This window comes from Carnobacterium sp., assembly GCF_049673005.1.
In the GTDB taxonomy this organism is placed as follows: domain Bacteria; phylum Bacillota; class Bacilli; order Lactobacillales; family Carnobacteriaceae; genus Carnobacterium_A.
In genome coordinates this window covers 1-113,019 of the sequence record NZ_JBATXB010000123.1, presented here as the reverse complement: position 1 = coordinate 113,019, position 113,019 = coordinate 1, and the positions used below count along the sequence as shown (strand labels likewise).

Below are 113,019 nucleotides of genomic sequence, written 5' to 3'. Positions count from 1 at the left end.
TATAACAAGTTACGCTAATGTGTGGTGATGACGGCAAGAAGGTCACACCTGTTCCCATGCCGAACACAGCAGTTAAGCTTCTTAGCGCCGATGGTAGTGAAGGGTTTCCCTTTGTGAGAGTAGGACGTTGCCGCGCATAGTAACTTTTTTTATTTGAGTCATTAGCTCAGTTGGTAGAGCATCTGACTTTTAATCAGAGGGTCGCAGGTTCGAATCCTGCATGACTCATAAGTAACTGTCGACGAATTGCGTCGATAGTTTTTTTTTGGAAAAAAATAAGTTGAAAAATTTCCGATAGTAATCGTTTACATCTATAAAAAAGTGGTTTACTCGAAAAAGATAGTGTAATATATAACAAGAAGGAATGAAATGAGAAGAAAATAATGGAGATGAAAAATTTTGGAAGTTGAAGAATTTGAAACTAGTTCACTAATGAGGACACTTCAAGCAAGTATCCTAAAAAAAGAAGATTTATTTAACAAAAGCAAAGCTCGCTATTTTATGCGTTCAATGCTTGCGTGCTTATTTCTAACAATTGGAACTGCAGCAGCTGTATACTTAGGTGAAGCTGTGAATGTAATTGTACCTGGAGGCGGAAAGATAGCCTATGCTCTAATGTTTACTTGGTCACTTGTTATGATTATTTATCTAAACGCTGAATTAGGGACCTCTAATATGATGTACATGACCACTGCTGTCCATCGCAAGATATTGCCATTAAAAAAAGCCGCAACAATTTTAATTGCTTGTATCTTTTTCAACCTAATTGGTGGAATTTTAGCAAGTTGGTTGATTTCTCATACAGGTGCTTTCCTACACGTTACACAAGATAGTTTTCTTGTTACGACAATTGCAAGTAAGTTAGAAAAAGGACCGTCACAAGTTTTCTTTGAAGGAATATTTGCAAACTTGATTGTAAATATAGCAGTTTTTGTTACGATTAACTTGAAAGAAGATACTGCACGTATCTTAGCAATTGTTTTTCTTATCTTTATCTTTGCTTTTCTAGGATTCGAACACGTTATTGCGAACTTCTCTTCTTTCTCATTAGCTTTTTTCTCTACTGGTGGTAATGTACCGGGTATGACAACAATAGCGGTTCTTACAAACCTTTTATTTGCAACATTGGGTAATTTTGTAGGTGGAGGTCTGTTATTAGGATTAAATTATTCATGGTTAAACAATGGTAAATCAAAGTATTCTGATTAATTGAGTAAGCGACCTACAACCAGGGTTAGACATTGATAAAAATGTTTAAACCTGGTTTTTATATTTAGATTTTTAGTAATATAAGTAAAATATACGATGAGAAGGAATTAAATTGAGCAAAAGCAATAAATTTTTTTCAAGAAACTAGCTCCTTATATTTCTATAGAGTATGGTATAATATGAAAAGAGTAACAATTTTTGCACGTTATCGGAGGTGTATTTATGTCCATGGATTGGTCACAGTTATTTACATGGCGATCATTTATTAATGCAGTTGATATTCTAGTAGTGACCTTTTTTATTTACCAGTTAATTAAAACGTTAAAAGGTACTAAGGCTATTCAGTCGCTAAAAGGTATTGCGATTATTATGCTAATCAAAATTGGAAGTTTCTTCTTGCAGTTACAAACAGTTGGTTGGATTGTAGATTTGGTTATACAATGGAGTGTATTAGCTGTTATTATTATCTTTCAACCCGAATTACGAAGAGGTTTAGAACATCTTGGGAGAGGGACATTTTTTAAAAATACAAAAAGAAAAGTTAACCCCGCTAATAAGATGATCCAACAACTAGACCAAGCTGTACAGTATATGGCTAAGAGAAGAATTGGAGCATTGATTTCAATTCAAATGGAAACAGAATTGGATGAGTATATAGCCACCGGGATACCATTAGACGCAGATATTTCAGGGGAGTTATTAATTAATATCTTTATCCCTAATACTCCTTTGCATGATGGAGCAGTGATGATAAAAGATTATAAGATAGCAGCTGCAGCAGGATACTTGCCGCTTTCTGAGAGTTCTTTAATTCCTAAAGAGCTAGGTACTAGGCATCGAGCAGCTATTGGTTTAAGTGAAGTTACAGATGCAATCACAATCATTGTTTCTGAAGAAACCGGTGGTGTGAGCATCTCTCATCGAGGAGATTTATTAAGAGAACTATCCAAAGAAGACTTTGTTAAATTTTTAAGTAAAGAATTAATTCTCCCAGAAGAAGAAATCAAAAAAAACCCGTTCCAAGAGTTTGTTGATAACTTCAAGAAAGGGGTGTAAGGATGGAAAAAATTTATAATTCTTCTTGGTTTACTAAGTTGGTTGCTTTTGCCTTTGCTGTTTTGTTATTTACTTATGTAAATTATGAAAATAACAGTAAATTGTTGACAACAAATCCCTTAAATGGTGTTAGTACATCCTCAAGTAAAATTATTACAAACTTACCGATTGTAGTTGATATTGATCAAGATAAATATTTTGTCTCAGGCTTTCCAGAAACAGCTTCAATCGAAATTTCGGGACCAACAAATATTGTATCTCAAACTACAGCAAATAAATCTTTTGATATTACAGCTCAAAATTTAGATGAACTAGGTGTAGGTGTACATACGATTAACTTGGTAGCAGAAGGTTTGTCCTCCGACTTAAAGTATACGATCACCCCACCTGAAATAACTATTGAAATTAAAGAAAAAAGAGTAGAAACATTTAAAGTAGAAGTTGTTTTCGATGAAGCGAACTTAGCAGAAGGTTATGTAGCTGAAGAGCCAACTTTAAATTATGATACTGTTGAAATTTCGGGTGCAGATTCTACAATTGAAAAAATAAATACTGTACAAGCAATTGTATCGTCTTCTGAAGAAATAAAAGCTGATTTTAAAAAAACAGTACCGGTTGACGCTTTTGATGCAAATGGGAACCAACTAGATGTGATTATAAATCCAAAAGAAGTAACGGTTAGTATGGACGTTAATAGTAATAGCAAGCCGCTGCCATTGAAGTTAATTCAGATAGGTAAGCCAGAAGAAAATTACGACTATGAACTAGGTATCGAAGACGAGAAAAACACACTACTATCGGTTACTGGATCACCAGAAGCATTAGATAAATTAAGTAGTTATCCACTTGAGATAGACGTAACTGGAATTGATGAGACAACTACTAAGGAAGTTAACTTACCTTTGATAGATGGACTATCTAGTATTGCGCCTGAGAAAATCACTATCAGGATTACGGTAAATAAACAAGAACAACAGACATCTAGTGAAGCCAAACCAGCAGAATCTAATACAAGTATCGAAAATACTGAATCAAAAACTAGTTCTACTGTAGACTCTTCAAACAGTAAACAAGAATCTGAAAAACAGAGTAGTTTAATTTCTGGAGAAAAAGTTGAATCAAGTAAAGTAAATGGAAACAACGAGTCATTACCAAATCAATCAGAGTTAGATTCAAGTAACCAGTAATAAATATTTAAAAAAATTATTGAAAGTTCTTAACTTTGAAAAGGGGCATTATGAAATGGGAAAATATTTTGGAACAGATGGAGTTAGAGGAGTTGCTAATTCAGAATTAACACCAGAATTAGCATTTAAATTAGGAAGATTTGGTGGCTATATTTTATGTCAACATACAGAAGGCACCGAGCATCCGCGGGTTTTAGTAGGAAGAGATACACGTATCTCTGGAGAAATGCTAGAGTCTGCTTTGATTGCTGGACTATTATCTGTCGGTATAGAAGTAATGAAATTAGGTGTTATTTCAACACCAGGAGTTGCCTATTTAACACGTGTACAAGGAGCTGCTGCAGGAGTAATGATCTCAGCATCGCATAATCCAGCGCCTGATAATGGTATAAAATTCTTTGGATCAGATGGATTTAAGTTATCTGACTCAACTGAACTTGAAATTGAAGCATTATTAGATCAAACAGAAGATACATTGCCTCGCCCAAGCGCACAAGGCCTAGGAACAGTCGATGATTACCCAGAAGGTTCATTAAAGTATACTCAATTTTTACAACAAACCATTCCAAATGATCTCAGTGGGTTACAAGTTTGTATAGATGGGGCCAATGGTTCAGCTAGCCCGTTGATTAATCGTTTATTTGCGGATTTAGAAACTGAATTTGATGTTATTGGAGCTTCTCCTAATGGACTTAATATTAATGATGGCGTTGGATCAACACATCCAGAAAATCTTGCTAAATTTGTCGTTGAAAAAGGTGCAGATGCAGGATTAGCTTTTGATGGAGATGCCGATCGAGTTATTGCCGTTGATGAATTAGGCAATATTATTGATGGAGATAAAATCATGTACATCTGTGGAAAACATATGCTGGAAAAAGGCCGACTTAAAAAAGATACAATTGTATCAACTGTTATGAGTAACTTAGGTTTTCATAAAGCTATTGAGGCAGCAAATATGACTGCTCTACAGACACAAGTAGGCGATCGTTATGTTGTAGAAGAGATGCGGAAAAATGGCTACAATTTCGGTGGAGAACAATCAGGACACATGGTGTTTTTAGATTATAATACAACTGGAGATGGCATGCTTTCAGGTATTCAGCTATTAAATGTAATGAAGCAAACTGGGAAGAAATTATCAGAATTAGCAGAAGAAGTAGTCACTTATCCACAAAAACTCGTTAATATTCGAGTAAACGATAAATACGGTGCAATGGACGTTCCTGAAATAAAGGAAGTTATTGAAGAAGTAGAAAAAGAAATGAATGGTGATGGACGTATCTTAGTCCGTGCTAGTGGGACAGAGCCGCTGTTACGTGTTATGGCTGAAGCTCCAACACAAGAGAAGGTTGACTTATATGTTGACCGTATCGCAGCTGTTGTTCGAGCTGAAATAGGATTAGATTAAAAACCGAAATAGATAAAGAGCGAAGATGGTATCTGTCTCCGCTCTTTATTTTGTTTAGTAAAGGAGTAAAAGTTAGAAAACCTTAAAAAAACCTTTTGAAGTCCCAAAGAAGAAAAGAAAGTATGCTATACTAAACTAAATTTAATTCCAAAAAAAATCATTGTAGAAAGGGTGACACACATTCAATGGATTATAGAACATTAATGGATGTTGCAATATTAGCAGGGAAAATCATGCTAGAAAGCAATGCTGAAACCTATCGTGTAGAAGATACAATGAACCATATTTTACAAACCTCTAATTTTGAGACTACAGAAGCTTTAGCAATAGCTACAGGATTAGTGGCTACGTTAGATGACCCTAGTATTGTTGATCCTATTACAATTGTTAAGCGCATTAACTCTACGGCTACAAATTTAAGTAATATTGCAGAAGTAAATACAATTTCTCGTCAACTAACAAGTGGAGAAATTGAAATACCAGAAGCTTATCTTGCTTTACAAAACATTAGCAAAGTCCAATACAAACAAGGGTATAAAGATATTGCGACCTCTATCTTGGCGGCTTCTTTTGCTCTTTTATTAGGCGGTGGAATATTAGAAATGGCAGCTGCCGGAGTTAATGGTGCGTTATTAGCCTTAGTATTAAAAGGAGAAAAAAGATTGGGTATGGGTTCCTTTGTTCGCAATGTTGTATCCTCTGCAGTTATTTCAATTGGTGCGGGTCTATTTCAGATGTTTCTTTTCCCCAATCTTAATATGAACTTAGTGATTACTAGTACCATCATGCCCTTAGTACCAGGAACAGCCATTACAAATGCTATAAGAGATACATTACAAGGCGATTACACATCAGGTGGAGCAAAAGCTCTAGAAGCTTTTGTTGTCGCATTATCAATTGCCCTGGGTGTAGCTATTGGTTTAGTTATTATTGGAGGTGGTGTTTCTTGATTAGTCAGATTATAGGAGCCTTTTTGGCTGTTGCAGCGGCAACAATTATTTTGGAATCTCCTAAAAAATTTATTTTACCGGCAGCTTTTGTTGGGGCATCAGGGTGGTTTGTTTACCTCATTTTTCTTAAAGCTCTTGGACCAGTTCCTGCTACGTATATTTCGGGACTAGTTATTTCTACAGAATCGCATATTTTTTCTCGACTATTTAAGGTACCAGTGACCATTTTCTTTTTACCAGGATTTTTTCCACTTTTTCCTGGATCAGGAATGTATTTAGCTGTCTATGAATTTATAAAAGGGCACACAAACTTGGCTCAAGGTCATTTGATCATAACGCTTCAGATTGCTGGGATGATTGCTTTAGCTATTTTTACGATAGATACAGTATTTAAAGTTATAAAAAAAAGTCAGCACTTAAAAGAAATAAAAGCTTAAATTAATTTGGTTAATTCAATAAAAAGAATATACCTAGTATAGAATAAAAAGATAGAGAAATTACCTTTTCTTTATCTTTTTATTCTATGATCATATAGGGTATATAGAGGGGGATTTATAGTTTTTTTGAAAAGGAGGTCTTTATTTATGCTTATGCAAAAAAATAAAAGAAGGACACTTTGGTTACTATGCTCAGTTTTATTCTTCTTCTTGTTGCTTAGTTGTTTGTACGAACCTGTCTTGTCAAAAATTCTTTTAGTTCGAGTAGATAAAATGTTAGTAAATGGCGAATTAACTTATCCACCCTTTTCACCTCTAGAAGTTAAACCATTTGGGACAGATATTCTAGGATTTACTATCTTCGCCAAAATGATTCAGGGATTTAAATATACTTTTTTTATTGGTTTATTCTTAAGCTTTTTTCAAATTTTAATTGGTTTATTTCTAAGCGGTTTCACGATGTACAAACTAGGACGTATAATTCTTTTGCCAGTTATCTCTTATTTGGATAAGCTATTTACAATGATACCAAAGCCTTTTTTATTATTACTGTTAATAGGACCTTATTACCAAGCATTGTTATTTAGTGCCGATGCAATCCAACCGACAGCTAATGTACCGTTTATAATGCTTCAACTTTTTATTTTATTTCTTGTTGGGATGCCTAATTTAGTTAACCTATACCATAACGAATTAGACCATCTATTTAAACAAGATTTTGCAAGTGTTAGTCAAAGCCTAGGCAGTTCTAAGTTTAGAATAATCAGATATTCTTTTAAGCCACAACTAACAGAATTAACATTGAATTTACTGTTTAAAGTTTTAACACAAAATTTATCTTTGTTTATTTATTTAGCTTATTTTGAATTGTATTTAGGTGGTTCACTAGTCATGCAACTAGATGCAAGCACGAACTATACCGTAACGCTATCTAATGAATGGAGTGGATTAATAGGTCAAAACATGAATCGTTTGGCTAGTACTCCTTGGACTGTACTTATCCCATTAGGATGTTATGGTTGTTTAATTCTTTTATTAAATGCTATTAAAAGAGCTTTAGTAGGAGGGATGCAAAATCAACGGAGTTATTAAAGTTAGTAAACTACTCGTATCATGTATTTCGGTACCATTTGGTATTATCTTAATTGTTTGCTTCAGTTATTCTTCACCCTTGGGTATGAGAGGGCCAGGCTTATTCTGGGATACAGTCAAAGAAACTCTTATACAAATCGCTACATATACTAATTTCACAAAGTTATCCACAGCTTATCAACAGGTTAGCGGTAGTTATACACTGAAATTAGTTAGTACAAGCTTAGTTATTACACTACTTTTATTTACTTTATATAGCTATTTCTATCCGGATTTAAAGGGTAAAACAGTTTTAAAGCTGTTAAGATACTTAGAAGATATAGAGAATTTACCAGTCGTTGGAATTGTTTTTTTCATCCATTGGATTAGTGTTAGTTGGTACAACGCGACATCTATTCATTTATTTAAAACAGTTGGTACTCCAAGAGAACCGGCAGTTGTAGTTCCATTGTTTATAGTGAGTGTCTTCCCAGTTATCTTCTTAATCAAATACATGACACCTTACATCAAAGAAATTTATCAATCTAATTATTTTATATTTGCGAAGTCCTTAGGATATCCTAAAAATAAGCTGTTTTTTTCATATGTTATTCCTAATTTGATATCATCCTTAGAAAGTATTATGAAATTTATCTATTTAGAAATGATTACAGTGATGCTGTTTATTGAAATTCAATTCAACACTGGTGGTATCCTAACTGGACTTAGAAACACACAAATTATGCCTTCAGGAAGTCATCCGCAATTAATGGTGATTAACTTTCTGTTCTTGTTACTGATACCCTATAGTATAATGAGTATCTCATTTAAATTAATTCGTTTAGGTGTATTTTTAAAAACAAATACAGAATTAAATAAATAGTTTTTATCAAAGATAAATGGAAAGATACTAAAATAGTCAAATAAAATAAGCCCTCTTTCTATATTCATCCAATAGAATAGGTCTTTTTTATTTTTGATCAGAGTTAGACTTTAGAAAAGTGAGTTAGTTTTACTTTAAAAATGAGTTTCTTTGAAGTATCATAAATGAAACTAGTTACTTATAAAAAATCAGGAGGAGAACTATGAATCCAGAATACAATAAATTGTTTGAACCATTTACCTTTCCATCTGGTGTGACAATCGAGAATCGTGTGTTAATGGCACCGATGACAACTAATTCAGCCTTTGAGAACGGTATGATAACGACAGATGAACATAATTATTATCTACGTAGAGCAACTGGGTTAGGCGCTGTGATTACTTCTTGTGCACAAGTGATGGAAAACGGGAAATTTGCAGGATCATTTAGTGCGGCATCAGATAATCGTATTGAAAGTCTTTCTAAATTAGCATCCACGATTCAAAGTACAGGTTCTAAAGCAATTTTGCAGCTATTTCATGTAGGGAGAATGGGGACAAGCAGCACATTAAGAGGAGAACAACCTGTTAGTGCAAGTGCGATACCAGCACTTAGAGAATCTGCAGAAACACCAAGAGCTTTATCTAGCGATGAAGTTCATGAACTAGTAAGAGCATTTGGCGAAGCTACAAGAAGAGCTATCCAAGCTGGTTTTGACGGTGTTGAACTACATGGCGCGAACACTTATTTGATTCAGCAATTTTTTTCTCCTCACTCAAATCGTAGAGAAGACTATTGGGGTGGGACTCTTGAAAAACGTATGAATTTCCCGCTTGCAGTAGTGAAAGAAGCGAAAAATGCGATCAAAAAATACTCAGATAAACCATTCATATTAGGCTACCGTATTTCACCTGAGGAAATGGAGAATCCAGGAATCACGTTAGAACATACAGTTCAGTTGTTAGATAAATTAAAAGATCAAGAATTAGATTATATCCATGTTTCAGTTGGAGATATGAAACAAAGCTCAATGCGAGATAAAGGGATAGAAAAGCCTATTATTCAACTCATTCAAGAAAAAATAGGAAATAAGATACCGATTATAGGAGTAGGGTTAATACAAACGCCAAGTGATGCGATGAGCGCATTAGAATTGGGAATACCGCTAGTTGCTATTGGTCGTGAGCTGATTGTAGAACCTGATTGGATCAAAAAAATTAAAGAAGGAAAAGAACAGTCTATTCGAGTAGAAATTGATCCTACAGATAAGACTGATTTAATGATTCCAGATGAGATGTGGGAATATATATCCAGTAGGCCGGGTTGGGTTCCGATTGCTACAAAAATAAGCTAAGTGGGTGATAGGATGATTAAGCCAAACGCTTTGGAAAAAGGAGATAAAGTTGCTATCTTAAGTCTTTCTAGTGGTATGTTAGGTGAAGATAGTTGTTCTCATCAAATAGAAATCGGGAAAAAACGTTTAGAACATATGGGTCTTAAACCAGTTTTTATGGCAAATGCTTTAAAAGGGATAGATTATTTAAAAAATCATCCTGAAGCTAGAGCACAAGATTTAAAAAATGCCTTTCAAGATCCAACGATAAAGGGTATTTTTTGTGCAATAGGAGGAGATGACACTTATCGGTTAGTGCCTTATCTACTTGAAGATAAAGAATTTATTCGAAATGTAAAAACTACACCGAAATTGTTTACAGGTTTTTCTGATACTACGGTTAATCATCTACTGTTTTATAAACTAGGCATGACCTCATTTTATGGGCCAAATTTTATTAATGATATTGCTGAATTAGAAGATAATATGCTTTTTTACACTAAAGAGACCGTTGCCTCTTATTTTCGAGGATTTGAACAAAATGAAATTCGTTCAAGCAATTATTGGTACGAAGAACGAACGGATTTTTCTAAACAGTCAATAGGAATTAATCGTATTCAACACTCTGAAAAAAGAGGATATGAGATTTTACAAGGAACAGGTTCTTTTTCAGGTCCGCTATTAGGAGGTTGTTTAGAAAGTTTGTATGATCTGCTAACAGGGGAAAGATATCTAGATGAAGCCGAGATGAATCAACGCTACTCATTGTATCCTTCTTTAGAAGAATGGGAGGGTAAAATTCTCTTCCTTGAAACAAGTGAAGAAAAACCAACACCAAAACGATTAGAACAAATGTTAGTGGCGTTAAAAAAAACAGGGTTATTTTCTGTAATAAATGGTTTACTAATCGGCAAACCACAAAATGAGGTTTACTATCAGCCGTACAAAGAAATCTATAAAAAAGTTATCTCTGATGAGTCTCTGCCTATCTTATATAATATTAATTTTGGACATGCTTATCCACGTTGTGCCTTACCATATGGTGTCGATGCAACGGTCGATATGAATGAGAAAATAATTACTTTTAATGAATGTATTTTTAAAAATAAAAGCAGTTAACTGATTTAATAAACGTTAAGGATTGAGGATTATGTCTCAATCCTTTTTTATTGTCGTAAATAAAGAATGGCTTTCTCTGTAAAAAAAATTGCCGATGTAAACTTCAGGCAGGGTTACGAATGTAGATGCAAGAGGGATGCTTATGTCTACAAAAAAAACAACACTAACTGATGCCAAGTGGGAATTAATGCGTGTTTTATGGACAGTGAACGCTGCTTCGAGCAAAGAAATTATAAGTATTCTACAAAAATAAAATGGACTGGAAACCTACTACAATTAAAACGCTAATAAGTCGGCTAGTATAGGAGGAATTAGTAGCAACACAAGCAGTCGGAAATGAATTTATGTTCTGACAGCCATTGAGTTAAGTAAAGTAGCTATTAAAAATATAAAAGAAAATCTATTTTGGGCTTTTGCATACAATACGCTAGGTATTCCTATTGCAATTCTTTATCTTTTTGTTGATCTATTATTAGATCCGATGTATGCGAGAGCAACTATGAGTTTTAGTTCTGTATCCGTTTTACTAAATGCATTGAGATTAAAACGATTTAAACCTAAATCAAAGATTTAAAATATATAATAAAAAGAAGCGACTCAATAATTGTCTAATGAGTTGCTTCTTTTTAAATTTTATTTTTAAAAGCTATTTATTTATTATTTGATTTCGTCCGTTATGTTTTGCTTTGTATAAACGTTTGTCGGCTAAATCAATAATAGATAACAAATTAGATTTTTCTCTAACGGAAGCAATACCTCCACTAAGTGTTATATCAGTATCAAAATTAATATTCTTTAATTCTTTCTGAATTCGAACCCCTATTTTTAAAGCCATTTCTCTGTCTGTATCAGGAAGAATGACTAAAAATTCTTCTCCTCCATATCGACCAGCTATGTCTGTAGAACGAATTTGACTTAATATGATATCGCCTACTTCGGCTAATACTCCATCACCGGCTAAATGTCCATAATAATCATTTATTGATTTAAAATGATCGATATCTAATAAAATAATAGAATAGACACGATGGTTTTCTAATGCGTATTGATGATGCTCAACGAATTTTTCATCTAAAGCACTACGAGTATATAGTTTTGTTAAATTATCGTATAGTGCTTTTTTTCTCCAATAGTTATTTTTTTGTTTAAGCTTTTCTTTCTGTTCTTCTTCCTTAGTCACATCAAAAACGATACCTGATAGGAAGAGAGGTTTTCCATCTGCTGATCGTTGCGTCACTTTTCCGCGATCTTTAAACACTTTCCATGATCCATCCTTTGCCTGAATCCGGTATTTGACTTCCCAGATAGGAAGTATTCCTTGTAAGTGTTTCCTCATATTTTCCATTACAGTAGTATAATCTTCTGGATGTAATTTTTCGGTAAAAAATTCAAAACCGGGATTATCTGGAATGTCATTTTCAAAATAACCGATTGCTCCTGCTTTCTTAGGATTGAATACAACTACATTTTTAGTGTAATCCCAATACCAATGACCTAAGTTTTCAGACCAAGGAAACTTAGTTACATCATTTTGATTAACTTGATTTATTAGTTCTTCATTCAACCGTTTCATATGATTCAGTTCATTAACCAATTCTTCGTAAGTGTCTTCCATGATCACTTATTATTCTCCCTTCATAGTTGTCTGTTTTTAAATTAAATCTAACTTTTTTGCGTATTGTTATTTTATTCGTTTTTCCTAGATATAAAAAATTTAAAGTCACTCATGAGTACATTTTCCGAGCTGTTTTAACTACTTAATTGTATCTTTAAATTAAATAATAATCGTTTCTTATTTTAAAACGTTCCCTTTTTTAAGTCAAGTTTTTAGTATTGTATTTCTAAATTTAGTTAAAAAGATTGCTATCTAAAAAAAATTAAGCTATAATAAATTAAAATTAAATGTGAATAAAGTTAAAAAACAGTGATAAGAAACAGTAGGTACAATTAATTTTTACAGAAAGCTTCGGTAGCTGAGAAGAAGTATAATTAGGTATTGAAGAATGGTCTTTGAGTTTTATTAGTGAATAATCCTATATATAGTTGGATTATAGCTAGTAACGGTGTAGCAATCGTTATCCTTAGCTAGAGTGAGATTAGCTGTTTCACTCTCTGAGTCAAGTATGTGTGAGCAACTTGAAAAATAAGGTGGCACCACGTCTTAAACCACGTCCTTATCGATTATTTCGATAAGGACGTGGTTTTTTTGTAGACTATATTTTTAAGGAAGAAAAGGTTATTTCATTTTTTAATTAGAGAGGATGCAGGGGAAATGATGAAAAAAATTGTGCTTCAAACAGATTTTGGGTTAAACGATGGAGCAGTTAGTGCGATGTACGGGGTTGCGTTTGGTGTAGAACCATCCCTAGGAGTTTATGATTTAACACATGAGATACCACAATTCAATATTTGGGAGGCCTCTTATCGATTGTATCAGACAGTCCAATATTGGCCTGAAAATACAGTGTTTGTTTCTGTTGTTGATCCGGGGGTAGGAACACAACGTTTAAGTGTTGTTGCTAAAACATCAAATAATCATTATATTGTAACTCCAGATAATGGAACACTAACACATCTACATGAGAGTGTTGGAATTGTTTCTATTCGTCAAATTGACGAAATAGTAAATCGTCTACCTAATTCTGGCGAATCGTATACTTTTCATGGAAGAGATGTTTATGTTTATACAGCTGCTCGATTAGCTGCGGGAATAATTTCGTTTGAAGAAGTTGGACCAATTTTTGATGTAAATCAAGTTGTTACATTGCCACATCAAAAAGCAAAAGAAAAAAAGGACTTAATTGTTGGAAGCGTTGATATTTTAGATAGTCGCTTTGGTAATCTTTGGACGAATATTCCGCGTGAATTACTTTTTTCTCATGGAATATCTTATGGCGATCAACTAGAGATTATCATTTCAAATGATGATAATTATGTTTATCAAAATATAATCCAAATTGGACAATCGTTTGCGAATAGTCAGGTTGGCGAACCTATTTTATTCATTAATTCTTTAGATAAATTAGGAGTGGCAATCAATCAAGGATCATTTGCTCACATCCATCAGATTAAAAGCAGCGGCAATTGGCAAATAACGGTAAAAAAAACGACTAATTAATGATAAACTAATAAAAGAGTAGGAGAGATAAAAATGAAAAAGAAAGAACTATCCATTAAAACAATCGTTGCTATAGGAATTGGGTCGGCCGTTTTTGTTATTTTGTCAAGGTTTGCTGCAATTCCTACACCGATTCCTAATACGAGTATTCAAACAGCTTATGCATTTTTAGCCTTGATGGCAGTAGTTTTTGGACCAATTGCTGGAGGTTTGATTGGCTTAATTGGTCATACTTTAACGGATGCCATTTCTTATGGTTCAATATGGTGGAGTTGGGTTATCGTTTCTTTATTTGTAGGTCTTACGATTGGACTTTTAACAAAAAACATCCAATTGGAAGATGGAGAGTTTAATAAGAAAGATAAAATCCGTTTTAATATTAGTCAAGTTATCGCGCAAGTGATAGGTTGGTTTATATTAGCACCTACTTTAGATATTCTAATTTATGCAGAACCAGCGAATAAAGTCTTTACTCAAGGCATTGTAGCTGGAATCTCAAATATTATAACGGTTGGGGTTATCGGAACGATTTTATTAACAGCGTATGTAAAAACAAGGAATAAAAGTAATAGTTTAACGAAGGAATAATGATTCTTTAAATGGTGAAAAGGAGCCGAATTATGAACCGAGTGGCTATTGATTTCAAATCATACACGTTTAAATACCGCAGTCAAACGGAACCGACTTTAAAAGACATCAATTTAACGATTTACGAAGGTGAAAAAGTAGTGATTGTTGGTCCGTCTGGTTCAGGTAAGAGTACACTTGCTCATTGCATCAATGGATTAGTTCCTTTTGCGTACCGAGGAGAAAGTAAAGGCTCTTGCCAAATTAATAGAAAAGAAACGAAAACATTAGATATTTTTCAGCTATCAAAAATGGTAGGAACCGTACTGCAAGACTTGGATGGCCAATTTATTGGCCTTACGGTTGGAGAAGATATTGCTTTTGCTTTAGAAAATGATAGAGTTGAGCAAAATAAAATGCACGAAAAAGTCACTCAAGTTGCTGAATTAGTAAACATGAATGATTATTTAAATGCATCTATACATGAACTATCTGGTGGACAAAAGCAACGAGTCTCAATGGCGGGTGTACTTGTTGATGACGTTGATATCTTACTCTTTGATGAACCTTTGGCAAATTTAGATCCCTCAACTGGTAAACATGCGATTGACTGGATTGATAAGCTGCAAAAAAAAACAAATAAAACGATTGTCATCATCGAGCATCGTTTAGAAGATGTCTTATATCGAAATGTTGATCGTATTATTGTAATGAGTGAAGGTCGAATTGTTGCTGATGCTGCTCCAGAAAAGTTATTAACAACAAATGTGTTAGAAACTAGCTATCTTAGGGAACCCCTTTACTTAAAAGCTTTAAAATATGCTGGTGTAAAAGTTACACCAGAAATGCACCCAGAGCATATCGATTGTCTGCAGCTTACAGATCAAAATAAAGAACTGTTGAAAAAGTGGTATCAAGAATCTGATCCAATGAGTAATAATCGGAAAAAGAATACAGTACTACGAGTAGAAAATCTTTCTTATCATTATCCAAATGCAAGAAATACATTAACAGGAGTAACGTTTTCAATTCAAAAAGGTGAAATGGTTAGTATAGTTGGTAAAAATGGAGCAGGAAAATCAACGCTATCAAAACTAATCTGTGGTTTTGAACGTCAACAAACAGGTAGTATTATTTATAAAGGCAATGATATTAGTAAAGATACGATTACGAAGCGTGCTGAGGTTATTGGATTAGTTATGCAAAATCCCAATCAAATGATTTCTAAGCATTTAATTTTTGATGAAGTTGCTTTCGGACTAACGTTACGTAATGTACCAAAAGATCAAATAAAGGAACGTGTTCTAAAAACGTTAAAGATTTGTGGATTATATTCTTTTCGAAATTGGCCTATTTCGGCTTTAAGTTTTGGTCAAAAAAAAAGAGTAACCATTGCAGCTATTCTAGTCTTAGAGCCTGAAATACTGATATTAGACGAACCGACTGCTGGACAAGATTTTCGTCACTATACAGAAATTATGAATTTTTTAACAGAACTGAATCAACAAGGGGTAACGATTCTAATGATTACTCATGATATGCATCTAATGTTAGAATACACAACAAGAACTCTTGTCATTGGCGATGGTCAACTGTTAGCTGATTCTTCAGCAGTTGAGGTACTATCGAACCAGTCATTAATTACTCAAACAAATTTAACTAAGACATCCTTATATACACTAGTTAGAAAAATAGGGATTACAGACCAAGAAAAATTTGTTTCTACATTTATTAACTATGATAAGGGGGTACGGAAAATATGGCAATAGAACTATTAGCTTATATTGAACGTCATTCTTCTATTCATTCCTTATCAGGCGCGACTAAGTTAATGGTCTTTTTATTGTTCTCAACAGCTGCAATGTTGACATACGATACTCGTGTATTAGCTGGTCTATTCATCATCAGTTTATTTGTATTTGTTGTTTCTAAAATTAAACTCCGTGAAATCGGTTTTGTATTAGTTTTCATTTTATTTTTTTTACTATTAAACAATATAGCTATTTACTTATTCTCGCCTCAAGAAGGCGTTAAAATATACGGAACAAGTCATGAACTTATCCATATTTTTGGAAGATATAATCTTACTTTAGAACAACTTTTTTATCAATTAAATGTAACGTTAAAATATTTTGTTGTGATTCCGGTAGCTTTGCTTTTTATTGTTACGACTCATCCTAGTGAGTTTGCTGCTTCACTTAATAAAATAGGTGTCAATTATAAGATTGCTTATTCGGTTTCTCTTGCATTACGTTACATTCCAGATATTCAACGTGATTATCGAAATATCTCACAAACACAACAAGCAAGGGGCATTGATATTTCTCGAAATGAAAAAATGGCAAAACGTATTAAAAATATTTCTGCTATTATCATTCCTTTAATTTTATCTAGTTTGGATCGTATTGAAGTAATTAGTAATGCGATGGAATTAAGGGGTTTTGGTAAATACAAAAAACGTAGTTGGTACAACGAAAAGAAAGCAACAAAGAGAGATTTTATTACTATTTTTATAGGTATACTTATTTTTGTTGGTAGTTTATGGATAACTTTTCAAAATGGTAGTCGCTTTTATAATCCTTTCCAATGAAAAAATCGATAATCTTTAAAAAGAAATTAAGTTCTAATTTAATTTGGAAAGTTAGACACGATTCTATTTTATGAGGCATGGGAATAGAATAATAAAAAGGAGATGATAAATATGGTTTGGATTAAAAATATTTATTTAGAGACGGGTTATGAAGAAGTTAAACCGAATAAATTTATAACAGTAACGGCTGAGTTTGCTATAGAAGTAGAAAACGGAAAAATTAAGACAATTTCCTCAGAAAAAATAAAAACAGATAGCAGTGTAATTGATGCAAAAGGATATATAGCGTTGCCTTCACTACAAGACAATCATATTCATTTAGATAAAGGCCATTTTGGCGGCGAATGGCAAGCTGCTATTCCTGCATCAGGAGTAGCGGAGAGAATCCAAGAAGAGAAAGAGTTTTTAAGAGATTTTCTTCCTGAAACACCAAAAAAAGCACAGGCTTTAATTGATTTAATTTGTGGCAGAGGAGCTACTTTTTTAAGAGTTCAAACAAACGTGGATTCAGTTATAGAATTGGATAATTTGGTATGTGTTAAAAATGTTCTGGAAAAAAATAAACATCGCTTAGATTATGAAATTGTTGCATTCCCCCAACATGGTACACTAACAACAGAAAAAAAAGGTTTGTTAACTGACGCTTTAGCGAGTGATGATAGTCTCATATTAGGCGGATTAGATCCTGCAACGATTGATACCGATATAGAAAAATCATTACACACGACGTTTACACTAGCAAGTCATTATCAGCGAGAAATAGATTACCATTTACATGATCGTGGTACGCTGGGATTATTTGAAATTAATCGAATTATTGATTATACAAAAAAGTATCAATTAGAAGGGAAAGTACAAATTAGCCATGCACTTGCTTTGGCAGATGGAGATGCAGATATTATCCAAACGATTTCAAAACGGTTAGCAGAGGCTAAAATAGGTATAAATACGACTATTCCAATTGATACAACTGTTTTACCTGTATTTTTACTTCAAAAAAATGGTGTGAAAGTGCGAGTGGTCAATGATAATATTAATGATCATTGGAGTCCTTTTGGTTCAGGAGATTTAATTGAAAGAGCTAGCCGAGCCGCAGAAGTCTTTTCGATGCAAGATGAAAGATCACTTTCACAAGCCTACTCTTTAGTTTCAGATGGTTTAACTCCTTTAAATAATAAAGGTGAACAGCAATGGCCAAAAGTAGGCGATCCGGCTAATTTCTTATTTGCAAAAGCAGCTAGTTCTGCAGAGTTAATTGCAAGAATTTGTCCAGAAAGAGTTGTTATGTTCAAGGGAGAGCTTGTTTCAGGGATGTTTGAATAAAATTTTAGAGATAAATGATAAACTAGCCGAAAATCCTATCTATTCGTTCAATACCAAAAGAGTACTGAATGAGTAAATAGGTTTTTTTTGATTTGACTTTAGATAGTAAAAGTAAATAAGAAGTAGGCTACTTAACGAGCTTGGGATTGAGATCGAGCCACTTTTCCTTGTAAACGTAAACCAACGATAACAGCAATAACGGCTTTGATAATATCTCCAGGAATAAAAAGAAATAATCCCATTTGCAAAATTTGGATAACAGAAAAATTTCCGCCCAAGTAACTATTTAGAATGATCGTCATATAAGGTAGTCCAATTAAATAAATAATGATAGATCCAACGATAACAGCTAACGAAGCAACTTTAAGTGTATAGCCATATTTCTCTAAGATAAAGGCGATAACATAAGCTCCAGCAGCAAATCCAAAAACAAAACCAAAACTAGGACTTAGAACTGCTTGAAACCCACCTATCAATATAGATAAAAGAAGATGAATTCCTTGAGAAATTAAAGCATTTCTTTTAGACAAGATTAATCCAGTTAGTAATACGAATAAAGTTTGTAAAGTTAGCGGGATAGGTCCGAGTGGAATAGTAAGAAATCCACTAAGAAAAGTCAATGCAGCCATAATGCTAGAATAAGTGATGTCACGAGTACTTAATTTCATAATAGTTATTCCCCTTTTTAATTAAATGGACGTTGAATGGTAATTTCACCATAAGATAAAGTTTGAAGTTGCCCATCCTCCAATTTTACGATCAGCCCACCTTGCTGATCAATATCAATAGGTATAGCTTTAAAATCTTGTTTGCCTTGTTTAAAATGAATTGTTTTGCCAAAAACGAAGCAACGTTTTTTGTAATCATCAAGAAAGTCTCTTTTTCCAATTTCTCGGTAAATCTGATAGAATTGATTTATAATTTCTGCAATTAATTCATTACGCATTATTTTAGTATCTTCCTCATTTAATAAGCTCCCTGCAATAGATTCTAGTTCTGGTGGAAAACCAGCAACAGGTGTCTTAAAGTTTAAGCCAATTCCTAAAATAATCGTATCAATCGTTCTGTTTTCAAAATTAGTGACTGCTTCGGTCAGAATACCAGCAATTTTGTAGTCGTTTAAATAAATATCATTAACCCATTTGATTGAAGGTTTTTTTTCTGTTATTTTTTCGATAGCTAGACAAACCGCAACAGCTGCAGCCGTTGTAATCAGAGTCGCATCTGTAGTTGTTAGATTTGGTTTTAAGATTAAACTCATATAGATTCCTGTTTTAGGAGGCGAATAAAAAAATCTGCCTAAACGCCCTTTGCCTTTTAGTTGTTCCTCAGAAAGAACGATGGCTGCTTCAGAGGAGTGTTCAATAGCAATTTTTTTTGCTTCTTGATTTGTTGATTCAATTGCTTTAAATAAATAAAAGGGTTGCCTTTTTAATTCTTGCATTAAAAGTGGTCGAATAGCTTCACTGGATAGTAAATCTGATTCTGTAGAAAGACTGTACCCTTTATTCGTTTTTGCTTCAATATCGTAACCTTCTTTTCTAAGAGTAGAAATTGCTTTCCAGATTGAAGTACGTGAAACGTCTAGACATCTAGCTAAATCCTGTCCAGAGATGGTTTGCCCTTTCTGTTGTTCTAAGATTGCTAATAATTTATTTTTGGTTGACATGTACTCACCTCTTGATTGATTCTAAATAAAACATTAAAGGTTGTCAACTTATTTTTTTAAAAGGGTAACAATCAGAAAGTGAAACCAATTGCACAGTTAGTATCAGGCGCTAAAATAAAAAAGAGGAGGTTTTAATAGTGAACGAAATGACTAAACGAATTTACTATGCTAAAATACCTAATCCTAAGTGGTCTATTTATTTAGCTGCAACAGAAAAAGGGCTATGTTTTGTTGGCTCATTAAATGGAGGGAAGATAGAGATAGAAAAATGGATGGAAAAAAACAAAATAAAAGCTTCATATGAGGAAAATCAAAGTGAAATAACGCTATACGCTGCGCAACTAGAAGAATATTTTAATGGTCAAAGAACAAGTTTTGATTTCTCAACAGATATAAAAGGAACGGAATTCCAAGAAAAAGTATGGGCAGAATTAAACCAAATTCCTTATGGAGAAACGCTAACTTATGGAGAACTAGCAAAAAAGATAGGACAACCTAATTCTTCTCGCGCAGTCGGATCAGCGATAGGGAAAAATCCGTTACTCATTATCGTTCCTTGTCATCGTGTTATTCATAAGAGTGGAAAAGTATCAGGTTATCGTGGGCCTATAGACATGAAAAATAAGTTGCTACTTTTAGAAAATTCAAAGTAAGTAAGGGTAGAAAAAGAGTAGCCGTTTGTCAATGAAGTTGTTCTGCAATCTATTTTCTTTATTTTTTAAGAAAATAGGTTGTATTTTATATTTAAATAAGGTATTCTTTAAAACGTAACAGTTACGATTTAAGGGGTGCTTAGAATAGTGTCTTAAAAAAATAGGAGTTGAATTTATTATGATGAAGAAAAATAAAAAATTGATTATATCAGTACTATCATTGGGTTTGCTATTGTTAGTAAGTGCTTGCGGAAACACTGATTCTCAAGTAGAAGAAAATGGGAAATTGAAAGTAGTAACAACTTTTTATCCTATGTATGATTTCACGAAAAATATTGTACAAGATAAAGCTGATGTTTCTCTTTTAATTCCGGCAGGAACTGAGCCACATGATTTTGAACCTAGTGCAAAAATGGTTGCATCGATTGAAAATGCAGATATTTTTATTTATAATAGTGAAGAAATGGAAACGTGGGTACCCAGTACACTTGAAGCAGTTGATACAAGAAAAGTTACAATTATTAACGCTAGTAAAGGGATAGAGTTTATAGAGAATATCGATTCTGAAGATGAAAATCATGAAGATGTTGGAGAAGATCATCAACATTCAGTAGATCCGCATGTATGGTTGAATCCGATGTTAGCAAAAGCAGAAGTAAAAAATATTCAAACTGGTTTAGCGAAAGTAGATCAAGAAAATGCATCATTCTATCAAAAGAATGCAAAAGAATACAATGAAAAATTAGATCAATTAGATCAAGAATTTAAAACAGCTTTTAAAAATGCTAAAAATAGAACATTTGTTACACAACATGCCGCTTTTGCATACTTAGCAAAGCAGTATAACCTAACTCAAGTTTCAATATCAGGCTTATCATCTGAAACGGAACCAAGTCCGTCGAAACTGGCTGAATTATCAAAATATGCAAAAGAAAATGATGTTCGTTATATTTATTTTGAAAATAATACTTCTTCAAAAATAGCAGAAACACTAGCAGCAGAAGCTAATATAGAATTAGCTGTTTTAGACCCGATTGAAGGCGTTACAAAAAAAGAACAAGAAGTTGGAACGGATTATATTCAAGTAATGAAAAACAATCTTGAATCACTGAAAAAAAGCATTCAATAATGAGTTGACATTCAACTAGCCACTTTAACTATACTTACTCATTTGTTTGTATTGCCGTTAAATTGGCTAGTTTTTTGTGGTAGACTAATAAAGGTTACAAGCACTATCTTTTAAAAAGAAAGAAAATTAAAGCAATAAGTTTTTAGCTAAAATAGAGTAACACTAATTTTATTCTATTTGTAAACAAGAAAGGGTAAGAAAATGAAAAAAATGAATACATATTACTGGGCAATTGGAATAACGATTGCAATTCTAATGGGTAGACAGATTCCAGTTGTTTATGCAGAAAATAATAGCTTGGTAGATAGCGAAATAATCAAAGAAAGTGAATTAATCCAAAGTGAAAGTTCTATTCTTGCAGATATTTATGAGAATACTTTGATTTATAACAGTAAAGTAGAACCTGAATCTAAAGTATCATTAACGATAAAAGGTCAAGAAGAGAAAAAAATCAATATTCCAGTAGCCACTAATGGAAGATTCATAATAAACTTCAGTCTATACAGGATTGAAGTTGGAGACAAATTAATTTTTAATGTTAGTAAAAAGATAAAAGAGAATGAATACAAAGAAGAGCAAATTCTAAAAGAGGTTTTAGAAAAAAAAGTTGGAGCAGAAATCATTCTTTATCAAGAAAATAGTTTACAAGAGGATGAAATGTTAAAAGCAACGAACGTATCCGAAATTTATACACATTCAAAAGAAATTCGTGGTAAAACAATGTTGGGAACAGAGATTTATCTAGTTAGTGAAGGGGAGGTAAATAAACCTATCTATCCGGATGATGTAACTGGGAAATTCAATTGGGTATTTGATGAAAATCAAATAGAAAGTTATGAAGGTAAAAAGTTTCAGTTTGTTTTTATATCTAATGGAATAATGACTGTTCTAGATAAAACGGTTTTGAAACCTACTAAAGAATGGGAAATGAGAGTAGAAGAAATCAGAAAGGCAACAAAATTACCGGATATTTTCCAAGGTATGCTAAATTATGAAGGAAAGACACTACCAAATGCTATAATAAAAGGATTTTACCTAAATGAATTATTGTTTGAAGTTGTATCAGATAAAGATGGGAACTTTACAGTTAATGGCAAAATATTATCAGATATTCCTTTAGGAGACTCACTTACCTTAATGATAGTAGATAGGAAAGGTGTCTACCTATCCATAAAAAAAGAAATTCTACCTAAGAAAGAAGAGGTAGAAGAGGTAGAAAAGAAACCTGGATTAGATACTGGAAAAGATGAGAATCTTCGCGAGGAGCAAACGAATTCTAAAGAGAATCCATCTATACCTCTCGTGAAAGATGATCAGGACGAGATTGTTGTCTATTTGCCTACTCAATCTAAAGAGCCAGATTTACAAGAGAAGACAGAACTAAAAGATGGTTCTGCGGATGTTGTTCCTGAATCTAACCTTTCTGGGACGAATACTTTTCTAAGTAGTACCCCAGAAGAGACGATAAATGAGGCAAATAAAGTAAGGGAAACAAAGAAAGTTGAAGGCAGTGATTTTGCTGTTCTAGCTACAATTGTCTTAATAGGGACAGCGGCAATGTCTGGATTGTTGTATAAATACTAATAACAAATAATGGATGAGGCTTATTGTCTCTTCTTTTTTTTTTGCACATTATTTATCGATGAGAGCTGGAAAATCAGTATGAAACACTTTGAATAACGAATTATAACGAATAGTTTTCTTTTATTATTCGTTATTAAGGTTGACTTGTTCTTTAATGGTCGCTTATAATAAAGGAGTAGTTAAAATATGCGAACAAAGGTGAGATGGATGGATAAAATAGTTAAGGTTATAAAGGGAACAGGTTTTTCTAGTATTTCTGCCCAAGAAATTGAAATTTTGGAGCAATACTTATATTGTATTGATAAAAACGGGATAATTATTAAACGTTTAAATCCTTCAGATTCACAGTATAATCAGACTCTGCAAGAGGCTAAAGAGACCAATAAGTTAATCGCGCTAGAAGAAGGACAGTACTTATTACCAGGATTTATTGATCTGCATATTCATGCTCCGCAGTGGGGTCAAAGTGGTACTGCTTTAGATATTCCATTGCATCAATGGTTAGATACATATACATTTCCTTTAGAATCAAAATTCAACGATAATATGTTTGCTGAGAAGGTTTACTCTCATTTAGTTGACACATTATTAGCACACGGAACAACAACTGGTCTTTATTTTGCAACGATACATGAGGAGGCTAGTTACAAACTAGCTGAGATTTGTGCGAAAAAAGGACAGCGAGGATTAGTTGGGAAAGTTGTTATGGATGACCTGGAACAAAACCCTGAATATTATCGTGATAAAGACACAAAAACAGCTTTAGAAGATACAGAGAGTTTTATTAAACGTATAAAAACATTGCAACCTGAAATAAAACAAGGAGTATATCCGGTTATTATTCCAAGGTTTGTACCTAGTTGTACAGACCAAGCCCTAGAAGGGTTAGGAGAATTAACAGCAAAGTATGATGTACATGTAACGAGTCATTGTAGCGAAAGTGACTGGGAGCATGGCTATGTTAAGGAAAGATTCGGAAAAAACGACGCTCAAGTTTTGAATGACTATGGACTACTAACAGATAAATCAGTTATGGCGCATTGTAATTTTCTAAGTGATGCTGATGCCTTAACATTCAAGAAACAAGGAACAGCTATTGCTCATTGTCCAATATCAAATGCATATTTTGCAAATGGTGTAATTCCTATTAAAAAATTTCATGAGCTTGGAGTAGAAATTGGCTTAGGAACAGATCTTTCAGGAGGATTCGATCCGAGTGTTTATTCAGCTATTCGCCAGGCTGTTATTTCATCTAGGATGCTTGAAGACGGTGTAGACACAAGTAAATCTCCTATCGAAAGAAGCACAACAGATAAATCAAGAATTACAGTTAAAGAAGCTTTTTATTTTGCAACAGCTGGTGGAGGAGAAAGTTTAAGTCTTCCAATAGGACGTCTAGCAGAAAACTATGCTTTTGATGCTCAAGTTATAGATACGAGAACACCGAATGCTTCAATGCCTATTTTTAATGATTCTGAACCTCTGGAAGATATTTTCCAAAAGTTACTTTACTTAACTAAACGTGAGAACATTACTTCGGTATGGGTTCAAGGTGAAAAAATTAAAAAATAAGGAGAATCGTATAACATATGGAAACTACTCAAACAAATATAAAGTTAACAGTCGGTACAAATGATTCGGTATCTTGGGTTCAAAGTATTGTTTTGGGGCTACAACACTTACTTGCAATGGATGTTTATGTTGTTCCGTTTATAGTAGCGATGATGGTTGGTTTTACTTCTGGGCAGTCGGCTATATTAATACAGTCTACGTTTATTGCAGCAGGTATCGCAACAATAATTCAATCAGGATTATTAATGAAAATGCCGGTCGCACAAGGCGCTTCATTTATTCCGATTGGCGCTATTGCTGGGATTACTTTAGCAAATGGAGGCGGAATGGAAGGTTGGGGGGCGGCTATGGGAGCGAGTTTTGTAGGTGCTATTCTAGTAGTTGTTTTAGGATTTACGGGCCTTTTTCATAAGTTCATTGACTCCTTTGTCCCTTCTATTGTTGGAGGAACAATTATTTTCTGTGTGGGTCTCTCCTTGATGCCAGCGGCTGTAAATGATAATGTTTATAAAAGTGCGGTTGGAACAATTGGTCAAAATATTTTTTTAGCCATAACAACGGGCACCGTTATGATCGTTTGTTCTTTATTAGGGAATCATTTATCAAAAGGAGGTCGCTTATTCCGAGTTGCTTCTGTTATTATCGCTTTAGTAACAGGAAGTATCTTGGCCAGCTTCATGGGAATGTTAGATTTATCTTCCGTAGCACAAGCAAAATGGTTTTCAATGCCACAACTACTTTTCAAAGATTTTACGTTCTCTTTTAACTTTTCTGCGATTGTAACAATGTTGATTATTTATATCGTTTTATTAGCAGAAACAACCGGTACATGGCTAGCTGTCAGTAATGTTACAAAAACACCATTGAATAAAGAATATATTAACAGAGGAGTCATTGGTGAAGGATTAGGATGTTTAGTCGCTTCTTTATTAGGAACAACTCCGGTAACGGGATATTCTTCAAATGCAGGTATTATTACGATTACAGGTATTGCTAGTCGTCGTGTATTCGTAGCGGCGGGAGGTCTATTTATTATTTTTGGCTTATCTGGTAAACTATCTGCTTTAATTTCAACTATCCCTTCAGCTGTTATTGGTGGAGTATTCGCACTTGTGTGCGGGATCATTGCTATGGGTGGATTTCAAATTATAAAGCAAACACAAATCGGACAAAAAGAGATGTATGTTATTTCGATTCCTATTTTATTAATAGTAGCGTTGCTATTCTTGCCAAAAGAGTACTTAAGTAGCTTACCAACAATGGTTAACTACTTGTTTAGTTCTCCAATAGCGATAGCTTCATTAGCTTCAATTGTTCTTAATAAATTATTGCCAAATGATTAAATAAATAAGAGGCTGGGACATAACTAGTTAAAAATTAAAAAAGGCTTGAAATCATTTTTACAAAACATTGATTTCAAGCCTTTTTATTAGTCTAATTTTAGTGGGAAACTATATACTTATCCGTTTTTTAGCCTCTTTGATTTAAAATATATCTATACATAGTTTTTTATATAAATGATGAAGCGCAAAGGAATATTTTGAAATTTTGTATTTACTTAGAAGAGAATGCTATAATTGCACTTAAATGAGTACTAGTACAAAAAGGAGATAGAAGTGTGGCCAACATTAAAGATGTAGCAAAACTATCAGGGTGTTCAGTAACAACGGTATCACGAGTATTGAATAATCACCCACATGTATCAAAAGAAAAGAAACAACGAATTTTAACTGTAATCAAAGAACTAGACTATGCACCCAATAGCCAAGCAAGAGATCTTATTTTAGGTGCTTCAAAAAATATTGGTGTTGTTATCCCTAATGTGAATCATTCTTATTTTGAAAAAATTATCAGCGGCGTTATTGAATCAGCTTTTGAAATCGGCTACGCAGTTACACTATTGCCTACTAATTATGATCCCAAAATAGAAAAAAGTTATTTTCAACAGTTAAAAACTAAACGTCTAGATGCTTTGATTTTGACCTCTAAATGCAATTCATTAGCAGAAATTGAAAAAAATACTAAATACGGTCCCATTATTTGCTGTGAAGATACTCAAAATTACGCGATTCCAAGTGTCTATGCCGATCGAGGAAAAGCCTATACTGAAATATTCAATTATTTAAAAGATGCTGGATATAAAAATATTGGCGTGACAATCAATCGTAGTGAAGAAGTTAGTGCAAGTTCAAAAACAAATATTGAAAGTTATGAAAAAGTTTTAGGAATACCCATTGAAGGGAATATCGTGCGAAATTGCTCAACAATGGAAGATGGGAAGATGGCAGCTAGTTATTTCTTTGAAGAAGGTCGTAATTTTGATGCCATTGTAACAAATGGAGATCATGTTGCTAGTGGTATATACAAATATGCTAAGGACCATCAGTTAAGTCAACCGTTACTGATTGGGCAAGAAAATCTTGCTATAAGCGAAGTTTTGTCGTTTACCACAATTGACTTTCATTTGAAAAAGATAGGTAGCGCAGCATTTCAGCTAGCAGTAAGTGGAGAAATGGAAAAACAAATTTTTCCGTATTCCATTATTAAACGAATGCCAGACTGAGGTTGGAAATTGAATAATGAACTAAATAGGCGAGATAAATTATTCAGTAAACTATAAGATAAAGGATGATCTGAAAGAGTTCTCTTGAATTTTTTATTTAGAAGCTTGAAATTTATGGATGATTTCAGTTAAAGATTCTTGTAATGTGATAGCTGGCCTATTAAGTAACGAAGGCAAATCAGAGCTTTCACTATCCAGGTCTCCTCGTCTGATAGATTGTTGAACTTCAACGTAAAAATCAAGGTATCCTTCAGGAATATCTTGCTCAATTAAGTGTTCTCTGTACTCGCGATCGTCTACTTGTAAAAGTGGAACTTCTCTATCCAAAAGGGTAGATAGAATTGTAGCCATATCTTCATAAGTAGAAGGAATACCGGATAACTCATAAATGGTATTCTCGTGGTTATCTGTGCTTAAAATAGCAGCTGCGGCTTGGGCGTAATCTAGTCTGGGAACCCATCCAACTCGACCATCACCTGCTGAAGTTACTAAAGGAGCGCCTTCTACTATTGATTTTAAAATATCTATTTCATTTTCGATATACCAATTATTTCTTAAAAAAGAATAGGGGATACCTGTTTCATGTATCATTTTTTCTGTAATACGATGAACTTCAGCAACGGTTAAGTGACTAGTTTGGGGTTTAGTGCAACTGGTATAAGCAATAAAACGAACACCAGCAGCTTTAGCTGAAAAAATAGCATTCCGATGATGTGTGATGCGTGTTTCATTATCTCCCTGGGAAGATATTAACAATAATTTATCCACACCACTGAAAGCTCGCTCTAAAGATTCGCTATCTTCGTAGTCAGCCTGACGAACATCTACACCTTTTAGTGCGAATTCTTGAGCTTTTTTTGGATCGCGTACGGCAATAGCCAATTGTTCTGTAAGAATACCCTTTTCTAATAAAATCTGTACAATTTTTTTGCCTAACAAACCTGTGGCTCCAGTAATTAAAATCGTCAATTGAAGTCCTCCTTAGTTTATAGTCATAACGGGGTAGAAAACGTTTTCTTTCTATTAGTTTACTATTGAATAAGACGTTAGGCAAATGAAACAACTACCTTTATTTGTAAAAAATTAAACAGAATGGATGAAATAGTTATTAAAATAGTATAGAATGATAAGAGTAGATAGTAACGTAACTAAATAGACAGATAGAGGCGCGGTTTTTAAGAGTACGATGACCAATAAAAGGCAAAGGACATCGAAAAGGAAAAATCGCCGAAGTGACTAGTGGAGCCAAGCTGCTAGTTGCTGGTTTTGAATATAAGATATTCAAGACTGTCATGAAAATCAATTATTTGATTCTTATGGAGGACTATCAACAAAAGGACTTTCTCTTTGTAGTCAGATACAAAAAAGAAAACACCTTGAGTTGAATAAAATGGACCCCATAGAATGGACACTAAAAAAAGTGCCCTCTATAGGGTCCACTTTAGAATAGACTCGGGGTGTTTTTTTGCGTTTTTTGTTTAAATTATAGAGAGGAAGTTGATAATGAAGAAGAAAATTGGATTCATAGCAGTGATAGGAATATTTTTGATATTAGCCATTAATGCAGATTTTAGTGGAGGAAATGGAACAGAAGTTAATTATGGATTATTCACGTTAGTTCCTCCAGTGGTTGCTATAGTGTTAGCATTTATAACTAAAGATGTTATTATTTCACTTTTTTTAGGAGTTTTTTCTGGTGCATTTGTACTTCATCTAGCAGATAGTAACTTTGTTGTTGCTTTTGTTCAGGCTTTTTTAAGTGTAGTGGATTATGCATTGATCTCGTTATCTGATCCATGGAACGCGGGTATTATTCTACAAGTATTAACGATTGGTGGATTGATTGCCCTAATGACGAAAATAGGTGGAGCTAAAGCAGTAGCAGCAGCTCTATCAAATAAAGCTAAAGGCCCAAGAAGTGCTCAAGTTATTACATGGATTTTAGGGATATTAATGTTTTTTGATGATTACGCTAATTCTTTAATTGTTGGACCAGTCATGCGTCCTGTTACAGATGAGAAACATATTTCTCGAGAGAAACTAGCTTTTATAGTTGATGCTACGGCAGCACCAATAGCAGGAATTGCATTGATATCTACTTGGGTAGGATATGAAGTAGGATTAATAAAAGACGGTTACGAATCTATTGGTCAATCAGTAAATGCTTATGGAATTTTTATAGAAACGTTACCTTACCGTTTCTATAACTTTTTAATGTTAGCTTTTGTTTTAGCAACAGCCTTACTCTTAAGAGAGTTTGGTCCAATGTTAAATGCTGAAAAAAGGGCACGTGAAAATAAAGCGAAGGATTTTGATGATTTTGCAGTTGAAACTTCAAAAGAAGTAGAAGATATGGAACCAGCTGAAGGAGTTAAGCTATCGATTTGGAATATGATTGTTCCTATAGGGACATTAATTGTTTCAGCATTTATTGGTTTTTATTTTAACGGATACAATAGCATTATGGAAAGTGGAGAGAATGCAACAATTGCTATCTTAGAAGCAAATCCCTTATCCTTTTTAGCTATCCAAGAAACTTTTGGAGCATCTGATGCGAGTATTGTCTTATTCCAAGCGGCACTTTTATCGAGCTTGGTAGCTATGGCAATGGGTGTTTCGCAGAAAGCCTTTACGTGGACTGAGTCTGTTGCGGTATGGATTAATGGAATGAAATCATTAATTATTACAGGAGCAATTTTGTTATTAGCTTGGTCGTTAAGTACAGTTATAGGCGAACTAGGCACGGCTGAATTTTTAGTCTCCTTATTATCTGATTCAATGCCGGTATTTCTATTGCCAACCATTATATTTATTCTTGGAGCAGTTACGTCATTTGCTACTGGAACATCCTACGGTACGATGGGTATTTTAATGCCTCTAGCGATTCCATTAGCAGCAGCACTATCAACAGACCCTGAATTTGTTATTATGACAACAGGAGCTGTTTTAACAGGAGCTATTTTCGGAGATCATTGTTCACCAATTTCGGACACAACAATACTATCCTCTATGGGGTCAGGTGTTGACCACCTTGATCATGTCAAAACACAACTATTGTATGCTTTAGTTGTTGGAGTGATTTCTTGTTTGTTTGGCTTTATTCCTGTTGGATTAGGTGTACCAATTTGGATAGCGATGCCTGTAGCTTTACTTGTGACTGTTGGAGTTGTTTATTTCTTAGGTACAAGAGTAGATGAAGTTAGTGAAGATAAACTAGCTGAAAAAAACTAAATGAATTAAATTCTCTTCCCGTTATTATCTGGGAAGAGAGTTTTTGTTTTCTGGATAGGGAATCGGATTTATTGCTAGTTTAAAAAGGTTTGTGTAATAATATAATCAAGTTGAGATGGAGCTGTGAAAATGGCAGATGAGAGAGAAAAAGCTCTTAAAATTGTATCTAAAAACAAAAATAAATATTCTCTCAACAGTTTCTGGTAGTAAGCCAAAATCATATTATATGACATTTTTTAACGAAGAATTTATTTTGTATACATCAACAGATAAAAGAATAGGAAAAGTAGAAGAAATAAAAGAAAATCCTCATGCATTTGTTTTACTGGGATATGAAGAAGGTCTTTTTGATAAAAACTATGTAGAGATAGAAGGGGATCTTACTCTGACAGAAGATCAATCATTGATTGAGCATTTGTGGAGTCCATATATGAATTTAATTTTTGATAGTAAAGAAGACCCTAATATTATCGTATTGCAACTGAAACTAGAAATAATAAGGCTTAGAGAAACCAAGAATGATGAAGCAATATCTATTAATTTAAATTAAAATAGTAAGAATAAAAGGAATGAAATTTTCTTTTTATTCTTACTATTTTTTTATTCTTTTTATCGAGCTTTGAATGTAGCCTATTGCTAAACTAACAGTAGCACTTCCGTATATAATCTATCTCTGTTCAATAGTCTTAGATTATTCTACGGTAACACTTTTCGCTAAATTCCTAGGTTTATCAACGTCATTTCCACGGTGTAAACTAGTATAGTATGCTAGTAATTGTGTTGGAACTACACTAACTAATGGAGTAAGAAGTGAATGGACTTTCGGCAATACAAGCTGATCTCCTTTTTTTTGCAAACCCTCCATTGTTATTACTAAAGCATGAGCTCCTCGAGCTTGTACTTCTTGGACATTTCCTCTAGTATGTCCTGCACTATCCTTATCTGTAATAATGGCTATTACGGGAGTACCTTCTTCAATTAAGGCAATTGTCCCGTGCTTTAATTCTCCAGCAGCAAATCCCTCTGTTTGTACATAAGATATTTCTTTCAATTTTAATGAAGCTTCCATGGCAACGTAATAATCTACTCCTCGTCCAATATAAAAAGCATTTCGACTAGTACTTAGATAATGTGTTGCAAGTTGTTCAATGAATACTTTTTCAGATAGGATGCTTTCCATTCCTGTAGCAACAATTCCAAGTTCATGAGCCATATTGCTCTCTTTGGCTAGTCCATTTTTTTTAGCTATAACCTCTGATAGGGCAGCTAATACAGTGATTTGTGCAGTATAAGCTTTTGTAGAAGCGACTGCTATTTCAGGTCCAGCATGAAGTAGTAAAGTATAATCAGCTTCTCTAGATAGGGTGGATCCAGAGACATTGGTTAATGTTAATGAAGGGAATTCCATTGCTTTAATTTTCACCAACACTTGTCTACTATCAGCTGTTTCACCACTTTGCGATAAGAAAATAAAAAAAGGCTTTTTAGATAAAATAGGCATATTATAACCAAATTCACTGGATAAATGCACTTCAGTTGGAATATGTGCTAAAGTTTCTAATAGTTGTTTTCCGACCCAACCTGCGTTGTAACTTGTTCCGCAAGCAATAATATAAATTCGATCACTACTTATTACACTATTTATAATATCCGTGTCTAGTTGGAATTGTCCTTGATCGTTTTGGTAAGCTTGAATGATTTTCCGAAGGACAGCTGGTTGCTCGTCTATTTCTTTAGCCATATAATAAGGGTAAGCTCCTAAATCTAAATCATCCAAGTTTACCTCGGCCGTATAGGTTTCTCGACTGATACTTGTTCCATCTTGAGTTTCTATTTTAATTTCATCCCGCGTTAAAGAAATAAATTCTCCGTCCATTAATTCAATAAATTGATTTGTTTCCTGAATCATTGCCATAGCATCACTGCAAATAGCGTTAAATCCGATACCTTTACCAACTAATAAAGGACTTTTATTTTTAGCTGCATAAATAATATCAGGTTGTTGAGTATCCATTAAAGCTAGTGCGTATGACCCTTTTAGTTTAGACACAGTTTTTTTAAAAGCCTCAAAAGTAGTTAATTGTTCTTCTTCAGAAAAATGTGAGATGAGCTGAACAATAATTTCAGTATCCGTATCACTTGTTAAAGAAATTTCAGGTAAATAAGTATCTTTAAGCTCTTGGAAGTTTTCTATAACGCCATTATGCACAAGAGTAAAACGTTGATTAGTAGATTGGTGTGGATGAGCGTTTTCTACACTAGGACGTCCATGAGTTGCCCAACGAGTATGACCAATTCCTGAGGTACTAAATAGATAGGGCTCAATAATTTTTTTTAAGTCAGCAATTCTTCCTTTTTCTTTAAATAAATGCCCATTCTGATTGCCATCTACTATAAAGATACCAGAAGAGTCATATCCTCGATATTCTAGTTTTTCCAATCCTTGCAATAAAATAACTTTAGCGTCTTTATTGCCAATATACCCTACAATCCCACACATGAGAACTTCCTTCTTTCTATTTGTTTTATAGTTATAAAGCTAGTATAAAAGAACCAATTTAAAAATAAGGGTATTCATTCATCAGATAGTCTTTCTATCTTATTCAAAATTGGTATATACAATATCGGCCTGTTTTTTTCGGACAACACGACAATAATATGATTAATTAAGTGGTTTGTCAACTTTTATATTTTATTGGTATATATATAATTCTTATTTCTTTGTAAGGTAGCTACATCAAAAAAAAGATGTGAAATTATTCGATAGACCTTTCATAAAGGTAAATTGAGGTAAGTATTTTATTGAAATGATACAATAAATACAATAAATAATTCAGAAAAGGGGATAAAAAAATGATTTATACAATCACGTTAAATCCTGCTATTGACCGTTTATTATTTCTTGAAGGATCATTAACAAAAGAAAAAAATAATCGTCTTCAAAAAATAACATATGACTTGGGTGGAAAAGGGCATCATGGCTCTTATGCGATGAGTCGTTTAGAGATAGATAACCAAGCACTTGGTTTTTGTGGAACCACAAATAAAAATAAATTAGAGAAAATTCTCTTAGAAAAATCAATCAATCATGACTTAATTGATGTTTATGGAAAGCCAACTAGAGAAAGCTATGTTATTTTAGAAGCTGATATCAGTGGAAGTATTTTAATTACAGAAAGAGGTTTCCAAATAACTAGTTATGATATCGAATTGTTAAATGAACAGATAGAAAGAAAAGTGAATGCAACGGATATTGTGTTGATTGCTGGTTCATTGCCACCAGGATATGAATTAGAGGATTTAGCAGAACTATTAGGTTTATTGAAAAAAATAGGCTGTTTTATTGCCTGTGATTTATCGGGTGATGCTCTAAAAAAAGCAGTAGATATGGAAGTTAATTTTATTAAACCTAATCGCTTTGAAATTCAAGAACTAATTTCTTCAGAGAAAACAATGCTAGATAATTTAAAAGAATTAAGCAAAAAAGTTGACTATATTATTGTATCTCAAGGGAGTGAAGGCAGTATTTGTAGTCACGCAGGAGAATTTTATCAAGTCACAACGCCTAAAGTTGTAGCGATAAACGATACAGGAGCTGGTGATTGTTTTGTAGGATCTTTCTTATCCGGCCTATCGTTAAATAAGCCTTTAACAGAATGCTTAGCTTTTGCAAGTGCTTGTGCTGCTAGCAAAGTTCAGCACAATGATAGCACAACGTTTAGCGTCAAAGAAGCTAGGATTTTACAAAAGAAAATAACAGTTAAGAAATTATAATAACGATAGCTCAAATAAAAATTAAATGTAGTTAAGTTATTTTGTCACTTTAAAAATAGACTATCCAATTCCTTCAACAAAATCCTCTTTACTAAACGAACATATGTTTGTATAATCGGTTGAGAGTACTATCTTAATTAATTTATAAAAGGAGCGGTGGATGTGATTCAATTGGATTATTCGAATGAACCCCGAAGAGATATTTTATGTATCGATGTAAAATCTTTTTTTGCTTCTGTTGAATCGGTTAAAAGAGGAATTCACCCTTTAGAATCGTATATAGTAGTCATGAGTAAACCAGACCAAGCAGGTGGGTTAGTTTTGGCTGCTTCACCAAGAGTAAAGGAAGAATACGGAATTAAAACGGGTTCGCGCCGATACGAAATTCCAAAAAATTCTAAAATTCAACTAGTTGAACCAAGAATGAGTTTGTACCTGAAAGTAAATTTGATGATAAACGATATCTTTCAAGAGTTTATTTCAACTGATGACTTGCATATTTATAGTATTGATGAATCATTTTTAGATGTAACCTCATCTCATGCACTTTTTGGATCAACGAAAGAAATTGCCGTCAAAATTCAGCAGGCAATTTGGCAGAAGCTCGGCTTGGTCACTGCAATCGGAATAGGAGACAACCCTTTGTTGGCTAAACTGGCATTAGACAATGAAGCAAAATACAGCCCTAGCTTTATAGCTACTTGGCACTATGAGGACGTTGCAAAGACGATTTGGCGTATTCATCCCATTACAGAAATGTGGGGTGTAGGTAGTAAGACAGCCAATAATTTATATAAATTAGGAATCGATTCTGTTTATCAGCTATCTCAATACAACGTTTCTGCTTTAAAACGAGTTCAAGGCGTGATAGGTGAACAACTTTTTTATCATGCTCATGGAATTGATCGAAGCATTCTATCTGAAAAATACCAGACGCTCTCAAAATCTTATGGAAAAAGTCAAATCTTAGATCGAGACTATACTCGACAAGATGAAATTGAAGTAGTTATTAAAGAAATGGCTGAACAAGTAGCCGCTCGACTAAGAAGCCACTGTGTTGAAACGGAAGTCGTTCATCTGTCGATTGGTTTTTCAAAAGAAATTTCTGACAAAGGTTTTAGTCATCAGTTAAAAATTTTTCCAACAGCAGCTAGTCGAAAAATAAGTGAAACGTGCTTACATTTGTTTAGAACTTACTATGAACAAGAACCGGTAAGACGAATATCCATTAGCTGTGGAAAGATACTAGCTCAAACAGATTTACAATTAGACTTATTTGAATCAGCTGAAAAAACTATCCAAAAAGAAAAAATCGATCAAGTTATTGATAAAGTTCGTCATAAATATGGGTATGCCTCGTTAGTACATGCTAGCAGCCTAACTTCTGGTGCGACAGCTATCAAAAGAAGTGGATTAGTTGGTGGCCATAAAGGTTAAGAATGAGAGTCCCACCATTTCCTGGATTCGCATATTTCTGCATAACGGATTAAAGCACTCTCGATAACGATTAATTCAGAGTGAGTTTGAAGATAAAGATTATTTTCTTCTTGACCAACTACAATACCCATTAAATCGTCTTCATACAGACCATTTAAAAGAAATTCCATTTGAATGAGAAGTTGTTTTTTTGTTAAGAAAGCTTGGAAAATAGTTTCTGAAATAATTTCTGGAGTTTGTTTTTCTTTTGGTAAGTTAAGCTTAGTTTTAATCTTAGTTGATTTTTGCATCAGTTCAGCATGATCTGATAAAACAAAACCTTGCCACTTTGCCATTTTACGATCATGATAATTTTTATCAACACGATTCATTTTATCAACTCTTTCATTCTTTTTCATCATTATACGAACAAAAGTTCTTTTTGTACAGTGAAAAAAAGAAGTTAAAAGTTAAAATACTTATCCACAAACTTATCCACATATTGTATGAGATTATTTATTCCGTTCAACTATAAGAAAAAAATTTTTTAGGAGAGATAAAATGAGGAAAGTAATAGTAAACTTAGCGATTAGCTTAGATGGAAGAATTGCAGATGCAAACAATCAATTTGACTGGATACATGGAGATGGAAATCTATCTCATAATACAGCAGGGTCATTTGATTTTTCAGAATTCATAAAATCTTGCGACACGTTAATACTTGGTAAAACTGCATATGATGACTTACCACCAGGGAGCTTCGAATTATATGAAGTTAATAAAGATAAAAAAATGATTGTTTTAACTCACTCAACAGAAGCGTCTGGAATTGATAATGTTGAGTTTTTTAATGGAGATTTAAGTTTATTGGTTAAGGAGTTAAAGGAAGTAGAAGGAAAGAATATTTGGGTATTTGGTGGCGCGAGTGTTTGCAATATCTTAATCAAAGAGGATTTGATTGATCAGTACATTATAGGGATAATTCCTGTTATTGTAGGAAATGGGATGAGATTGTTTTCAGATGGGAACCCTTTATTAGAATTACACCTAGAACACTATACTATTGAAGAAGGAATTGTTATTTTAATTTATTCTCGAAAAAATAGAAAAACAGAGTAGATTTCTCTACTCTGAAAAATTATAACTTTTTTGGGTTGCTACCTCACTCTACTTAAGCAAAAGTTTTTTTATTAATAATACCATGTAATTCATCAAGTTTTTTGATTTGATAAGTCGGTTTTATTAGAGGATTAGCTGGTTTTAAATTTGGATTAAACCAACAAGTATCTATTCCAACGGCTTGTCCTCCCAGAATATCAGAACTTAGCGAATCACCTATGATCAGAGCGTGATCGATTGAAAAATTTGGAATGCGATTAAAAACATAATCAAAATAAGATTTCATTGGTTTTTGATAGCCAGTGTCTTCAGAGACAAAAATATCTTCAAATAAAGGCAATAAATTTGCGGCTTCCATTCGTTGATATTGTGTTTTTGATATTCCATTTGTGACAGCATAAATAGAATGTCTAGAGCTTAATTCCTGTAAGAGTTCTAAACTTCCATCAACTAAATCATGTCCATGATTTAAAAAATGTCGATAGTTCTTTTCAAATAACAAGCCGTCAATATCTAGGTTTAATTCTTCAAATAATAACGGAAAACGTGAGGCGAAGATTTCAGTGCGATTAATTTCACCTCGTTCAAAAGCTTGCCATAAAGATTGATTAATTCGCTCATAAGAATATTCGATTTCATCCGTTAAAACGATTCCTTGTTGTTCGAATAAGGTAGATAAAGTGGATTTTTCAGTAGCTGTGAAATCCAAAATAGTATCGTCAATATCAAATAATAAAAAATTATACGGTTTCATTGCGTTTTATACCTTCTTTCTTAAAAATTAAATATCGGTGCGAACAGAATAAATAACCAACAGGCTACCTATGAACGCTGAGACACTACCAACTGATAACATTACGGTTATACCAGCTGAGTCTAACAGCCAACCTGCAATAATACTACCAAAAACACTCCCTAAAGTTGCTGCGCCCACAACAAAAGTTTGGCCTTTTATTTTATCAAAACGACTCATTAATTTGTTTACATAATAAGAAATAGCAGGAGTGTAGACAGCGAAAGCAAATCCTTGAAGTACTTGAGCAATGACTAGCATCCAAAGAGTAGTGGAGAATAAGAATGCAAAACTTCGGATAACAAAAAAGATACTCGCAAATACTAACATTTTACCACTTTTGAATTTCTGTTGTAAATACCCAAATCCTAACATTGCGGGTAATTCAAAAATCGTTGCAATAGTAAGGGCTAATCCAAAATCTGCATCATTGCCACCTAAACTAGAAACAATTTGAACAAGGTAGGTATTAACGATGGTATGGAAAAGGAAAAGAAAAGCAATTCCGATTAAAAGAAGGCCGAAGTGCTTATATTTTTTGATAAAGGCTATTGTACTTTCTTGAGTAAATAATTTTTCAACGGGTTGAATAGATGGAATGGAAAGAGAGTCATTAGTGTTTACATCAGGAAAACTTAAAATGAGTATCAGCAATAATATATATAAACCTAAGCAAATTATTGGAAGGATAGAAGCATTATAACGACTTAATAGTTGTCCTAATAAAAAAGAAGTTATACCGAAACTAAGAGATCCTGCTCCTCTGGTTAGCCCATAATTGATGACCATTCCTGCATTAATTTGTTCAAACGCTAAAGAATTAATCAAAGGTTGTAAGGTTAACGTTAATGAAGCGATCAATGTGTATAACAAAGCGTCTAGTAACATAGTGTTGGAGAAAAAAGATAATAGAATAAGTAGTAAAATGGTTAAGATGACAATTGAGGACAGTACAAATTTTAATGACAACTTATCTAAACGATCTATTAGAGAACCTAAAGTTGGCTGCATGATAACGGAGAGAATGTTGGATGCAGCTAATATAAATCCAATTCCTTGATTATCAAAATTTTTTTCTAGTAAAAAAACAGAAGCAAATCCATACAAAACACAAAAACACATCCAGTAAAGACCTTGTAGACTGGAAAATCGTATATTTAAACTCGGTGATTTAATCATTTAAATTATTCCTTCCGGGTTGAAATGAGGAAAATAACTAGTTGAAAAATAGACTAGCCTTAGCTATGAAATTTAACCATTACTTATTCTTATATTAAGTATTTATAGGTTTATCTATTAAAAAGTAACGTATTCTATTTTATTATAGCATACGAAATATAGAAAAAAATACAGTATAACGTGTTAGTTAGCCTATTATTTAGGAGTTAATAATAATAGCGAGCGTATTTTTATTGTGCGCTTCATAGTATCTCTCGATGGATAAGACTGATTACAGTTATTAGTTGGTTTAATTCGATAAGAAAAAGTTGTCGAATTAGAAAATAAGGAAAAGATAAATTTAATTTAAATCTACTGTTATGTATAGTATAATTTAGATAAGGATATAAATAGTGAGAGGATTGGTTTTTTTGGGAAAATACAAGAATAGAGCGGAATTAAAAAACGAAGCAAAAGAGCTTTTGAGAGGTAGATGGAAAGAAGCTATCCTGTTAAATATGATACCAGTGTTATTAACAATAATAGGAATGGCTATTGCTTTAGGTGTTGTAGCTTTGTTTCAGCTAAGAACAGGTTTTTTTTCTGAAATAGGTATGAAATATGATCCCTCTTCTGCTGAAAATACGGGAAGTACAAGTAGTGGAATTATCTCTGCATTTCTTACTATAGGTATTTCATTTACATTTTTAGACTGGTTGAGAGAGCCGGAGATGCGCATTCGACCAATTAAAGATGCCTTTCAAATATTTACAAAAAAATACTTTTTAGGAACCTTACTTATTTATATATTGACAACAATTTTTACATTGTTGTGGACATTTTTATTTGTTATACCAGGAATTATAAAGTCATTTTCTTATTCTCAAGCATATTTGATTTATAAAGATCGGAAAGTACTTTCTGGTGATGATAAAGTATCAGCTCTTGATTGTATCACAGAAAGTAGAAAAATGATGGATGGGCATAAATGGGAATTCTTCGTACTAGAATTGAGTTTTATTGGCTGGGGAATTTTAAGCGTCCTATCTTTTGGTATTGGTTTCTTATGGTTAAATCCATATGCCAATGCTACTTATGCAGCATTCTATAAAAATTTAACTGAGAATAGTGGTCATGATGATTCAATGGAAGCTTTTTAAGGCCAGTCATTAAAAGAAGGCTAAGAAGTATAAAGTAAATGAGAGAGTAAAAAGACGATACCCTATCTTAAATAGATTCGTCTTTTTTTATAAAATTAACCTGTTATAACATTAAATAAGTAAAAATAGAATCTATTGACGGGTATAAAAACGAAGAGTATTTAATTAGTTGAACAGAAAGTATATTCTTATAATAAAGAGTATAATTAACAAGTCGACATTGTGAATAAAGGAGCAATCGTCGGGCTTTTTAATGAGATTAGTTTTAATTTTAAGTGAACAACAAGTAGAAGTTACGTAAATAGAGTCAACAAGGAGGGAATTGGATGAAACATTCAAATTATTCAAAAGATAGAATGACCAACAATAAAACAATCCTATCTTTTATTTTTAGTATTCTTTCAATAATAATTCCTATTATCGGAATTATTCTAGGGATTGTTGGAATAATACTTTCACGTAGGGCAATAAAAGAAAGTACTGAAACAAATCAAATTAATACTATTTTATCTACTTTAAGCTTAATTTTTAGTACTATCGGAATAGTTATTCAAGTATTAGGTATAATAGGTCTTCTAAGTTTTATCTAGTCTAGTAGATGTTAACAACCATAGTCTACTATGTAATTATTTTTAATCTGATTTACGAAGCAAATAATACCCTAGAATTAATAAAGTGTATCCAATGACTATTTTTTGAATAAGTAGCGAAAAGATAACCAAGATAAAAATAATAGCAGAAAAAAATTTAAGTAAGAATGACTTTCTCATTAAATAACCTCCATAAGTATCCTAAGTTTGAGCGTGATGAAAAGATTACTTATGTATCTATATAAATAGTTTACAGATAAATTTTGTTGGTAACCTTCTACACTAGTATCAGCTATTTTTGATAAGAAAACCAGAACGCAACGGTTTACAATGTAGCAACCATTAGTTGCCTGTAGTCTTTTTTCTAATAATCATAATTTTTTAGCGAAATGAATTCTATAATTCAACTAGCATTAGTAATCTAAATCAGTAAAAACCATTAGCAACTAATTTTCTTTAAGAATTCATCTATAGAGCAATTAATCATTTTGAATACAAAAAATAAACGCTTCATTTTAACCTAAGATGAAAAAAATGAAGCGATACATACTAGCAACCATTAGTTGCTAGTGATAGTTGACTAGTTTGATCAAATGTAAACTAATAGGTGCTAAAAGGCAACCATTGGTTGATAGCTAATTTTTATTCCTTTCGATATGATAAACGTAAGGAATAAAAGAGGAGTGACAGATATGGTGCTGAAAAAAAAATTAAAAGAAAGTAGAATAAAAAAAGGCTATTCACAAGTAGTAGTAGCTGATTACTTACAAATATCTAGGCAATCTATCTCAAAATGGGAAAATGGAAAAAATTCTCCAGATTTAAAAAATTTAGTGAAATTAAGTGAGTTCTATGAAGTTTCAATAGATGACTTACTTAAGGAAAATAAAAAACAAAGTCATAATTAATTTTTACTGATAAATAAAGGTTAGTTTACTTTTCACTTTTGAGCTCTATATTCTTGGTAAAACTTTTTTCTATTTCGTTAGAAAGAAAATAAGTAACGCTTATTTTTATAGGATCTCCTTCTCTAAAATAGGGACTATCGATAATAAAACCTTTATTTTCTTTAATTTCATTCTGAGGCATAAGGAAATGAACTCCTTGGGTATAAGAATAAACAGAGTTATTATTTTTATCAATAAAATCAAAACCAATATCTGTAATGGCTTCGTCTTGAAAACTAAAATAAAAATTATCTTCAATATAAATTTGGTTTTGACTACTAACAATAGTAAGGTTTTTAACAGAAACCTCTCCATTGGAGATAGGAAATGAAAATACCTGTAGATCTGTAGTGGTATTCCTGCAAGAACTTAAAAAGAAAGAGGATAGTAAAAGAAGTGAAACAATAGCTTGTTTAATTTTCATAATATTCTCCTTTATATAATTCAATATTTTTAAAAATGAATAAACTGTATCCATTGATAGATATCATAAAAGAAATCATGTTAATTTAATCACAAGAGATAGAGTTTAACTATCTTTAGTTAATTAAATCTTACTAAAGATAGTATACGTTATATTTTATAGTAAGAATAGAACGCGAAAGTTTACATAGCAATAAAATTATTGTAACTTTTAGTTAGTGATAAACAAAAAAGCATAGATACAGGGTTTATTTATTCGTTTAGTTAGGATAGAAAAATTTGTTACCAGGAAGAAAGCATCTGACATTTCAACAGGTAAATTGCTAAAAAAAATCAGGTGTTCAAAGCTAAAATAAAAAAGACGAAGGGTTCCTATTGGTGCTTTCCTTGATTTCTTTTTTAATTGCATCTTTAGAGTTAGTTGTAGCACCAGTTTTAATGGTTAAAAACAAAAAATTACAGTGTATAAACTAGTCTATTAGTGGATAGTTGCTGTATTCTTTTTAACCTATTTGTTGCAGATGGTTTTTTAAGCGATATTTTTGATTGGGGAATAACTAGTGTCGAATATCTAGGGTATAAAATAGAAATAGTTTAAGTAAAAAATAAGGGTTAGATTTTGAGTTAGTTAAGTTTATTCATTATAATAAAAGTAAGAAATTTTAAATGAGGAGATGGAAAAATGACTAAAGCCGGAGCGATTTTTGTTAATTTACCTGTTAGAGACCTCAAAAAAAGCAAAGAATTTTTTAGTGCACTTGATTTTGAATTTAATGAACTGTATTCAGATGATAAAGCAGCTTGTTTAATTTTAGGAGATAATTTATATACCATGCTATTAGTAGAAAAATTTTTCAAAGAATTTACACGACAAGAGATCACAGATACGAGAAAAGCAAATGAAGTAATAACAGCAATTACAATTGGAACAAAAATAGAAGTTGATGAATTATTTGCCAAAGCAATCAAAGCAGGAGCGAAGGACAAAACAACTAAAATTCCAGGAGTAGATGAAGATAATATGTATTATAAAAGGATAGAAGATTTGGACGGACATCTTTGGGAATTAATGATGGATATGGATAACTAATTTAAAGAACAAAGCAAACCTTACATAGTAACCTCTTAATAAAAAGAGTTCACTGTGTAAGGTTTTTAAATTTTATAATGTTTATTGATTGTTGTAGTTTAATTCCCATGTAATACCGAATTTATCTGTTACACTACCGAATAGTTCACTCCAAAAGGTTGAAGTAAGTTCCATTTCTACTTTCCCATCTTCTTTTAATTTTTCAAACAAATCGATGATGTATTCTTTATTGTGATCATCAACAACAATACTTATGTTGTTTCCTATTATAAAAGAAGTATCAGTCATAGATGGAGTCCAATCAGAAAACATAATAGTTGTACCATTTATTTCTAGTTCCGTATTCATGATTAGGGTTTTATCATCGTCTACCATCTCTATATTAGGGTTAAGGGACCTATCGCCATAAGTCATAATATCATTTTTTTCCACATTAAATACGTCAGAATAAAAGTCAACAACTTCTCGAGCGTTTCCATCAAAAGTTAAATAAATTCCTATCGCCATTTTTTTCACTCCTCATTTTTTATTTATCTCAATTCTAAACTGCTGATAACTTATATTCAAAAAGGAACTATCGATATATAGGATAGTTTTTTCAAGGCATAAAAGTATACCAAACAAAAACGCTATAGAGCATGAAATAAAGTGAAGGGATGTACGCGACAAGAAGAAAAATAGAGGTAAGTTTAATTTTTTTAAAATTTCTAAAAAAAGTGCTTTTCATATGAAACGATAGGGATAATAAGGATACTAGTAATAAAAATAATTGAACAATTCCGATAGGATAGTATCCAAAGTTGATAGGGATGGTAAGGTAAATAAAAAAAGTTCCTAAGAATAGTAAATCTAAAATGACTAAGATAAAATAGCTTTTTTTTATACTCAATTTAATGTATTTCTCCTTTCAAAAATAATGGAAATACTCTCTTTTTATCTCTACGCGCTTCAATAAGGCTTTAGTTGATTCTATCATAATTGAACGTTATAATGAAATCGCATTCATTGGGAAGTAATGATTAGTAGAATAACTATAGAGGAGGAAGAAAAATGAGTAAGCAGATTCCAAAAGCCGTAAAGGTAGAAATGTCTGCAAGTATTTTAAAGGTTCAATTTGATAACGGAGAAATCAAATACCTTAAATCTCATTATAATGACGATATAGTTGATTCTGTATCGCCTAAGAAAGGCAAAGGTAAAAGGATCAGTTTATTCTTAGCCTCACACAATAGCTGGTTAGGAACGACTACATCGATTGAAAACGATGGAACGGTTGTTTTAAACGAAAAGGATAAGTATACACCTGAAGAGCTGTGGACTAAAGGCAAAGAACATATAGCTGAATTATAGAATGGCACAGTTACAACTAAAGCTGATAAATTTCTAAACATTATCAGCTTTAGTTAGCCTATTATGGGCTTTTATTTGATATGTTAGACTAGTGAAGGAAAGAAAGGTTGTGATTTTATCAAAAAAAAAAGTTGTTTTTTTTACGGCTACTATCATTTTATTAGTACTCTTTATTGTTTTAACAAAAGCAAGCAAACCAAATAAAATAATACAGATTGGAAGCCAAGTGAGTGAATCAAGCTATGAATTTTCTGAAGAAATAAAAGATAAAGAAAAAATAGCAGAATTTGAAGAGTGGTTTGATAAGATTGATTTTAAAAGGGAAACAGAAAAACCAGATGGATATGCAGATTTGATCGTTCAGATACGTTATTACAGAGAAGGAACAATGACAAATCCTGTTAGTATATGGTTTGACGATTATGAATCGACCGTAATAAATGGGATAGGCTCAGAAGGTGAAATAGGTAAATTATCTAATTCTCAGTTAGAGAATTTACTAAGTATCATAGGTTTGAAATAAGTGAGTGCTTATTCGTAAAAAAAGCACTAAATAAAACCCGACTAAAAGAGTTTCAAAGATTCTGATTAAACTATCCGATTATAGGTATTGGTTAACTGCTTATTTTTTTATTGCCTTTAATATCTAGCTAATTTAGCTCTGGAAACAAAACGTCATGTCGTTTTATGTATAAAAAATATAAAGGATTTGGTGCTAATGAGAAAAATCAATAAATGGATCATAGATCGCCCTCTATCTTTTTATATCGGTTGGATTGGTCTTCTGATACTCGGAGTTAATCATTATTTTTTTCAGAATCAATTTCTTTACTCAGATCATCTATCTTTTTTGACAAGAAATTTTTCTGGGTTAATTGTTTATCTGTTTTTCTTTCTCCCAGCATTAGAAATCGTTAAATATGATTTTAGAAAAAAAGAGTCGTAAATCAATAAGATTCTGGCTAGTCGATTTGATATCTTTTTATTGGTTGTTTTTTTGATTGAAGTGTTAGTTTTCTGTACAGTTTCGATTAAGTAAGGACCTTATAGAGAGGAGTTTAGTTATGGCTATTACCACGGTTATAGTGTATCTAACACTTATCAGTCTGTTGTTCACAATAGGTGAAGTAATAAAACTAAAGAAAGAGAATAAAAAACTTAAAGAAGAAATAAGAATAATGAAAAAATGCATTTCTAATCAATGATAGTGTTGTTACTAATAGTTTTATTTTTTATCATGTCAACAATGTCTAGATAAATTATAAAATGTCTGAATGTATTCCAATCAAACTACACAGTAATCTGGCTGGGTTCTTATTGTCTATTATAGAGTTAGTCTAATTAATCTGAAGATATAAGAACGCTAAGATGATTTGCTTATGAAATTTTTTTCTGTATACATACTCTCAACTTTGTTCATAAGCTAGTCTAAATCCACTAAATGAACTAACTTTTTAGTTTTAAAAAATTGAAAGAAAGAATGATTTAAGAAAGAAATGAAGATGATTATCCCACACGATTGATGTGGGTTTTTTTTATTTAATGTTATACTGGATGAGAAATTTAAATTTGTGGCAATTAAATAAAAAGTAGGATAAAAAAGGAGCGATTTAGAATGGGACAAGAAAAATTAAAAAATCGAGTAGATGTTCTGGAAGAATTAACATGGGATCTAACAGCGTTATATAAAACGAAAACAGATTTTGAAGAGGCTATTGAAGAAATAAAAAAAGCATCGGCTAAATTTTGTGAAGAATATGAAAATAAGTTAGTAGATGCTACAATTATCGCCTTGGCTTTAAAGGATTATGAAAGAATCATGCAGTCAGCTTCTCTAATTAATCATTATGCTTTTTTACCAGAAGCAGTTGATATTACAAATCCAGCTAACACAGAGCTTTCTCGTTTTGTGAACAATCTATTAGCAGGGATAGATGCTAAGTTATCCTTTTTCGATTCTGAATTAATTTCAAATGATTCAGATACTTTAAATCAAGTTGCAAAAGAAGAGAAACAATTTGCCCCTTATATTCGTCATCTAAAAGAAAAAAAGAGTGTTCAATTAGATCCAATAATAGAAAAGACTCTTGCTCAACTTGGTCCTGTATTAAGCGCCCCAGAATCTATCTATGAGCAAGCCCGTTTAGCTGATATGGATTTTGGTACTTTTACGGTTGGGGATAAAGAGTACCCGTTAAGTTTTGTTTTATATGAAGATTATTATATGTACCATGGCGATACTTCAATTCGTCGTGCTGCGTTTGATAAATTTTCGACTGTCTTAGCGAACTATCAAAATGTAATAGCAGAAACTTACTATACACAAGTGCAAAAAGAGAAAACGATGGCTACGATGAGAGGTTTTGACTCAGTATTTGATTATCTATTATTTGATCAAGAGGTAGACCGTGATTTGTATAACCGTCAAATCGACACCATTATGAATGACTTAGCTCCTGTTATGCAAAAGTACATCACTCATGTTAAAGAAGAAAATAGGTTAGATAAAATGACTTATGCAGATTTAAAAATTGATTTAGATTCAGATTATTCGCTAAAGGTAACTGTTGAAGAGTCGAAAGAATTAGTATCGGCTGTATTAAATGTTTTAGGCCAGAATTATGTTGAAAGCATCTTAAAAGCATACCCAGAACGTTGGGTAGATTTTGTTCAAAATAAAGGGAAATCAACAGGTGGTTTTTGTACTAATCCATACGGAACTCATCCATATGTATTAATGTCTTGGACAAATCAATTATCGGATGTATACACATTGATTCATGAATTTGGTCATGCCGGACAAGCACTATTATCCGCTAAATCTAACTCGATTTTAGGTGAAGAGCCCTCACTTTATTTAATTGAAGCTCCATCAACGTTTAATGAATTGCTATTAACTGACTTATTGAAAAGAAAAAGTACAGATGCTCGTAGAGAACGTTTTGCATTAACAAATATGTTAACAAATACGTATTTTCATAATTTTATTACACATTTATTGGAAGCCGCTTATCAAAGAGAAGTTTACCAATTAGTAGATGACGGAAAAAGTTTTGATGCCGCCAAATTAAGTGAGATTAAAAAAACTGTTTTAAAAAAATTCTGGGGTGATGCTGTTGAAATCAATCCTGGTGCCGAACTAACTTGGATGCGCCAAAGCCACTATTATATGGGACTATATTCATACACGTATTCAGCAGGACTGACGATTGCGACGCAAGCTTTCTTACGGATTCAAAAAGAAGGACAGCCGGCAATTGAAGAATGGTTAGAATTCTTAGCATCAGGAGACCAACATAAGCCTGCAGCAGCAGCTTTAATTGCAGGAGTTGATATTACAACAAGTAAACCACTAGACGATACAATCCGTTATCTAGAAGAATCAGTAGATAGAATTATTGCTTTGAGTAAAGAGATCAAAGGTTAAGTAAAATGGATAGCGTTATCATAAGAAAGAGTAAAAAGAATGATAAATCCCTTTTTTTTCTCATCAAAACTTGTTAAACTGAGTTAAATTGAAAGGGGAACGAGTATGAAACGTTTTTTTTCTTCTATAGTATTAATCATTGTGGCATTGATTATAGGTTTCTGGCTAGGTAAGACAGACGCTTTACAAGGTACTTGGATCGGTGATACACTTTCTAATACTGTAGAAAAAATTCCTAATCCTGAAACATTCAAGACTATCATTGAAGGTGAGGGTTCCTTAAAAAAAGGGAATCCAACCCCTGAAAGTCACTCACAAGAATCAGTAGCTATCTCTGAACCTGGAGAAGAGATAAATGAGGAAACAGCCACGATTGATTATACTTTACTAGAAGATACTATTTATACTTTGTTAAATCAAGTTCGTCGTGAAAATAACGTACCGGAATTGACTCCAAATGATCAATTAAAAAAAGCAGCACGGAAACGAGCTAAAGAAACAGAGCAGTCTTTTTCTCACACGAGACCAGATGGCAGTGAAACATTCACTATTCTTAAAGAACCCGATTATCAGTATAGTTACCAATTAGCAGGTGAAAATCTAGGTATGGCTACTAACTATCTAAATGAAAAAGGAATGGCGGAATTATTGTCTAATGGTTGGGTAGAGAGCCCAGGGCATTATGAAAATATGATTCGTAAAGAATTTACAGAAGTGGGTATTGGTATCTCTTTTAACGGAGAAAATATCTACGCCGTTCAGCTTTTTGGAACACCTAGGACAAATTGAAATAAAACCTTGTTTAGAATCCATAATAGGAGGTTCTAAACAAGGTTTTTTATTTTACTAAATAGTTTATAAGTTTACTAAAAAAACAGGATATGCTATATTGTTTTTGTAAACGTTTTCTTTCGATGGGAATGGAATCATAGATATAAAGGAGTCGTTCAATAATGAAGAATCGTGAAAAAAGACAAGTGACAAGAGCACATACTCTATTACATGGTGGAGATTACAATCCAGATCAGTGGTTAAATAGACCAGATGTTTTAGCAGATGACTTAAAATTAATGAAATTAGCCCACACAAATACCTATTCTGTTGGTATTTTTGCATGGAGCGCATTAGAACCTGAAGAAGGTGTCTATACGTTTGAATGGTTGGATGATATTTTTGAAACCATCTATGAGAACGGCGGAAATATTATCTTAGCAACTCCAAGTGGAGCCAGACCTGCTTGGTTATCTCAAACGTATCCCGAGGTATTGCGTACAAATGAGATGCGATTAAAACAACTTCAAGGAGCACGTCACAATCATTGTTTTAGTTCGCCAGTTTACCGTGAAAAGACACAACACATCAATAAACTATTAGCTGATCGTTATGGCAATCATCCAGCGTTAGTAATGTGGCATGTTTCTAACGAGTACAGTGGAGAATGCCATTGTGAACTGTGTCAAGAAGCTTTTAAAGAGTGGATAAAAGATACGTATCACAATGATCTGACAGCATTAAACGATGCTTGGTGGGGTCCGTTTTGGAGTCATACATTTAATGACTGGTCACAAATCCAATCGCCATCACCAATTGGAGAAGAGGCCGTTCATGGATTAAACTTGGATTGGCTTCGATTCGTAACGGACCAAACCATTGATTTTTATAAAAATGAAATTGTTCCTTTACGTGAATTAACCCCTAGCATACCTATTACAACCAATTTTATGGCGGACACAGATGATCTCATTCCTTATCAAGGATTAGATTATGGAAAATTTGCGGAGCACATTGATGTTATCACATGGGATGGTTATCCAGCTTGGCATAATGATCGAGAATCAACGGCTGATTTAGCTATGAAAGTAGGATTTATAGATGATTTGTATCGCAGCTTGAAGCAACAACCGTTTCTATTATTAGAATCGACACCAAGTGCGGTCAACTGGCATACGGTTAATAAAGCTAAACGTCCTCACATGCACTTATTATCATCCATGCAAATGATCGCTCATGGTTCGGACAGTATCATGTACTTCCAATGGCGTAAATCACGTGGTTCTTCTGAAAAATTCCATGGTGCAGTAGTCGATCATGACAATAGTTCAGAAAATCGAGTGTTTAAAGATGTTGCTGAAGTTGGACAAACGTTAGAAAAACTTTCAGATGTAGCAGGGACAACACGACCAGCAGATGTAGGTATTCTGTATGATTGGGAAAATAATTGGGCTCTAAAAGATGCACAAGGTTATGGATTGGAAACAAAACGGTACACTCAAACAGTGCAAGAGCATTACCGTACGTTCTGGGAAAAAGATATTCCAGTCGATGTGATTATGAAAGAACAAGATTTTTCTTCTTATAAGTTACTAGTGGTGCCAATGCTGTATTTATTGAGTTTAGACACAATTTCTCGTTTGAAAGAATTTGTAGCAAATGGAGGAACGTTAGTCTCTACTTACATTACTGGAATTGTAACTGAACACGATTTAACTTATTTAGGTGGCTGGCCGCAAGACTTGCAAGATATTTTTGGAATGAATCCGCTAGAAACGGATACCCTTTATCCATCTGATCGAAATAAAGTTCGTTACAGCGGAAAAGAATACGAATTAAAAGAATACGCATCTATTTTAGAAGTAAACCAAGCTAAAATAGAAGGAGAATACCTAGAAGATTTTTACGCCAATACACCAGCAATTACCAGTCATTCTTTTGAAAAAGGAAAGACTTATTATATTGGTGGCAGATTAGAACAGGCTTTCCATGAAGAGTTCTATGGAGACATTATAAAAGAATTGGGACTCTCACCAATTTTTCCAGTTAAGCATGAAAAAGGTGTTTCTGTTCAAGCCAGACAGTCTGAAACAGAAGATATTATTTTTGTAATGAACTTTACAGAAGAAGAACAAGTTGTCATTTTTGATAAACCTGTTTGGGATAAATTGAATGATGAGGAATTAGTTGGAGAAGTAACCGTAGAAAAATATGGTATAAAAGTAGTAGCTGTTCCTTTAACTAACTAACCGTACAATAGAAGAAGGTAGCCCATTCATTGACGATTGAGGCCAGATCACCTATTTTTTTAGAAAATTTACTAAAGTTTACTTGATTTATTTTACTAGAAGAAATAAACTAGAAGAAACAATACGAATATGAGGAGATTAATGATGGAATTAAAAGGGCTGAAAGAAAAATTTATAGAATTATTTGGTGAGAAAGAATTGAAAGCGTTTTTCGCTCCGGGACGAATTAACTTAATTGGAGAACACACGGATTACAATGGGGGAAATGTTTTTCCATGTGCCATTACTTTAGGAACATATGGTGTTGCAGCAAGGAGAGAGGATACAAAAGTAAGTTTATACTCAGAAAACTTCCCAGATTTAGGCGTTATTTCTTTTGATATAAATGACTTGGATTACCGTGAGGAAGATAAGTGGACGAATTACCCTAAAGGAGTTTTTAAGTATCTAAAAGAAGCTGGTTATGATATTTCAACAGGTATTGATGCAGCTATTTATGGGAATATTCCTAATGGTGCAGGTTTATCTTCTTCAGCTTCTGTTGAATTATTAACAGGAATTATTTTAGAGAACTTGTTTGATTTGGATTTGACTCGTTTAGATTTGATTAAAATTGGCAAAAAAGTTGAAAATGAATTTATTGGAGTCAACTCAGGTATTATGGATCAATTTGCAGTGGGTATGGGAGAAGAAGATAAAGCGATCCTACTTGACTGTAATACATTAGAGTACGAGTTGATTCCTGTCGAATTAGGAAACCACAAAATTGTCATTATGAATACAAAAAAACGTCGCGAACTAGCAACATCTGACTACAATTCAAGACGTAGTGAATGTGAACAAGCTTTAAAAGAATTGCAACGATTTGTAGTTATTTCGTCTCTGGGTGAATTAGACGAAGCAACATTTGAAACCTATGAAAACCAATTATCTAACCAAACGATTAAAAAGCGTGCTAGACATGCTGTTACTGAGAATCAGCGGACGATAAAAGCTGCAAAAGCATTAAAAGCAGGAAATCTAAAAGAATTTGGTTTACTCATGAATGCTTCTCATGTTTCATTGAGAGACGATTATGAAGTTACTGGCGTAGAATTAGACACATTAGTACAAGCTGCTTGGGATCAACAAGGAGTTATAGGGGCACGCATGACAGGTGCAGGATTTGGTGGTTGCGCACTTGCTATAGTAGCCAATGATCAAATTGATTCATTCATTGAAACTGTTGGAGAAACATATGAAGCTGAAATTGGCTACCCAGCTGAGTTCTATATTGCAAGCATTAGCGATGGCGCAAAAGCATTAAACTAAAAGCTAATCTATAAAAAACTGTCCTGTTCACTTGAAGTCAATTTTTTTATGGAATCAAGTGAACAAGATTGATACTAAAGCACAACAGATTATGAAATGATAAAGTTACCATAAACTAAAAAAGGTGGTATTAGGTGAATACAACAAAAGACGTAAATCAACTGATTGCAGACTTTATTGAAATCGGCTGTCAAAAAAAAGACATTGATCCATTAGATAAAATCCTAAAGACCAATCAACTATTAACGTTATTGGGTAGAATTGATTTTGACCCAACAGTAGAAATTTCTAAACCACTACCAAGTCGTTTGGAACTATTAGACCAATTAATCGATTACGCTGTAGAGTCAGGTTGGATTTCAGATTTACAAGCTGAGCGTGACAGACTAGAAGCAGAGATCATGAATTTGATTACACCTTTAGCTTCAGAACTTAACCGACAGTTTTGGGCGTACTATGCGACTAGCCCTAAACAAGCAACGGATTATTTTTATCACTTAAGTCGAGACAATGATTACATTAAAACAAGACAAATTGCGAGAAATAGTCACTTTATCTTTACGAGCCCATTCGGACCATTGGAAATTACGATTAACTTATCTAAACCAGAAAAAGACCCAAAACAAATTGCTTTAGCAAAACAATCCACTAGCACAAGCTACCCAACGTGCTTACTGTGTATGGAAAATGAAGGCTACGCGGGGCATATGAATCACCCTGCAAGAAGCAACCATAGAATCGTAAGAATGCCCTTAGCTGGTGAAGGATGGGGACTGCAATATTCTCCGTATGCTTACTATGAAGAACACTGTATTTTTTTATCACAAGAACACAAACCTATGAAATTAGAAAAAACTACTTTTGAAAAATTATTAGGGATTATTGAACAATTCCCGCATTATTTTGTAGGTTCTAATGCAGATTTACCTATTGTAGGTGGATCAATTCTAACTCACGATCATTATCAAGGTGGAAGGCATACATTTGCTATGGAAAAAGCAGAAATGGCTTACTCATTTGAGCTAAATAGATTTCCAACGATTGAAGCAGGGATTGTTAACTGGCCGATGTCTGTTATTCGTTTGAAGGGTTCAAATAAAGTAGAAATGATTGATGCAGCAACACTTATTCTTGAAGAATGGCGTGGTTACTCTGATCCGTCAGTCTCAATTTTAGCTCAAACAGATGGTATTTTACATAATACTGTTACTCCAATAGCACGAATGGATGGAAAGAAGTTTGAATTAGATTTGGTGTTGAGAAACAATCGAGTGACTGCTGAATTTCCAGATGGAATTTTTCATCCTCACGCGGATGTCCAACACATAAAAAAAGAAAACATTGGCTTAATTGAAGTAATGGGTCTGGCTATTTTGCCTCCTCGTTTAAAAGCAGAGTTAAAAGAAGTGGAACACTACTTGTTGGACCAAGAAAACAACATGGCAGAAAGTCACAGAGACTGGGCAAAAGAACTAAAGAAACAAACGCAACCAACAACAGATAATGTTCAAACATTGATTGACGAAGCAGTTGGAGAAGTATTCTTACGCGTGTTAGAAGATGCTGGAGTATATAAACAAACAAAGGAAGGACAAGCTGCATTTAAAGTTTTTGTTCAAACCATTCAATAAAAAATGAGGAGGAAGCAAAAAATGAAAGGGAGCAAACGTCTTTTTGGAGAAGTGGAAGGCAGACCTGTCTATGAATATACATTAGAAAATAGTCAAGGCATGCAGGTATCTGCAATGGATTACGGGGCTACAATAACAGCCATCAAGACACCAGATAAAGATGGGAAATTAGAGAATATTACACTAGGATTTGATTCAGTTGAACCCTATGTAATGTATCGTCCTTATTACGGTGCAACGATTGGTCGTGTGGCTGGTCGGATTGCTAAAGGCCAGTTTGAATTAGAAGATAAAACCGTTCAGTTAACGGTTAATGAAGGAGCGAACCATCATCACGGTGGTAGCCCGGCTTTTGACTCTCATTTTTGGGAAGTAGAGATGGAAACGGAATTGAAATCTGATGAAAGTTCATTGACTTTTACTTACCTAAGCCCGGATAATGAGAATGGATACCCTGGAAATTTAGAAGTTAAAGTAAAATATAGTTTAACAGAAGCTAATGAATGGAAAATTCAATACACAGCTAAAACAGATAAAACAACCTTATTTAACCCAACGAATCATGTGTATTTTAATCTCACGGGAAACCATGTAAATGGTATCTTAGATCATCAGATGCAATTGAATAGTGATTTTTATGCTCCTTTAGAAAGTGATTCTATCCCTACAGGTGACTTGCTAGATGTAGCAGATTCACCTTTTGATTTTAGACAAGCGGCTCCTTTGAAAACGGGTATAGAAAGTACACACCCACAAACAGTTAGTAACAGAGGATATGATCATCCGTTTATTTTAAATGAGGATACAAAGGGAAGGGCTAATGGACAAATTAGCGATCCAATGAGTAAACGACGCGTTCGTTTTTATACAGATAGGCAAGCAGTAGTTGTGTATCAAAACAATTGGGCTGAAGGATTATACGAAATCGACGGAGAGACTGTTCAGCCTTATTCTGGTGTGGCACTAGAAACACAGATGTTACCGGACGCTATACACCACACGAACTTTGGGAATACGATTTTAAAACCAGGCGAGAAATTCTACTCAGAAACAATTTATGCATTCGATCTTATCTAGTCGGATAGAGAAAGGAAGAGTGGAAGAATGGCCACAATTAAAGATATTGCTGAAAAAGCGAAGGTTTCAAGTGCAACGGTATCTCGCGTATTGAATTACGATGAGACATTATCCGTAGGCGATGATACTAAAAAAAGAATTTTTGAAGCAGCAGAAGCATTAGAGTACACAAAGTATCAGAAAAAGAGAGTGAAAAAAACGGGTAAGATTGCAATTGTTCAATGGTATACAGAAAAAGAAGAGTTAGATGATTTGTATTACTTATCCATTCGTTTAGGAGTAGAAAAGCGGGCAGAAGAAGAAGGTTATGGAATCGAGCGTTATTTTCAAGACACTGTTTTTGAACCTAAGCAAGAGATTGAAGGAATCGTTGCGATTGGGAAGTTTAACGATACTCAAATAGAGCAATTATTATTATGGACTAAAAATATTTGTTTTATTGATTTTGACTTATTAGGACGTAAAATGGATTCAGTAGTGGTTGATTTTGAACAAGCTGTTCATTCTGTAATGGATTACTTAACCGAAAAAAACCATCAACGAATTGGATTTATTGGGGGACAAGAACACTACGCAGAAGATACTCAAACACCACCCGATAAGCGAGCTATCTTAGTAGAGTCTTATTTAAGACAAGAGGGATTGTATCAAGAAAAATACTTTTTCACAGGGAAATTTAATGTCGCCTCTGGTCATCAACTTATGCAACAGGCGATTCGCGAATTAGGCAACGATTTGCCATCTGCTTTTTTTGCAGCGAACGATGCTTTGGCAATTGGTGCGTTACGCGCTTTACAAGAAGCTGGGATTTCAGTGCCAGGAAAAGTTGAGGTTATCGGCTTTAATGACATCAGTGTAGCGAAATATGTTTATCCAACACTAAGTACGGTTAAAGTTTACACTGAACTAATGGGCGAAGTTGGGTTTGACTTATTAATGGATCGAATAGAGTCTAATCGTCAAGCTGCTAAAAAAATCACTTTATCAACGGATTTAATTTTGCGCGGAAGTACTTTGTAGTATAATATTTTTAAAAAAATTATGTTAACCTGAGAACTGAAAGCTCGGAATAGGAGCGAATTCAGTTTTTAGGTTATTTTTTCTTCTTTTTCCGTTATACTGTGCAAGAGAGAGCATTCTGCTAAGTGAAAATGCGTTATCCTTAATAGTAAATGAATCAAATAGGAAAGAGAGTGAGAGCATGGCAAAAAGACATACGAAACAAACGGATAAAAAAAGAATAGAAAAAAAATCATTCCAATACAAAGACACAACGAAAGCTAAAGAGTATACCGTCAAGGAACCCATTGAAATGCTGAATTTTTTAATAGAGGAAAAAGTTAAGAATAGTCGTAATTCAATAAAATCAGTCTTAACTAGGGGTCAAGTATGGGTTGATGGGAAAAATATCAAGCAGCATAACTACTTATTATCTCCAGGACAAAAAGTATCGATTGTTTCTAATAAAGAAGCTATTAAAGAAAAGGCTTTAGTTGGAGTTAGTATCCTATTTGAAGATAAAGACATTATCGTTATAAATAAAGAAGCGGGTATGCTTTCAATGGCTTCTAAAAATGAACACGATTTGACGGCTTATCGTCAAGTCACAACGTATGTTAAAGAAGACGATAAGAAGAATCGTGTTTTTGTGGTTCATCGTTTAGATCGTGATACTTCTGGTGTGATGCTTTTTGCGAAAAGTGAAGAGGTAAAGTTAGCATTACAAGAAAACTGGTCAGATAGTGTTAAAGAGAGAATTTATACAGCGTTGGTTGAAGGAGTTATTTCGAAAGATGAGGGAACAATTGATTCTTGGTTAACTGAAAACAAATCCATGCATGTATTCTCTAGCCCATTTGATAATGGGGGCAAGAGAGCAATCACACATTATAAAAAAATTAAATCTAACGACGCCTTTACATTATTAGAAATTCAACTTGAGACAGGTCGTAAAAATCAAATTCGAGTTCATATGGAAGAAATTGGTCATCCAGTTGTAGGTGATAAAAAGTATGGTTCGACTGTTAGCCCATTAAAGCGTCTAGGGTTGCATGCAACAACATTGGCACTAATTCATCCTACAACAGGTGAACTAGTTAGTTTTAAGGCGAAAATACCTAAGATATTTTCAGTTCATTCAAAATAATAAGATATAAAAAACCAAGATTTTCTTTTAACATAAGGAAAATCTTGGTTTTAATTTAATTTTTTGATAATGCTTTATTATAAATAAAAAAAGGGCACTACAAAATGTAGTACCCTCAGTAAATGTTAGAATTATCTGCGATCGTTGTTGTCGTCTTTTGCTTCCCCGACTCTTTTCTCAACTTCGCCTTTAGCTTTTTGTGCTTTACCTTCTGCTTGTTTAGATACGTTATCTGTTGCATCACCATAGGCATCTTTAGCTGAACCAACGGCCTTGTCTTTAGCACCTTTTAACTTATCTTTCATTCCGTTATCTTTGTCTGTCATACTATCATCCTCCTAATAAGTAATTTTCTAATAGTTATCGCTACTACACAGATTGAGTTTAAAAGAATAAAAACAATTTGCGTCTAAAATGTGAACGACTTCTATAACTAAATAATACCGTATATAAAAAAAAAATCAAACAATAAGCTTTTTGAAAAAAGTCATTCCTTACAATAAAAAATAGAGGAACAAAATAGATAGCTATAACAGTAATTGTAAGTAAAGTAGACTTGCTTTTTAGGCTACTTAATATTTGATAGAATTTGTGCTAAAATAAAGGTACAAATTTTCTCGTGTGAAAAAGAAGTAGAACGGAGTCGTTTAGAAATGAGATTATTGGCAATTGACGCTTCCAATCAAGCGATGAGCGTTGCTGTTTTAGAAAATGAAAAAATTATTGGAGAAGTATCAACAAATAGTAAAGGCAATCACAGCCAACGTTTAATGCCTGCAATTACTAAATTAATGGCAGATGTCAATTGGAAACCTGCCGATTTAGATCGAATTGCTGTTGCCCAAGGACCCGGTTCATACACGGGATTACGCATTGGTGTAACGATTGCTAAAACACTAGCATGGACATTAGACAAAGAAATTACAGGTGTTTCTAGTCTTGCTGTTTTAGCAGGGAATTGCGAAGAGTCAGCTAATTATTTAGTCCCTTTATTTGATGCAAGACGAGGTAATATCTATACGGGCTTGTACAGGTGGGAGTCTGGAAAACTGATACAAATTGAACCAGACACGCATATTTCAGCAGAAAACTGGGCAATCTATTTAAAAAAACTATCAGGTACGATAGAAATAATTGGGGAAGATCGCATTATTCATCAGCAAACATTCAAAAAGCATTTGGGAGATCAAGTAATACCTGCTTCTTTAAAAAATCATTTACCTAAAGGAAGTGTGGTAGGTTTATTGAGTTTAAAGAAAAAACCGGTAGATGTTCATACACTGCTGCCTCACTATTTAAAATTAGCAGAGGCGGAGGAAAATTGGCGTAAAGAACATCCAGATCAACTGGAGGAGTCTTATGTTGAAAAGATTTAAAGAATGGCTAGAGGTAAGAATAGCCATTATGAGTGACTTAAGTGAGATTCAAGAAACGAATTTAGCTGAAAAGGTTCGTTTATCTGACTCCACAATCGTGCTTGACGATAAACAGTTAATTGAATTAAGTATTGCAGTAGAATCTGATATCGCCGATATTTTGCGTATACAAAAACTAAGCTATAATGGAACTATTCCTTGGGGCGAAGGAGCCTTAAGGCGAGAACTAACTCATAATAAAAGAGCTTTGTATCTAATGGCTAAAGACCAAAACGAAGCAGTTGCGTTCATAGGGACGTGGTTTGTAGATGGGGAATCACACATCACAAATATTGCAGTGATTCCAGAAAAACAAAGGAATGGGATAGCTTACAGCTTAATAAATAAAGTGATTTATTTAGCCAAACAACAGCAAATGGATAAAGTAAGCCTGGAAGTAAGGATTTCAAATAAACAAGCACAGAATTTATATTTGAAAGTAGGATTCAAGAAATCAGGAATAAAAAAAGGGTATTACGCTAGCAACCATGAAGATGCTTTAGAGATGTGTTTGCCGCTTTTCGAGAATGTGAGGAAAATATGAGTCAGTATAATTGTATAAAGGAAAAAATTGACATTACTTTTCCTGAGAACATAAATATAACTAGTCAAGAACTCTATGACACTGCAGAAAATAGTTATCCTAATGGCTCTCCTTGGTCGATTGAGAGCTTTCAAACTGATTTAGAAACACCGTTAGCAGGATATGGGTTGGCTAGAAGAGATAAAGAAATTATCGGGTTTATCGGCTACAGACATTTTTTAGGAGAGGCTGAGATTACTAACTTTGGAGTACATCAAAACTATAAACAACAAGGTATTGGTACGGATTTAATGTTAGCTAGTTTAGCCTATTTAAAAGAGCAAGGAATGAGGCAGCTTTTTTTAGAAGTACGTTCGAGCAATCAAGCGGCACGATCACTTTATAAAAAAAATGGACTAACTGAAGTGGATATACGAAAAAAATATTATTGTAATCCGGTGGAAGATGCGATTGTGATGCAATATATTGAACAAATAGAAGGATAAAAATGTAAAAGAGAAAGAGTGAAGACATGAAGTCTAAACGAAATTTAATTTTAGCAATCGAAACAAGCTGTGATGAAACAAGTGTTGCAGTTATTCAAGACGGACATTTATTATTGTCTAATATTATTGCCTCACAAATCAAAAGTCATATGAGGTTTGGTGGTGTAGTCCCTGAGATTGCTAGCCGTCATCATGTAGAGCAGATTACACAGTGCATTGAAGAAGCAATGACCGAAGCAAACGTTACGTATAATGAGTTATCAGCTATTGCAGTAACTTATGGGCCTGGTTTAGTTGGAGCGCTGTTAATAGGTGTTAACGCAGCTAAGACGTTGGCATATGCTCATGATTTACCATTAATTGCAGTTAACCATATGGCAGGTCACATTTATGCTAACCGTTTAGTTCAGCCGTTAGTTTTTCCATTATTAGCATTAGTTGTTAGTGGCGGCCATACTGAATTAGTGTATATGAAAGAAGATGGGGATTTTAAAATCATCGGAGAAACACGTGATGATGCAGCTGGCGAAGCTTACGATAAAGTAGGCCGTGTTTTGGGTTTGCCGTATCCTGGTGGAAAGCGAATTGATGAAATGGCTCATGAAGGAGAAGATACGTATCACTTTCCTCGCGCGATGTTGAAAGACGATAACTATGATTTTAGTTTCAGTGGCCTGAAAAGTTCCTTTATTAATTTAGTTCATAATGCTGATCAAAAAGGAGAGAAACTAAATCCTGAGAATTTAGCGGCTAGTTTTCAAGCGAGTGTTATAGAAGTACTGGTTAGTAAAACACTTCGCGCAGCTAAAGAATTAGATGTAAAACAATTGGTGATGGCTGGTGGAGTTGCAGCTAATAGAGGGTTAAGAAATGCTTTAACACAAGCTGTTGAAGAAGAGTTACCTAACGTGAACTTCCTTGTTCCGCCTTTGTCATTATGTGGCGATAACGCAGCGATGATTGGTGCAGCAGCGTTTGTTAAATATAACCGACAAGAATTTAGTGGGTATGATTTAAATGCACATCCAGGACTATCTTTCGATGAATATGAGACGAATTAATTAAAAAACCGCAGATTGGAATTCCAATCTGCGGTTTTTTAAATTTTAGTTCTCTAATTCTTCTAGTTCCATACTTTTTTCTTCCCACTCATTCGCTAGGGCGTCATTTTCTGTATTTAACTTAGTTAACTCTCCGTTAATTTCTTGAACTCTAACATGGTCACCAAATATGTCTGGATCAATTAGTTGAGCTTCAATTCTTTCAATTTGTTGTTCGATATCGGACATGTTTTTTTCAAGTGCTTCAATTTGACGAGAGAGTTGTCTAGTCTTTTTTTGTGTTTCTTTATTAATTTCTCTATGGTTTTTGTTTGATACAATTGGGTCAAGTGCGGCTTTGTTTTTATCTTGTTCAGCTTCAGCTAGTACTTTTAATTCTTCTTGTTCAGCTTTTTTATCAACATAATAATCATAATCTCCTAAATAAAGGGTACTGCCTTCAGGAGACAACTCGACAATCGAAGTCGCTAATCGATTTATAAAGTAACGGTCATGAGAAACGAATAAAAGAGTGCCATCAAAATCAATTAAGGCATTTTCTAGCACTTCCTTGCTATCAATGTCTAAATGGTTTGTTGGCTCATCCAGGACTAAAAAATTATCGCGATTCATAGACAACTTGGCCAGCGCTAATCGAGCTTTTTCTCCACCACTTAAGTTAGTAACTGATTTTTCAACATCATCGCCAGAAAATAAAAAACTACCAAGAATACTACGAATATCTTTTTCAGGAGTTGTTGGATGACTATCCCATAGTTCACTTAAAACAGTTTTTTTAGAGTTTAAGTTAGCTTGTTCTTGGTCATAATAGCCTAAATCAACATTGGTACCAAGTCGTTTTTCTCCCTGAATTAAGGGTAAATCGTCAATTAGTGACTTTAATAGAGTCGATTTCCCAATACCATTTGGGCCGACTAATGCAATAGAGTCATATTTTCTAATATCTAATTCAATAGGAGCGGACAGGATCTGTTCTTCATAACCGATAGCTCCGTTTGTTAAAGACAATATGATATTACCGCTCTCTTTTTCTGTTTGAAATTTAAAGTGAGCAGACTTTTCATCGCCTTGCGGTCGATCCATACGTTCCATTTTATCTAGTTGTTTCCGACGGCTTTGTGCTCGCTTAGTTGTAGAGGCTCGAACTAAGTTACGGTTGACAAAATCCTCTAACTTAGCAATTTCTGATTGTTGTTTTTCATATTCTTTCCATTCTTGTTCAAGGTTTGCCGCTTTTAAATCAAGGTATTTAGAATAATTCCCTTTGTAGTGGACAATTTTTTGACGGCTGATTTCATAGACCTCATTAACAACCTTATCTAAAAAATAACGGTCATGCGAAACAATGAGTAAAGCACCTTGATAAGCTTGCAAGTAGTTTTCTAGCCAGTTAAGAGTTTCTATATCTAAATGGTTTGTTGGCTCGTCTAAAATTAATAAATCTCGTTTTTCCAACAGTAATTTAGCTAAAGCTAGGCGTGTCTTTTGCCCACCGGATAATTGATGGATACTTTTTTGATAATCTTCTTCATAGAAACGAAATCCATGTAGTACAGAACGGATCTCAGCCTCATACCCAAACCCATTTGCTAGTTTGAAGTCATGTTGCAATTGGTCATAACGTTCAAGAGTTTTTTGGTATAAAGCTTCATCCGCTAGAAGAATAGGATCCCCGAGTTGCCTTTCTATCTGTCGCATCTCTTTTTCTAATTGAATAACCGGTTCAAAAACAGTTAGCATCTCATTCCAAATAGAGTCAGTAGAATGCAACCCAGTATTTTGAGCGAGATAGCCAATAGTTACTTGTTTGCTCTTAATAATTTTCCCTGCATCTGGTTGTTCAATGTCAGCAATCATTTTCAATAAAGTAGATTTTCCAGCACCATTTCGTCCAACCAAAGCAATTCTAGAGTTTTCCTGTATTTCTAAATAAATATTTTCAAATAGGACGTCTGCTCCAAAATAACGAGCAACATGTTGAACTTGTAATAAAATCATCTTATTTCCTCATTTCATTATTCTCTTCTCTAGTTTATCATATAAGTCTATATTCTGATATTACTCAAATAGAAATTAATAAAATCGCTTCACAAGAAAAATTTTTATTGCTTTAGCATAAGGAAAGAAACCTACATAAAATAGATACGCAAGTTAAGTAAAGATTATAGCTTTAAATGGAAAGAATGCTATAATGAAGAGGTTGAAAGAAAAAAAGTTTGTGAAATCCAAGTTGATAGTATATACTTGTGAAAATATTAATTGAAAAGTTAATGATAAAATTAATGGAGGAACATGATGAATAAACCAAAAGTGCCAAAAGCAACAGCTAAACGCTTACCTATTTATTACCGTTATTTGCGTTTCTTGCATGATGCAGGTAAAGACCGTATTTCTTCGACTGAATTAAGCGAAGCAGTAAAAGTGGATAGTGCAACGATTCGCCGCGATTTTTCTTACTTCGGAGCTTTAGGAAAAAGAGGATACGGATACGATGTAGAAGATTTAATGAATTTCTTTAGTAAAACATTGAAACAAGACCGACTAACGAATGTAGCTTTGATTGGTGTAGGTAATTTGGGACATGCTTTATTAAATTATAATTTTCATCAAAGCAACAATATGAGAATTAGTGCGGCTTTTGATATCAACGAAGAGCTTATTGGGAAAATCTTAAGTGGCGTACCAGTTTATCCAATGAGTGAGATGGTTGAACAGTTAAAAATACAACAAATCGAAATTGTTATATTAACGGTTCCAACAGAAGTTGCCCAAGAAACTGCAAATGAGCTAGAAAAAGCTGGCGTAAAGGGAATTATGAACTTTACACCTATCCGTATAACGGTTCCAGATGATATGCGAGTACAAAACGTTGATTTAACCAATGAATTACAGACCTTAATTTATTTCTTAGATCATTACAAAAAAGAAGAGTCAGAAGAAGAATAAAAAGAGCGACAAACCTATTACTTAGGTTTGCCGCCTTTTTTTATTTGTAAATAAATTTCTAACAGTTTAGATGCCCGTACAAAGTCACTAGTAGCGAATAAAACAAATAAAACCGGGAAGACACCCCATCCTTCAGTGGATACAGAATTAATAGTAAACCAGATAAAGATAATAGACATAATGTAGTTAAAAGCAATTTGTAGAATAAAATTTTTGCTATTCATATATAGTTAAAATTCCTTTCTTTATTAAACAGGATTGTTACTAATTTAAATTGAGTAAGATGACACTTGTGTTCATTAAAATATGAGCAATTATGGGAGTTGCAATATTTTTTGTCTTCACGTAAAGGTAGGAAAAGACAAATCCCATTGTTGAATAAAGTAAAATGTGGCTGTCTGCATGGATAAATGCAAACAATAAAGAACTGATTACTGCTGCTCCAACTACGCCAGTTAGGTCATAGAAAAATCCGAAAATGACTTTTCTAAAAACAAGTTCTTCCATAATTGGCGCCATAATAGACACGATGATTAAATAGAAAGGATATTTTCCAATGGTTAAAAGAATATTTTGTGTATTTGCTGATTCCATCTGCAAACCAAGTAACTGTGACTCAATGAGCGACGCAACAATTTGTGAGGCAAAAGCGATTAATGTCCCTATTAACCCCCACATAACAACCTGTTTTCGTGGAGCAGAAGGACTTAGTGTTAAACTATTTTTTATCGTTGACCTTTGATTTAACAACAGCATGACCATTGCTCCAGCAGTAAAAGAAAAAATAGTCCCATAAATCAGAGCTTCTGTTTGGTAGCTTTTAGGAGCAATAGCTAGGATTAAAACAGGTAAAAATTGTGCAATAATATAAGTGATAATGATTGAAATAGGTGTTTGCTTAATTAGTTTTTTCATTTGAGACATTAAACCTTCTTCTTTAGAAGCGATAGACTTCTTTATTTGAATCATTAGTAGCTAAATACTTACTAACAGAGCATGGGTATATTTAGATACCCAAACAAGTTCATTTGTCAGTATAACATAACATGTAGCGAAATGGTCAGATTATTGTCTAATTTCACATTAGAAAAATCAATTATATCAAAAGAAAATAAACAAAATTAAGTCGTAAAAGAGTTAAAAGACTTGCAATTGAGAGTGAAGTTGCTTATTATAAAAGAGTAGTTTAGCACTCTTTAAACAAGAGTGCTAAACAAGAAAATGGATAAGAAAAAATGGAGGGATTTACGTGTTAAAACCATTAGGAGAGCGTGTCATTATTGAAGTCGCGAAAGAAGAAGAAAAGACTGTTAGCGGGATTGTTTTACCGGGTTCGGCGCAGGAAAAACCTCAAACAGGATCAATCATTGCAGTAGGTGAAGGACGTATTTTAGAAAACGGTTCTAAAATCGACTTATCAGTAAAAGTTGGAGATACTGTTTTATTTGAGAAGTATACTGGTACAGAAGTTAAATACGAAGGAAAAGAATTTCTTGTATTAAACGAACGCGATATTATCGCTATTGTAGAATAAAAAATTAGTTTCATACTAAAAAAGAACCCAATAAAAACTTAAACACAGCAATACAACTATACGAATGAGGTGAAGTAGAAATGGCAAAAGATATTAAATTTTCAGAAGATGCTCGTGCAGCGATGTTACGTGGTGTAGATATTTTAGCAGATACTGTCAAAGTAACATTAGGACCCAAAGGAAGAAATGTTGTACTTGAAAAAGCTTATGGATCGCCTTTAATTACAAATGATGGTGTAACGATTGCTAAAGAAATTGAATTAGAAGATCATTTTGAAAATATGGGAGCTAAATTAGTTGTCGAAGTAGCTTCAAAAACAAATGATATTGCGGGTGACGGAACAACAACAGCAACTGTTTTAACACAAGCGATAGTTCGCGAAGGGTTAAAAAACGTTACTGCTGGAGCTAATCCTGTTGGCATTCGTCGTGGGATTGAACTAGCAACAAAGGTAGCTGTAGAAGAATTAATGGCGATTTCTAAAAAAGTTGAAACCAAAGAATCTATCGCACAAATTGCAGCAATTTCATCTGGAGACAGTGATGTTGGACAATTGGTTGCAGACGCAATGGAAAAAGTCGGCAAAGATGGTGTTATCACAATCGAAGAATCTAAAGGTATCGAAACAGAATTAGACGTTGTTGAAGGAATGCAGTTTGACCGTGGTTACTTATCACAATATATGGTAACGGATAACGATAAAATGGAAGCTGTTTTAGAAAATCCTTATATCTTGATTACAGATAAAAAAATCTCAAACATTCAAGACGTATTGCCTTTATTAGAACAAATTTTACAACAAGGACGTCCGTTAGTTATTATTGCAGATGATGTTGATGGTGAAGCATTGCCAACTTTAGTATTAAATAAATTACGCGGAACATTCAATGTTGTAGCTGTGAAAGCTCCAGGATTTGGCGATCGTCGTAAAGCTATGTTAGAAGATATTGCTATTTTAACAGGTGGTACAGTTATTACAGAAGATTTAGGACTTGAATTAAAAGATACAAGTATCAATGAATTAGGACATGCGGCTAAAATTGTTGTGACGAAAGATTCAACAACAGTTGTTGAAGGAGCAGGCTCATCAGAGACTATCGCACAACGTGTTAATCTTTTAAAAGCTCAAGCTGTTGAAACAACATCAGATTTTGACCGTGAAAAATTACAAGAGCGTTTAGCTAAACTTTCAGGTGGAGTAGCCGTTATTAAAGTTGGAGCTGCTACAGAAACAGAACTAAGAGAGCGTAAACTTAGAATTGAAGATGCATTGAATGCAGCTCGTGCAGCTGTTGAAGAAGGTATCGTATCTGGTGGGGGGACAGCCTTCATTAATGTACAACGAAAAGTAGCTGAAATCGTTGAAGAAGGAGATGTAGCTACCGGTGTGAAAATCGTGTTGCGTGCTCTAGAAGAACCGATTCGTCAAATCGTTACTAACGCAGGTCTAGAAGGCGCTGTAGTTGTTGAAAAAATGAAACAAGTTGAAATGGGTATTGGTTTCAACGCAGCTACAAATGAATGGGTAAACATGATTGAAGCTGGAATTGTTGATCCAACTAAAGTTACTCGTTCAGCGTTACAAAATGCAGCAAGTATTGCAGCTCTATTGTTAACAACAGAAGCTGTTGTAGCAGACCAACCTAAACCAGATGCACCAGCTGGAATGGGAATGGACCCTGGAATGGGCGGCATGATGTAAGAAATAAATTTTAAAAGCCCGTTATCTATTTAGAAATAGATAACGGGCTTTTTTTCATCTATTCTTTATCGCTGTAGTATTCATAAGCGAAATACCCTGCTAATAATCCAAAGGCAGCACCAAAAGTAAGGATAAATGACAGTTGGAATGGAAAGAATAGGTTGAAAACTAACCCAATGAGACAACCAGCCAGTAGTCCTAAAGGAATTAAACTATCCAATAAAATCTGAGCATTTTTTGTTTTCTTCTTACCCAATGTTCCTTGTTTAGATTTATTCTTGAGCCTCGTTACAACAAACAAAGCAATCCCTCCTACGATTATTAAAGGCAGTACAATGCGTATAACCTCCATAATGGACTCCATCTTGAATCATCCTTTCATAGTTAATTTAGTCTTTATCTACTTTTTGTATCTCATATTTAAAGCCACTATTTATATAGTGCTGTTTTTGGTACATTTCTCTAGGGGTATCTTCTCCATCAGCAATCAATAGAACGGTTTTATCCGGAAATGAATCCATTACAAATTTTTGTAACTGACTTCCTATTCCTTTTTTTTGAACCAATTCATTAACTGATAAATCATCGATTTCAACGATTTTGTCCGAAATGATGATGTCCATATGTCCTACAGGCTGGCCCTTATAAAAAGCTAATACTTGTTGAACGGATGAATCTATAAACTGACGTTTTATCAATTCGTTCTTTTGCTTTGCAAATTCAATTCCAAAAAGCAAAGAATTTTTATAGTGTAGATTGAGAAGGAAATCCAACGTTTTACCAGTAACAACTTTAATTTCAATGTCAGAATTTTTTCCTATCGGAGGGAACTGTTTCGGTTCAATCGCGTACAGTTCTAAAAAGCCTATTTCATAACTCATATCTGTTAGGTAAGTAAGCAGGTCGCTAGTTGGCTTTATATTTTCTGGGAAATAAAATTTCACGTGCTTTTGTCCTTTTCTAAGATGGAACTCTTTTAGATACCTTTCTGTTTCTTTGAATTCATCTAATGAAGGTGAAATTTTAAATTCAATAAAATTACTATCGTAGCGTATCAACATTTCAGGGTAAAAAATATGTTTAAAGTGAGTGTTTTCATTTACGATATTGCCAAGGGTGTAAGTTTCTTTGAAGCTAATTTTTTTCATTTTTTGAACTCCTTTAAGTCTGCTAGTTAAGGTAGTCGTTAGTATACCATTCTACTTCCTTAACTTACTCCAATTTTTGAACGAATAATGAGTTCAGGTGAACAACGAGCTAGAAATTTTATAAGGATCTTCTTTTCTTGTTTATGTTAGCACTTCTATCTTGTGATAAACCAGTGTCATTGGTATGATTGTTACGAAAAGAATCCGGTTTCAATAATTTGTAGAAATAGTTTAAACATACCTTCTTTTGAAAACTAATGGAATAGGAGGGGAATTAAGATGGAGACAAAAATTCAATGGAAATGGGTTATAGGAGCATCTGTACTATTCCTTTTATTTTTAATCTTTATCCTTCCGCGAGTATCTGCTTACTCAAGTGAGACAATAGGGAAATCAGAATCGCCAGATCAATCATTCCTTTACTCAGGATCACAATTGTACGAATTAGCAGAGAGCTATGGAGAATCAGGCAGAAAAACGTATATTCTATTAAGGTGGACATTTGATTTAGTATGGCCAATTGTTTATACGTTATTTTTAGTTGCGTGGACGATTAAATTAATGGAGTATGCTTCAGACAATAGACGGATGAGATTCCTCGTCTTTGTTCCAATAGCGGCGGCGTTTTTTGATTTCTCGGAAAACATCGGAGCAACAATAGTGATGCTTAGGTATCCTTTAAAGTCTGGAATAATCCAAACGATTACGCCAGTAGCAACAGGTATAAAATGGATAACAATCTCACTATCTTTTTTATTGTTGTTATTACTAATTATTAAAATTATCGGATCAAAAATTAAAAGAATAAAGGATTAACGTTAAGGAAAAAGTCGTTGAGAAGATTGGAAATAAGAAACGAATCTTACTATCTGTTACGGTTAGTACCTAAGTCAAAAAAGAATTGAATAAAATATAAGTTTAGGAAAGAGGGAATTTAATGTTAGATAGAGTTCTTGCTCAATTTGACTTACGGCCACTATCGATAAATAAAGTCGAAGATTCTCATAGTTCAACGGTTTATAAATGTAAGTTGTCCAATGGCGAAATTAATTTTATAAAAATTTCTTACTCGAAATTAAAGTATCGGCGAGAGAAAGAAGCCTATGGGATTTTGAAAGGACGGGTTTTAATCCCTAAACTAGTAGCTGATTGGTCTGGTGACAGGGAGTGTCCAGGCGCTTTTTTACTATCTGAATTAAAAGGGAAACCTTTAACAACTAGTGCTTCTCCAACGGTAGCCTTTCAAGTAGGCGTTCTTCATGCTTCAATGCATAACGTTCAGCCAACGAGTGAAATAAAAATGACGGGTATAAAAAACGAATTTCCTAATTGGTCTACTTTTATTGAAGATCAGTTTTACAATTTTTCGATAGATACAAAGGAAGTAATAGAAGAAGAATTATACAAAAAAGCTAGTGTGAAATTTGAAGAAATGAAGCAAAGACTTCCTTCTCCAAACGGGCCTAGCTTTATTCATATGGATTTTCGTCCGGCGAATATAATCGTTGAAGGAGATAGAGTCTCAGGAATAATTGATTTTGAAAGTGTACGTTTTGGTTCAACAGAAAGTGATTTTACAAAATTGTATCGTGATTTTTTAAGTTTTGATAGTGACTTGTTTAATGCCTACCAACAAGGGTATAAAAGCATTAGACCGTTAATAGATTTAGAACTCGTTTTACCTTTTTACTTATTTACAGATACATTTAACAGTATTGGGTGGTGCAAACGTCGAGGATTAGAAGCGAACACGTTATTTTTTGAAAAAAATTTAGCTAATTTAAAGAAGATGCTTTGTAACTAAGTATGAAACAACGCTTTCTTATTTAGCATCATTCATTAATCAAAATGTTTACAATACTATTTCCAGGAATTTGTGGCGGCAATGAACGAGTCGTAATGGGTTCAGGTACTAAGAAAACGGTAATAGTACTACCAGCTTTTATATCTTCGATACTACGCTCTTCTTGGGTTTTTTTATCAAGAATAGAAACACCTTCTGTCAATAAAATGACTTCATCAAAAGAAGCGATAGATTCATTCTCTTGTGCTTGGGTAAGGCTATTTAAAAGAAGGTGTTGTTCTTCTTTTGAGCCGTCTTCTTTTACCATTCCGCTATATTCGACTTTTTCTTTTTTTGTTCACTCGAGCTAGTATCTTGAGAAGAAGATCCTCCTTGAGTACTCGATGATTGACTGCAACCAACCATAATTAGGCCAAAAAGAGAAAGTGTTGCAACTAATATCAATTTTTTCATATTTTACCAGTCCTTTTTTGTTTAATTTTAGGAACGTTCCTTTTATACTTCTTCTTATGGAGAAATGATTGCTTCTACCTATATAAGTTTACTCACTTATATAGGTAGAAGCAAGAGTTAGGAGAAGATGAAATGAATAATATTGCGTTTGTCATTCAATTAGTCTTAGGTGTATTGTTTATAGGGGCCGGCTTAATTAAATGTAACCCTAAGAAAACGAGTAAGAATTTTGAAAGATTTGGATTTCCGAACTGGTTTAAACCTGTATCCGGAATAATTGAAATTGGTTCAGGTATATTAGTTTTATCAGGCATTGTTTATCCTGTAGCGGCAGCATGGGGCGGAAGTTTTATTTTGCTAACAATGTTGGGTGCCATTTATAGTCAGTTAAAAGTAGGAGATTCCTTTAGGGAAATAGTTGTTCCTGTTTTTATATTGGGGCTGAGTCTGCTTATTCTGATTTTAAATTGGCGTTACCTCTTCGTTTTTTAAAGAAATAAAAAAAGCACAAAGTTTTTCTGTGCTTTTTATCTTATTGTAATCAGGATTCATTCTCACGTAGTGTTTTTAATGGTTCACCCCATGCGAGTAAACGATTGACTAATTTATTAAAAATCTTTTCGTGTACCTCTTTCGGTATGAAGTTCTCCTCGGCATCGAAATCAGTTAGGATGGAGAGCGATAAACTTGTGCTGATAACCGCAACGTGTAGGCTACCTAGAATAAGACGTAAGACTTCGCCAGCACGAATGCCACCTTGAGAACCGTAAGTAACAAATCCAGCAACTTTGTCCCTATATTCATGGCAAAGATAATCGATAGCATTTTTTAATACTGAAGGAATACCATGATTGTATTCTGGAACAACAAATATAAAGCCATCAAGTGAGTTTATTTTTTCTGCCCAAGGAATGGCTTCGGGGGTTTGATAGTCTTGACTGTAAAGTGCAGCAATGGGTTCATTGTACATAGGGAGATTATAATCTGCAAGATCAACTAGTTCATACTCAGCGTCTTTGCGCTTTTCAGCCCACTTTTTAAGTTCTTTAGCTAGTTTAAGACTTTTACGATTTTGGCGCGTACTTCCAGTAATAATTCCAATTTTCAACATATCTATTCCTCCGATTTTTTTATTCTCATTATAATAAACTTACGCGATATGATACTAAGTATCAATGAAAACGCTTCTGTTTTCTCGTTAAAAGAAAAAAAGTTCTGTAGGTATTCACCATTCCTTTAATTTGATTAGAAAGTAGCATCTGGAAACCTGTTTTTCAACATTTGTGGTATGATAATAAATGAAAAAGCAACGTAAAATAGTTAGTCGGGAGCGAATATAATGAACAAAGTCTATCCAGATGATAGTTTAGCATTGCACACTGATTTATATCAAATCAACATGATGCAGACGTATTGGGAACAGGGAAAAGCAGATAAGAATGCGATATTTGAATGCTACTTCAGGAGCAATCCTTTTGAAAGTGGGTACGCCGTTTTTGCAGGGCTAGAGCGGGTAATAACGTATATCCAAAACTTAACTTTTTCAGAATCGGATATCCACTATCTTAGAGAAGTTGGTCATTATCCTGAAGGTTTCTTAACGTATTTAACAAACTTCAAGTTCAGAGGAACAATACGTTCGATGGTTGAAGGAGAAGTTGTTTTTGCTAATGAACCTATTATTCAAGTAGAAGGTCCCTTACTGGATTGTCAATTTGTAGAAACAGCGATATTAAATGTTGTGAACTACCAAACACTCATTGCAACAAAAGCTTCACAGCTTAAATCAGTGGTAGGAGATGAACTAGTATTAGAATTTGGTTCAAGAAGAGCGCAAGAAATGGATGCGGCTATTTGGGGGACTAGAGCTGCTTATATTGGTGGTTGCGATGCTACAAGTAACGTTCGGGCTGCTAAAATATTTGATATTCCGGCAAGTGGTACTCATGCGCACTCGTTGATTCAAGTTTATCGAGATGATTACGAAGCGTTTAAAGCATACGCAATGACTCATAAAGATTGTGTCTTTTTAGTTGATACCTACGACACCTTAAAATCTGGTGTTCCTAATGCTATAAAAGTAGCTAGAGAAATGGGAGATAAAATCAATTTTTTGGGAATTCGTATAGACAGTGGAGATATGGCTTATATTTCAAAAAAAGTTCGACAACAATTAGATGAAGCTGGTTTTCCAAATGCAAAAATTTATGCTTCAAATGATTTAGATGAGAAAACAATTTTGAATTTAAAAATGCAAGGCGCTAAGATTGATGTTTGGGGAGTAGGGACTAAACTGATTACGGCTTACGATCAGCCTGCTTTAGGCGCTGTTTATAAATTGGTTTCTATTGAAGACGAGAGTGGGAAAATGGTAGATACAATGAAACTGTCAAGTAACGTAGAAAAAGTATCAACTCCTGGTAAAAAACAAGTGTGGCGGATTACGAGCAACGATGATGGGAAATCTGAAGGAGATTACATTACTCTTTGGGATGAAAAGCCAGATCAAGCTAAGGAATTGTTTATGTTCCATCCCGTTCACACCTATATTAATAAAACCGTTACTAATTTTACTGCTCGCCCTTTATTAATAGATATTTTTGTGAAGGGTGAATTAGTTTATCCTGTTCCAATGCTTGGAAGGATAAAAGAGTATGCCGTTGGGAGTTTGAATTCTCTATGGGAAGAGTATAAACGCAATTTAAATCCAGAGCCCTATCCGGTTGATTTATCGCAAACAGCCTATGATCATAAGATGAATTCAATTAAAGAGATAAAAAAACACATTGCGAAATAAATGAGTTCAATAAAGAGATAAAACAGACTTTTTTTAAGGGCTGTTTTATCTCTTTATTATTTGAAAAAATAGAGACGAAGATTGAACTATGCTATACTAAAACAATAGAAAAGACTAGGAAATGAGGCTGGAAAAGAATGCTTAATTTACAAAAAAAAATCATAAAAGAACTACACGTTTCTCCTGAGATTGATGAGTTAGCTGAAATTAGACGAAGCATTGATTTTTTAAAATCTTACATGCTAAAGCATCCTTTCTTAAAGACAATAGTGTTAGGAATTAGTGGTGGACAAGACTCAACATTAGGTGGGAAGTTGAGTCAGATGGCGATTACGGAATTACGTGAAGAAACGGGAGATAAGGCCTATGAGTTTATAGCTATTCGCTTGCCTTATGGAGAACAAGCAGATGAACAAGATGCCATCGATGCGATCTCTTTTATTGGAGCCGATAAAAGTGTGAGGATTAATATAAAATCAAGCGTAGATGCGATGGTTCAAGTATTAGAAGACACAAGTATCTCGATAAGTGATTTTGTAAAAGGCAATATTAAAGCACGACAACGGATGGTTGCTCAATATGCTGTTGCAGGGATGTACCAAGGCGCGGTAATAGGAACCGATCATGCAGCTGAAGCGGTAACAGGATTTTACACTAAATTTGGCGATGGCGGATCAGATATAAACCCATTAGTTCGCTTAAATAAAAGACAAGGCAGAGCTATGCTGAAAGAATTAGCTGCACCAGAGCATTTGTATCTTAAAGTTCCAACGGCAGATTTAGAAGAAAATAAACCAAGCTTGCCTGATGAAGTAGCGTTAGGTGTTACGTATGATGACATTGACGATTATCTTGAAGGAAAAAGGATTGAAGCTGAGACTGCTAAAAAAATAGAAAACTGGTATCTTAAAACACAACACAAACGCCATTTACCGATTACACCATTTGATGATTTTTGGAAATAAAGACTATCTTTCTTTCGGATAGAATAGGGGGAACGTTGTGAAAATAGAGCGAATATCAATAGTAGTTCCTTGTTTTAATGAAGAAGCGGCCCTACCCCTTTTTTATGAAGAATTAGAGAACACTCGAAAAAAGCTTAAGCAAGCAGATATAGAATATATTTTTGTAGATGATGGTTCTAAGGATAAGACATTAGCAGTGATAAAAAAACTAGCTAAAAATGATGAAAAGCGAATTCATTATGTATCATTTTCTAGGAATTTTGGAAAAGAAGCAGCTTTGTATGCTGGTTTACAATACGCAACGGGAGACTATGTTGCAGTGATGGATGCAGATTTACAAGATCCGCCAGAATTGTTGCCCGAAATGTTGTCTTTAATAAGAAACCAAAACTATGATTGTATCGGTACAAGAAGAGTAACCCGTAATGGTGAGCCACCTGTTCGTTCTTTTTTTGCAAAACAGTTTTACAAATGGATGAATCGAATTTCAGAAACTGAATTTATAGATGGAGCTAGAGACTATCGATTAATGACAAGAAGAATGGTCGAAGCAGTTCTTTCTGTTAGTGAAGTTAATCGGTTTTCAAAAGGAATCTTTAGTTGGGTTGGCTTCGATACGTATTACCTTCCATACAAGAATAAAGAACGAGTAGCAGGGGAAACGTCTTGGTCCTTTTGGGGATTAGTCAATTATTCATTGGATGCAGTAATTAATTTTTCTGATTTACCTTTGACATTTGCTTCTTTCATTGGGATTTTTTCTTTTTTCATCTCAATTATATTTTTAATTTTTATTGTTGTCCGAGCTTTACTTTTTGGAGATCCGACAGCAGGATGGCCGTCGCTAGTAACTATATTTTTAGCTATCGGAGGGCTTCAATTATTCTGTTTAGGAATAGTAGGGAAGTATTTGGGCAAAACGTATTTAGAAACAAAGAAAAGACCGTTATATATCTTAAAAGAAACCGATAGAACGGATGAGGACAAGGATAGACGTTTATAAAAAAAGGAGGTTAAGAAGGAATGGGAAAAACTTCTCGCTGGCAACTGAGAAAAACAAAACGTTCTTCATTAAATTCCTACACAGTAAGACAAGTGTCAAAAGAATTCATTCTGACATTGATCAGCGGTCTGTTAGTAGCGATTAGCTGTAATTTCTTATTGCAAGTCTTTCAAAATCAATTTAGTTTTGAAATAGCTTGGTTATTCATGACAGAATGGCACCTAGAATTATTTCTTCTAGGGACAGGAGTCTTATTGACACTCTATATCTGGATAACTTCATTAGTCGGAAACCGGTACGTTGGAGCAATTTTTATGGGAGTTAGTTCAATTCTACTAGGTATTTCCACTCAGCAAAAGATGCTATTACGTGAAGAACCGATGTATCCATCTGATTTTTCAATGATTACAAACTTACCTTTTCTTTTGAAGATGATGAATGGAACTGTATTTTTTATTCTACTGGGAACCTTAGTATTACTCTCTTTAATTGTGTTTTGGCTTATTAGACGAAATCGCAAAGGAGAAAATAAAAAAGAAAGTAGAGGACTAAGATTCTCTTTACTTTTTTTATCTAGTTTATCTTTAGTTTATATTTATTCCTTTAACAACCCTGGAAACTTAGTTAAAGCGGCATATAATGATCATGCTTACTGGATTCCGTATAGTCAACAAATGAATTATTACAACAATGGTTTTGTTGGAGGTTTTTTATATAATCTAAATGTTGCTCCAATGGAAAAACCAGAAAATTATTCAACAGAAAAAATGAAACAACTTCTAATGAAATACACAGAAAAAGCCGAAGAAATTAATAAAGACCGTTTAAAATCAATACAAGATACGAATGTTATTTATATAATGAGTGAAAGTTTTTCAGACCCAACCAAATTAGAAGGAGTAGAGGTTTCGAAAGACCCAATGCCAATCCTCAGGAAAAGAATGAATACTCATAAAAGTGGAGAAATATTATCAGAAGGCTATGGCGGTGGAACTGCAAATATTGAATTTGAAGCGTTAACGGGTTTATCTATGGAACCTTTTGCATCTAATCTAAGCACTCCTTACACCCAAATTCCCTCTTTGATGAGTCATTTTCCTTCTGCTGTTTCTTATTTTAATGAAGCTGGATATTTTACTACAGCCATCCATCCTTATAATACGTCGATGTATAAGCGAAAACAAGTTTATGAAGAATTAGGTTTTAACCGCTTCTTAGATGAGAAAACGATGACGTATAAGGATACTTTGGTAAATAATCCTTATATTTCTGATTCTTCAGCTTATCAGGAAATACTAAAACAGCTAGAAGAAACAGAACAGACAGATTTTATTCACTTAGTTTCGATGCAAAATCATATGCCTTATACCGATTTTTATCCAGGAACAAGTTATACTGCTGAAGGAACAGCTGATGATTATGAAGCAGCTAATTATTTCCAAGGGTTAGCTTACAGCGATGAATCCCTCGATGTTTTTTTGAAAGAGTTATCTAGTCAAGAAGAAGAGAGTATAGTTGTTTTTTGGGGAGATCATCTCCCGGGATTTTATGGTGAAGAAGTTGTAGAAAAAAATGGCGAAGTAACGATGCATCAAACGCCATTATTAATGTTCTCAACAGAGCAAGAAAAACAAGAATCACTAGGAACTATCAGTCCAATTTATTTCATGAATCATGTATTAGATTTAGCTAATAGTCCTGTTTCACCCTATTATGCTTTCTTAATGACACTTGAAGCCAGTCTCCCTGCATTTGAAAAAGGGGTGTATATTGAATCAGGCGAGCAAGTGTCTAAGTTAGAACGTGAGGAACTTTCTTCGGAAACCCAGCAGCTTCTTGATGAGTACGATTTACTTCAATACGATATAACAATGGGTACGAATCAAACTCAAAAAGGAAATTTTTTTCAACCAACTAAAGAGTATTGACTTATGGTATAGACCATTTATAATGAGAAGTGAATAAGCAAAGGAGAGAATTGAATGAAAACATCTGTATTGATAAACGCAACGATTTATACCGGTAAAGAAGAAATTGAATCTGGGTTCATACGCTATGGCAAGACAATCTTAGCCATTGGTGAAATGAAAGACTTTGAAGAAAAAGAAGAAGACACAATCATCGACGTCTCAGGCAAAATAATTGTTCCTGGTTTCATTGATGTGCACAGTCATGGTGGATACAGTTGGGATAGCATGGATGGCCATTCAGAAGAAATCAATCAAATGGTTCATAAAATGCAAAAAGAAGGCATTACCTCTTATTTTGCTACAACAATGACACAATCTTATGAAAATATTGAAAAAACAATGGTGGCTATTAAAAAAGCTGCTGAAGTAAATCCTGTTATTCAAGGGATTCATTTAGAAGGTCCTTTTGTATCAGTTGTATTTAAAGGTGCACAACCAGAAGAACACATAAAAATTCCAGACGCAGAAATGATGCGTAAATGGAATGATTTGAGTGGCGGCAGAATTCGTTTGGTAACCTATGCTCCAGAAACAAGTGATGCAACAGCATTTGAACAATATTGTGTGGATAATAATATTGTTCTATCTGTAGGTCACAGCAATGCAACTCGTGCTCAATTAATGGATTCTAAAGCTTCACATATTACTCATTTGTACAATGCTCAAAGAGGATTACACCACCGTGAGCCTGGAGTAACAGGTCATGCCTTTTTAGCAAAATTGTATTCTGAAATGATTGTTGACGGCTATCACATTGCTCCAGATATGGTTAATATCGCGTATCAAATTCTTGGTGCAGATCATATTGAGTTAATTACAGATTCTATGCGTGCGAAAGGTATGCCAGATGGCGAAAGTGAATTAGGCGGGCAAAAAGTTTTTGTCGAAGATAAACAAGCACGACTAGAAGATGGAACGCTAGCTGGGAGTGTTTTAGAGTTCCAAGATGCATTTAAAAATATGATGGCCTTTACAGGTTGTGGGATTGCGGATGCAGTTAAAATGAGTTCTGTTAACCAAGCAAAAGAATTTGGACTAACTCAAAAAGGAACGCTTGAAATAGGAAAAGATGCAGATATGGTTCTTTTCAGTCATGATTTAACTTTAGAAGAAACAATCAGCTTTGGTGAAATGGTTAAATAAATTATAAAAGGATGGTCAAATACATGCAAACAATTATTGTGAAGGATAATGTTGAAGGCGGCAAAAAAGCATTTGAATTAATTAAAGAAGGTATGCAACAAGATGCTAAAGTTTTAGGATTAGCAACTGGAAGTACGCCAATAGCATTATACAAAGAAATGACTGAAAGTGACTTAGATTTCAGTGAGATGACAGCTATTAATTTAGATGAATATTTTGGATTATCTGCAGATAACGATCAAAGCTACCATTATTTCATGCAGGAACAACTTTTCTCTAAGAAACCATTTAAAGAAACGTTTGTTCCAGATGGTTTAGCAGATGAAAAAACAGAACCAGCTCGTTATGATAAGATTATTGAAGAGCACCCAATTGATATTCAAATATTAGGAATTGGAACAAATGGTCATATTGGGTTTAATGAACCTGGAACACCTTTTGATTCAACAACAACTAAAGTTTCTTTAACGGAATCAACAATCGAATCAAATAAACGTAACTTTGCAACAGCGGAAGAAGTACCACGTTTTGCTTACTCAATGGGAATCAAAAGTATTTTATCCGCTAAAAAAATTATTTTATTAGCATTTGGCGAAGAAAAAGCAGAAGCGATTAAAAATACACTTAATGGCCCGATGACAACAGATGTCCCAGCAAGTGCTTTACAACAACATCCAGATGTTATCGTAATTGTAGATGAAGCAGCAGCTAAATTAATTTAACTACCAGGAGGAAGACAATGGGGAAGGAAACACCAATTTACATTCAAATTCATAATCAATTACGCAAAGATATTGAAGAAGGCGTCTGGAAAATTGGCGAACGGATTCCTTCGGAAAGAGACCTTGCTCTTCAATTTAATGTTAGTCGAATGACATTAAGGCAAGCCGTTCAAACACTAGTTGACGAAGGTATTTTAGAACGAAAAGTAGGCTCTGGAACTTATGTGTCTAGTAAAAAAGTTCAAGAATTAATGGTAGGAGTGGCTAGTTTTACAGATATTATGCTATCACAAGGTAAAACTCCAACAAGCAAAACAATTTCTTACCATGTCAAACCTGCTAGTTTAAGTGAGGCTGAAAAACTAATGTTGCCACAAGAAACACTCGTTTTACGCATGGAAAGAATCCGCTATGCAGATGGCATTCCTATTTGTTTCGAAGTAGCAACTATTCCATATGATTTGATAGGGAATCTTAGCAAAGTAGATATCACTCGTTCACTTTATAAAGCATTAGAAAGTGAAATAGGTTTGCACGTTGGACACGCAGAACAAACAATTTCAGCGATGCCGGCTTCAGAGAAAATTGCGGATTACTTAACTATCAAACGTGGAGAGGCTATTTTGAGATTAAAGCAAATTAGTTATTCAACAGAAGGAAAACCATTTGAATACGTCAGAACACAATATTCTGGCAACCGATTTGAATTTTACCTTGAAAAAAATCAATAATTAGTTGAAATAAAAAAGTCGATAACAGAAATGTTGTCGACTTTTTTTACTATTAAGTTAAGTTCGTGTGGACTATGGAATGTATTCAGAACTAGCCTCTAAACTATTGGTAGAATCTAAACTAGATGAATTAGATTGGGTAATCTGATCTAAATTTAAATGTCCACGTAGTTCTTGTTGTAGTTGAACTAATTTGTTTTCATCTAATTTCCAAACAAATACATCTTGTCCGTATGAAGGGAAGTATTCATATGCTTCTTCTCCTTCTAGTTGTAAGGTTTTAATATTATTTGCAGCAGTAGAATAATTTGTTGCAATAGCCCATAAATCACGACTATTAAAATTTGTTGTTACATTTGGACCAACTGCTTTAAAAATTTTGCTGAAATTTGTCAGGCTATTAATCGAGATAGTTTCATCAATAATCTCTGTTACAACTTCACGTTGGCGTTTTTGTCTTCCCCAGTCGCCTTGAGGATCTTCGTATCGCATTCTTGCATAACCTAAAGCTTGGTCACCGTTTAATTTTTGAAGGCCTTTATCAATATGAATCTTTCCTTCAACATCATTAATATCTTGTACATCAAATTCTAAAGGTGAGTCAACAGTGATGCCACCTAAAGCATCAACTAAAACAACAAGACCTTGCATATTAATTTGAGCATAATAATGAATAGGGATTTGTAAAAGATTTTCAACCGTCTCGACAGTCAATGGAATACCACCATAAGCATAACTAGCGTTTATCTTGTCAATTTTACCACTGGGTAAGGTGACACGTGTATCCCGGGGAATGGAAAGCAGGCGAACATCTTCCGTTTCTGGATTAATCGTTGCAACCATGATAGAATCAGAACGACCCACATCACCTGGTCGTTTATCAACTCCAAGAAGTAAAACGGAGAATGGATCTTTATTGGTTAGTACGATTTTTTCTTCAGCGTTCATAGATGTTTTAGGTAAATCATCACCTTGAATAGAATTTAAAAAGTCATTGGCTGAAAGAAAAAGATACGTTGCGTAAACTGAACCGGCTAAAATTAGGATAGCTAAAATAAGCAATACACTATAAACTCGTTTCTTTTTCTTTTGTACTTTTAATTGGTCTGATCTCATGGGTTTACTCCTATATCTATAAGGTTTTCTATTAGTGTAGTGGATTACCTGTTATAATGCAATTGTATTACTTGTATTAACTTTGTATAATTAAATTTAAATAGGAACTAAAGGTAGGTTTTTTCTGTATGTATGATATGTTTATCGTTATCGTTACTTGTGTAGCGACTGCCATTTTTTCTCTGATACTAACACCCTTTGTCAGGAAATTTGCTATAAAAATTAGAGCGGTTGATGAGCCGGGTGAAAGGAAAATAAATTTGAAAGAAGTTCCTACTTTAGGTGGGCTGGCTGTTTATCTTTCTTTCTTTTTCGCCTTATTTTTTATATTGCCGATACCCTTTGGGCAAATTATGCCTATATTTTTAGGAGCTACGGCAGTATTAGCAACGGGGATAATTGATGATTTGATAGAGTTGACGCCTAAAATGAAGATGGTTGGAATTACTTTAGCCTCGCTCATTATTTATTTTTTAGCGGATATTAAAATAGATATTATTACGTTGCCATTCATTGGATCATGGTCGATGGGGATTTTTAGTTTACCGGTTACGGTGATTTGGATTCTCGCTATTACTAATGCAGTGAATTTGATTGATGGACTAGATGGTTTAGCAACCGGAGTATCTATGATTGCTTTGACAACAATGGGAATTATTGGTTATTTTTTCTTAACCGTTGATAACGCTGTAGTATCTATTATGATTTTTGTCTTAGTGGGAGCGTTAGCAGGATTCTTACCATATAATTTTTATCCAGCGCGAATTTTTTTGGGAGATACAGGAGCATTATTTATAGGGTTTATGATTGCTGTAATGTCTTTACAAGGATTAAAAAATGCAACGCTAATTACCTTGATAATCCCAATCGTTATTTTAGGTATTCCAATCACGGATACAATTTACGCAATGATTAGGCGTTATTTAAATAAAAAGCCTATTTCCAGTGCCGATAAAATGCATTTGCATCATCAGTTGATGGCTTTAGGTTTGACGCATCGCCAAGCAGTTTTAGCCATCTATTGCTTAGCAGCTATTTTTTCTGTTATTGCACTAATCTATCCGGTATCTACTTTGTGGGGTTCGTTATTTCTAACACTCGGTTTATTATTTGGGTTAGAATTATTTGTAGAATCCATTGGCTTAGTTGGAAAAGATAGTAAGCCATTCTTAAATAAGATGAAAAAATTTGCAAATAATCTAAATAAAAAAGAATAAAAAACACCAAATTCTCGTTGTGTATACATAACGAGAATTTGGTGTTTTTTTATTGTTAGTTGTTGCTATAGTAATTGGATAAACCATTTGTTTGGAATTCGTACCCTGGTTCATCACGTTCATCAGGTGAGTCTAAACCGATCGACACTCGTAAACGGTGGCTGACAAAATCTAAACTATCAGAATATACCTCAACCATGCTAGCACCATTAAGGTTAAAATCAGTCCAATCGAAAACATAACTTTCAAATTCATATTTTCCATCAAGGCCTGTTTGAGCGATACCAAGCATATCATTAAAACGAATATCGGTGCGCATATTGTTTCCTACTGCTGTAATAGCATCTGAATACTTTGTAATAGAACCTACCTTTAAAGCTTTATCAGTAATTGCTTGAATAAGTAGCTGTTGCCTTTCACCACGCTTAACATCATTATCAATTTTTCTAGTCCTTGCTAGGGCTAAGGCTTCTTCACCGTTAAGAGTTTGCAATCCTTTTTCAAGATGGATCTGATCTAGTTTTCCCTCGGCATTTTGTTCGGAAAAACTAATTGGGACATCGACTTCAATGCCGCCTAAAGCATCAATAATTTCTAAAAAAGCATCAAAGTTGAACGTTACATAATAATGGATAGGAACGTTTAGAAGGTTTTCTACAGATTCTATTGTAGCTTGTTCTTCTCCTTTAGTATAAGCAGAATTGATTTTATCTTTTTCATAAGTTTGTTCTTGGTAAATGATATCTGTGTAGGTATCACGTGGAATACTTACCATATTGACGATGTGCTTATTCGGATCGATAGTTAAGTAAATCAAAGAATCAGCTCGGGCACTGCCTAAATCCCGACCTTTAGTGTCATCAATGCCCATTAATAAGATAGACGTTGTCTCATCTAACGGGTTCACTTTAATTGCATTTTCTCTTTGAAGTGTGTGGTAAGACGAATCAATAGCTTTTTGTGCAGTTGCATATAATTTAGCAAAATAAACAGCAGCAACTAAGATGATAACCATGAGTGGCACTAACAACCACAAAGCAACTTTAGATTTTTTATTTCTAGAAGAGCGACTTGTATTTAATGGTACATATTTTTTATTTTTCAAAATAAATCTCCTATTATCTTTAGAGTAAGGTAGAAAAAAAGTTCTTATTCATTTTATCACAACAACAGAGATAGTGACAGTTACTTTAGAAATATATGAATTTCTTAAGTATTGCTCCGCTTTAAACGTTTTGACTCTTGGTAACTCATTTCACCTATCTCAAACTCTACTTGCCCACTTAGCCAATTAATCAATTCGTTTTTAAAACTATCGACTTTTTCTTCATCAACAGAGCAGATAAAAGTAACATTCTCTGTATAAAGAATATCTTTGAGAGTATAAGATGATTCTTTCAGGTTATTTTCTAATTTTCCAGACGCTGGATAAGTAACGGTTACAGAAATAGTTACTTGTAAATCTCTTGAAACAACACCAATTTGATCTAAAGCTACACTAACTGACTTTCCGTAAGCTCGGATAAGTCCACCAGCCCCTAGTTTAGTTCCACCAAAATAGCGCGTTACTACAGCAATAACATACTTAAGTTCTTGTTTTTTTAATACCTCAAGCATGGGTACTCCAGCTGTTCCGCTTGGTTCTCCATCATCGTAAGCTCGTTGAACATCATTTTGATCGCCAATTAAATAAGCAACACAATTATGATTAGCCTTCCAATGTTCTTTTTTTATAGTTTGTACATACTCTTGTGCCTCAGCTTCGTTCGAAACCCTTTTTAAATGACAGATAAAGCGAGATTTTTTTATTTCAGTTTCAACTATTCCATCCTTGGCAATAGTGTAATAGTGTTTAAGCAAAGTATTCACTCCTTTTTTTAATATAGACTTTTTATTAATAACTAGATAAGTTATCTTATAGATGCTTCTCATCTAGTTTACCGTGAGTAAAGGCAATCAACAAGATTTAACGGTTATGGATGTTTTAGAATAATACAACTAATCGTTATGTAAACTAGCTATTGTGAACATTCCATTAATTTTTCTATATATTTTATTCAGAGTATTTTGAATGTGGTATACTTTATATTTATATAGAAAAGACAATAAAAAAAAGGCGCGTGGTGTAAAATTGAAAATTGCAATAGTTACAGATAGTACGGCGTACCTGACAGAGGCACAATACGAAGAACAGTCAATTTATAAGTTGCCACTTTCAGTTGTGATAGACAATACTGCTTATTTAGAAGAGGTAGAAATTGGAAATGAAGAATTTTTTGAAAAAATAACGAATATGGCAACTTTGCCTACGAGTTCTCAACCAACGACAGGACAAATTATTACTTTGTTTAATGAACTTTCAAAAGAATACGATGCGATCATAAGTATCCACTTATCAAGCGAGATTAGCGGAACGTATGCAAATGTAGCTAGTGTAGCCAATATGATGGACGAGATTTCGGTATATCCTTTTGATTCTGAAATAAGCTGTGCTGCACAGGGATATTATGTATTAGAAGCTGCACGCTTAGCTAAAAATGGGTATACGGTTGAAGAAATTTTTGAAGTATTGGCTAATATGCGTAAAACAATGAAAGCTTATTTTTTGGTAGATGATTTAAATCATCTAGTGAGAGGTGGTCGACTTTCTAACGGTTCAGCAATGATTGGTTCTTTACTAAAAATTAAACCGATTTTATTTTTCGATAAAAAACAAATTGTTGTTTTTGAAAAAATCAGAACAACAAAAAAAGCCCTGAAACGTATCGAACAGCTTTTAACACAAGACTTAGCGAAAGATTATCCAATCGTAGCAACTATTATTCATTGCAATGCACAAGAACAAGCAGCAATTTGGGAAGCTTACTTACGAGAAAAATATCCAACAGTAAGATTTGAGACAAGTTACTTTGGGCCAGTCATCGGGACTCATTTAGGTGAAGGAGCTTTAGGAATGACTTGGGTAGAAGATCAAACGAGAATAGAAACAGTTTTAAGCAAAAGACAAAACCGATAAAACGGCTTTGTCTTTTTTTGCGTACATTTACTTTGTAAGTAGAAAGGAGGCTTATCTTTGTGCTTGAAATAAGCGGACGAGAAGTTTTAAAAGAAGAAATTACCTCTCTTTTGAAAGACACTAGCGGAATGACTAAAATAAAAGGCTTTAAAGAAGTTAATGGCCATGTTCAATGTAGTCGATGTGGAACAAGAGACCGAAAGAAAAGGCAGGAAGCTCCTTGTACTTGTAGAAACAACTGCTACTACTGTATTAATTGTTTACAAATGGGGAAAATCAAGGCTTGTAGTATCTTATATACGGTTAAAGAGAGAAATCAATTTTCCTTATTGATGGAACCAATACTTACTTGGAAAGGTGAGTTATCAAAACAACAGGAAGACGCTTCAACAGATATTATAGAAACCATTCGTTTAAATGAAGAACGATTAATCTGGGCTGTAGCTGGAGCGGGTAAAACAGAAATGATTTTCAAAGGGATTGAATTAGCCTTACGAGCTAAAAAAAGAGTTTGTATCGCTTCTCCACGTGTGGATGTTTGCTTAGAACTAGCTCCACGTTTAAAAAGTGCTTTCGAGACTGTTCCACTAGCAGTCTTGTACGGTGGATCAGACGAACCTTATCGCTATACTCAGCTGGTTATCGCAACCACACATCAGTTATTAAGGTTTAATCAAGCATTTGATGTATTAATTATTGATGAAATTGATGCTTTTCCATTTAATATCGATCAGTCATTACAATATGCAGCGAAAAAAGCCAGAAAAGAAAATGGAGCACTTCTATTTTTATCGGCTACACCTAGTAAAAATATGCAACGCTCGATTAAGCTTGGGGAGTTAAAAGCAACTATTCTTCCTGCTCGGTATCACGGGTATCCTTTACCTCAGCCCGAATTAATCTGGTGTGGAGATTGGCAAAAGAAAATACGCTGTCAAAAAGCTACGGGAGTATTCTTTACTTTTTTAAAAAAGAATTTACATAAAAAAAGAAGAATGCTTATTTTTTTACCTAATATTGTTTTGATGCAAAAGTTAGCTAGCCAAATAAAAGACTGCTTTCCAGAAGCCATTTTTACAACGGTTTACGCTGAAGATCCACAGAGAAAAGAGAAAATTATAGACATGCGTCAAGAAAAATATGATTTTCTTCTAACAACGACTATTTTAGAAAGAGGCGTGACGTTTAAAGATATCGATGTTTTTGTATTAGGGGCAGAAGATCGGACATTCACTGAGTCTGCGTTGGTACAGATTGCAGGTCGAGCAGGAAGGCATAGAGATTTTCCTGATGGAATGGTGTTGTTTTTTTATTATGGAAAGACAAGAGCATTAAAAGAATCGGTACGTCAAGTGAAAAAAATGAACAGATTAGCAAGAGAAAGAGGGTTATTAAAAAAATGTTAACTTGTTTATGCTGTGGGAAACAAGAAATAGAAAAATTACTTTTGAAGGATGTGTTGCTTTTTAAACGATTAAACTCGACTTTGCGTTGTCGATCATGTGAATTAAAGCTGGTTAAATTAGCTACGGAGTCAACTTGTATAAGATGTTGTCGAATAGTGAAGGGGGAAAATGAGTGCTGCTCAGATTGTCTGAAATGGCAACAGCATTATCCAACATATTTATTCAAGCATACGGCTCTTTTCCAATACAATTTATTTTTAAAAGAATGGTTGGAAAATTTTAAATATAAAGGCGATTACCGCCTAGTTCATTTATTTGACCAAGAAATTGCTCATTATTTTAAAGAGAAGAACCAAAAGTATAAGTATTGTATCCCAATCCCAATTAGTCAAACAAGTATGAAGTTACGTGGCTTTAATCAAGTAGAAGAGATACTAAAATCCGCTGGAGTTAACTATTATCCAGCCTTAATCCATATAGGAACAGGGGGGAAACAGTCAAGTAAAAATCGAAAAGAGAGAATGGAGTCAATTCAACCGTTCATTCTGAATAAAGATTATTCCAGCAAGCTAGAAAACAAACACATTATTTTAATAGATGATATCTATACAACAGGAAGAACACTGTTTCATGCAGCGGAATTAATGCACCAATTAAGCGTTGCGTCGATTGAAACGTTCTCAATTGCTAGATAAAAGAAAAATATAATTAATTTTATTTGTTAATTAAAGCGCTATCCTATATAATTGAAATAAGCAAACGACCAGTTGAGTGGTCCGACTGGTGTTGCTGATTCTGATACACAATCAGATGAAAGGGGAGAGTGTTTATGTTTAAATATAATGTCCGTGGTGAAAATATTGAGGTAACCGCAGCAATTCGTAGTTATGTCGAGAAAAAAGTAGGCAAAATTGAACGTTACTTTACTGATGTGCCTGAATCTACAGCACATGTTAACCTAAAAACGTATTCAGATAAAACTGCGAAAGTGGAGGTAACAATCCCGCTTCCTTATCTTGTATTACGTGCGGAAGAAACCTCACCTGATTTATATGGAAGTGTAGATCTAGTCGTTGATAAACTAGAAAGACAAATGCGCAAATACAAAACCAAAATTAATCGTAAATCACGTGAAAAAGGTTTTGATATGCAAGTCCCAACTGAAGAGTTACATGATGAAGAAGATGAAAATGATATTGAAATTGTTAGAACAAAACGTTTGTCACTGAAACCAATGGACAGTGAAGAAGCCGTTCTACAGATGAATATGTTAGGTCACAACTTCTTTATTTTCGAAGATGCTGAAACAAATGGAACAAGCATTGTTTATACTCGTAAAGATGGAAAATATGGTTTAATCGAAACAGATTAAAAATAGAATCTAAATTGTTATCATTTAATAGAAATCTTGCAAGAAACTGACTTAAGTTTCTTGCAAGATTTATTTTTATTTGTATTAAGACTAATGAAGTTACATAAAGAACGTTCGATAAACGGTAATAGTTATTTTGTTTGTTAGATAAGTCCTGATGAGAGATGCGTTTTGAATATAAAAAGGTTTCATTTGTGAATCAGTAATGATAGAATTAATGAGGATGTAAACAAAATTAACTAGAAAATTCTAAACCTATTAAATAGAGTAGATGAAAAAGAACACTAAAAAAACAATAACCATTAAAAATAAACTAGAAAACAGCACTAAAAGAGGAGAAAAGTAAATGGCGAATTTCTTACGTAATTTAATTGAAAACGATAAAAAAGAACTTAAAAGCTTAGGTAAAGTAGCAGATCAGATTGAAACGTTTGCGGACCAAATGAATGCATTATCAGATGAAGGATTAAAAGCAAAAACACCAGAACTTCAAAAACGGTATCAAAATGGTGAATCGTTGGATGACTTGTTACCTGAAGCTTTTGCAACTGTACGTGAAGCAGCAAAACGCGTTTTAGGATTATACCCTTACCGCGTTCAATTAATGGGTGGTGTTACACTTCATCGTGGAAATATCCCTGAAATGAAAACAGGTGAAGGTAAAACACTAACAGCTACAATGCCCGTATACTTAAATGCCTTGACAGGCGATGGCGTACACGTTGTAACAGTTAATGAATACTTGGCTAGTCGTGATGCTGTTGAAATGGGAGAACTGTACCAGTGGTTAGGACTAACAGTAGGATTAAACTTAAACTCTAAATCAGCTGAAGAAAAACGTGAAGCTTACCTAGCTGACGTTATGTATAGTACGAATAATGAAATGGGTTTTGATTATTTAAGAGATAATATGGTTGTTTATAGAGAACAAATGGTACAAAGACCATTGAACTATGCCATTGTCGATGAAGTGGACTCCATTTTAATTGATGAGGCGAGAACACCTTTAATCATTTCAGGACAAGCAGAAAAATCTACGACTCTTTATACAAGAGCAGACTATTTTGTAAAAGGATTGAAAGAAGAAGAAGATTATACTATTGATGTTCAATCGAAAACAGTTGTTCTTACTGAGGTGGGAATGGAAAAAGCAGAGAAAACGTTCCGAGTTGAAAACTTGTATGATGTAGAAAACCAAGCATTAACTCACCATCTAGATCAAGCTTTGCGTGCTAACTACATTATGCTATTCGATATTGATTACGTTATCCAAGATGATAAAGTTATGATTGTTGATCAATTTACTGGTCGTATTATGGATGGACGTCGTTATTCAGATGGATTGCACCAAGCGATTGAAGCTAAAGAGGGCGTAACAATTCAAAATGAGTCAAAAACAATGGCAAATATCACGTTCCAAAACTTTTTTAGAATGTACAAAAAATTAGCCGGAATGACCGGAACGGCTAAGACAGAAGAAGAAGAGTTTCGCGAAATCTACAATATCAGTGTTGTTGCAATACCAACGAATAAACCGCTAATTCGTGATGACAGACCAGATTTATTGTACCCGTCGTTAATTAGTAAGTTTGAAGCAGTTGTCGAGGAAATTAAAGAACGTCATGCCACTGGACAACCTATTTTAGTCGGAACAGTTGCTGTAGAAACATCAGAGTTGTTATCTGGTCTACTAAAACAAGCAAAGATTAAACATGAAGTACTAAACGCCAAAAATCACTTTAAAGAAGCAGAAATTATCACAAATGCTGGTCAAAAAGGTTCTATCACAATTGCAACAAACATGGCTGGACGTGGAACAGATATTAAATTAGGTGCAGGAGTTATCGAAGCTGGTGGACTTTGCGTTATTGGTACTGAACGTCACGAATCAAGACGTATCGATAATCAACTACGTGGACGTGCAGGACGTCAAGGAGACCCAGGTGTTACTCAATTTTATCTTTCTTTAGAAGACGACTTGATGAGACGATTTGGCTCGGAAAGAATCCAAGCCGTTCTTGAGCGTCTAAAAGTCCAAGATGAGGATGCTGTTATCCAAAGTAAAATGATTTCACGTCAAGTTGAATCAGCTCAAAAAAGGGTTGAAGGAAACAACTATGATACACGTAAAAATGTCTTGCAATATGATGATGTTATGCGTGAACAACGCGAAATTATGTACAAACAGAGATTAGAAGTTATTATGGAACAAGAATCCTTGAAGAAAGTAACCATTCCAATGATGGCACGCGCGATTAATCGGATGGTTCAATTGCATACGCAAGGTCCTAAAGAAGAATGGAGCTTGCAAAGCATCTTAGATTTTGCCCATTCTGCAGTTGTTCACCCAGATGATTTGAGTTTAGCTGATCTAGAGAATAAATCTGCAGATGAAATTCAAACAACATTACTAGATGCAGCAAAAGAGATATACACAGAAAAGGAACAACAATTAAATGGAACAGAGCAAGTATTAGAATTTGAAAAAGTAGTTATCTTACGAGTAGTAGATAGTAAATGGACAGATCATATTGATACAATGGATCAATTGCGCCAAGGTATTGGTTTGGTGGCTTATGGTCAATCAAATCCTTTAGTAGAATACCAAACTGAAGGGTTTAGATTATTTGAAGAAATGATTGCAGCAATTGATTACGACGTTACTAGATTGCTAATGAAATCTCAAATCCGCCAAAATTTACAAAGAGAACAAGTAGCTAAAGGCACGACAGCTCGTTCAGCAGGCGATGGCGAGGTTGTGAAAGAAGCAAAGAAAAAACCAGTATCTGTTGATGGAACAAAAGTAGGACGTAACGACCCTTGTCCATGTGGTAGCGGTAAAAAATTCAAAAATTGTCACGGAAAAATTTCAAACTAAAAGTAAAAAAGAAAACACGATTTGATTAGCAAATCGTGTTTTTCTCACTAAATTATTTTTAATAAGGGGTAATAATAATGGAAATAAGTGAAATTAGAAATAAAGTAGAAACAGCGAAGGTAAAGATTGCTGGTTTCAGGAGGTCTCTTTGACTTAGAGAGTATGGAACAAACTATTGCCGAATATGATCATCAAATGACAGAACCTACTTTTTGGGATGACGCACAAAAAGCGCAAGCCTTAATTAACGAAGCGAATAGTATGAAAGAAATATACACAAGCTTTAAACAACTGGAAGATAAGCAAGAAGAACTAGAACTCATGCTTGAAATGGTAAAAGAAGAAACGGATTCAGATTTAGAAGAAGAGTTAGAAAGTGAAAGTATGGTTTTCTTTGAAACTCTTGAAAAGTATGAATTAGATATGCTTTTAAGCGGACCGTACGATAAGAACAACGCAATAATTGAGTTACATCCAGGAGCTGGTGGAACAGAGTCACAAGACTGGGGAAGTATGCTATTGCGGATGTATACGCGTTGGGCTGATAAAAGAGGCTTTAAGGTAGAGACGGTTGACTATCAAGCTGGTGATGAAGCCGGTATAAAGAGTGTTACATTATTAATAAAAGGGCACAATGCTTACGGATACCTAAAAGCTGAAAAAGGGGTTCACCGTCTTGTTCGTATTTCACCATTCGATTCAGCAGGACGACGTCATACTTCTTTTGTTTCTATTGATGTTATTCCGGAGATAGAAGGAAATATAGACATTGAAATCAATTCAGATGATCTAAGAGTAGATACCTATAGAGCGAGTGGAGCAGGTGGTCAGCACATTAATAAAACAGATTCCGCTATTCGAATTACACATATCCCAACTGGAATTGTTGTAGCTAGTCAAGCTCAACGATCACAAATGAAAAATAGAGATCAAGCTATGGGGATGTTAAAAGCAAAATTACATCAATTAGATGTTGAAAAGAAAGAACAAGAAATGGCTGAAATTAGAGGGGAACAAAAAGAAATTGGTTGGGGATCGCAAATAAGATCGTATGTTTTTCATCCTTACACAATGGTAAAAGATCACCGTACAAACTATGAGTCAGGTAATGTTACAAATGTGATGGATGGGAACATTGATTTGTTTATCCAAGCTTATTTGAGAAGTACAATGACGCCAGATAACTAAATTAATTCAATTCTGTCAAATTTCTGTCAAACTTTCGTGGTTGACAGATTTTTTTTTGTTGTATCTTGAAAACTAATTTAAACTAAAACCCAAAAAAATATCAGTTTAAAACTTTATAAATAATGCATAACCCAATTAAAATGAATTTAAACAAATAAAGTGGGGAATGGTTAAGTTGAATGAAATGCTGATTTAAATAATACAGTTCGTTACAGTAATGTGACGGAGTGAAATGTATTTGTAAACAAACTACAACAGACATTGTTTTTTTGAGTGCTATAATTAGGAAGGATTAAATGGCAGAAAGACTTCATAATCCCTTATACAAATAGTCCCTTATCCAAAAACAGTGAATGTATGAAGAGTAAGACAAACTAAAAAAAGTTAGGTGATATGATGATTGAAATGCTAAATGTCTATAAAAAGTATCCAAATGGTATTACTGCGGTAAATGGATTAACCGTTCGCATTGAACAAGGTGAGTTTGTTTATGTTGTTGGGCCAAGTGGAGCTGGTAAATCGACGTTTATCAAAATGATGTACCGCGAAGAAAGAGCTACAAAAGGTACAATCAAAGTTGGAGAATTTGATTTAGTGAATATGAAAGATAAAGATATTCCATATTTAAGAAGACATGTTGGAGTAGTTTTCCAAGATTTTAAATTACTGCCAAGATTGACAGTGTATGAAAACATTGCTTATGCAATGGAAGTAGTTGAGAAAAGTCCGAAAGTAATCAAAAAACGAGTTTTAGAAGTTTTAGATTTAGTTGGACTGAAACATAAGATAAGAATGTTTCCAACGGAACTATCCGGTGGAGAGCAACAAAGGATAGCAATCGCAAGAGCAATTGCAAACATGCCTCGCGTATTGATTGCTGATGAGCCAACGGGAAACTTAGATCCAGACACTTCAATGGAAATCATGACTATTTTAGAAGAAATTAACAACCAAGGAACAACAGTCATCATGGCAACTCACAATAGTCAAATCGTAAATGTCGTTAAACACCGTGTTCTTGCGGTTGAGAATGGGCGCATTGTCCGAGATCAATTGGAAGGAGACTACGGATATGAAGTTTAGAACAATAAAAAGACACATAATTGAAAGTTTAAAAAGTTTAAAAAGAAACGGTTGGATGTCTCTTGCAGCTATCAGTGCAGTAGCCGTAACTCTGCTATTAGTAGGATCATTTGTGGCAATGCTAATGAATGTGAATAAGTTAGCAACAGATATTGAAAATGATGTTAGTGTGCGTGTCTACATCGATTTAGCTGCTGATGAAAAAGAACAGGAAAAGTTAGAAGCTGAATTAACAGCATTAGACAATGTGGATACAGTTGAGTTTTCTAGTAGAGAAAGTGAATTAAAACAAGTTGTTGGAAGTTACGGAAATGAGTTCAATCTTTTCCAAGGTGACGATAATCCATTATATGACGTATTTATTGTAAATACAGATTCACCTGATAATACTGCTACTGTTGCAAAAAAATCAGAAACATTAGAGCATGTAGCAAAAGTTAATTATGGTGGAGCAACCGCAGATAACTTGTTCAAAACGATGAACACAGTTAGAAATGTCGGGGTTGTAATTATTGGTGCCTTAGTATTGACAGCAGTTTTCTTAATATCTAATACGATTAGAATTACCATTATGTCTCGTAAAACAGAGATAGAAATCATGAAATTAGTTGGAGCAACAAACTGGTTTATCAGATGGCCATTCTTAATTGAAGGAGCACTGATTGGATTCATCGGATCGGTTATACCTGTTGCGTTTATCACGTTCCTTTATGTAACTATTTATGAAATTGGGACAACTTATTTATCAGGAACATATTTTGCATTATTGACACCAGTACCGTTTTTATACCAAATCGGCGGCGCAATGCTAGCTGTAGGAATAGTAATCGGGGCTATAGGGTCATCCATTTCGATTAGAAGATTTTTAAAAGTTTAAAAAAAAAGCATTTAGGGGAAAACGGAGGAAAGAAATTGAATAAGAAACTATTAACTCTTTTTTTAACAGCAACAATAGGAGCAACAACTTTTTTAGCACCATTATCAGCTAAAGCAGAGGTTGAGAATGATGTTAGCGCGGTAAATGAAAAAATTCAAAAGCTTGAAAGTGAGAAAGAATCTGCAGCAAATGATTTAGTGACGATCACGAATCACATTTCTAAGAATGAAGAGAATGCCGCTTCATTAATGTCAGAAATGAGCACAACTCAAAAAACATTAAAAGAATTAAGCCAACAAATAGAAGAATTAAATTCGGCTATTGCTGCACGTGAAGAAAAGTTAGCTAACCAAGCACGTACAGTCCAAGTAAATGGATTTACTCAAAACTATGTTGATTTTTTATTAGAATCTGAATCATTTTCAGATGTTTTAGGACGTGCGGATGTTGTTTCTAAAATAGTTTCAGCTAATCAAAATTTAGTTAAACAACAGACTGAAGATAAAGCTTTAGTTGCAGAAAAACAAGCTGAAAATGAAGAAAATTTAAAGAACCAAACACTTTTAGCTGCTAAATTAGAAGCTTCTAAAACTGATTTAATGCAACAACAACTAGAAAAGGAAGCTGTTGTTGCAAAGATTGCAGCTGAAAAATCTTCAGTTGAAAACGAAAAATCAAAACTATTAGCAACTAAAGAAAAAGCTGAAAATGCAGCAAAAGAAATTGCAGAAGTTAAAAATGCAACGGTAGTAAAAACAAGCACAACATCAAAAGAAGCTACAGTAGCAACAACTGAAAAGAAACCAGAAGCAACACCAACAACCTCACTTCCAGTTTCAGGCGGATCATGGGGAACTGTTCAAGGAGCGGCCTTTGGAGTTCAGGGAACACCTTACCTATATGGTGGTGTAACAACTTCAGGATTTGATTGTTCTGGATTTACTCAATATGCATTTAGAGCAGCGGGAGTTAGTTTACCACGTACAGCAAGTGCTCAATACTCTGCATCAACAAAGATTTCTCAATCTCAAGCAAAACCTGGTGATTTAGTATTTTTTAATCAAACAGGAAGTATAGATCATGTTGGTATCTACTTAGGAAATGGTAGCTTTATTGGAGCTCAATCTTCTTCAGGAGTATCAGTAGCACAAATTGACCAGTATTATTGGGGCAAATATGTTGTTGGATTCGGACGAGTAAACTAATCGATACTTTTCTATTCGAACAATGCCTTTTTTAAAAAAACTTCGTACCCTAAATGCGATTAAAAAAACTGATAAAAAACACTTAAAAGTGTTTTTTATCAGTTTTTTTTGGTCGTAGTGAGATTAATTAGGAATAAATCGAAAAAAACTCTATTTCTATTTTACATTTACTCTTAAAATAGGTACGCTATAAGAAAGCAAAACTTATTTAATACTTTTTTAGGTTAAGACTAGTCATTCTTCAAGAAAATTGAATCATTAAAAGAGAAAGTAAGAGTAAATTGAAGTTGAGAGGATGGAAATATAAATGCAACTGATTATAAATGTATTAATAACGTTACTCCTGTTTTTTATTCAACCGGTATTTTTAATAGGATTACTTTTAGCTATTACGACAAGTTACAAAAGAATTAAAAACGAGAGAACAAATCACAGAGTAGCTATATATAAAGAACTGTATGAATTAAAAAATTATTTGCTATTTGGGCTGATTGCTGGTTTGGTAGGGTCTATATTAAGTATTGGAATAGGGGTTCCTGTTACGATGGATTGGATAATCGTCTATGAAGTAGTAGCGCTATTATTCTTACTAATTGGTTATCGTTTTATTAGTCCTGTTTTCACTTTTTCCATAACAACTTTAATTTTAATTGCAGTTAAATTGTTAGATAGTGAATTTCCTTCCAAGATATTACCCGAAGGATGGTATCAACCTTTTGAACAATTGCAATGGGTCAATTCTAATTTAGTGACAAATGTATTATTTATAACGGCTATTCTAATTGTTATGTCTCTATTCGTAATTAAAAAGCACGCTGACAAAAAATTAACTCCATGGTTTTTACAAACAAAACGTGGAAAAAGAATAGCACGTTATCAAATTAAACCGTTTTGGGTAATTCCATTATTAATCGTTATTCCGGGTGAAAGTTTCGGGGCATTCTTTGATTGGTGGCCTGTATTTGCATTAGGAAATCAACAGTACTCCTTGTTTCTATTGCCAGTATTAGCTGGTATGCGTATAACGGTTCATACACAACTGCCTAAAGAAGCTGTACGCTTGTTAGTTAAAGATTTTTCTGTTTTAGCAGTTGTAACAGGTTTATTGGCTATTGGATCTATTTGGAATATCTACGTAGGTCTTGCAGGATTAATCTTGTTACCGCTTGGTGGACTACTTGTTTTATATCGTCATCGTCGCCGTGAAAACAATTGGGCCTTTTTATTCGGAGCTGCAAATGAAGGTTTAAAGGTTATTGCCATTCGTCCTGATACTCCAGCTGAAAAAATGAACGTAATAGTAGGCGATACATTAATCTCTTGTAACAATCAAGAATTAGAAACGGAAGAAGACTTTTATCAAGCACTATCGAAAAACAGTGTTTATTGTCACTTGAAAATAAAAGGATCAGATGGAGAACTAAGGTTAGCTGAGACGGCTCTTTATGCAGATTCGCCACATGAAATTGGTATAGTGTTGTTATCAAATAAATAAAAAATGGATTTTTTAAAAGTAGAGATATTAGGTGGAGGAAGACTATGAAAAAAGTTTTAATTGTTGATGATGAGCAGTCAATATTGACTTTGTTGACTTTTAATTTGGAAAAAGAAGGATATCAAGTTCAAACAGCACTAGATGGGCTTGCTGGATATACGTTGGCAATAGCTAATAGTTATGATTTTATCATTTTAGATTTAATGATGCCTTCAATGGACGGGATGGAAGTTTGTAAAAAGTTACGTCAAGAAAAAATTAATACACCAATTATGATTTTAACGGCTAAGGACGATGAATTAGACAAAATCATTGGATTAGAATTAGGCGCAGATGATTATATGACTAAACCGTTTAGTCCGCGAGAAGTTTTAGCTAGAATGAAAGCAATCATGCGTCGTATCCAACCTGAATTAACGAATGGTAAAAAGACCGAAAAGGAAGAAGATGTTAGTAAAATAATCATTGGAGAGATTTGTATCTTTCCAAGCCAATATAAAGTGACGGTCCGTGAAGAACCGATTGAGCTAACTCCAAAAGAGTTTGAACTTTTGCTCTATATGTCTAAGCGGATTAATCGAGTTTTAAGCCGCGAACAATTATTAAATGCCATTTGGAACTTTGATTATATAGGAGAAACAAGAATAGTCGATGCCCACATTAGTCATATAAGGGAAAAAATAGAAACAGACACTAAAAAACCAATTTATATTCGGACAGTTAGAGGTTTTGGATATAAATTTGAGACACCAAAACTATGAAAAAAATACAAACTCAAGTTTTGACTATTTTCATGTTATTATTTCTTGTTTTTGGAGCATTTGTTGTATTTTTTTCAACTCGTTTAATGCAAGAGTATGCAAACGAAAATCAAAAAGAAGATTTGATTCAACAATCTAATCTTGTTTTAAGCAATTTTAATAGAGTTATAGAAGAGAAAGAAGATTTTCAGGATTTAAAAGAACAAGCATTAAAAGTTAAAGAGTATACAAATCAACGCATCACATTAATTGATTTAACAGGTACAGTTATCTATGATTCTAAAATAGAAGATAGTAGTCGTTTAGGAGATCATAGTAGTCGTGAGGAAATAAAGGCAATACTAGTAGGTGAATCACAAGGAACAGCTATTAGAACAAGTGACAGTACCAAAAAGACGCTTTATTATGTAGCACAACCAATAGTAGATCAATCAGGAAAATTGGTTGGTGTACTTCGCTTAGCTAAACCATTAGCAGAAATGAATCAATTAAACGGACAAATTATACAATCTATTGCAACGTTTAGTCTGTTAGCATTAGTTTTAACAGCTGGAATCACTTTTTTAGTAGCTAAATACATTGCTAAACCTATTGAAGAGGTCATGAATGTAGCAAAGAAACTATCGAATAAAGAGTATCATGCAAGATTTAGTGGGAATGGTTATGGGGAAGTAACGAAACTTGGTCAAACGATTAATGAACTGGCAGAAAGTTTAGAAGATCAGATGCGAGAAATTGCCCAAAATAAAGAACGAATTAACGAATTAATTAATCATTTAGTGATTGGTGTTATGCAGTTAGATGATCAAGGAGAAATACAAATTGTTAATCCAGCAATGTGCCAAATATTTGGTATGGCAAGCAATGAATTGTTAGGAAAGTCTTATGTTGAAGCTACAAAAAGTTATGGATTGAGTCATATAATTGAAAAGGCTTATCGTAAAAAAGAAATTCAAAATAAAGAAATTTATTTCTATTTTCCTACAGAACGAATCGTTGATGCGAACGTTGTTCCAATAGCTGGGAAAATCAAAGGTGAAATGAATTTGATTGTTTTATTGTATGATATTACAGAAATTAGACGATTAGAAAAAGTACGTACGGACTTTGTCACGAATGCTTCCCACGAGTTGAGAACACCAGTAACAGCCTTAAAGGGTTTTTCAGAAACATTACTGGATGGAGCAATGGAAGATAAAGGGATTTTAAAACAGTTTTTAGAAATTATGCTAGAAGAAAGTACTCGATTAGATTTGTTAGTGAATGACATTTTAGAATTATCTAAATTAGAACAAAAACAAGTACCGATTAACTATAAAACAGTGAGTGTTAAAGATGCTACTTTGTCCGTATTTAAATTGGTTAAGCAAAAAGCAGAACAAAAAAACATTACGATGAATTTAATTGAGCAAGATAACGTTGAAATTGAGGCTGATAAAGATCGCTTAAAGCAAATTCTAGCTAATTTAATTGATAATGCTGTAACGTATACAAGATCAGGTGGAACGGTTAATGTCATACTTAAAAAAACAGAAGAACAAGCTACTATAACCATTAGTGATAATGGGATGGGTATTCCAGAAGATGAACTCAATCGTATTTTTGAACGATTTTATCGAGTCGATAAAGGGAGAAGTCGCAACTCAGGTGGAACTGGTTTGGGACTATCGATTGTAAAGTACTTGGTTGAAAATTTTAATGGAACAATTGCTGTAAATAGTAAGATAGGATTAGGAACAACCTTTACGTTAACCTTTCCGTTACGTCATTTTTAGAAAATAAAAAAGAGACAAACAAAAGTTACTCTTACTTTTGTTTGTCTCTTTTTTTGTATTTATGATTTACAAATGTGCAATCTCTTTACAAATGACTACATAAACATTACACAAAATTTGAATAGAATTAACAGCTATTCTTTATTATAAGAGATGTGGACAAGGCAGTTAAAGTCCAACACTACAAAAAAAGGATGGAATAGTATGCAAATAAAAAAATCATCAAAACTAGTGTTAACTTTAGGATTAGGTTTATTTTTAGCAGCTTGTGGCAATTCCTCAACAGATACTACTGAATCAGATTCATCTGAAGGAAATTTTGATGCGGCTCAGACAATTCATGTTATTTCACGCGAAGATGGTTCGGGAACACGTGGTGCCTTTACTGAAATTACAAAAGTATTAGAAAAAAATGCTGAAGGAAATGAAGAAGATAAGACTTATATGGAAGCGACAATACAAAATAGTACTGATGGGGTGATGACTTCTGTAATGAGTGACACAACTTCAATAGGCTATATTTCACTAGGATCATTAAATGATAAAATTAAAGCTGTTGAAATAGAAGGAGTTCAACCAACTGCGACTACAATCAAAGATGGGTCATACGCTATTGCTCGTCCGTTCAATGTAGCCTATAAAGATCAATTAAATAAAAATGCACAAGATTTTTGGGATTTTATGTTTAGTCAACAAGGGCAAGAAATTATTGTAAAAGAAGGATACGTTGAGTCCGATGATAAAGCACCCGTTTACACTGCTCCCAACACTATAAAAGGCAAAATTAGTGTTGTAGGTTCGACGTCTGTTACATCTGTTATGGAAGTTCTAGCTGAAGAGTATCAGGCATTAAATCCTGATGTGACGATTGATATTACGTCGAATGGATCTTCAGCAGGCGTTGCAGCAGCTATTGATGGTACTGCAGATATTGGTATGGCTTCCCGAGAACTGAAAGAAGAAGAAAAAACGGATTTAACAGTAGAAGTACTAGCAATGGATGGAATAGCTGTTATCGTGAATAATGAAAATCCGATTGATGAACTAACAATGGAACAAGTGAAAGATGTTTTTACAGGAAAACTAACTAGCTGGGAAGACTTAATCAAATAAAGTTAAATTCAATTTTTATAGAAAGTATGCTTAGACGAAGAGTTGAGTAAAAAAAATTATTTGAGTGAGCGTTTTGAAACAGAAAAAGGTGGTCAAAATGAGGAATTTAGATAAATTTATGCAAGGTGTGTTTATGGTGTCGGCTTTACTATCCGTGATGGCCATTATCTTGATTAGTGTCTTTGTTTTTGCGGGAGGACTACCGTTTATAGCAGAATATGGACTAGGGAATTTTTTGTTAGGGGAAAAATGGACACCCTCAAATAATCCAGCTGCTTTTGGCATCTTGCCAATGATCATTGGTTCTGTATCTGTTACTTTAGGAGCAGTTGTGATAGGGGTTCCGATTGGAGTATTAACAGCTGTGTTTATGGCAGAATATTGCCCACCTAAATTATATAAGATCCTGAAACCTGCTGTAAATTTAATGGCGGCTATTCCTTCTATTGTATATGGATTCTTCGCTTTACAAGTAATTGTCCCATTTATGCGAAATCTTTTTGGCGGGACAGGAATGAATATGATAACCGTTATGCTTTTGTTAAGCGTGATGATTTTACCAACTATTATTGGGATGTCAGAAGCAGCGATTCGGTCTGTTCCAAAAAGTTATTACTATGGCAGTCTAGCTCTAGGGGCTACTCATGATCGTTCCGTGATGAAAGTGAGTTTACTCGCAGCGAAATCAGGTATTTTCTCTTCGATAATTTTAGGGATTGGCCGCGCTATCGGTGAAACGATGGCCGTTGTCTTAGTTGCAGGAAATCAACCACGTATCCCCGATTCTTTAACTCAAGGAGTGCGGACATTAACAACGAATATCGTATTGGAGATGTCTTATGCTACTGGCAGACATCGTGAAGCATTGATTGCAACGGCTGTCGTTTTATTTGGATTTATTTTACTAATTAATGGTGTTTTTATGTTAATCAAGCGAAAAGAGGTGACTAAATGAGCAATAAAATAATGAGAGGGTTCATTTATCTTTCTGCTTTATTAACTTTTGGATCATTATTAGTCATTATTAGTTTTATTTTAATCAAAGGAATACCTTATTTAACACCAGAACTTTTTTCTTTTGACTATACAACAAGCAACGTTTCGTTACTCCCTGCTTTATTGACAACATTTATGGTCGTTGGCTTAACGTTGTTGATAGCTACACCAATTGGAGTATTTACAGGATTTTACCTAGTTGAATATACAGGGAAAAGCAGTAAGGTAGTTGGTTTAATTCGAATAGCGACAGATACTTTAGCAGCCATTCCTTCAATTGTTTATGGCTTGTTCGGAATGTTATTCTTTGTTACATTTTTACAATTTCAGTATTCTCTTTTAGCAGGCGTATTAACAGCAGTCATTATGGTATTGCCATTAATTATTCGTTCTACGGAGGAATCTTTGCTGGCAGTTAAAGATTCATTGAGACAAGCTAGTTTGGGTTTAGGAGCAGGTAAATTAAGAACCATTTTTAGAATAGTATTACCCGTTGCAATGCCTGGGATATTATCAGGTATAATTTTAGCCAGTGGTCGAGTAGTAGGGGAAACGGCAGCTTTGATGTACACCATGGGGACATCGACTAATTTACCAGATAGTTTGTTTTCATCAGGACGTACACTTGCTTTACACATGTACGTTTTATCTAGTGAGGGACAGCATGTTAATGAATCTTACGCCACGGGAGTTGTTTTAATTATAACCGTTTTAATGATTAATGGTTTATCCACTCACCTAAGTAATCGATTAACAAAGGGGACGACAGAATGAACAAAGTGACGATTAAAGAAATGAATTTATTCTACGGAAAATTCCAAGCCCTTCATGATGTTAATTTATCTATTCAAAAAAATGAAATAATGGCTTTTATAGGGCCTTCTGGATGTGGGAAATCAACATTAGTCAAAAGCTTGAATAGAATGAATGATTTGATTGAAGGATGTACGATAAGTGGCGAGATAAAAATGGATGATAAAGACATCTATGCGAAAGAGTGCGATGTCAATCGTTTACGGAAGCGGATAGGAATGGTCTTTCAACAGCCCAATCCATTTCCAATGAGTATTTACGACAATATAGCCTATGGACCAAGAACCCATGGTATTAAAAACAAACAAAAATTAGATGAAATTGTTGAAAAAAGCTTGCGAGAAGCAGCGATATGGGAAGAAGTTAAAGATAATTTAAAGAAAAATGCCTTATCTTTATCTGGCGGGCAACAACAACGGATATGTATTGCTCGCGCTTTAGCTGTTGATCCAGAAGTATTATTAATGGATGAGCCAACAAGTGCATTAGATCCAATTTCTACAGCAAAGATTGAAGAATTAGTTGTAGGATTAAAAAAAGATTACACGTTAGTCATGGTCACACACAATATGCAGCAAGCTTCACGTATTTCAGATAGAACAGCCTTCTTTTTAAATGGGAAAATTATTGAGTGTGATGAAACAAGAAAGATTTTTACTAATCCTCAAAAAAAAGAAACAGAAGATTATATTTCGGGTCGTTTTGGATAAAAGGAACAGAACTATTGAGGAGATGACTTTTTATATGCGGAAAACATTTGAAGATGAGTTAAGTTCTCTACACAATCATTTCTCAGAAATGGGGATGATTGTTAACGAAGCTATTTATAAATCAGTAAAATCCTTTATTACTCATGATAAAAGATTAGCAAAAGAAGTTATCGATCAAGACTATCAAATAAATGATATTGAACTAACTTTAGAAAAGAAGTGTTTTGAATTAATCGCTTTACAACAACCTGTTACTGGGGATTTGCGCAGGATTGTAACTGTCATGAAGGCTTGTGTGGATTTAGAAAGAATGGGGGACCATGCAGTTAGTATTGCAAAGTCTACTATTCGAGTGAAAGGCACAAAACGTATTTCGCATATAGAAGAAAAAATTGATCAACTTTCGCAAGAAGTAAAAGAAACGGTTAATTTAGTATTAGAAGCTTATTTAAAAAAAGATAGTGACCAAGCTATAAAAATTGTGAAAAGTGATGAAAGAATTAATACTTTATCTAGAGAAATTTTTGAACAATGTATTGAAGAAATGAAGGCAGACCCAGAAATAGTAATAGGAGGGACAGATTATTTATTAGTCTCTAAATATTTAGAAAGAATTGGAGATTATGTAACGAATATTTGTGAATGGATTGTCTACCTAGAAACGGGTAAAATAACAGAATTAAATTCAAATCATAGCCTTTAATTAACCAGTTTGTTACTTGAGAAAGCAGTCATCTCAAATAGCAAAACTGGTTTTTTTTTAGGGAAATCTGAATAAATGAGCATATAAGTTTATTGAGGCCTTTTTTACTAGCTTTATCTTTGCTCTTTAAATATAAAAGCGCTAAGATAAAATTGAAAACAGAGTACATTTACATAAAATTTACAATTAAACCGGCAAACTTTTACAATAGTAAGTTATGATAAGTAAATATATGTCTTATATCATTACCTAGGAGGTAAATTATGAAATTTAATAAAAACAATAAACTAATCATTGTATTCGCTTTAGGTATTTTTTTAACAGCTTGTGGCCCAGTAGAAGGAGAAGAATCCATTACAGCCGTTGGTTCTTCTGCATTACAACCGTTAGTTGAAGCTGCGGGTGAACAGTATGGATCTGAAAATTTCGGGAAATTTATTAATGTTCAAGGTGGCGGTAGTGGAACAGGTTTGGGACAAATTGCTGCTGATGCTGTAGATATTGGGAATTCAGATATATTTGCAGAAGAAAAAAGTGGGATTGATTCTTCAAAGTTAGTAGATCATCGAGTAGCAGTGGTTGGTATTACACCGATTGTTACACCGGGAGTAGGAATAACGAATATTAGTTTAGAGGATTTGGGGAAAGTATTTACTGGAGAAATTACAAATTGGAAAGAATTAGGTGGAAAAGATCTGCCTATCACAGTTTTAAACCGTTCATCAGGAAGTGGGACGCGTGCAACTTTTGATCGTTGGGTTCTTCCAGAGGGTAAGAAAAGTATGGTAACTCAAGAACAAGAATCTAGTGGAACAGTAAGACAAATTGTTGGCAGCACTCCAGGAACGATTAGTTATGTTGCTTTTTCATACGTAGACGATACGGTTAAGGCTTTATCAATTGATGGAGTAAAACCAACTGATGAGAATGTTAAAAAGAATAAGTGGACTATTTGGTCGTATGAGCATATGTACACTAATGGTGAACCCACAGGATTAACAAAGGACTTTTTAGATTATATTCTATCGGATGAAATTCAAGATTCATTAATAGGTGTGCTTGGTTACATCCCAACAAATAAAATGGAATTTGAAAGAGATGCAGAAGGAAATACAACAGAAGTTCCTAAAAAGGAAAAGCAAGAATCGAATGAATGAAACGATTAATTGAAAAGAATTTAAAATAGACTAAGTATCTTTTCATAGGTAGTGAGAGAGAATAAGAGGAGGGCTTCTTTTGGAAGATATTCAAAAAAAAATAGCAAAACATTCTGGTAAGAGCAGACTTGAAAAAATAGGGAAAACAATTAGTTTTTTATGTATTGCATTTATCGTTTTTGTCGTATTATCCATATTATACTTCGTTGCAAGTAAAGGGATTTCAACTTTTACTAAAGATGGAGTGTCAGTAGTAGATTTCCTGACAGGAACCGTTTGGAATCCTGGAAGTGTAGGAGAAAATGGGAAGCCGTTAACCGGGGCGTTGCCTATGATTGCTGGATCGTTTATTGTCACGCTAATTTCAGCAGCAGTAGCTACTCCATTTGCAATTGGAGCTGCTATTTTTATGACCGAAATTTCACCAACAATTGGAAAGAAAATCTTACAACCGGTTATTGAATTATTAGTAGGTATCCCTTCAGTTGTTTACGGATTTATTGGATTATCTGTAGTCGTACCCTTTATGCGAAATACGTTTGGTGGAAGTGGATTTGGTATAATCTCGGCGGCGATCGTATTATTTGTTATGATACTGCCAACAGTCACGAGTATGTCTGTAGACACATTAAAGTCTGTTCCTCGTTATTACCGAGAAGCTTCATTGGCTTTAGGTGCAACAAGGTGGCAAACGATTTATAAGGTGGTTTTAAGAAGTGCAACTCCAGGATTGTTGACTGCTGTTGTATTTGGAATGGCTCGTGCTTTTGGCGAGGCTTTAGCAGTTCAAATGGTTATCGGGAATGCGGCATTGATGCCAACCAGTTTGATTACACCTGCTTCCACATTAACGAGTATTTTAACGATGAATATGGGGAATACAGTGATGGGAACACTTGAAAATGACGTTCTATGGTCATTAGCACTAATCCTTTTATTAATGGCTTTATTCTTCAATATTTTAACCCGCTGGATTGGAAAGAAAGGGGCTATGAACTAATATGAACGCCAAAAAGATAGATAAAATCGCTGTCGGTTTTTTATACGCGATGGCTGGAGTAATTGTTTTAATTTTATTTAGTTTGCTAGCCTTTATTTTATGGCGAGGAGTTCCACAAATTTCATGGGAATTTTTAACAACACCATCGAGATCTTTTCAAACAGGTGGAGGAATAGTTATCCAGTTGTACAATTCATTTTACCTACTTATTTTAACGATGCTCATTAGTACTCCAATTTCTTTGGGTGCTGCTATCTATTTATCAGAGTATGCGAAAAAAAATCTATTAACAGATTTCATACGGACTATTATTGAAGTTTTAAGTTCGTTGCCTTCTGTTGTTGTTGGATTGTTTGGGTTTTTACTATTTGTTTTACAATGGGGATTAGGTTTCTCCATTCTTTCAGGAGCAATGGCATTAACGTTATTTAATCTTCCGCTTTTGACAAGAACGATTGAAGATTCACTCAATGCGATCCCATTAACACAACGTGAGGCGGGGCTAGCACTAGGTTTATCAAGATGGGAAACCGTTAATCTGGTAGTTTTACCGGCTGCATTACCTGGGATAATAACAGGGATGATTCTAGCTGCTGGGCGAATTTTTGGTGAAGCTGCTGCTTTAATTTATACAGCAGGTCAGAGTGCGCCTGCATTAGACTTTACAAATTGGAACCCAATGTCTATTTCAAGTCCTTTAAATGTGATGCGTCCGGCTGAAACATTAGCCGTTCATATTTGGAAAATTAACAGTGAAGGTGTTATGCCAGATGGAGCACAAGTTTCAGCAGGTGCTTCGGCAGTACTAATCATTTCTGTCTTGTTGTTTAATTTAGGTGCTCGTTATCTAGGTAAAAAATTACAGAAAAAAATTACTGCAGGCTAGAGCAGAACGAAGTAGCAACAATAGCTAAGGAGGGTAAAAAATGCCAGAACAGATAGACCTTAAAACGAATATCATAAGAATGAAACCTGGTGTGCCAGTTGATTTGTCTACTAAAGACCTACATGTGTGGTACGGGCAAAATGAAGCTATCAAAGGCGTATCCCTAGAATTTGAAGAAAATAAAATAACCTCTTTAATTGGACCTAGTGGTTGTGGGAAATCAACTTATTTGCGTTCATTGAATCGAATGAATGATGAAATCCAGATTGCTAGAGTAACTGGAGAAATATTGTATCATGGGAAAGATATTAATACACCTGAGACAGATGTTTACGAAATGAGAAAGAATATTGGAATGGTTTTTCAACGACCAAATCCTTTTAGCAAATCTATCTATGACAATATTAGTTTTGCTTTGAAACGCCATGGAATTAAAGATAAAAATACATTGGATGAAGCGGTAGAAACGAGTTTGAAACAAGCGGCTCTATGGGAACAGGTAAAAGACGATCTTCATAAAAATGCTTTAGCATTATCAGGTGGACAACAACAGCGTCTATGTATTGCTCGCGCTATAGCTTTAAAACCAGACGTTTTATTGCTGGATGAACCTGCAAGTGCTTTGGATCCAATCTCTACAAGCCAAGTAGAAGAGACCTTGTTGCAATTAAAAGAAAAGTATTCCATTATTATCGTAACTCATAATATGCAACAAGCATCGAGAATTAGTGACTATACTGCATTCTTTTATCTAGGGAATGTGATTGAATACGATGAAACAAGAAAAGTATTTACAAGACCTAAAATACAATCAACTGAGGACTATGTTTCAGGTAACTTTGGTTAGGAGAGAATCAGATGGAAAAAGAAAAGTACATTATCGAATCTAATGATGTTCATCTATATTATGGGAAAAAAGAAGCGTTAAAAGGTGTTTCGTTAGATTTTTCACCTAATGAAATTACTGCGTTAATTGGACCAAGTGGATGTGGTAAGTCAACGTACTTAAGAACGTTAAACCGGATGAATGATTTAATTCCAGATGTAACGATAACTGGAAATGTAAACTTTGAGAACAAGGATATCTACAGTCCTAAGATGGACACGGTAGAATTGAGAAAGAAAATAGGAATGGTATTTCAGCAACCGAATCCATTTCCATTTTCCATTTTTGAAAATGTTGCTTATGGATTAAGAATTGCAGGAATGAAAGATAAAAATAAAATTGCTGAAATAGTAGAAATGAGTTTAAGAAAAGCGGCAGTTTGGGATGACGTTAAAGATAAGTTATCAAAGAGTGCTTTAGCGTTATCTGGAGGACAACAACAAAGAGTCTGTATTGCTAGAGTCTTAGCTGTCGAACCTTCTATCATCCTATTAGATGAGCCGACTAGTGCATTGGATCCAGTTTCTAGTGGTAAGATTGAGCGAATGTTATTAGAATTAAAAAAAGATTATACGATGATTATTGTTACACATAACATGCAGCAAGCATCACGTATTTCGGATAAAACGGCCTTTTTCTTAGATGGTCATTTAATTGAACACGGTGAAACAAGACAACTATTTACGAATCCTCGAAAAAAGGAAACGGAAGATTATATCTCTGGACGTTTTGGGTAAATATTAGGTATAATGAATATCAACGATAGATTAATAGGGGTGATAGTTAGTGAGACGTGTATTTGAAGAAGACCTTAATGACTTGCACATCCATTTTTTTCAAATGGGAAAAGCTGTAAATGAGGCAATCTATAAGTCTGTAAAAGCTTTCGTTAATCACGATAAAGAACTAGCTAAAGAAGTGATTGCTGGTGATAGTGCTATTAATAAAGATGAAGCAGATTTAGAAAATAAATGCTTTGAATTAATTGCTTTACAACAACCGGTCACAACTGACTTACGAAAAATTGTTACAATTATGAAGGCTAGTTCTGACTTAGAAAGAATGGGAGATCATGCAGTTAGTATTGCAAAATCAACGATTCGAGTAAAAGGGAATAAAAGAGACTATGAGATAGAAGCAAAGATTGCAGAAATGTCTGAAAAAGTTAAAGTTATGGTTCAAGATGTCTTACAGGCTTATGTTGTTTCGGACGCTATTAAAGCGAAGGAAGTAGCTCTAAAAGATATTGAAGTAGATCAAGATTTTAAAAAAATCTATAAGGCTTGTATCCACCAAATGAAGAACGATCCAGAAATTGTTTTAGGAGCAACAGATTACATGTTGGTTGCTGGATATATTGAACGGATAGGCGACTATGTTACCAACATTTCTGAATGGATTATTTATTTAAATACCGGTAAGATGGCGGAATTAAATACACACAATAAAAATGATCATTTTCCAGAATCTTAATAGTCAATAGAAAACTGTTGTTTAAGTTGTTCCTAATGGAGTAACTTAAATAACAGTTTTTTTATAGGCTAAGGTAGAAAGCATGAAATGTAATAAAGGTATGTTAAAATAGGTTAATTGAAAAAAACGGAATGTTGTCCGGTAAAGAGTGGGAGACTACCTATGAATAAGCAAGAAGCACTATTATTAGATGATAAAACTATTCAACAAGTCAGCAAGTTATTTAAAATTATTAGCGACCCAACACGGATTGCTATTTTATATCTCTTAGAAAATCAAGAATTAAATGTTGGTACAATTGCTAAGGTTATGGACATGGAACAATCAGCTGTTTCACATCAGTTAAAAGTTTTAAAAACGGCTCGTTTAGTGAAATCACAGCGAAAAGGCAAGTCAATGTTATATAGCCAGATGGATAACCATGTGTACAGTATTTTGGATCAAGGAATTGTTCACATTAAAGAAGAGAACGAGAAATAGATAGGCTTTGTCATTAAATAAGCTAAATGGTATTTTGCTTTAGTAGCTTATTTATGTTAGGATAATAAAAATTTAGTTAGAAAAGGATGAGCGCTAATGGGAATGCACCAGTATATCAAAAGTCTTAGTGATTTAGAGAGTATTGTTCGATGTCCAGGGAAATTTAAATATGAAGAGCATTCAGTTGCTGCTCATTCTTTTAAGGTGACGAAAATCGCACAATTTTTGGGAACAGTAGAAGAACAGAAAGGAAATGCAATTGACTGGCGTTCACTCTATGAAAAAGCCCTTAACCATGATTACTCAGAGCTTTTTATTGGAGATATTAAAACACCGGTGAAATATGCAACACCCCAATTAAGAGAAATGCTTGGAGATGTCGAAGAATCAATGACTGAGAATTTCATAAAAAATGAGATACCTAAAGAATTTCAAGCGGTTTATTCAAAACGATTAAAAGAAGGAAAAGATGAATCACTCGAAGGTCAAATTCTATCAGTCGCTGATAAAGTCGACCTTATGTATGAATCATTTGGTGAAATACAAAAAGGAAATCCAGAAAATATTTTTACTGAAATTTATGAAGAGTCTTTAAAAACAATCTTACAATTTAGTCATTTAAGTAGTGTTCAATACTTTTTGACAGATATATTGCCAGATTTATTAAGTGGAGATTTTACTAATCAAACTCAACTTCAAAAAATATCGCAACGAATTTTGAGCGAATAAAAAATGAACAAACGTTCGTTTTAGTAGTTAGATATGTTATAATAGTATATAGAAGTAAAAGATAGGAGGCATTTTGCTATCCTATCTTTTGTGGTTTGCGGTACATTAAGAGAGAGTCTAATAAAAGATAGAACCGATATAAAATCCATCGTAAAGGAAGAAATTATATGCGAAATGATAAAATTGTAATCCATGGCGCACGTTCACATAACTTGAAAAATATCGATGTCACTATTCCTAGAGATAAATTAGTTGTACTGACTGGCTTGTCTGGCTCTGGGAAAAGTTCGTTAGCGTTTGATACGTTATACGCGGAAGGCCAGAGACGCTATGTAGAAAGTTTATCTTCTTACGCGCGACAATTTTTAGGTCAAATGGATAAACCGGATGTTGATAGTATCGATGGCTTAAGTCCAGCTATTTCTATTGATCAAAAAACAACAAGCAAGAATCCTCGTTCAACGGTTGGGACCGTGACTGAGATTAATGACTATCTTCGTCTTCTTTATGCTCGAGTAGGACATCCGATTTGTCCTAATGATGGGACCGAGATTACAAGCCAAACGGTTGAACAAATGGTAGACCGCGTACTTGAATACCCAGATAAAACGAGAATCCAAATTTTAGCCCCTATTGTAGTTGGAAAAAAAGGTCAGCATAAAAAAATATTTGAGAAGATAAAAAGTGAAGGATACGTTCGTCTACGTGTGGATAAAGAGATTTATGATATCTCGGATGATATTGAATTAGAAAAGAACAAAAAACATGATATTGATATCGTCATTGATAGGATTGTAATTAAAGAAGGGATACGGTCACGTTTATTTGATTCTTTCGAAGCGGCACTTCGGTTGGCAGAAGGGTATGCTATAGCTGACGTGCTGGAGCAAGAAGAAGTGCTCTTTAGTGAACACTACGCTTGTCCATACTGTGGATTTACAGTTGGTGAATTAGAACCACGCTTGTTTTCTTTTAATGCTCCGTTTGGGGCTTGTGACGATTGTGATGGTTTAGGGATAAAACTTGAAGTAGATACGGACCTCATCATTCCAGAAAAATCACTGACTCTTAGAGAAGGAGCAATTGCACCATGGAAACCAATCAGTTCAAATTATTATCCACAATTATTAGAACAAGCATGTACTAAATTTGGTATTGATTTAGATACACCATTTGAAAAATTGACTGAAAAAGAACAACGATTTGTTTTAGATGGTTCAAAAGATGAATTATTCCATTTTCACTATAAAAATGATTTTGGCGGTATTCGAGATGTTGATATTCCTTTCGAAGGTGTTATTCGAAATATTAGTAGACGCTATAAAGAAACCAATAGTGATTTTACAAGGGATCAAATGCGTTTATATATGACCGAATTAACTTGCCAAACATGTAATGGCAAACGATTGAATAGACAAGCTTTATCAGTGAAAGTTGATGGTAAAGATATCGGTGAAGTTAATAATTACCCCATTGAGGGAGCTATTGAATTCTTTGATAACCTAGTTCTTTCAAATCAAGAGAGCATGATTGCTAAACCGATTCTAAAAGAAGTTCATGATCGTTTACATTTCTTGAGCAATGTAGGATTAAATTATCTGACATTGAGCCGTATGTCTGGTACGTTATCAGGTGGAGAAGCACAACGAATTAGATTAGCTACTCAAATTGGGTCTAATCTATCAGGAGTTTTATATATTTTAGATGAACCTTCAATAGGGTTACATCAACGAGACAATAATCGTTTAATTGATTCGTTGAAAAAAATGCGCGACTTGGGAAATACATTGATTGTTGTTGAACACGATGAAGATACCATGCTAGCAGCAGACTATTTGATTGATATTGGACCAGGTGCTGGCGAAAAAGGTGGAGAAATTGTAGCCTTTGGTACTCCAGAAGAAGTTAAAAATAATGAAAAATCATTAACAGGAGCTTACTTGTCGGGAAGGAAATTTATTCCTGTACCCAAAACTCGTCGTGATGAAGATAAAGGCGCTATTCGTATTACGGGTGCAGCTGAAAATAACTTGAAGAACTTGACTGTTGATTTTCCTTTAGGACGTTTTGTCGCGGTGACAGGTGTTTCAGGATCCGGGAAAAGTACACTGGTTAATTCAATTTTGAAAAAAGCTTTATCTCGTGAGCTGAATCGTTCTAAACAAAAACCAGGGAAATTCAAGAAAATGACAGGATATGAAAAATTAGAAAAAATAATAAACATTGATCAAAGTCCAATTGGAAGAACCCCGAGAAGTAATCCAGCGACTTATACAAGTGTTTTTGATGATATTCGTGATTTATTTGCTTCTACAAATGAAGCCAAAATTAGAGGATATAAAAAAGGGCGCTTTAGTTTTAATGTAAAAGGTGGACGTTGTGAAGCGTGTAGAGGAGATGGTATTCTAAAAATTGAAATGCACTTTCTACCAGATGTTTATGTCCCTTGTGAAATCTGTCATGGCACAAGATACAACTCAGAAACGCTAGAAGTTCGTTACAAAGGTAAGAATATTTCTGATGTGCTGGGAATGACAATCGAAGAAGCCGTTACCTTTTTTGAACACATTCCCAAAATTCATCGTAAACTAGAAACGATTATAGATGTTGGTTTAGGATATGTTACATTAGGCCAACCTGCAACTACTTTATCCGGCGGAGAAGCCCAACGAATGAAATTAGCTAGCGAACTGCATAAGAGGTCTGATGGAAAGAATTTTTATATTCTAGATGAACCAACTACAGGACTGCATACAGAAGATATTTCCCGTTTGCTGCACGTGTTAAATCGTTTAGTTGAAGCTGGAAATACCGTTTTAGTGATTGAACATAATTTAGATGTTATAAAAACAGCTGACTACATTATTGATCTTGGTCCTGAAGGAGGAGCAGGTGGTGGAACTATTTTGGCGACTGGTACGCCTGAAAAAATTGCTAAAGCAAAAAATAGTTATACAGGGCATTACTTGCATAAAATATTAACAAGAGATAAAAATCGTACGACTGAATAATTCACTCTAAAAAAATAGTAAGACAAAGCAGTTCTTCTTAAAGAGGACTGTTTTTTTGTACTATGGTGTTTTACTACCTCAGTTTATAGGTTCGTGTTAAAATGAAGGTGAGAAAAATAATGATTCAGTCTAAGTAACCACATACAAATCGTTCTAAAGTCCTATGACAAAATTCATTTAGTA

At 34.0% G+C, this 113,019-nt stretch carries 107 protein-coding genes, 1 tRNA gene, 1 rRNA gene, 1 pseudogene, 1 riboswitch and 1 other annotated feature; of the genes and pseudogenes, 87 read left to right on the top strand and 23 right to left on the bottom strand.

Features of this window, described 5'->3' with window-relative positions:
* The first annotated feature begins 20 nt into the window (after window positions 1–20).
* From rrf to WBF61_RS09535, 13 genes and pseudogenes are all read left to right on the top strand, one after another.
* A 5S ribosomal RNA gene (rrf, locus tag WBF61_RS09595) occupies window positions 21–136 on the top strand.
* A gap of 19 nt (window positions 137–155) precedes the next feature.
* Window positions 156–228 (top strand) — tRNA-Lys (locus WBF61_RS09590).
* 171 nt (window positions 229–399) lie between these two features.
* Entirely contained in the window at window positions 400–1,209 is an 810-nt protein-coding gene (locus WBF61_RS09585) for a formate/nitrite transporter family protein (RefSeq protein ID WP_424256003.1), read from the top strand.
* A gap of 222 nt (window positions 1,210–1,431) precedes the next feature.
* Window positions 1,432–2,265 carry a diadenylate cyclase CdaA gene (gene cdaA / locus WBF61_RS09580; RefSeq protein ID WP_424256002.1) on the top strand — a complete coding sequence of 278 codons (834 nt, stop codon included), beginning with the start codon at window positions 1,432–1,434 and terminating at the stop codon, window positions 2,263–2,265.
* 2 nt (window positions 2,266–2,267) lie between these two features.
* Window positions 2,268–3,452 (top strand): CdaR family protein, encoded by a 1,185-nt coding sequence (locus tag WBF61_RS09575; protein WP_424256000.1) that lies wholly within the window; start codon window positions 2,268–2,270, stop codon window positions 3,450–3,452.
* 55 nt (window positions 3,453–3,507) lie between these two features.
* The gene (gene glmM, locus WBF61_RS09570; protein WP_424255998.1) at window positions 3,508–4,863 is read left to right on the top strand and encodes a phosphoglucosamine mutase; all 1,356 of its coding nucleotides are present in this window, start codon (window positions 3,508–3,510) and stop codon (window positions 4,861–4,863) included.
* A gap of 185 nt (window positions 4,864–5,048) precedes the next feature.
* Entirely contained in the window at window positions 5,049–5,813 is a 765-nt protein-coding gene (locus WBF61_RS09565; RefSeq protein WP_424255997.1) for a threonine/serine exporter family protein, read from the top strand.
* A complete protein-coding gene (locus tag WBF61_RS09560) occupies window positions 5,810–6,250 on the top strand; it encodes a threonine/serine exporter family protein (protein WP_424255995.1) in 441 nt (146 codons plus the stop codon). Before WBF61_RS09565 ends, WBF61_RS09560 begins: the two co-directional genes overlap by 4 nt.
* Before the next feature lie 147 nt (window positions 6,251–6,397).
* On the top strand, window positions 6,398–7,342 hold the full coding sequence (locus tag WBF61_RS09555; RefSeq protein ID WP_424255993.1) for a peptide ABC transporter permease: 945 nt from the start codon (window positions 6,398–6,400) through the stop codon (window positions 7,340–7,342).
* 85 nt (window positions 7,343–7,427) lie between these two features.
* Window positions 7,428–8,204 (top strand): peptide transporter, encoded by a 777-nt coding sequence (locus tag WBF61_RS09550; protein ID WP_424256017.1) that lies wholly within the window; start codon window positions 7,428–7,430, stop codon window positions 8,202–8,204.
* A 202-nt stretch (window positions 8,205–8,406) separates the two neighbouring features.
* Complete coding sequence (locus WBF61_RS09545; protein ID WP_424255991.1) at window positions 8,407–9,537, top strand: NADH-dependent flavin oxidoreductase; 1,131 nt, start codon at window positions 8,407–8,409, stop codon at window positions 9,535–9,537.
* A 12-nt stretch (window positions 9,538–9,549) separates the two neighbouring features.
* A complete protein-coding gene (locus WBF61_RS09540; protein ID WP_424255989.1) occupies window positions 9,550–10,635 on the top strand; it encodes a S66 family peptidase in 1,086 nt (361 codons plus the stop codon).
* A 346-nt stretch (window positions 10,636–10,981) separates the two neighbouring features.
* Window positions 10,982–11,209 (top strand): annotated as a pseudogene (locus tag WBF61_RS09535) (hypothetical protein); the annotation flags it as partial.
* Between the two features lie 72 nt (window positions 11,210–11,281).
* On the opposite strand, the gene WBF61_RS09530 reads toward WBF61_RS09535, so the two are convergent.
* The gene (locus WBF61_RS09530; protein ID WP_424256015.1) at window positions 11,282–12,250 is read right to left on the bottom strand and encodes a sensor domain-containing diguanylate cyclase; all 969 of its coding nucleotides are present in this window, start codon (window positions 12,248–12,250) and stop codon (window positions 11,282–11,284) included.
* A gap of 300 nt (window positions 12,251–12,550) precedes the next feature.
* Window positions 12,551–12,814 (top strand) — a binding site (T-box leader).
* Window positions 12,815–12,907: 93 nt separating this feature from the next.
* Here WBF61_RS09530 and WBF61_RS09525 point away from each other — a divergent pair.
* The 5 genes from WBF61_RS09525 (at window position 12,908) to WBF61_RS09505 (ending at window position 18,233) form a co-directional block, all read left to right on the top strand.
* Complete coding sequence (locus tag WBF61_RS09525) at window positions 12,908–13,753, top strand: SAM hydrolase/SAM-dependent halogenase family protein (protein WP_424255987.1); 846 nt, start codon at window positions 12,908–12,910, stop codon at window positions 13,751–13,753.
* Between the two features lie 33 nt (window positions 13,754–13,786).
* The gene (locus WBF61_RS09520; RefSeq protein ID WP_424255985.1) at window positions 13,787–14,341 is read left to right on the top strand and encodes an ECF-type riboflavin transporter substrate-binding protein; all 555 of its coding nucleotides are present in this window, start codon (window positions 13,787–13,789) and stop codon (window positions 14,339–14,341) included.
* A gap of 32 nt (window positions 14,342–14,373) precedes the next feature.
* On the top strand, window positions 14,374–16,089 hold the full coding sequence (locus tag WBF61_RS09515) for an ABC transporter ATP-binding protein (protein ID WP_424255983.1): 1,716 nt from the start codon (window positions 14,374–14,376) through the stop codon (window positions 16,087–16,089).
* On the top strand, window positions 16,080–16,910 hold the full coding sequence (locus WBF61_RS09510) for an energy-coupling factor transporter transmembrane component T family protein (RefSeq protein WP_424255981.1): 831 nt from the start codon (window positions 16,080–16,082) through the stop codon (window positions 16,908–16,910). Before WBF61_RS09515 ends, WBF61_RS09510 begins: the two co-directional genes overlap by 10 nt.
* A 111-nt stretch (window positions 16,911–17,021) precedes the next feature.
* A complete protein-coding gene (locus WBF61_RS09505) occupies window positions 17,022–18,233 on the top strand; it encodes an amidohydrolase (protein WP_424255979.1) in 1,212 nt (403 codons plus the stop codon).
* A gap of 131 nt (window positions 18,234–18,364) precedes the next feature.
* Here WBF61_RS09505 and WBF61_RS09500 read toward each other — a convergent pair whose 3' ends face one another.
* The gene (locus tag WBF61_RS09500; RefSeq protein ID WP_424255977.1) at window positions 18,365–18,901 is read right to left on the bottom strand and encodes a biotin transporter BioY; all 537 of its coding nucleotides are present in this window, start codon (window positions 18,899–18,901) and stop codon (window positions 18,365–18,367) included.
* A gap of 17 nt (window positions 18,902–18,918) precedes the next feature.
* Entirely contained in the window at window positions 18,919–19,902 is a 984-nt protein-coding gene (locus WBF61_RS09495) for a biotin--[acetyl-CoA-carboxylase] ligase (RefSeq protein ID WP_424255976.1), read from the bottom strand.
* A 146-nt stretch (window positions 19,903–20,048) separates the two neighbouring features.
* On the opposite strand from WBF61_RS09495, the gene WBF61_RS09490 reads away from it, so the two are divergent.
* The 6 genes from WBF61_RS09490 to WBF61_RS09465 all read left to right on the top strand — a co-directional run bounded on the left by WBF61_RS09490 (window position 20,049) and on the right by WBF61_RS09465 (window position 27,403).
* Entirely contained in the window at window positions 20,049–20,555 is a 507-nt protein-coding gene (locus WBF61_RS09490; protein WP_424256013.1) for a methylated-DNA--[protein]-cysteine S-methyltransferase, read from the top strand.
* 178 nt (window positions 20,556–20,733) lie between these two features.
* Complete coding sequence (locus WBF61_RS09485; RefSeq protein WP_424255975.1) at window positions 20,734–21,684, top strand: metal ABC transporter substrate-binding protein; 951 nt, start codon at window positions 20,734–20,736, stop codon at window positions 21,682–21,684.
* 201 nt (window positions 21,685–21,885) lie between these two features.
* Window positions 21,886–23,268, top strand: a complete 1,383-nt coding sequence (locus WBF61_RS09480; protein ID WP_424255973.1) for a hypothetical protein — start codon at window positions 21,886–21,888, stop codon at window positions 23,266–23,268.
* A gap of 186 nt (window positions 23,269–23,454) precedes the next feature.
* Entirely contained in the window at window positions 23,455–24,840 is a 1,386-nt protein-coding gene (guaD, locus tag WBF61_RS09475; RefSeq protein ID WP_424255971.1) for a guanine deaminase, read from the top strand.
* A 17-nt stretch (window positions 24,841–24,857) separates the two neighbouring features.
* Window positions 24,858–26,183: a uracil-xanthine permease family protein gene (locus tag WBF61_RS09470; RefSeq protein WP_424255970.1), complete on the top strand. Its 1,326-nt coding sequence runs from the start codon at window positions 24,858–24,860 to the stop codon at window positions 26,181–26,183.
* Between the two features lie 275 nt (window positions 26,184–26,458).
* Window positions 26,459–27,403 (top strand): LacI family DNA-binding transcriptional regulator, encoded by a 945-nt coding sequence (locus WBF61_RS09465; RefSeq protein ID WP_424255968.1) that lies wholly within the window; start codon window positions 26,459–26,461, stop codon window positions 27,401–27,403.
* A 93-nt stretch (window positions 27,404–27,496) separates the two neighbouring features.
* On the opposite strand, the gene WBF61_RS09460 is transcribed toward WBF61_RS09465, so the two are convergent.
* A complete protein-coding gene (locus tag WBF61_RS09460) occupies window positions 27,497–28,372 on the bottom strand; it encodes an SDR family oxidoreductase (RefSeq protein WP_424255966.1) in 876 nt (291 codons plus the stop codon).
* 184 nt (window positions 28,373–28,556) lie between these two features.
* Window positions 28,557–28,738: riboswitch (Lysine riboswitch) on the top strand.
* 168 nt (window positions 28,739–28,906) lie between these two features.
* Between WBF61_RS09460 and WBF61_RS09455 the strand changes: the two genes are divergently transcribed.
* Together WBF61_RS09455 and WBF61_RS09450 are read left to right on the top strand one after the other, a co-directional pair.
* Window positions 28,907–30,634, top strand: coding sequence for a Na+/H+ antiporter NhaC family protein (locus tag WBF61_RS09455; RefSeq protein ID WP_424255964.1), 1,728 nt, complete (start codon window positions 28,907–28,909; stop codon window positions 30,632–30,634).
* A 136-nt stretch (window positions 30,635–30,770) separates the two neighbouring features.
* Complete coding sequence (locus WBF61_RS09450; RefSeq protein WP_424255962.1) at window positions 30,771–31,184, top strand: pyridoxamine 5'-phosphate oxidase family protein; 414 nt, start codon at window positions 30,771–30,773, stop codon at window positions 31,182–31,184.
* Window positions 31,185–31,325: 141 nt separating this feature from the next.
* On the opposite strand, the gene glmS is transcribed toward WBF61_RS09450, so the two are convergent.
* Window positions 31,326–33,134 (bottom strand): glutamine--fructose-6-phosphate transaminase (isomerizing), encoded by a 1,809-nt coding sequence (gene glmS / locus WBF61_RS09445; protein ID WP_424255960.1) that lies wholly within the window; start codon window positions 33,132–33,134, stop codon window positions 31,326–31,328.
* Between the two features lie 353 nt (window positions 33,135–33,487).
* On the opposite strand from glmS, the gene WBF61_RS09440 reads away from it, so the two are divergent.
* Both WBF61_RS09440 and WBF61_RS09435 read left to right on the top strand, forming a co-directional pair.
* Entirely contained in the window at window positions 33,488–34,408 is a 921-nt protein-coding gene (locus WBF61_RS09440; protein WP_424255958.1) for a 1-phosphofructokinase family hexose kinase, read from the top strand.
* Between the two features lie 162 nt (window positions 34,409–34,570).
* Window positions 34,571–35,845: a Y-family DNA polymerase gene (locus WBF61_RS09435; protein WP_424255956.1), complete on the top strand. Its 1,275-nt coding sequence runs from the start codon at window positions 34,571–34,573 to the stop codon at window positions 35,843–35,845.
* Here WBF61_RS09435 and WBF61_RS09430 read toward each other — a convergent pair.
* On the bottom strand, window positions 35,842–36,216 hold the full coding sequence (locus WBF61_RS09430; protein ID WP_424255954.1) for a hypothetical protein: 375 nt from the start codon (window positions 36,214–36,216) through the stop codon (window positions 35,842–35,844). The genes WBF61_RS09435 and WBF61_RS09430 overlap by 4 nt on opposite strands.
* A gap of 169 nt (window positions 36,217–36,385) precedes the next feature.
* Between WBF61_RS09430 and WBF61_RS09425 the strand changes: the two genes are divergently transcribed.
* Window positions 36,386–36,943, top strand: a complete 558-nt coding sequence (locus WBF61_RS09425; protein WP_424255952.1) for a dihydrofolate reductase family protein — start codon at window positions 36,386–36,388, stop codon at window positions 36,941–36,943.
* A 52-nt stretch (window positions 36,944–36,995) separates the two neighbouring features.
* On the opposite strand, the gene WBF61_RS09420 is transcribed toward WBF61_RS09425, so the two are convergent.
* Together WBF61_RS09420 and WBF61_RS09415 are read right to left on the bottom strand one after the other, a co-directional pair.
* Window positions 36,996–37,697, bottom strand: coding sequence for a YjjG family noncanonical pyrimidine nucleotidase (locus WBF61_RS09420; protein ID WP_424255951.1), 702 nt, complete (start codon window positions 37,695–37,697; stop codon window positions 36,996–36,998).
* Between the two features lie 27 nt (window positions 37,698–37,724).
* A complete protein-coding gene (locus WBF61_RS09415; protein ID WP_424255949.1) occupies window positions 37,725–38,915 on the bottom strand; it encodes an MFS transporter in 1,191 nt (396 codons plus the stop codon).
* 410 nt (window positions 38,916–39,325) lie between these two features.
* Between WBF61_RS09415 and WBF61_RS09410 the strand changes: the two genes are divergently transcribed.
* Both WBF61_RS09410 and WBF61_RS09405 read left to right on the top strand, forming a co-directional pair.
* Window positions 39,326–40,054 (top strand): DUF975 family protein, encoded by a 729-nt coding sequence (locus WBF61_RS09410; protein WP_424255947.1) that lies wholly within the window; start codon window positions 39,326–39,328, stop codon window positions 40,052–40,054.
* Window positions 40,055–40,380: 326 nt separating this feature from the next.
* Window positions 40,381–40,644, top strand: a complete 264-nt coding sequence (locus WBF61_RS09405) for a hypothetical protein (RefSeq protein ID WP_424255946.1) — start codon at window positions 40,381–40,383, stop codon at window positions 40,642–40,644.
* Between the two features lie 42 nt (window positions 40,645–40,686).
* Here WBF61_RS09405 and WBF61_RS09400 read toward each other — a convergent pair whose 3' ends face one another.
* Window positions 40,687–40,824, bottom strand: coding sequence for a hypothetical protein (locus WBF61_RS09400; protein ID WP_424255944.1), 138 nt, complete (start codon window positions 40,822–40,824; stop codon window positions 40,687–40,689).
* 512 nt (window positions 40,825–41,336) lie between these two features.
* Between WBF61_RS09400 and WBF61_RS09395 the strand changes: the two genes are divergently transcribed.
* Entirely contained in the window at window positions 41,337–41,552 is a 216-nt protein-coding gene (locus WBF61_RS09395; RefSeq protein ID WP_424255942.1) for a helix-turn-helix domain-containing protein, read from the top strand.
* 25 nt (window positions 41,553–41,577) lie between these two features.
* Here WBF61_RS09395 and WBF61_RS09390 read toward each other — a convergent pair whose 3' ends face one another.
* A complete protein-coding gene (locus WBF61_RS09390; RefSeq protein WP_424255941.1) occupies window positions 41,578–42,015 on the bottom strand; it encodes a hypothetical protein in 438 nt (145 codons plus the stop codon).
* Window positions 42,016–42,696: 681 nt separating this feature from the next.
* Here WBF61_RS09390 and WBF61_RS09385 point away from each other — a divergent pair.
* Window positions 42,697–43,104 (top strand): VOC family protein, encoded by a 408-nt coding sequence (locus WBF61_RS09385; protein ID WP_424255940.1) that lies wholly within the window; start codon window positions 42,697–42,699, stop codon window positions 43,102–43,104.
* 81 nt (window positions 43,105–43,185) lie between these two features.
* On the opposite strand, the gene WBF61_RS09380 is transcribed toward WBF61_RS09385, so the two are convergent.
* Window positions 43,186–43,611, bottom strand: coding sequence for a VOC family protein (locus WBF61_RS09380; RefSeq protein ID WP_424255938.1), 426 nt, complete (start codon window positions 43,609–43,611; stop codon window positions 43,186–43,188).
* Window positions 43,612–44,154: 543 nt separating this feature from the next.
* Between WBF61_RS09380 and WBF61_RS09375 the strand changes: the two genes are divergently transcribed.
* The 10 genes from WBF61_RS09375 to WBF61_RS09330 all read left to right on the top strand — a co-directional run bounded on the left by WBF61_RS09375 (window position 44,155) and on the right by WBF61_RS09330 (window position 57,066).
* Window positions 44,155–44,454, top strand: a complete 300-nt coding sequence (locus tag WBF61_RS09375) for a hypothetical protein (RefSeq protein WP_424255936.1) — start codon at window positions 44,155–44,157, stop codon at window positions 44,452–44,454.
* 109 nt (window positions 44,455–44,563) lie between these two features.
* A complete protein-coding gene (locus WBF61_RS09370; protein WP_424255934.1) occupies window positions 44,564–44,977 on the top strand; it encodes a hypothetical protein in 414 nt (137 codons plus the stop codon).
* A 1,092-nt stretch (window positions 44,978–46,069) separates the two neighbouring features.
* Complete coding sequence (gene pepF / locus WBF61_RS09365) at window positions 46,070–47,881, top strand: oligoendopeptidase F (protein WP_424255932.1); 1,812 nt, start codon at window positions 46,070–46,072, stop codon at window positions 47,879–47,881.
* A 105-nt stretch (window positions 47,882–47,986) separates the two neighbouring features.
* Window positions 47,987–48,670: a CAP domain-containing protein gene (locus WBF61_RS09360; RefSeq protein WP_424255930.1), complete on the top strand. Its 684-nt coding sequence runs from the start codon at window positions 47,987–47,989 to the stop codon at window positions 48,668–48,670.
* A gap of 164 nt (window positions 48,671–48,834) precedes the next feature.
* Window positions 48,835–50,901: a beta-galactosidase gene (locus WBF61_RS09355; RefSeq protein ID WP_424255928.1), complete on the top strand. Its 2,067-nt coding sequence runs from the start codon at window positions 48,835–48,837 to the stop codon at window positions 50,899–50,901.
* 144 nt (window positions 50,902–51,045) lie between these two features.
* Window positions 51,046–52,212, top strand: coding sequence for a galactokinase (locus WBF61_RS09350; RefSeq protein WP_424256011.1), 1,167 nt, complete (start codon window positions 51,046–51,048; stop codon window positions 52,210–52,212).
* Between the two features lie 134 nt (window positions 52,213–52,346).
* On the top strand, window positions 52,347–53,843 hold the full coding sequence (galT, locus tag WBF61_RS09345; protein WP_424255926.1) for a UDP-glucose--hexose-1-phosphate uridylyltransferase: 1,497 nt from the start codon (window positions 52,347–52,349) through the stop codon (window positions 53,841–53,843).
* A gap of 21 nt (window positions 53,844–53,864) precedes the next feature.
* On the top strand, window positions 53,865–54,920 hold the full coding sequence (locus WBF61_RS09340; RefSeq protein WP_424255924.1) for an aldose epimerase family protein: 1,056 nt from the start codon (window positions 53,865–53,867) through the stop codon (window positions 54,918–54,920).
* A gap of 27 nt (window positions 54,921–54,947) precedes the next feature.
* Window positions 54,948–55,940: a LacI family DNA-binding transcriptional regulator gene (locus tag WBF61_RS09335; protein WP_424255923.1), complete on the top strand. Its 993-nt coding sequence runs from the start codon at window positions 54,948–54,950 to the stop codon at window positions 55,938–55,940.
* A gap of 181 nt (window positions 55,941–56,121) precedes the next feature.
* The gene (locus WBF61_RS09330) at window positions 56,122–57,066 is read left to right on the top strand and encodes an RluA family pseudouridine synthase (protein ID WP_424255922.1); all 945 of its coding nucleotides are present in this window, start codon (window positions 56,122–56,124) and stop codon (window positions 57,064–57,066) included.
* A 131-nt stretch (window positions 57,067–57,197) separates the two neighbouring features.
* On the opposite strand, the gene WBF61_RS09325 is transcribed toward WBF61_RS09330, so the two are convergent.
* Complete coding sequence (locus WBF61_RS09325; RefSeq protein ID WP_424255920.1) at window positions 57,198–57,392, bottom strand: CsbD family protein; 195 nt, start codon at window positions 57,390–57,392, stop codon at window positions 57,198–57,200.
* Window positions 57,393–57,719: 327 nt separating this feature from the next.
* Here WBF61_RS09325 and tsaB point away from each other — a divergent pair, with 327 nt between their 5' ends.
* The 4 genes from tsaB to tsaD are packed head-to-tail and all read left to right on the top strand — an operon-like array spanning window position 57,720 to window position 60,571.
* Entirely contained in the window at window positions 57,720–58,442 is a 723-nt protein-coding gene (gene tsaB, locus WBF61_RS09320; RefSeq protein ID WP_424255918.1) for a tRNA (adenosine(37)-N6)-threonylcarbamoyltransferase complex dimerization subunit type 1 TsaB, read from the top strand.
* Window positions 58,426–59,025, top strand: coding sequence for a ribosomal protein S18-alanine N-acetyltransferase (gene rimI, locus WBF61_RS09315; protein ID WP_424255916.1), 600 nt, complete (start codon window positions 58,426–58,428; stop codon window positions 59,023–59,025). Before tsaB ends, rimI (WBF61_RS09315) begins: the two co-directional genes overlap by 17 nt.
* Entirely contained in the window at window positions 59,022–59,510 is a 489-nt protein-coding gene (gene rimI / locus WBF61_RS09310; protein ID WP_424255914.1) for a ribosomal protein S18-alanine N-acetyltransferase, read from the top strand. The genes rimI (WBF61_RS09315) and rimI (WBF61_RS09310) overlap by 4 nt, the downstream gene beginning before the upstream one ends.
* Window positions 59,511–59,536: 26 nt before the next feature.
* The gene (gene tsaD, locus WBF61_RS09305) at window positions 59,537–60,571 is read left to right on the top strand and encodes a tRNA (adenosine(37)-N6)-threonylcarbamoyltransferase complex transferase subunit TsaD (RefSeq protein ID WP_424255912.1); all 1,035 of its coding nucleotides are present in this window, start codon (window positions 59,537–59,539) and stop codon (window positions 60,569–60,571) included.
* 45 nt (window positions 60,572–60,616) lie between these two features.
* Here tsaD and WBF61_RS09300 read toward each other — a convergent pair whose 3' ends face one another.
* On the bottom strand, window positions 60,617–62,569 hold the full coding sequence (locus WBF61_RS09300) for an ATP-binding cassette domain-containing protein (protein ID WP_424255910.1): 1,953 nt from the start codon (window positions 62,567–62,569) through the stop codon (window positions 60,617–60,619).
* Window positions 62,570–62,866: 297 nt separating this feature from the next.
* On the opposite strand from WBF61_RS09300, the gene WBF61_RS09295 reads away from it, so the two are divergent.
* Window positions 62,867–63,517, top strand: coding sequence for a redox-sensing transcriptional repressor Rex (locus WBF61_RS09295; RefSeq protein WP_424255908.1), 651 nt, complete (start codon window positions 62,867–62,869; stop codon window positions 63,515–63,517).
* A gap of 17 nt (window positions 63,518–63,534) precedes the next feature.
* Here WBF61_RS09295 and WBF61_RS09290 read toward each other — a convergent pair whose 3' ends face one another.
* On the bottom strand, window positions 63,535–63,741 hold the full coding sequence (locus WBF61_RS09290) for a DUF4305 domain-containing protein (protein WP_424255907.1): 207 nt from the start codon (window positions 63,739–63,741) through the stop codon (window positions 63,535–63,537).
* 40 nt (window positions 63,742–63,781) lie between these two features.
* Window positions 63,782–64,486 carry a lysostaphin resistance A-like protein gene (locus WBF61_RS09285; RefSeq protein WP_424255906.1) on the bottom strand — a complete coding sequence of 235 codons (705 nt, stop codon included), beginning with the start codon at window positions 64,484–64,486 and terminating at the stop codon, window positions 63,782–63,784.
* 280 nt (window positions 64,487–64,766) lie between these two features.
* Between WBF61_RS09285 and groES the strand changes: the two genes are divergently transcribed.
* Complete coding sequence (gene groES / locus WBF61_RS09280; protein ID WP_424255904.1) at window positions 64,767–65,051, top strand: co-chaperone GroES; 285 nt, start codon at window positions 64,767–64,769, stop codon at window positions 65,049–65,051.
* Between the two features lie 80 nt (window positions 65,052–65,131).
* Complete coding sequence (groL, locus tag WBF61_RS09275) at window positions 65,132–66,754, top strand: chaperonin GroEL (RefSeq protein ID WP_424255902.1); 1,623 nt, start codon at window positions 65,132–65,134, stop codon at window positions 66,752–66,754.
* A 58-nt stretch (window positions 66,755–66,812) separates the two neighbouring features.
* Here the strand turns inward: groL and WBF61_RS09270 are convergent, their stop codons facing one another.
* Both WBF61_RS09270 and WBF61_RS09265 read right to left on the bottom strand, forming a co-directional pair.
* Complete coding sequence (locus tag WBF61_RS09270) at window positions 66,813–67,118, bottom strand: hypothetical protein (RefSeq protein ID WP_424255900.1); 306 nt, start codon at window positions 67,116–67,118, stop codon at window positions 66,813–66,815.
* Window positions 67,119–67,143: 25 nt separating this feature from the next.
* A complete protein-coding gene (locus WBF61_RS09265) occupies window positions 67,144–67,902 on the bottom strand; it encodes a GNAT family N-acetyltransferase (RefSeq protein WP_424255899.1) in 759 nt (252 codons plus the stop codon).
* Window positions 67,903–68,181: 279 nt separating this feature from the next.
* On the opposite strand from WBF61_RS09265, the gene WBF61_RS09260 reads away from it, so the two are divergent.
* Together WBF61_RS09260 and WBF61_RS09255 are read left to right on the top strand one after the other, a co-directional pair.
* The gene (locus WBF61_RS09260; RefSeq protein WP_424255898.1) at window positions 68,182–68,718 is read left to right on the top strand and encodes a hypothetical protein; all 537 of its coding nucleotides are present in this window, start codon (window positions 68,182–68,184) and stop codon (window positions 68,716–68,718) included.
* Between the two features lie 121 nt (window positions 68,719–68,839).
* Window positions 68,840–69,706 (top strand): phosphotransferase family protein, encoded by an 867-nt coding sequence (locus WBF61_RS09255; protein ID WP_424255896.1) that lies wholly within the window; start codon window positions 68,840–68,842, stop codon window positions 69,704–69,706.
* Window positions 69,707–69,734: 28 nt separating this feature from the next.
* On the opposite strand, the gene WBF61_RS09250 is transcribed toward WBF61_RS09255, so the two are convergent.
* Together WBF61_RS09250 and WBF61_RS09245 are read right to left on the bottom strand one after the other, a co-directional pair.
* Window positions 69,735–70,013: a hypothetical protein gene (locus WBF61_RS09250; RefSeq protein ID WP_424255894.1), complete on the bottom strand. Its 279-nt coding sequence runs from the start codon at window positions 70,011–70,013 to the stop codon at window positions 69,735–69,737.
* Window positions 70,007–70,159, bottom strand: coding sequence for a hypothetical protein (locus tag WBF61_RS09245; protein WP_424255892.1), 153 nt, complete (start codon window positions 70,157–70,159; stop codon window positions 70,007–70,009). The genes WBF61_RS09250 and WBF61_RS09245 overlap by 7 nt, the downstream gene beginning before the upstream one ends.
* 132 nt (window positions 70,160–70,291) lie before the next feature.
* On the opposite strand from WBF61_RS09245, the gene WBF61_RS09240 reads away from it, so the two are divergent.
* Window positions 70,292–70,651 carry a DoxX family protein gene (locus WBF61_RS09240; RefSeq protein ID WP_424255890.1) on the top strand — a complete coding sequence of 120 codons (360 nt, stop codon included), beginning with the start codon at window positions 70,292–70,294 and terminating at the stop codon, window positions 70,649–70,651.
* Window positions 70,652–70,700: 49 nt separating this feature from the next.
* On the opposite strand, the gene WBF61_RS09235 is transcribed toward WBF61_RS09240, so the two are convergent.
* Window positions 70,701–71,270, bottom strand: coding sequence for an NADPH-dependent FMN reductase (locus tag WBF61_RS09235; protein ID WP_424255888.1), 570 nt, complete (start codon window positions 71,268–71,270; stop codon window positions 70,701–70,703).
* Window positions 71,271–71,498: 228 nt separating this feature from the next.
* Here WBF61_RS09235 and WBF61_RS09230 point away from each other — a divergent pair, with 228 nt between their 5' ends.
* From WBF61_RS09230 to WBF61_RS09200, 7 genes are all read left to right on the top strand, one after another.
* Window positions 71,499–72,956 carry a nicotinate phosphoribosyltransferase gene (locus tag WBF61_RS09230; protein WP_424255887.1) on the top strand — a complete coding sequence of 486 codons (1,458 nt, stop codon included), beginning with the start codon at window positions 71,499–71,501 and terminating at the stop codon, window positions 72,954–72,956.
* Window positions 72,957–73,093: 137 nt separating this feature from the next.
* The gene (nadE, locus tag WBF61_RS09225; protein WP_424255886.1) at window positions 73,094–73,921 is read left to right on the top strand and encodes an ammonia-dependent NAD(+) synthetase; all 828 of its coding nucleotides are present in this window, start codon (window positions 73,094–73,096) and stop codon (window positions 73,919–73,921) included.
* A gap of 37 nt (window positions 73,922–73,958) precedes the next feature.
* The gene (locus tag WBF61_RS09220) at window positions 73,959–74,924 is read left to right on the top strand and encodes a glycosyltransferase family 2 protein (protein ID WP_424255884.1); all 966 of its coding nucleotides are present in this window, start codon (window positions 73,959–73,961) and stop codon (window positions 74,922–74,924) included.
* Between the two features lie 20 nt (window positions 74,925–74,944).
* Window positions 74,945–76,852 carry an LTA synthase family protein gene (locus tag WBF61_RS09215; RefSeq protein ID WP_424255882.1) on the top strand — a complete coding sequence of 636 codons (1,908 nt, stop codon included), beginning with the start codon at window positions 74,945–74,947 and terminating at the stop codon, window positions 76,850–76,852.
* Between the two features lie 54 nt (window positions 76,853–76,906).
* Window positions 76,907–78,037, top strand: a complete 1,131-nt coding sequence (gene nagA / locus WBF61_RS09210; protein WP_424255880.1) for an N-acetylglucosamine-6-phosphate deacetylase — start codon at window positions 76,907–76,909, stop codon at window positions 78,035–78,037.
* Window positions 78,038–78,060: 23 nt separating this feature from the next.
* Complete coding sequence (locus WBF61_RS09205) at window positions 78,061–78,759, top strand: glucosamine-6-phosphate deaminase (protein WP_424255878.1); 699 nt, start codon at window positions 78,061–78,063, stop codon at window positions 78,757–78,759.
* Between the two features lie 17 nt (window positions 78,760–78,776).
* Complete coding sequence (locus WBF61_RS09200) at window positions 78,777–79,490, top strand: GntR family transcriptional regulator (RefSeq protein WP_424255877.1); 714 nt, start codon at window positions 78,777–78,779, stop codon at window positions 79,488–79,490.
* 72 nt (window positions 79,491–79,562) lie between these two features.
* Here WBF61_RS09200 and WBF61_RS09195 read toward each other — a convergent pair whose 3' ends face one another.
* Complete coding sequence (locus WBF61_RS09195) at window positions 79,563–80,606, bottom strand: LCP family protein (protein ID WP_424255875.1); 1,044 nt, start codon at window positions 80,604–80,606, stop codon at window positions 79,563–79,565.
* A gap of 137 nt (window positions 80,607–80,743) precedes the next feature.
* Here WBF61_RS09195 and WBF61_RS09190 point away from each other — a divergent pair, with 137 nt between their 5' ends.
* Complete coding sequence (locus WBF61_RS09190) at window positions 80,744–81,823, top strand: glycosyltransferase family 4 protein (protein WP_424256009.1); 1,080 nt, start codon at window positions 80,744–80,746, stop codon at window positions 81,821–81,823.
* Between the two features lie 55 nt (window positions 81,824–81,878).
* On the opposite strand, the gene WBF61_RS09185 is transcribed toward WBF61_RS09190, so the two are convergent.
* Window positions 81,879–82,928 (bottom strand): LCP family protein, encoded by a 1,050-nt coding sequence (locus tag WBF61_RS09185; RefSeq protein ID WP_424255873.1) that lies wholly within the window; start codon window positions 82,926–82,928, stop codon window positions 81,879–81,881.
* A 104-nt stretch (window positions 82,929–83,032) separates the two neighbouring features.
* Window positions 83,033–83,683, bottom strand: coding sequence for a YigZ family protein (locus tag WBF61_RS09180; RefSeq protein WP_424255871.1), 651 nt, complete (start codon window positions 83,681–83,683; stop codon window positions 83,033–83,035).
* Window positions 83,684–83,954: 271 nt separating this feature from the next.
* On the opposite strand from WBF61_RS09180, the gene WBF61_RS09175 reads away from it, so the two are divergent.
* The 26 genes from WBF61_RS09175 to uvrA all read left to right on the top strand — a co-directional run bounded on the left by WBF61_RS09175 (window position 83,955) and on the right by uvrA (window position 112,836).
* On the top strand, window positions 83,955–84,839 hold the full coding sequence (locus tag WBF61_RS09175) for a DegV family protein (protein ID WP_424256007.1): 885 nt from the start codon (window positions 83,955–83,957) through the stop codon (window positions 84,837–84,839).
* A 59-nt stretch (window positions 84,840–84,898) separates the two neighbouring features.
* On the top strand, window positions 84,899–86,245 hold the full coding sequence (locus WBF61_RS09170) for a DEAD/DEAH box helicase (protein WP_424255869.1): 1,347 nt from the start codon (window positions 84,899–84,901) through the stop codon (window positions 86,243–86,245).
* 155 nt (window positions 86,246–86,400) lie between these two features.
* Window positions 86,401–86,940 carry a ComF family protein gene (locus WBF61_RS09165; protein WP_424255867.1) on the top strand — a complete coding sequence of 180 codons (540 nt, stop codon included), beginning with the start codon at window positions 86,401–86,403 and terminating at the stop codon, window positions 86,938–86,940.
* 134 nt (window positions 86,941–87,074) lie between these two features.
* A complete protein-coding gene (gene hpf / locus WBF61_RS09160; RefSeq protein WP_424255865.1) occupies window positions 87,075–87,617 on the top strand; it encodes a ribosome hibernation-promoting factor, HPF/YfiA family in 543 nt (180 codons plus the stop codon).
* 346 nt (window positions 87,618–87,963) lie between these two features.
* On the top strand, window positions 87,964–90,495 hold the full coding sequence (gene secA / locus WBF61_RS09155; protein ID WP_424255863.1) for a preprotein translocase subunit SecA: 2,532 nt from the start codon (window positions 87,964–87,966) through the stop codon (window positions 90,493–90,495).
* Between the two features lie 77 nt (window positions 90,496–90,572).
* A protein-coding gene (gene prfB / locus WBF61_RS09150) for a peptide chain release factor 2 (protein WP_424255862.1) occupies window positions 90,573–91,683 on the top strand; the annotation gives its coding sequence in 2 pieces (ribosomal slippage) (window positions 90,573–90,632 and window positions 90,634–91,683; 1,110 coding nt in all).
* Between the two features lie 396 nt (window positions 91,684–92,079).
* The gene (gene ftsE / locus WBF61_RS09145) at window positions 92,080–92,766 is read left to right on the top strand and encodes a cell division ATP-binding protein FtsE (protein ID WP_424256005.1); all 687 of its coding nucleotides are present in this window, start codon (window positions 92,080–92,082) and stop codon (window positions 92,764–92,766) included.
* Window positions 92,756–93,643, top strand: a complete 888-nt coding sequence (ftsX, locus tag WBF61_RS09140) for a permease-like cell division protein FtsX (protein ID WP_424255860.1) — start codon at window positions 92,756–92,758, stop codon at window positions 93,641–93,643. The genes ftsE and ftsX overlap by 11 nt, the downstream gene beginning before the upstream one ends.
* A gap of 35 nt (window positions 93,644–93,678) precedes the next feature.
* On the top strand, window positions 93,679–94,848 hold the full coding sequence (locus WBF61_RS09135; protein WP_424255858.1) for an NlpC/P60 family protein: 1,170 nt from the start codon (window positions 93,679–93,681) through the stop codon (window positions 94,846–94,848).
* Between the two features lie 307 nt (window positions 94,849–95,155).
* Window positions 95,156–96,343: a PDZ domain-containing protein gene (locus WBF61_RS09130; protein ID WP_424255857.1), complete on the top strand. Its 1,188-nt coding sequence runs from the start codon at window positions 95,156–95,158 to the stop codon at window positions 96,341–96,343.
* A 44-nt stretch (window positions 96,344–96,387) separates the two neighbouring features.
* Window positions 96,388–97,104: a response regulator transcription factor gene (locus tag WBF61_RS09125; RefSeq protein ID WP_424255855.1), complete on the top strand. Its 717-nt coding sequence runs from the start codon at window positions 96,388–96,390 to the stop codon at window positions 97,102–97,104.
* A complete protein-coding gene (pnpS, locus tag WBF61_RS09120; protein ID WP_424255853.1) occupies window positions 97,101–98,879 on the top strand; it encodes a two-component system histidine kinase PnpS in 1,779 nt (592 codons plus the stop codon). Before WBF61_RS09125 ends, pnpS begins: the two co-directional genes overlap by 4 nt.
* A 204-nt stretch (window positions 98,880–99,083) precedes the next feature.
* Complete coding sequence (locus WBF61_RS09115; protein WP_424255851.1) at window positions 99,084–99,992, top strand: substrate-binding domain-containing protein; 909 nt, start codon at window positions 99,084–99,086, stop codon at window positions 99,990–99,992.
* A 97-nt stretch (window positions 99,993–100,089) separates the two neighbouring features.
* Window positions 100,090–100,947 carry a phosphate ABC transporter permease subunit PstC gene (gene pstC / locus WBF61_RS09110; RefSeq protein ID WP_424255850.1) on the top strand — a complete coding sequence of 286 codons (858 nt, stop codon included), beginning with the start codon at window positions 100,090–100,092 and terminating at the stop codon, window positions 100,945–100,947.
* Window positions 100,944–101,762, top strand: coding sequence for a phosphate ABC transporter permease PstA (pstA, locus tag WBF61_RS09105; RefSeq protein ID WP_424255848.1), 819 nt, complete (start codon window positions 100,944–100,946; stop codon window positions 101,760–101,762). The genes pstC (WBF61_RS09110) and pstA (WBF61_RS09105) overlap by 4 nt, the downstream gene beginning before the upstream one ends.
* Window positions 101,759–102,511 carry a phosphate ABC transporter ATP-binding protein PstB gene (gene pstB, locus WBF61_RS09100; RefSeq protein WP_424255846.1) on the top strand — a complete coding sequence of 251 codons (753 nt, stop codon included), beginning with the start codon at window positions 101,759–101,761 and terminating at the stop codon, window positions 102,509–102,511. Before pstA (WBF61_RS09105) ends, pstB (WBF61_RS09100) begins: the two co-directional genes overlap by 4 nt.
* Before the next feature lie 34 nt (window positions 102,512–102,545).
* On the top strand, window positions 102,546–103,214 hold the full coding sequence (gene phoU / locus WBF61_RS09095; protein ID WP_424255844.1) for a phosphate signaling complex protein PhoU: 669 nt from the start codon (window positions 102,546–102,548) through the stop codon (window positions 103,212–103,214).
* Window positions 103,215–103,477: 263 nt separating this feature from the next.
* The gene (locus tag WBF61_RS09090; RefSeq protein ID WP_424255842.1) at window positions 103,478–104,371 is read left to right on the top strand and encodes a phosphate ABC transporter substrate-binding protein PstS family protein; all 894 of its coding nucleotides are present in this window, start codon (window positions 103,478–103,480) and stop codon (window positions 104,369–104,371) included.
* Window positions 104,372–104,450: 79 nt separating this feature from the next.
* The gene (gene pstC / locus WBF61_RS09085) at window positions 104,451–105,371 is read left to right on the top strand and encodes a phosphate ABC transporter permease subunit PstC (protein ID WP_424255841.1); all 921 of its coding nucleotides are present in this window, start codon (window positions 104,451–104,453) and stop codon (window positions 105,369–105,371) included.
* Between the two features lies 1 nt (window position 105,372).
* Window positions 105,373–106,257, top strand: a complete 885-nt coding sequence (gene pstA, locus WBF61_RS09080; protein ID WP_424255839.1) for a phosphate ABC transporter permease PstA — start codon at window positions 105,373–105,375, stop codon at window positions 106,255–106,257.
* A 40-nt stretch (window positions 106,258–106,297) separates the two neighbouring features.
* The gene (gene pstB / locus WBF61_RS09075; RefSeq protein WP_424255837.1) at window positions 106,298–107,104 is read left to right on the top strand and encodes a phosphate ABC transporter ATP-binding protein PstB; all 807 of its coding nucleotides are present in this window, start codon (window positions 106,298–106,300) and stop codon (window positions 107,102–107,104) included.
* A gap of 11 nt (window positions 107,105–107,115) precedes the next feature.
* On the top strand, window positions 107,116–107,880 hold the full coding sequence (pstB, locus tag WBF61_RS09070; protein ID WP_424255835.1) for a phosphate ABC transporter ATP-binding protein PstB: 765 nt from the start codon (window positions 107,116–107,118) through the stop codon (window positions 107,878–107,880).
* A gap of 49 nt (window positions 107,881–107,929) precedes the next feature.
* A complete protein-coding gene (phoU, locus tag WBF61_RS09065) occupies window positions 107,930–108,616 on the top strand; it encodes a phosphate signaling complex protein PhoU (RefSeq protein WP_424255833.1) in 687 nt (228 codons plus the stop codon).
* A gap of 162 nt (window positions 108,617–108,778) precedes the next feature.
* Entirely contained in the window at window positions 108,779–109,096 is a 318-nt protein-coding gene (locus WBF61_RS09060; protein ID WP_424255831.1) for an ArsR/SmtB family transcription factor, read from the top strand.
* A 96-nt stretch (window positions 109,097–109,192) separates the two neighbouring features.
* Window positions 109,193–109,825, top strand: coding sequence for an HD domain-containing protein (locus tag WBF61_RS09055; RefSeq protein ID WP_424255829.1), 633 nt, complete (start codon window positions 109,193–109,195; stop codon window positions 109,823–109,825).
* Between the two features lie 167 nt (window positions 109,826–109,992).
* Window positions 109,993–112,836, top strand: coding sequence for an excinuclease ABC subunit UvrA (uvrA, locus tag WBF61_RS09050; protein WP_424255827.1), 2,844 nt, complete (start codon window positions 109,993–109,995; stop codon window positions 112,834–112,836).
* The last annotated feature ends 183 nt before the right edge of the window (window positions 112,837–113,019 follow it).

Bases quoted from the DNA above. Each gene is read 5' to 3' on its own strand.
- cdaA (WP_424256002.1), top strand. From the start codon at position 1,432: ATGTCCATGGATTGGTCACAGTTATTTACATGGCGATCATTTATTAAT.
- WBF61_RS09575 (WP_424256000.1), top strand. From the start codon at position 2,268: ATGGAAAAAATTTATAATTCTTCTTGGTTTACTAAGTTGGTTGCTTTT.
- glmM (WP_424255998.1), top strand. From the start codon at position 3,508: ATGGGAAAATATTTTGGAACAGATGGAGTTAGAGGAGTTGCTAATTCA.
- WBF61_RS09565 (WP_424255997.1), top strand. From the start codon at position 5,049: ATGGATTATAGAACATTAATGGATGTTGCAATATTAGCAGGGAAAATC.
- WBF61_RS09555 (WP_424255993.1), top strand. From the start codon at position 6,398: ATGCTTATGCAAAAAAATAAAAGAAGGACACTTTGGTTACTATGCTCA.
- WBF61_RS09550 (WP_424256017.1), top strand. From the start codon at position 7,428: ATGAGAGGGCCAGGCTTATTCTGGGATACAGTCAAAGAAACTCTTATA.
- WBF61_RS09545 (WP_424255991.1), top strand. From the start codon at position 8,407: ATGAATCCAGAATACAATAAATTGTTTGAACCATTTACCTTTCCATCT.
- WBF61_RS09540 (WP_424255989.1), top strand. From the start codon at position 9,550: ATGATTAAGCCAAACGCTTTGGAAAAAGGAGATAAAGTTGCTATCTTA.
- WBF61_RS09530 (WP_424256015.1), bottom strand. From the start codon at position 12,250: ATGGAAGACACTTACGAAGAATTGGTTAATGAACTGAATCATATGAAA.
- WBF61_RS09525 (WP_424255987.1), top strand. From the start codon at position 12,908: ATGATGAAAAAAATTGTGCTTCAAACAGATTTTGGGTTAAACGATGGA.
- WBF61_RS09520 (WP_424255985.1), top strand. From the start codon at position 13,787: ATGAAAAAGAAAGAACTATCCATTAAAACAATCGTTGCTATAGGAATT.
- WBF61_RS09515 (WP_424255983.1), top strand. From the start codon at position 14,374: ATGAACCGAGTGGCTATTGATTTCAAATCATACACGTTTAAATACCGC.
- WBF61_RS09510 (WP_424255981.1), top strand. From the start codon at position 16,080: ATGGCAATAGAACTATTAGCTTATATTGAACGTCATTCTTCTATTCAT.
- WBF61_RS09505 (WP_424255979.1), top strand. From the start codon at position 17,022: ATGGTTTGGATTAAAAATATTTATTTAGAGACGGGTTATGAAGAAGTT.
- WBF61_RS09500 (WP_424255977.1), bottom strand. From the start codon at position 18,901: ATGAAATTAAGTACTCGTGACATCACTTATTCTAGCATTATGGCTGCA.
- WBF61_RS09495 (WP_424255976.1), bottom strand. From the start codon at position 19,902: ATGTCAACCAAAAATAAATTATTAGCAATCTTAGAACAACAGAAAGGG.
- WBF61_RS09490 (WP_424256013.1), top strand. From the start codon at position 20,049: ATGACTAAACGAATTTACTATGCTAAAATACCTAATCCTAAGTGGTCT.
- WBF61_RS09485 (WP_424255975.1), top strand. From the start codon at position 20,734: ATGATGAAGAAAAATAAAAAATTGATTATATCAGTACTATCATTGGGT.
- WBF61_RS09480 (WP_424255973.1), top strand. From the start codon at position 21,886: ATGAAAAAAATGAATACATATTACTGGGCAATTGGAATAACGATTGCA.
- guaD (WP_424255971.1), top strand. From the start codon at position 23,455: ATGCGAACAAAGGTGAGATGGATGGATAAAATAGTTAAGGTTATAAAG.
- WBF61_RS09470 (WP_424255970.1), top strand. From the start codon at position 24,858: ATGGAAACTACTCAAACAAATATAAAGTTAACAGTCGGTACAAATGAT.
- WBF61_RS09455 (WP_424255964.1), top strand. From the start codon at position 28,907: ATGAAGAAGAAAATTGGATTCATAGCAGTGATAGGAATATTTTTGATA.
- WBF61_RS09450 (WP_424255962.1), top strand. From the start codon at position 30,771: ATGAGAGAGAAAAAGCTCTTAAAATTGTATCTAAAAACAAAAATAAAT.
- glmS (WP_424255960.1), bottom strand. From the start codon at position 33,134: ATGTGTGGGATTGTAGGGTATATTGGCAATAAAGACGCTAAAGTTATT.
- WBF61_RS09440 (WP_424255958.1), top strand. From the start codon at position 33,488: ATGATTTATACAATCACGTTAAATCCTGCTATTGACCGTTTATTATTT.
- WBF61_RS09430 (WP_424255954.1), bottom strand. From the start codon at position 36,216: ATGAATCGTGTTGATAAAAATTATCATGATCGTAAAATGGCAAAGTGG.
- WBF61_RS09425 (WP_424255952.1), top strand. From the start codon at position 36,386: ATGAGGAAAGTAATAGTAAACTTAGCGATTAGCTTAGATGGAAGAATT.
- WBF61_RS09420 (WP_424255951.1), bottom strand. From the start codon at position 37,697: ATGAAACCGTATAATTTTTTATTATTTGATATTGACGATACTATTTTG.
- WBF61_RS09415 (WP_424255949.1), bottom strand. From the start codon at position 38,915: ATGATTAAATCACCGAGTTTAAATATACGATTTTCCAGTCTACAAGGT.
- WBF61_RS09405 (WP_424255946.1), top strand. From the start codon at position 40,381: ATGAAACATTCAAATTATTCAAAAGATAGAATGACCAACAATAAAACA.
- WBF61_RS09400 (WP_424255944.1), bottom strand. From the start codon at position 40,824: ATGAGAAAGTCATTCTTACTTAAATTTTTTTCTGCTATTATTTTTATC.
- WBF61_RS09395 (WP_424255942.1), top strand. From the start codon at position 41,337: ATGGTGCTGAAAAAAAAATTAAAAGAAAGTAGAATAAAAAAAGGCTAT.
- WBF61_RS09390 (WP_424255941.1), bottom strand. From the start codon at position 42,015: ATGAAAATTAAACAAGCTATTGTTTCACTTCTTTTACTATCCTCTTTC.
- WBF61_RS09385 (WP_424255940.1), top strand. From the start codon at position 42,697: ATGACTAAAGCCGGAGCGATTTTTGTTAATTTACCTGTTAGAGACCTC.
- WBF61_RS09380 (WP_424255938.1), bottom strand. From the start codon at position 43,611: ATGGCGATAGGAATTTATTTAACTTTTGATGGAAACGCTCGAGAAGTT.
- WBF61_RS09375 (WP_424255936.1), top strand. From the start codon at position 44,155: ATGAGTAAGCAGATTCCAAAAGCCGTAAAGGTAGAAATGTCTGCAAGT.
- pepF (WP_424255932.1), top strand. From the start codon at position 46,070: ATGGGACAAGAAAAATTAAAAAATCGAGTAGATGTTCTGGAAGAATTA.
- WBF61_RS09360 (WP_424255930.1), top strand. From the start codon at position 47,987: ATGAAACGTTTTTTTTCTTCTATAGTATTAATCATTGTGGCATTGATT.
- WBF61_RS09355 (WP_424255928.1), top strand. From the start codon at position 48,835: ATGAAGAATCGTGAAAAAAGACAAGTGACAAGAGCACATACTCTATTA.
- WBF61_RS09350 (WP_424256011.1), top strand. From the start codon at position 51,046: ATGGAATTAAAAGGGCTGAAAGAAAAATTTATAGAATTATTTGGTGAG.
- WBF61_RS09340 (WP_424255924.1), top strand. From the start codon at position 53,865: ATGAAAGGGAGCAAACGTCTTTTTGGAGAAGTGGAAGGCAGACCTGTC.
- WBF61_RS09335 (WP_424255923.1), top strand. From the start codon at position 54,948: ATGGCCACAATTAAAGATATTGCTGAAAAAGCGAAGGTTTCAAGTGCA.
- WBF61_RS09330 (WP_424255922.1), top strand. From the start codon at position 56,122: ATGGCAAAAAGACATACGAAACAAACGGATAAAAAAAGAATAGAAAAA.
- WBF61_RS09325 (WP_424255920.1), bottom strand. From the start codon at position 57,392: ATGACAGACAAAGATAACGGAATGAAAGATAAGTTAAAAGGTGCTAAA.
- tsaB (WP_424255918.1), top strand. From the start codon at position 57,720: ATGAGATTATTGGCAATTGACGCTTCCAATCAAGCGATGAGCGTTGCT.
- rimI (WP_424255916.1), top strand. From the start codon at position 58,426: ATGTTGAAAAGATTTAAAGAATGGCTAGAGGTAAGAATAGCCATTATG.
- rimI (WP_424255914.1), top strand. From the start codon at position 59,022: ATGAGTCAGTATAATTGTATAAAGGAAAAAATTGACATTACTTTTCCT.
- tsaD (WP_424255912.1), top strand. From the start codon at position 59,537: ATGAAGTCTAAACGAAATTTAATTTTAGCAATCGAAACAAGCTGTGAT.
- WBF61_RS09300 (WP_424255910.1), bottom strand. From the start codon at position 62,569: ATGATTTTATTACAAGTTCAACATGTTGCTCGTTATTTTGGAGCAGAC.
- WBF61_RS09295 (WP_424255908.1), top strand. From the start codon at position 62,867: ATGAATAAACCAAAAGTGCCAAAAGCAACAGCTAAACGCTTACCTATT.
- WBF61_RS09290 (WP_424255907.1), bottom strand. From the start codon at position 63,741: ATGAATAGCAAAAATTTTATTCTACAAATTGCTTTTAACTACATTATG.
- WBF61_RS09285 (WP_424255906.1), bottom strand. From the start codon at position 64,486: ATGATTCAAATAAAGAAGTCTATCGCTTCTAAAGAAGAAGGTTTAATG.
- groL (WP_424255902.1), top strand. From the start codon at position 65,132: ATGGCAAAAGATATTAAATTTTCAGAAGATGCTCGTGCAGCGATGTTA.
- WBF61_RS09270 (WP_424255900.1), bottom strand. From the start codon at position 67,118: ATGGAGTCCATTATGGAGGTTATACGCATTGTACTGCCTTTAATAATC.
- WBF61_RS09265 (WP_424255899.1), bottom strand. From the start codon at position 67,902: ATGAAAAAAATTAGCTTCAAAGAAACTTACACCCTTGGCAATATCGTA.
- WBF61_RS09260 (WP_424255898.1), top strand. From the start codon at position 68,182: ATGGAGACAAAAATTCAATGGAAATGGGTTATAGGAGCATCTGTACTA.
- WBF61_RS09255 (WP_424255896.1), top strand. From the start codon at position 68,840: ATGTTAGATAGAGTTCTTGCTCAATTTGACTTACGGCCACTATCGATA.
- WBF61_RS09250 (WP_424255894.1), bottom strand. From the start codon at position 70,013: ATGGTAAAAGAAGACGGCTCAAAAGAAGAACAACACCTTCTTTTAAAT.
- WBF61_RS09245 (WP_424255892.1), bottom strand. From the start codon at position 70,159: ATGAAAAAATTGATATTAGTTGCAACACTTTCTCTTTTTGGCCTAATT.
- WBF61_RS09240 (WP_424255890.1), top strand. From the start codon at position 70,292: ATGAATAATATTGCGTTTGTCATTCAATTAGTCTTAGGTGTATTGTTT.
- WBF61_RS09235 (WP_424255888.1), bottom strand. From the start codon at position 71,270: ATGTTGAAAATTGGAATTATTACTGGAAGTACGCGCCAAAATCGTAAA.
- WBF61_RS09230 (WP_424255887.1), top strand. From the start codon at position 71,499: ATGAACAAAGTCTATCCAGATGATAGTTTAGCATTGCACACTGATTTA.
- nadE (WP_424255886.1), top strand. From the start codon at position 73,094: ATGCTTAATTTACAAAAAAAAATCATAAAAGAACTACACGTTTCTCCT.
- WBF61_RS09215 (WP_424255882.1), top strand. From the start codon at position 74,945: ATGGGAAAAACTTCTCGCTGGCAACTGAGAAAAACAAAACGTTCTTCA.
- nagA (WP_424255880.1), top strand. From the start codon at position 76,907: ATGAAAACATCTGTATTGATAAACGCAACGATTTATACCGGTAAAGAA.
- WBF61_RS09205 (WP_424255878.1), top strand. From the start codon at position 78,061: ATGCAAACAATTATTGTGAAGGATAATGTTGAAGGCGGCAAAAAAGCA.
- WBF61_RS09200 (WP_424255877.1), top strand. From the start codon at position 78,777: ATGGGGAAGGAAACACCAATTTACATTCAAATTCATAATCAATTACGC.
- WBF61_RS09195 (WP_424255875.1), bottom strand. From the start codon at position 80,606: ATGAGATCAGACCAATTAAAAGTACAAAAGAAAAAGAAACGAGTTTAT.
- WBF61_RS09190 (WP_424256009.1), top strand. From the start codon at position 80,744: ATGTTTATCGTTATCGTTACTTGTGTAGCGACTGCCATTTTTTCTCTG.
- hpf (WP_424255865.1), top strand. From the start codon at position 87,075: ATGTTTAAATATAATGTCCGTGGTGAAAATATTGAGGTAACCGCAGCA.
- secA (WP_424255863.1), top strand. From the start codon at position 87,964: ATGGCGAATTTCTTACGTAATTTAATTGAAAACGATAAAAAAGAACTT.
- ftsE (WP_424256005.1), top strand. From the start codon at position 92,080: ATGATTGAAATGCTAAATGTCTATAAAAAGTATCCAAATGGTATTACT.
- ftsX (WP_424255860.1), top strand. From the start codon at position 92,756: ATGAAGTTTAGAACAATAAAAAGACACATAATTGAAAGTTTAAAAAGT.
- WBF61_RS09130 (WP_424255857.1), top strand. From the start codon at position 95,156: ATGCAACTGATTATAAATGTATTAATAACGTTACTCCTGTTTTTTATT.
- WBF61_RS09125 (WP_424255855.1), top strand. From the start codon at position 96,388: ATGAAAAAAGTTTTAATTGTTGATGATGAGCAGTCAATATTGACTTTG.
- pnpS (WP_424255853.1), top strand. From the start codon at position 97,101: ATGAAAAAAATACAAACTCAAGTTTTGACTATTTTCATGTTATTATTT.
- WBF61_RS09115 (WP_424255851.1), top strand. From the start codon at position 99,084: ATGCAAATAAAAAAATCATCAAAACTAGTGTTAACTTTAGGATTAGGT.
- pstC (WP_424255850.1), top strand. From the start codon at position 100,090: ATGAGGAATTTAGATAAATTTATGCAAGGTGTGTTTATGGTGTCGGCT.
- pstA (WP_424255848.1), top strand. From the start codon at position 100,944: ATGAGCAATAAAATAATGAGAGGGTTCATTTATCTTTCTGCTTTATTA.
- pstB (WP_424255846.1), top strand. From the start codon at position 101,759: ATGAACAAAGTGACGATTAAAGAAATGAATTTATTCTACGGAAAATTC.
- phoU (WP_424255844.1), top strand. From the start codon at position 102,546: ATGCGGAAAACATTTGAAGATGAGTTAAGTTCTCTACACAATCATTTC.
- WBF61_RS09090 (WP_424255842.1), top strand. From the start codon at position 103,478: ATGAAATTTAATAAAAACAATAAACTAATCATTGTATTCGCTTTAGGT.
- pstA (WP_424255839.1), top strand. From the start codon at position 105,373: ATGAACGCCAAAAAGATAGATAAAATCGCTGTCGGTTTTTTATACGCG.
- pstB (WP_424255837.1), top strand. From the start codon at position 106,298: ATGCCAGAACAGATAGACCTTAAAACGAATATCATAAGAATGAAACCT.
- pstB (WP_424255835.1), top strand. From the start codon at position 107,116: ATGGAAAAAGAAAAGTACATTATCGAATCTAATGATGTTCATCTATAT.
- WBF61_RS09060 (WP_424255831.1), top strand. From the start codon at position 108,779: ATGAATAAGCAAGAAGCACTATTATTAGATGATAAAACTATTCAACAA.
- WBF61_RS09055 (WP_424255829.1), top strand. From the start codon at position 109,193: ATGGGAATGCACCAGTATATCAAAAGTCTTAGTGATTTAGAGAGTATT.
- uvrA (WP_424255827.1), top strand. From the start codon at position 109,993: ATGCGAAATGATAAAATTGTAATCCATGGCGCACGTTCACATAACTTG.